General features: G+C 58.2%; 103 protein-coding genes and 1 pseudogene (1 of these 104 only partly in view). 47 read left to right on the forward strand and 57 right to left on the reverse strand.

Going from position 1 to position 114,268, the window contains the following annotated elements:
- Nucleotides 1-814, reverse strand: the 5' portion of a protein-coding gene (locus ACQZ5M_RS03490; protein WP_296014540.1) for an ABC transporter ATP-binding protein. Its footprint begins 1,043 nt before the window's first position; only the first 814 of its 1,857 coding nucleotides appear in the window; the start codon lies at nt 812-814; its stop codon lies beyond the left edge, outside the window.
- Between the two features lie 414 nt (nt 815-1,228).
- On the opposite strand from ACQZ5M_RS03490, the gene ACQZ5M_RS03495 reads away from it, so the two are divergent.
- Together ACQZ5M_RS03495 and ACQZ5M_RS03500 are read left to right on the forward strand one after the other, a co-directional pair.
- Nucleotides 1,229-1,690, forward strand: a complete 462-nt coding sequence (locus ACQZ5M_RS03495; RefSeq protein ID WP_296014536.1) for a tRNA (cytidine(34)-2'-O)-methyltransferase — start codon at nt 1,229-1,231, stop codon at nt 1,688-1,690.
- Between the two features lie 190 nt (nt 1,691-1,880).
- Nucleotides 1,881-3,533, forward strand: a complete 1,653-nt coding sequence (locus ACQZ5M_RS03500; RefSeq protein WP_449079076.1) for a Na/Pi cotransporter family protein — start codon at nt 1,881-1,883, stop codon at nt 3,531-3,533.
- Nucleotides 3,534-3,680: 147 nt separating this feature from the next.
- On the opposite strand, the gene ACQZ5M_RS03505 is transcribed toward ACQZ5M_RS03500, so the two are convergent.
- Complete coding sequence (locus ACQZ5M_RS03505; RefSeq protein ID WP_296014533.1) at nt 3,681-3,956, reverse strand: hypothetical protein; 276 nt, start codon at nt 3,954-3,956, stop codon at nt 3,681-3,683.
- A gap of 186 nt (nt 3,957-4,142) precedes the next feature.
- On the opposite strand from ACQZ5M_RS03505, the gene hemF reads away from it, so the two are divergent.
- The 3 genes from hemF (at nt 4,143) to ACQZ5M_RS03520 (ending at nt 5,778) form a co-directional block, all read left to right on the forward strand.
- The gene (hemF, locus tag ACQZ5M_RS03510; protein WP_296102389.1) at nt 4,143-5,054 is read left to right on the forward strand and encodes an oxygen-dependent coproporphyrinogen oxidase; all 912 of its coding nucleotides are present in this window, start codon (nt 4,143-4,145) and stop codon (nt 5,052-5,054) included.
- A gap of 130 nt (nt 5,055-5,184) precedes the next feature.
- Complete coding sequence (locus ACQZ5M_RS03515) at nt 5,185-5,451, forward strand: hypothetical protein (protein WP_296014531.1); 267 nt, start codon at nt 5,185-5,187, stop codon at nt 5,449-5,451.
- A gap of 138 nt (nt 5,452-5,589) precedes the next feature.
- Complete coding sequence (locus ACQZ5M_RS03520) at nt 5,590-5,778, forward strand: DUF1059 domain-containing protein (protein ID WP_296014530.1); 189 nt, start codon at nt 5,590-5,592, stop codon at nt 5,776-5,778.
- Nucleotides 5,779-5,829: 51 nt separating this feature from the next.
- Here ACQZ5M_RS03520 and ACQZ5M_RS03525 read toward each other — a convergent pair whose 3' ends face one another.
- Genes ACQZ5M_RS03525 through ACQZ5M_RS03535 form a run of 3 tightly spaced genes read right to left on the reverse strand, consistent with a single transcriptional unit; the run spans nt 5,830 to nt 8,347 of the window.
- Entirely contained in the window at nt 5,830-7,092 is a 1,263-nt protein-coding gene (locus ACQZ5M_RS03525) for a CCA tRNA nucleotidyltransferase (protein WP_449079077.1), read from the reverse strand.
- A complete protein-coding gene (locus tag ACQZ5M_RS03530) occupies nt 7,089-7,727 on the reverse strand; it encodes a CoA pyrophosphatase (RefSeq protein ID WP_296078668.1) in 639 nt (212 codons plus the stop codon). Before ACQZ5M_RS03530 ends, ACQZ5M_RS03525 begins: the two co-directional genes overlap by 4 nt.
- Nucleotides 7,724-8,347: a DUF1285 domain-containing protein gene (locus ACQZ5M_RS03535; protein ID WP_296078669.1), complete on the reverse strand. Its 624-nt coding sequence runs from the start codon at nt 8,345-8,347 to the stop codon at nt 7,724-7,726. Before ACQZ5M_RS03535 ends, ACQZ5M_RS03530 begins: the two co-directional genes overlap by 4 nt.
- Nucleotides 8,348-8,528: 181 nt before the next feature.
- Between ACQZ5M_RS03535 and ACQZ5M_RS03540 the strand changes: the two genes are divergently transcribed.
- Genes ACQZ5M_RS03540 through ACQZ5M_RS03560 form a run of 5 tightly spaced genes read left to right on the forward strand, consistent with a single transcriptional unit; the run spans nt 8,529 to nt 15,818 of the window.
- Nucleotides 8,529-9,539: an AAA family ATPase gene (locus tag ACQZ5M_RS03540; protein ID WP_296014523.1), complete on the forward strand. Its 1,011-nt coding sequence runs from the start codon at nt 8,529-8,531 to the stop codon at nt 9,537-9,539.
- Between the two features lie 45 nt (nt 9,540-9,584).
- Entirely contained in the window at nt 9,585-10,505 is a 921-nt protein-coding gene (locus ACQZ5M_RS03545; RefSeq protein WP_296078671.1) for a DUF58 domain-containing protein, read from the forward strand.
- Nucleotides 10,502-13,309 carry a DUF4159 domain-containing protein gene (locus ACQZ5M_RS03550; RefSeq protein ID WP_296078672.1) on the forward strand — a complete coding sequence of 936 codons (2,808 nt, stop codon included), beginning with the start codon at nt 10,502-10,504 and terminating at the stop codon, nt 13,307-13,309. The genes ACQZ5M_RS03545 and ACQZ5M_RS03550 overlap by 4 nt, the downstream gene beginning before the upstream one ends.
- Nucleotides 13,310-13,312: 3 nt before the next feature.
- Nucleotides 13,313-15,394, forward strand: coding sequence for a hypothetical protein (locus tag ACQZ5M_RS03555; RefSeq protein ID WP_449079078.1), 2,082 nt, complete (start codon nt 13,313-13,315; stop codon nt 15,392-15,394).
- 1 nt (nt 15,395) lies between these two features.
- Nucleotides 15,396-15,818, forward strand: a complete 423-nt coding sequence (locus tag ACQZ5M_RS03560; protein WP_449079079.1) for a GNAT family N-acetyltransferase — start codon at nt 15,396-15,398, stop codon at nt 15,816-15,818.
- A 55-nt stretch (nt 15,819-15,873) separates the two neighbouring features.
- On the opposite strand, the gene ACQZ5M_RS03565 is transcribed toward ACQZ5M_RS03560, so the two are convergent.
- Together ACQZ5M_RS03565 and ACQZ5M_RS03570 are read right to left on the reverse strand one after the other, a co-directional pair.
- Nucleotides 15,874-17,187, reverse strand: coding sequence for an MFS transporter (locus tag ACQZ5M_RS03565; protein ID WP_449079080.1), 1,314 nt, complete (start codon nt 17,185-17,187; stop codon nt 15,874-15,876).
- 88 nt (nt 17,188-17,275) lie between these two features.
- Complete coding sequence (locus ACQZ5M_RS03570) at nt 17,276-17,842, reverse strand: GNAT family N-acetyltransferase (RefSeq protein ID WP_296097489.1); 567 nt, start codon at nt 17,840-17,842, stop codon at nt 17,276-17,278.
- Between the two features lie 288 nt (nt 17,843-18,130).
- Here ACQZ5M_RS03570 and ACQZ5M_RS03575 point away from each other — a divergent pair, with 288 nt between their 5' ends.
- Nucleotides 18,131-19,135, forward strand: coding sequence for a glutathione S-transferase family protein (locus tag ACQZ5M_RS03575; protein WP_449079081.1), 1,005 nt, complete (start codon nt 18,131-18,133; stop codon nt 19,133-19,135).
- On the opposite strand, the gene ACQZ5M_RS03580 is transcribed toward ACQZ5M_RS03575, so the two are convergent.
- Nucleotides 19,126-19,524: an NUDIX domain-containing protein gene (locus tag ACQZ5M_RS03580; RefSeq protein ID WP_449079082.1), complete on the reverse strand. Its 399-nt coding sequence runs from the start codon at nt 19,522-19,524 to the stop codon at nt 19,126-19,128. The two genes, ACQZ5M_RS03575 and ACQZ5M_RS03580, sit on opposite strands and share 10 nt — an antisense overlap.
- 198 nt (nt 19,525-19,722) lie before the next feature.
- Between ACQZ5M_RS03580 and ACQZ5M_RS03585 the strand changes: the two genes are divergently transcribed.
- A complete protein-coding gene (locus ACQZ5M_RS03585) occupies nt 19,723-20,688 on the forward strand; it encodes a metallophosphoesterase family protein (RefSeq protein WP_296078682.1) in 966 nt (321 codons plus the stop codon).
- A gap of 47 nt (nt 20,689-20,735) precedes the next feature.
- On the opposite strand, the gene leuA is transcribed toward ACQZ5M_RS03585, so the two are convergent.
- The 3 genes from leuA to ACQZ5M_RS03600 all read right to left on the reverse strand — a co-directional run bounded on the left by leuA (nt 20,736) and on the right by ACQZ5M_RS03600 (nt 24,715).
- The gene (gene leuA / locus ACQZ5M_RS03590) at nt 20,736-22,445 is read right to left on the reverse strand and encodes a 2-isopropylmalate synthase (protein WP_296040436.1); all 1,710 of its coding nucleotides are present in this window, start codon (nt 22,443-22,445) and stop codon (nt 20,736-20,738) included.
- Between the two features lie 317 nt (nt 22,446-22,762).
- Nucleotides 22,763-23,959, reverse strand: a complete 1,197-nt coding sequence (locus ACQZ5M_RS03595) for a benzoate/H(+) symporter BenE family transporter (RefSeq protein ID WP_449079083.1) — start codon at nt 23,957-23,959, stop codon at nt 22,763-22,765.
- A gap of 174 nt (nt 23,960-24,133) precedes the next feature.
- Nucleotides 24,134-24,715, reverse strand: coding sequence for an ATP-dependent Clp protease proteolytic subunit (locus tag ACQZ5M_RS03600; protein ID WP_144621303.1), 582 nt, complete (start codon nt 24,713-24,715; stop codon nt 24,134-24,136).
- 235 nt (nt 24,716-24,950) lie between these two features.
- On the opposite strand from ACQZ5M_RS03600, the gene ACQZ5M_RS03605 reads away from it, so the two are divergent.
- Both ACQZ5M_RS03605 and ACQZ5M_RS03610 read left to right on the forward strand, forming a co-directional pair.
- Complete coding sequence (locus ACQZ5M_RS03605; RefSeq protein WP_296018007.1) at nt 24,951-25,541, forward strand: HupE/UreJ family protein; 591 nt, start codon at nt 24,951-24,953, stop codon at nt 25,539-25,541.
- Between the two features lie 101 nt (nt 25,542-25,642).
- Nucleotides 25,643-26,440, forward strand: coding sequence for a DUF2076 domain-containing protein (locus tag ACQZ5M_RS03610; RefSeq protein WP_449079084.1), 798 nt, complete (start codon nt 25,643-25,645; stop codon nt 26,438-26,440).
- A gap of 98 nt (nt 26,441-26,538) precedes the next feature.
- Here ACQZ5M_RS03610 and queF read toward each other — a convergent pair whose 3' ends face one another.
- From queF to ACQZ5M_RS03645, 7 genes are all read right to left on the reverse strand, one after another.
- Complete coding sequence (gene queF / locus ACQZ5M_RS03615; protein WP_274101999.1) at nt 26,539-27,003, reverse strand: preQ(1) synthase; 465 nt, start codon at nt 27,001-27,003, stop codon at nt 26,539-26,541.
- 3 nt (nt 27,004-27,006) lie between these two features.
- The gene (locus ACQZ5M_RS03620) at nt 27,007-27,924 is read right to left on the reverse strand and encodes a cation diffusion facilitator family transporter (RefSeq protein WP_449079085.1); all 918 of its coding nucleotides are present in this window, start codon (nt 27,922-27,924) and stop codon (nt 27,007-27,009) included.
- Between the two features lie 126 nt (nt 27,925-28,050).
- A complete protein-coding gene (locus ACQZ5M_RS03625) occupies nt 28,051-28,440 on the reverse strand; it encodes a glyoxalase superfamily protein (RefSeq protein WP_449079086.1) in 390 nt (129 codons plus the stop codon).
- A 73-nt stretch (nt 28,441-28,513) separates the two neighbouring features.
- Nucleotides 28,514-28,996: a pyridoxamine 5'-phosphate oxidase family protein gene (locus ACQZ5M_RS03630; RefSeq protein ID WP_449079087.1), complete on the reverse strand. Its 483-nt coding sequence runs from the start codon at nt 28,994-28,996 to the stop codon at nt 28,514-28,516.
- Between the two features lie 78 nt (nt 28,997-29,074).
- Nucleotides 29,075-29,707: a LysE family translocator gene (locus ACQZ5M_RS03635; RefSeq protein ID WP_449079088.1), complete on the reverse strand. Its 633-nt coding sequence runs from the start codon at nt 29,705-29,707 to the stop codon at nt 29,075-29,077.
- A 157-nt stretch (nt 29,708-29,864) separates the two neighbouring features.
- Nucleotides 29,865-30,572 (reverse strand): TIGR02117 family protein, encoded by a 708-nt coding sequence (locus ACQZ5M_RS03640; protein WP_449079089.1) that lies wholly within the window; start codon nt 30,570-30,572, stop codon nt 29,865-29,867.
- 61 nt (nt 30,573-30,633) lie between these two features.
- A complete protein-coding gene (locus ACQZ5M_RS03645; RefSeq protein WP_449079090.1) occupies nt 30,634-32,823 on the reverse strand; it encodes an anthranilate synthase in 2,190 nt (729 codons plus the stop codon).
- Nucleotides 32,824-33,118: 295 nt separating this feature from the next.
- Between ACQZ5M_RS03645 and ACQZ5M_RS03650 the strand changes: the two genes are divergently transcribed.
- Complete coding sequence (locus ACQZ5M_RS03650) at nt 33,119-34,081, forward strand: extensin family protein (protein ID WP_449079091.1); 963 nt, start codon at nt 33,119-33,121, stop codon at nt 34,079-34,081.
- 50 nt (nt 34,082-34,131) lie between these two features.
- Here the strand turns inward: ACQZ5M_RS03650 and ACQZ5M_RS03655 are convergent, their stop codons facing one another.
- Nucleotides 34,132-36,366, reverse strand: coding sequence for a TonB-dependent hemoglobin/transferrin/lactoferrin family receptor (locus ACQZ5M_RS03655; protein ID WP_449079092.1), 2,235 nt, complete (start codon nt 36,364-36,366; stop codon nt 34,132-34,134).
- A 361-nt stretch (nt 36,367-36,727) separates the two neighbouring features.
- Between ACQZ5M_RS03655 and ACQZ5M_RS03660 the strand changes: the two genes are divergently transcribed.
- Both ACQZ5M_RS03660 and ACQZ5M_RS03665 read left to right on the forward strand, forming a co-directional pair.
- On the forward strand, nt 36,728-37,249 hold the full coding sequence (locus ACQZ5M_RS03660; RefSeq protein WP_296014488.1) for a TIGR00645 family protein: 522 nt from the start codon (nt 36,728-36,730) through the stop codon (nt 37,247-37,249).
- A 209-nt stretch (nt 37,250-37,458) separates the two neighbouring features.
- A complete protein-coding gene (locus ACQZ5M_RS03665; protein ID WP_296082067.1) occupies nt 37,459-38,175 on the forward strand; it encodes a helix-turn-helix transcriptional regulator in 717 nt (238 codons plus the stop codon).
- Nucleotides 38,176-38,283: 108 nt separating this feature from the next.
- Here the strand turns inward: ACQZ5M_RS03665 and ACQZ5M_RS03670 are convergent, their stop codons facing one another.
- The 4 genes from ACQZ5M_RS03670 to ACQZ5M_RS03685 form a co-directional block, all read right to left on the reverse strand.
- Nucleotides 38,284-39,483: a DUF2333 family protein gene (locus ACQZ5M_RS03670; protein ID WP_449079093.1), complete on the reverse strand. Its 1,200-nt coding sequence runs from the start codon at nt 39,481-39,483 to the stop codon at nt 38,284-38,286.
- A 104-nt stretch (nt 39,484-39,587) separates the two neighbouring features.
- Nucleotides 39,588-40,625, reverse strand: a complete 1,038-nt coding sequence (locus tag ACQZ5M_RS03675) for a hypothetical protein (protein WP_449079095.1) — start codon at nt 40,623-40,625, stop codon at nt 39,588-39,590.
- A 265-nt stretch (nt 40,626-40,890) separates the two neighbouring features.
- Nucleotides 40,891-41,340: a pseudoazurin gene (locus ACQZ5M_RS03680; RefSeq protein ID WP_449079096.1), complete on the reverse strand. Its 450-nt coding sequence runs from the start codon at nt 41,338-41,340 to the stop codon at nt 40,891-40,893.
- A 131-nt stretch (nt 41,341-41,471) separates the two neighbouring features.
- A complete protein-coding gene (locus ACQZ5M_RS03685) occupies nt 41,472-42,053 on the reverse strand; it encodes a thymidine kinase (RefSeq protein WP_296014495.1) in 582 nt (193 codons plus the stop codon).
- A 209-nt stretch (nt 42,054-42,262) separates the two neighbouring features.
- Between ACQZ5M_RS03685 and ACQZ5M_RS03690 the strand changes: the two genes are divergently transcribed.
- The 4 genes from ACQZ5M_RS03690 to ACQZ5M_RS03705 all read left to right on the forward strand — a co-directional run bounded on the left by ACQZ5M_RS03690 (nt 42,263) and on the right by ACQZ5M_RS03705 (nt 46,095).
- The gene (locus ACQZ5M_RS03690; RefSeq protein ID WP_449079097.1) at nt 42,263-43,222 is read left to right on the forward strand and encodes a choline ABC transporter substrate-binding protein; all 960 of its coding nucleotides are present in this window, start codon (nt 42,263-42,265) and stop codon (nt 43,220-43,222) included.
- Nucleotides 43,223-43,315: 93 nt separating this feature from the next.
- Nucleotides 43,316-44,167 carry a choline ABC transporter permease subunit gene (gene choW / locus ACQZ5M_RS03695; protein WP_296014496.1) on the forward strand — a complete coding sequence of 284 codons (852 nt, stop codon included), beginning with the start codon at nt 43,316-43,318 and terminating at the stop codon, nt 44,165-44,167.
- The gene (choV, locus tag ACQZ5M_RS03700; protein ID WP_449079098.1) at nt 44,164-45,210 is read left to right on the forward strand and encodes a choline ABC transporter ATP-binding protein; all 1,047 of its coding nucleotides are present in this window, start codon (nt 44,164-44,166) and stop codon (nt 45,208-45,210) included. Before choW ends, choV begins: the two co-directional genes overlap by 4 nt.
- 567 nt (nt 45,211-45,777) lie before the next feature.
- Nucleotides 45,778-46,095 (forward strand): ArsR/SmtB family transcription factor, encoded by a 318-nt coding sequence (locus ACQZ5M_RS03705; RefSeq protein ID WP_296014500.1) that lies wholly within the window; start codon nt 45,778-45,780, stop codon nt 46,093-46,095.
- Nucleotides 46,096-46,409: 314 nt separating this feature from the next.
- Here the strand turns inward: ACQZ5M_RS03705 and ACQZ5M_RS03710 are convergent, their stop codons facing one another.
- A complete protein-coding gene (locus tag ACQZ5M_RS03710) occupies nt 46,410-47,579 on the reverse strand; it encodes a DUF3095 domain-containing protein (RefSeq protein ID WP_449079099.1) in 1,170 nt (389 codons plus the stop codon).
- 309 nt (nt 47,580-47,888) lie between these two features.
- On the opposite strand from ACQZ5M_RS03710, the gene ACQZ5M_RS03715 reads away from it, so the two are divergent.
- From ACQZ5M_RS03715 to ACQZ5M_RS03725, 3 genes are all read left to right on the forward strand, one after another.
- Nucleotides 47,889-48,995, forward strand: coding sequence for a branched-chain amino acid ABC transporter substrate-binding protein (locus tag ACQZ5M_RS03715; protein WP_449079100.1), 1,107 nt, complete (start codon nt 47,889-47,891; stop codon nt 48,993-48,995).
- Nucleotides 48,996-49,179: 184 nt separating this feature from the next.
- Nucleotides 49,180-50,886, forward strand: a complete 1,707-nt coding sequence (gene ade / locus ACQZ5M_RS03720; RefSeq protein WP_296014504.1) for an adenine deaminase — start codon at nt 49,180-49,182, stop codon at nt 50,884-50,886.
- A 150-nt stretch (nt 50,887-51,036) separates the two neighbouring features.
- Entirely contained in the window at nt 51,037-51,990 is a 954-nt protein-coding gene (locus ACQZ5M_RS03725; RefSeq protein ID WP_296077495.1) for an HD-GYP domain-containing protein, read from the forward strand.
- 48 nt (nt 51,991-52,038) lie between these two features.
- Here ACQZ5M_RS03725 and bglA read toward each other — a convergent pair whose 3' ends face one another.
- Nucleotides 52,039-53,712: a beta-galactosidase BglA gene (gene bglA, locus ACQZ5M_RS03730; protein ID WP_449079101.1), complete on the reverse strand. Its 1,674-nt coding sequence runs from the start codon at nt 53,710-53,712 to the stop codon at nt 52,039-52,041.
- A 166-nt stretch (nt 53,713-53,878) separates the two neighbouring features.
- On the opposite strand from bglA, the gene ACQZ5M_RS03735 reads away from it, so the two are divergent.
- Nucleotides 53,879-54,796 (forward strand): sugar kinase, encoded by a 918-nt coding sequence (locus ACQZ5M_RS03735; protein WP_449079102.1) that lies wholly within the window; start codon nt 53,879-53,881, stop codon nt 54,794-54,796.
- Nucleotides 54,797-55,031: 235 nt separating this feature from the next.
- Nucleotides 55,032-56,081, forward strand: coding sequence for a bifunctional monoglucosyl/glucuronosyl diacylglycerol synthase (locus tag ACQZ5M_RS03740; RefSeq protein ID WP_296077489.1), 1,050 nt, complete (start codon nt 55,032-55,034; stop codon nt 56,079-56,081).
- Nucleotides 56,082-56,347: 266 nt separating this feature from the next.
- On the opposite strand, the gene ACQZ5M_RS03745 is transcribed toward ACQZ5M_RS03740, so the two are convergent.
- From ACQZ5M_RS03745 to ACQZ5M_RS03760, 4 genes are all read right to left on the reverse strand, one after another.
- Complete coding sequence (locus ACQZ5M_RS03745) at nt 56,348-56,956, reverse strand: DUF2026 family protein (RefSeq protein WP_296014511.1); 609 nt, start codon at nt 56,954-56,956, stop codon at nt 56,348-56,350.
- 238 nt (nt 56,957-57,194) lie between these two features.
- The gene (gene der, locus ACQZ5M_RS03750) at nt 57,195-58,619 is read right to left on the reverse strand and encodes a ribosome biogenesis GTPase Der (protein WP_449079103.1); all 1,425 of its coding nucleotides are present in this window, start codon (nt 58,617-58,619) and stop codon (nt 57,195-57,197) included.
- A 132-nt stretch (nt 58,620-58,751) separates the two neighbouring features.
- Nucleotides 58,752-59,423 (reverse strand): tetratricopeptide repeat protein, encoded by a 672-nt coding sequence (locus ACQZ5M_RS03755; RefSeq protein WP_449079104.1) that lies wholly within the window; start codon nt 59,421-59,423, stop codon nt 58,752-58,754.
- Nucleotides 59,424-59,580: 157 nt separating this feature from the next.
- The gene (locus ACQZ5M_RS03760) at nt 59,581-60,165 is read right to left on the reverse strand and encodes an NnrU family protein (protein ID WP_449079105.1); all 585 of its coding nucleotides are present in this window, start codon (nt 60,163-60,165) and stop codon (nt 59,581-59,583) included.
- 138 nt (nt 60,166-60,303) lie between these two features.
- Between ACQZ5M_RS03760 and ACQZ5M_RS03765 the strand changes: the two genes are divergently transcribed.
- Nucleotides 60,304-61,296, forward strand: coding sequence for a polysaccharide deacetylase family protein (locus ACQZ5M_RS03765; protein ID WP_449079106.1), 993 nt, complete (start codon nt 60,304-60,306; stop codon nt 61,294-61,296).
- A gap of 171 nt (nt 61,297-61,467) precedes the next feature.
- Here ACQZ5M_RS03765 and sbmA read toward each other — a convergent pair whose 3' ends face one another.
- The 4 genes from sbmA to glpK all read right to left on the reverse strand — a co-directional run bounded on the left by sbmA (nt 61,468) and on the right by glpK (nt 66,428).
- The gene (gene sbmA / locus ACQZ5M_RS03770; RefSeq protein ID WP_113261591.1) at nt 61,468-62,739 is read right to left on the reverse strand and encodes a peptide antibiotic transporter SbmA; all 1,272 of its coding nucleotides are present in this window, start codon (nt 62,737-62,739) and stop codon (nt 61,468-61,470) included.
- A 184-nt stretch (nt 62,740-62,923) separates the two neighbouring features.
- Nucleotides 62,924-63,676, reverse strand: coding sequence for a type I methionyl aminopeptidase (map, locus tag ACQZ5M_RS03775; protein WP_296040510.1), 753 nt, complete (start codon nt 63,674-63,676; stop codon nt 62,924-62,926).
- A 55-nt stretch (nt 63,677-63,731) separates the two neighbouring features.
- Nucleotides 63,732-64,793: an LLM class flavin-dependent oxidoreductase gene (locus tag ACQZ5M_RS03780; protein WP_449079107.1), complete on the reverse strand. Its 1,062-nt coding sequence runs from the start codon at nt 64,791-64,793 to the stop codon at nt 63,732-63,734.
- 141 nt (nt 64,794-64,934) lie between these two features.
- Nucleotides 64,935-66,428: a glycerol kinase GlpK gene (gene glpK / locus ACQZ5M_RS03785; RefSeq protein ID WP_449079108.1), complete on the reverse strand. Its 1,494-nt coding sequence runs from the start codon at nt 66,426-66,428 to the stop codon at nt 64,935-64,937.
- Nucleotides 66,429-66,583: 155 nt separating this feature from the next.
- On the opposite strand from glpK, the gene ACQZ5M_RS03790 reads away from it, so the two are divergent.
- The 9 genes from ACQZ5M_RS03790 (at nt 66,584) to ACQZ5M_RS03830 (ending at nt 78,719) form a co-directional block, all read left to right on the forward strand.
- The gene (locus ACQZ5M_RS03790) at nt 66,584-67,360 is read left to right on the forward strand and encodes a 3-hydroxybutyrate dehydrogenase (protein WP_296019867.1); all 777 of its coding nucleotides are present in this window, start codon (nt 66,584-66,586) and stop codon (nt 67,358-67,360) included.
- Nucleotides 67,361-67,415: 55 nt separating this feature from the next.
- Nucleotides 67,416-68,885 carry a xanthine dehydrogenase small subunit gene (gene xdhA / locus ACQZ5M_RS03795; RefSeq protein WP_296080697.1) on the forward strand — a complete coding sequence of 490 codons (1,470 nt, stop codon included), beginning with the start codon at nt 67,416-67,418 and terminating at the stop codon, nt 68,883-68,885.
- A gap of 3 nt (nt 68,886-68,888) precedes the next feature.
- Nucleotides 68,889-71,228, forward strand: a complete 2,340-nt coding sequence (gene xdhB / locus ACQZ5M_RS03800; RefSeq protein WP_449079109.1) for a xanthine dehydrogenase molybdopterin binding subunit — start codon at nt 68,889-68,891, stop codon at nt 71,226-71,228.
- A gap of 9 nt (nt 71,229-71,237) precedes the next feature.
- Complete coding sequence (gene xdhC, locus ACQZ5M_RS03805) at nt 71,238-72,068, forward strand: xanthine dehydrogenase accessory protein XdhC (RefSeq protein ID WP_449079110.1); 831 nt, start codon at nt 71,238-71,240, stop codon at nt 72,066-72,068.
- 243 nt (nt 72,069-72,311) lie between these two features.
- Nucleotides 72,312-73,205 (forward strand): LysR substrate-binding domain-containing protein, encoded by an 894-nt coding sequence (locus tag ACQZ5M_RS03810; protein ID WP_296077848.1) that lies wholly within the window; start codon nt 72,312-72,314, stop codon nt 73,203-73,205.
- 113 nt (nt 73,206-73,318) lie between these two features.
- Nucleotides 73,319-74,566 (forward strand): urate hydroxylase PuuD, encoded by a 1,248-nt coding sequence (puuD, locus tag ACQZ5M_RS03815; RefSeq protein ID WP_449079111.1) that lies wholly within the window; start codon nt 73,319-73,321, stop codon nt 74,564-74,566.
- Nucleotides 74,563-75,876: a guanine deaminase gene (gene guaD / locus ACQZ5M_RS03820; RefSeq protein ID WP_449079112.1), complete on the forward strand. Its 1,314-nt coding sequence runs from the start codon at nt 74,563-74,565 to the stop codon at nt 75,874-75,876. Before puuD ends, guaD begins: the two co-directional genes overlap by 4 nt.
- Before the next feature lie 215 nt (nt 75,877-76,091).
- Entirely contained in the window at nt 76,092-78,062 is a 1,971-nt protein-coding gene (locus ACQZ5M_RS03825; protein WP_449079113.1) for a methyl-accepting chemotaxis protein, read from the forward strand.
- A 234-nt stretch (nt 78,063-78,296) separates the two neighbouring features.
- Nucleotides 78,297-78,719: an ester cyclase gene (locus ACQZ5M_RS03830; protein WP_296019896.1), complete on the forward strand. Its 423-nt coding sequence runs from the start codon at nt 78,297-78,299 to the stop codon at nt 78,717-78,719.
- A 72-nt stretch (nt 78,720-78,791) separates the two neighbouring features.
- Here ACQZ5M_RS03830 and ACQZ5M_RS03835 read toward each other — a convergent pair whose 3' ends face one another.
- A complete protein-coding gene (locus ACQZ5M_RS03835; RefSeq protein WP_296019898.1) occupies nt 78,792-79,187 on the reverse strand; it encodes a RidA family protein in 396 nt (131 codons plus the stop codon).
- A 118-nt stretch (nt 79,188-79,305) separates the two neighbouring features.
- Here ACQZ5M_RS03835 and ACQZ5M_RS03840 point away from each other — a divergent pair, with 118 nt between their 5' ends.
- The gene (locus tag ACQZ5M_RS03840) at nt 79,306-80,202 is read left to right on the forward strand and encodes a LysR family transcriptional regulator (RefSeq protein ID WP_296020229.1); all 897 of its coding nucleotides are present in this window, start codon (nt 79,306-79,308) and stop codon (nt 80,200-80,202) included.
- 103 nt (nt 80,203-80,305) lie between these two features.
- On the opposite strand, the gene ACQZ5M_RS03845 is transcribed toward ACQZ5M_RS03840, so the two are convergent.
- A complete protein-coding gene (locus tag ACQZ5M_RS03845) occupies nt 80,306-80,839 on the reverse strand; it encodes a hypothetical protein (RefSeq protein WP_296073610.1) in 534 nt (177 codons plus the stop codon).
- A 269-nt stretch (nt 80,840-81,108) separates the two neighbouring features.
- On the opposite strand from ACQZ5M_RS03845, the gene ACQZ5M_RS03850 reads away from it, so the two are divergent.
- Both ACQZ5M_RS03850 and ACQZ5M_RS03855 read left to right on the forward strand, forming a co-directional pair.
- Nucleotides 81,109-82,251, forward strand: a complete 1,143-nt coding sequence (locus ACQZ5M_RS03850; RefSeq protein ID WP_296040554.1) for an alpha-hydroxy acid oxidase — start codon at nt 81,109-81,111, stop codon at nt 82,249-82,251.
- A gap of 421 nt (nt 82,252-82,672) precedes the next feature.
- Entirely contained in the window at nt 82,673-83,944 is a 1,272-nt protein-coding gene (locus ACQZ5M_RS03855; protein ID WP_296073614.1) for a D-alanyl-D-alanine carboxypeptidase, read from the forward strand.
- A 31-nt stretch (nt 83,945-83,975) separates the two neighbouring features.
- Here ACQZ5M_RS03855 and ACQZ5M_RS03860 read toward each other — a convergent pair whose 3' ends face one another.
- The 9 genes from ACQZ5M_RS03860 to ACQZ5M_RS03900 form a co-directional block, all read right to left on the reverse strand.
- A complete protein-coding gene (locus tag ACQZ5M_RS03860) occupies nt 83,976-84,716 on the reverse strand; it encodes a metallophosphoesterase family protein (RefSeq protein WP_449079114.1) in 741 nt (246 codons plus the stop codon).
- 5 nt (nt 84,717-84,721) lie between these two features.
- On the reverse strand, nt 84,722-85,078 hold the full coding sequence (uraH, locus tag ACQZ5M_RS03865; RefSeq protein WP_296040565.1) for a hydroxyisourate hydrolase: 357 nt from the start codon (nt 85,076-85,078) through the stop codon (nt 84,722-84,724).
- Nucleotides 85,075-85,575, reverse strand: coding sequence for an ureidoglycolate lyase (locus ACQZ5M_RS03870; RefSeq protein WP_449079115.1), 501 nt, complete (start codon nt 85,573-85,575; stop codon nt 85,075-85,077). Before ACQZ5M_RS03870 ends, uraH begins: the two co-directional genes overlap by 4 nt.
- A 3-nt stretch (nt 85,576-85,578) precedes the next feature.
- Nucleotides 85,579-85,941: a HepT-like ribonuclease domain-containing protein gene (locus tag ACQZ5M_RS03875; RefSeq protein ID WP_449079116.1), complete on the reverse strand. Its 363-nt coding sequence runs from the start codon at nt 85,939-85,941 to the stop codon at nt 85,579-85,581.
- Nucleotides 85,938-86,228 (reverse strand): nucleotidyltransferase family protein, encoded by a 291-nt coding sequence (locus ACQZ5M_RS03880; RefSeq protein ID WP_296019915.1) that lies wholly within the window; start codon nt 86,226-86,228, stop codon nt 85,938-85,940. The genes ACQZ5M_RS03875 and ACQZ5M_RS03880 overlap by 4 nt, the downstream gene beginning before the upstream one ends.
- 62 nt (nt 86,229-86,290) lie before the next feature.
- Nucleotides 86,291-86,794 carry a 2-oxo-4-hydroxy-4-carboxy-5-ureidoimidazoline decarboxylase gene (gene uraD, locus ACQZ5M_RS03885; protein WP_296085099.1) on the reverse strand — a complete coding sequence of 168 codons (504 nt, stop codon included), beginning with the start codon at nt 86,792-86,794 and terminating at the stop codon, nt 86,291-86,293.
- Entirely contained in the window at nt 86,794-87,717 is a 924-nt protein-coding gene (gene puuE / locus ACQZ5M_RS03890; protein WP_449079117.1) for an allantoinase PuuE, read from the reverse strand. The genes uraD and puuE overlap by 1 nt, the downstream gene beginning before the upstream one ends.
- 129 nt (nt 87,718-87,846) lie before the next feature.
- Nucleotides 87,847-88,554 carry a DUF1045 domain-containing protein gene (locus tag ACQZ5M_RS03895; protein ID WP_449079118.1) on the reverse strand — a complete coding sequence of 236 codons (708 nt, stop codon included), beginning with the start codon at nt 88,552-88,554 and terminating at the stop codon, nt 87,847-87,849.
- A 105-nt stretch (nt 88,555-88,659) separates the two neighbouring features.
- Entirely contained in the window at nt 88,660-89,853 is a 1,194-nt protein-coding gene (locus ACQZ5M_RS03900) for an NAD(P)/FAD-dependent oxidoreductase (protein ID WP_449079119.1), read from the reverse strand.
- On the opposite strand from ACQZ5M_RS03900, the gene mnmD reads away from it, so the two are divergent.
- On the forward strand, nt 89,852-90,598 hold the full coding sequence (gene mnmD / locus ACQZ5M_RS03905; RefSeq protein WP_449079120.1) for a tRNA (5-methylaminomethyl-2-thiouridine)(34)-methyltransferase MnmD: 747 nt from the start codon (nt 89,852-89,854) through the stop codon (nt 90,596-90,598). The genes ACQZ5M_RS03900 and mnmD overlap by 2 nt on opposite strands.
- 81 nt (nt 90,599-90,679) lie before the next feature.
- On the opposite strand, the gene ACQZ5M_RS03910 is transcribed toward mnmD, so the two are convergent.
- Nucleotides 90,680-92,230: a DEAD/DEAH box helicase gene (locus ACQZ5M_RS03910; protein WP_296085109.1), complete on the reverse strand. Its 1,551-nt coding sequence runs from the start codon at nt 92,228-92,230 to the stop codon at nt 90,680-90,682.
- A 420-nt stretch (nt 92,231-92,650) separates the two neighbouring features.
- Between ACQZ5M_RS03910 and ACQZ5M_RS03915 the strand changes: the two genes are divergently transcribed.
- The gene (locus ACQZ5M_RS03915; protein WP_449079121.1) at nt 92,651-94,609 is read left to right on the forward strand and encodes a response regulator; all 1,959 of its coding nucleotides are present in this window, start codon (nt 92,651-92,653) and stop codon (nt 94,607-94,609) included.
- A 113-nt stretch (nt 94,610-94,722) separates the two neighbouring features.
- Here the strand turns inward: ACQZ5M_RS03915 and ACQZ5M_RS03920 are convergent, their stop codons facing one another.
- The 3 genes from ACQZ5M_RS03920 to ACQZ5M_RS03930 form a co-directional block, all read right to left on the reverse strand.
- The gene (locus ACQZ5M_RS03920; RefSeq protein ID WP_296019934.1) at nt 94,723-95,106 is read right to left on the reverse strand and encodes a DoxX family protein; all 384 of its coding nucleotides are present in this window, start codon (nt 95,104-95,106) and stop codon (nt 94,723-94,725) included.
- Between the two features lie 331 nt (nt 95,107-95,437).
- The gene (locus ACQZ5M_RS03925; RefSeq protein WP_449079122.1) at nt 95,438-96,235 is read right to left on the reverse strand and encodes a class II glutamine amidotransferase; all 798 of its coding nucleotides are present in this window, start codon (nt 96,233-96,235) and stop codon (nt 95,438-95,440) included.
- A gap of 112 nt (nt 96,236-96,347) precedes the next feature.
- Nucleotides 96,348-96,968, reverse strand: coding sequence for a L,D-transpeptidase (locus ACQZ5M_RS03930; RefSeq protein WP_296019938.1), 621 nt, complete (start codon nt 96,966-96,968; stop codon nt 96,348-96,350).
- 437 nt (nt 96,969-97,405) lie between these two features.
- On the opposite strand from ACQZ5M_RS03930, the gene ACQZ5M_RS03935 reads away from it, so the two are divergent.
- From ACQZ5M_RS03935 to ACQZ5M_RS03945, 3 genes are read left to right on the forward strand one after another with little or no spacing between them, the layout of a single operon-like run.
- Nucleotides 97,406-98,815 carry a circularly permuted type 2 ATP-grasp protein gene (locus ACQZ5M_RS03935; protein ID WP_296085115.1) on the forward strand — a complete coding sequence of 470 codons (1,410 nt, stop codon included), beginning with the start codon at nt 97,406-97,408 and terminating at the stop codon, nt 98,813-98,815.
- A gap of 3 nt (nt 98,816-98,818) precedes the next feature.
- Nucleotides 98,819-99,760, forward strand: a complete 942-nt coding sequence (locus ACQZ5M_RS03940; protein ID WP_449079123.1) for an alpha-E domain-containing protein — start codon at nt 98,819-98,821, stop codon at nt 99,758-99,760.
- 27 nt (nt 99,761-99,787) lie between these two features.
- Complete coding sequence (locus ACQZ5M_RS03945) at nt 99,788-100,609, forward strand: transglutaminase family protein (protein WP_449079124.1); 822 nt, start codon at nt 99,788-99,790, stop codon at nt 100,607-100,609.
- Between the two features lie 36 nt (nt 100,610-100,645).
- Here ACQZ5M_RS03945 and ACQZ5M_RS03950 read toward each other — a convergent pair whose 3' ends face one another.
- Nucleotides 100,646-101,062 (reverse strand): hypothetical protein, encoded by a 417-nt coding sequence (locus tag ACQZ5M_RS03950; protein WP_449079125.1) that lies wholly within the window; start codon nt 101,060-101,062, stop codon nt 100,646-100,648.
- Nucleotides 101,063-101,131: 69 nt separating this feature from the next.
- On the reverse strand, nt 101,132-102,013 hold the full coding sequence (locus tag ACQZ5M_RS03955) for an MBL fold metallo-hydrolase (RefSeq protein WP_449079126.1): 882 nt from the start codon (nt 102,011-102,013) through the stop codon (nt 101,132-101,134).
- Nucleotides 102,014-102,242: 229 nt separating this feature from the next.
- Here ACQZ5M_RS03955 and ACQZ5M_RS03960 point away from each other — a divergent pair, with 229 nt between their 5' ends.
- Complete coding sequence (locus ACQZ5M_RS03960) at nt 102,243-102,836, forward strand: class I SAM-dependent methyltransferase (RefSeq protein WP_449079127.1); 594 nt, start codon at nt 102,243-102,245, stop codon at nt 102,834-102,836.
- A 404-nt stretch (nt 102,837-103,240) separates the two neighbouring features.
- On the opposite strand, the gene ACQZ5M_RS03965 is transcribed toward ACQZ5M_RS03960, so the two are convergent.
- From ACQZ5M_RS03965 to catB, 3 genes and pseudogenes are all read right to left on the reverse strand, one after another.
- Nucleotides 103,241-104,320: a DUF7256 domain-containing protein gene (locus ACQZ5M_RS03965; RefSeq protein WP_449079128.1), complete on the reverse strand. Its 1,080-nt coding sequence runs from the start codon at nt 104,318-104,320 to the stop codon at nt 103,241-103,243.
- 215 nt (nt 104,321-104,535) lie between these two features.
- Nucleotides 104,536-105,972, reverse strand: coding sequence for a PAS domain-containing protein (locus ACQZ5M_RS03970; RefSeq protein WP_296073639.1), 1,437 nt, complete (start codon nt 105,970-105,972; stop codon nt 104,536-104,538).
- A gap of 483 nt (nt 105,973-106,455) precedes the next feature.
- A pseudogene (gene catB / locus ACQZ5M_RS03975) lies at nt 106,456-107,099 on the reverse strand (type B chloramphenicol O-acetyltransferase).
- Between the two features lie 280 nt (nt 107,100-107,379).
- Here catB and ACQZ5M_RS03980 point away from each other — a divergent pair.
- The gene (locus ACQZ5M_RS03980; RefSeq protein ID WP_296102299.1) at nt 107,380-107,787 is read left to right on the forward strand and encodes a VOC family protein; all 408 of its coding nucleotides are present in this window, start codon (nt 107,380-107,382) and stop codon (nt 107,785-107,787) included.
- Between the two features lie 102 nt (nt 107,788-107,889).
- Here ACQZ5M_RS03980 and araD1 read toward each other — a convergent pair whose 3' ends face one another.
- The 4 genes from araD1 to chvE form a co-directional block, all read right to left on the reverse strand.
- Nucleotides 107,890-108,885: an AraD1 family protein gene (gene araD1, locus ACQZ5M_RS03985; protein ID WP_449079129.1), complete on the reverse strand. Its 996-nt coding sequence runs from the start codon at nt 108,883-108,885 to the stop codon at nt 107,890-107,892.
- 100 nt (nt 108,886-108,985) lie between these two features.
- Entirely contained in the window at nt 108,986-110,182 is a 1,197-nt protein-coding gene (gene mmsB / locus ACQZ5M_RS03990) for a multiple monosaccharide ABC transporter permease (RefSeq protein ID WP_296019967.1), read from the reverse strand.
- Entirely contained in the window at nt 110,182-111,717 is a 1,536-nt protein-coding gene (gguA, locus tag ACQZ5M_RS03995) for a sugar ABC transporter ATP-binding protein GguA (RefSeq protein WP_296019970.1), read from the reverse strand. The genes mmsB and gguA overlap by 1 nt, the downstream gene beginning before the upstream one ends.
- 90 nt (nt 111,718-111,807) lie before the next feature.
- Nucleotides 111,808-112,872, reverse strand: coding sequence for a multiple monosaccharide ABC transporter substrate-binding protein (gene chvE / locus ACQZ5M_RS04000; protein WP_296019973.1), 1,065 nt, complete (start codon nt 112,870-112,872; stop codon nt 111,808-111,810).
- 266 nt (nt 112,873-113,138) lie between these two features.
- On the opposite strand from chvE, the gene ACQZ5M_RS04005 reads away from it, so the two are divergent.
- Nucleotides 113,139-114,125, forward strand: a complete 987-nt coding sequence (locus ACQZ5M_RS04005; protein WP_296019975.1) for a LysR family transcriptional regulator — start codon at nt 113,139-113,141, stop codon at nt 114,123-114,125.
- Nucleotides 114,126-114,268: the final 143 nt, after the last annotated feature.

Raw genomic sequence — 114,268 nt, forward strand, 5'->3', positions numbered from 1 at the left:
TCAGCATGTTGAAGCCGGAAATCTTGCGCATCTGGCGGTGAACGGTTCCGAGGAAGACGTCCATGCCCTCACGCGCATAGACCTCCTCGCGCCCCGCATGCGAGAACAGCTTGATGGTGGAGATGTTTGTGTAGCTGTCAACGATGCGACCCGTCATCATTGAACGCGCATCGGCCTGCTCCTGCGCCAATCGGCCGAGTTTCGGCACGAAATATGTCAGGATGCACAGATAAAGCCCGAGCCAGATCAATAGCGGGATCACCAACCGCCAGTCGGCAGCCGCTACCATGAACAGCATCGAGATGACGAAGCTGATCGCATAGACGAAAACGTCGATGATCTTCAGCGCCACTTCACGGATGGCAAGCGCCGTCTGCATAACCTTGGTCGACACGCGTCCCGCGAACTCATTGGCGAAGAAGGTCATGGAATGGCGCAGGAGATACCGATGCATCCGCCAACGCGCGATCATGCCGAAATTACCGGCCAGCGTCTGGTGCATGGTCATGGTGTGGATCGAACCCATCAATGGAAGCGCGATCAAAACCAGCGCTCCCATACCGACGAGATGCCAGCCCTCATCCGCGAAGAAGGTCTCGCGGTTGGCGGTGGACAGCCAATCGACGATGCTTCCAAGAAACTTGTACAGCATAGCCTCGGCAATCGCGATGCCCATAGACATCAGGCCAAGCAAAAGCAGCCAAGGCCATGCCGGCTTCACGTAATGCCACATGAAGGCGATCAGCGTCTTCGGCGGGGTCGACGGTGTGGACGAAGGGAATGGATCAAGTCGTTTTTCAAACCAGCCAAACATGAGGCTAAGCTCCGAATAGAATACCCCGAAAGAACATGCGCAATGGACGTAAAGCGCCAAAGCCAGAACGGGAAAACACATGGAACGTGGCCGTAACAGCCACATGACGAAATTTTAAATCGGAAAAGTGCGGGCAACCCGCAGAGAGACACCTAGGCCTGAAGCGGCACTACAAAGGCCGGGAGGCGATATCGATTGTACTGATCCATCTGAACCTCCTATGGCTGGTGTTGAAGATGAGGCCTTGTAGCTTAAAAACTGAACATTGACCAGATGGAAATGACCACAACCGCAAGATTGTGTCGCTCAAGAGCTGGGTTGTGGCGCTTGGGTGACAGGCACAATGGCCCATGGCTGTTCATAACGATTGGTCCATGCTAACGCCGACCCCTCATCCATCATAGGAACACCATCATGCCGGACATCAGGATCGCTCTTTACCAGCCCGATATTCCAGGTAACACCGGCACGATCCTGCGGCTGGCGGCCTGTCTCGGCCTTGGCGTCGATATCATCGAACCGGCAGGCTTCGATATTTCCGACCGCAACCTGAAGCGGGCGGGAATGGATTATATCGCTGCAGCGGCCCTCACCCGCCACGTCAACTGGGAACGGTTCGAGGAGTGGCGCGCCGCAACCGGCAGGCGTCTTGTGCTGGCCTCAACGAAGGCCGCGCTACCCTACACGAAGATCGACTACCGACCGGACGACATCCTGCTCTTCGGTCGCGAAAGTGCCGGCGTGCCCGACCATGTTCATGACAAGGCGGACGAGCGCGTTCTGATCCCTATGGTGGAAGGTCAGCGCTCCATCAATGTCGCCGTCTCGGTCTCGATGATCGCCGGGGAAGTTCTTCGTCAAACATTCTGGTCATAACTTTTTAGCATTTCTGAAAAGATTGTTTCAGAAAGCTCTGTACCGCTGAACTTTTCGCTCCTATGTTGGTTAGCCAACGAAAGATTTCCCTCTCGACGTCTTCTCGCCCCGCATGAACCTCATGCCGAGGAGATCCTCGCGCAAGGCTATTCTTCGATCATGACCGAAAGACGTAAAGGAGTGGCCGTTCATGGAATCCACCATCGTTATCGTCAATCTGCTTGGAGCGGTGGCGCTGCTCCTCTTCGGTCTGACGCAGGTCAAGGATGGCGTCACACGCGCCTTTGGCGTCAAGCTCAGAACCATTCTGGCAACAAGCACCAGAAATGGCCCCCGCTCATTCGTTTCCGGCTTTTTCGCCACCATCGCGCTGCAGAGTTCGACCGCCACGGCACTCACCGTTGCCTCTTTTGCCGAGCGTGATCTGATCCGCCCGCGCATGGCGCAGATCGTTCTTCTCGGCGCCAATGTCGGCACCGCCGTTACCGCCTGGATTTTCGCGACCGGCGTGGCCTGGCTATCTCCGCTTCTCATCGTTTCCGGCATTGTGCTGCGCAAGGGTAGCTCCAATGCGCGCCAGGGCGGTGGCACGGCGCTGGTCGGTGTCGGACTGATGCTGTTGTCGCTGCATCTCTTGAGTAATGCCACCGAGCCGATGCGCGCATCACCCGCACTCGGCGCCTTTATCGGTCTGCTGGACGATGCATGGCCAGTGGCGCTGATCCTTTCGGCAGCCATGGCCTTCTTTTCCTCATCCAGCCTCGCCATGGTCGTGCTGATCCTGTCGCTTGCCTCGGCTGGAATTCTTTCGACCGGCCTCATCATCGTTCTCGTCCTTGGCGCAAATCTCGGCGGCGCGATCCCGCCGGTGATCGCGACAATGAGCGGCCCTGCTGCGGCACGGCGGATCACACTCGGCAATCTGGTCATCCGCGCCATCGGCTGCGCCATCGCCATGCCGCTTGCCTCCTATGGCGCAATGGCGCTGCAACAATTGCCGCTGTCGGAAAGCATGCTGCCGGTCGATGCACATCTGATCTTCAATATTTTGCTGACCATCGTCGCCTGGCCGCTCTCCGGCTTCGTCTCCGACCTGATGGCAAAGGTCGTGCCGAGCGATGTGCAAAGCGATGATGGCCCACGCTTTCTCGACAAGGATGCGCTCGACACACCGGTCGTCGCGCTCGCCAATGCCACGCGCGAAGTTCTGGTTATCGGCGATACGATCGAGCGCATGCTGATCCGCGCCGAAAACGCGTTCAAGCACAATGATCTGGCGCCGCTTACCGAAATCGCAGCCCTTGAAAAGAAGGTGGACCAGCTGCAGCAGGAGGTGAAGATCTATCTCTCGCAGCTTGGCCGCAAAGGACTGGATGAGAACGATGCCCGCCGCTCGATCACCGTCATCGACTACGCCATCAATCTTGAGCACATGGGCGACATCATCGAGAAAGGCCTGTGCGAGCAGATCCGCAAGAAAATCCTCAACGGCTTCAAATTCTCAGATGAAGGCTACGACGAGTTGAAGACACTCTTCGACATGACCATCGAAAACCTGCGCGCTGCGCAGAGCATCTTCGTTACCGGCGATTTCGCGCTTGCAAGGCGCCTGATGGAAATCAAGATCGACATTCGTCGCCTTGAAAAGCGCTCGTCAGGCCGTCACCTCGAACGCCTGCGCGACGGCTTGATGGAAAGCCTCCAGACCAGCTCGCTGCATCTCGACATGCTGCGAGACCTGAAGCGCATCAATGCTCACATCGTCTCCGTGGCACATCCCATTCTGGACGAGAGCGGCATTCTGGGAGAGAGCCGCCTTCGCACTGCGGAGACGCGGGCGTGAGAGCCTAGCAGCGAGGTTGTTGGCGCGCTCTGCCATCTGCTCAACGCATTGCCGTCATCGTCGGGCTTGACCCGAGGATCGATGTTTTGGGAGCCCGAAGATGATGGAAGTGGGTCTGGACCGTCCCGGCAAAACAGCGCCCGCCCCTTAATCCGCCGAGGGCAAACGCCGCATGGTGAACTCGATCTGGTCGCCTTCCAGCTGCCGCCAGCTTTCCACTTCGGTCCAATAAGCGGCCTTTGGAAATTCCTCGAACCATTCTTTCGCCTTGGCGCGGGCCTCCGCCCGCGTCATGCAAAAGGTCTGGCGCACGAACATGCCGCTTTTCTGATTTTTGAGCACGCCTCCATCGCGGTCGCGGCGGTGAGCGGCGATCCTGCGTTTCAGGCCTTCGAGCGGTGGCGGTCCGGTAAATTTCGTCATGCCAATACCTCTTATGCTCGAAAGATAATGTGCGTCTGCCCGCTTGGCGAGTCGAAATCGCATCGGCAACACATGGCGATCACCTTTTGTTGGAAGGCATTTGTGCGCGCAAAACCGCTACACACTTCTGATGGAAATGATCTAAACCGTCAGAACAAAAATCGAATCGCATGAAGGAGACCGGATATGGAACGCCCCGTTTTGCCAAAGGGCCTGCCGGACGACATCGAGGACAAGAAGGCGATCGCCAAAGCCTGGTTCGAGAGCCTGCGAGACACGATAGTTGCCTCCTTCGAGACGATCGAGGATGAGCTTCAGGGTCCACTCTCCGACCAGCCTCCGGGACGCTTCGTTCAGAAAAAATGGCTGCGCGATGAGGGTGAAGGCGGCGGCGGCATCATGTCGATGATGGAAGGTCGGGTTTTCGAAAAGGTCGGCGTCCACACCTCAACCGTCCATGGCGAATTTTCCGAGGAATTTCGCAAGCAGATACCGGGCGCCGACGAGGACCCGCGCTTCTGGGCATCCGGCATTTCGCTGATTGCCCACCCGGTCAATCCGAATGTGCCTGCGGTGCATATGAACACGCGCATGGTGGTCACGACCAGCCACTGGTTCGGCGGCGGCGCCGATCTGACACCGGTGCTGAACCGCCGCCGCACCCAGGACGATCAGGATACCCAACTCTTTCACCGCGTCTTCGAGATCACCTGCAACCGCCACGCGGTCGCGGACTATCCGCGCTACAAGCAATGGTGCGACGAATACTTCTTCCTCAAGCATCGCAACGAGCCGCGCGGTATCGGCGGCATCTTTTTCGACTGGCTGCACCCGGAGGAAGACAAGGGCGGCTGGAACGCCAATTTCGCTTTCGTCCAGGATGTCGGACGCGCCTTCAACCTCGCCTACCCCAAGATCGTGCGCGGCAACTTCAACCAGCCGTGGACGGAAGAGGATCGCGACGAGCAACTCATCCGTCGCGGCCGCTACGTGGAGTTCAATCTGCTCTACGACCGCGGCACGATTTTTGGCCTGAAGACCGGCGGCAATGTAGAGTCGATTTTGTCGTCTCTTCCACCCGTGGTGCGCTGGCCTTGAAACGTTCGAACGATCACGAAGTTTTTGATGCTCTTTCGCGTAAAAGGCCGATTTTTGAAAAATTGGCCCTACCGCAAATTCAGCGCAGTGCTACTCTGTGAGTCCTAGATGGACTGGAGGAGATATCGTGATGATGACTTCGAACAGCATGCCCATTTCTACGGTAAACGGCACACAGCCGCGCATTATTCCTACATCACAACTGATCGAGCGACTGGCGGCGGAAATGCGCGAGACGGGAGATCGCGAACTGCCGTTGTCTTTCTATGTCGAGCAGGTAAAGCGCAAGCTGGCCAATGAAAACGCCGCCAACGACGACAAGGTAGCCGAACCGGCTGGCCCTGCCGTTGCCACGTCCTCAGTCTTCGCCTGCTGGGCGCTTCCCGAACAGGGCTGAGCAACACGGCGTTCTTCACGCCTCGCAAACGGGCGGGGCGTGTCTTCAATCCAGGAACATAACCCCTCCGCAACCGTTTGAATGGTGTGGCCGGCTGCAACTGCAGCCCTGGCCAGAAATCCATATAGGGAGGCTGTTATGAGACTTTTCGAATGTGGAACATTGGTACCCGGCTGCGAGTGGCACACCCGTGCCGATGAAGACGCCGAGGTTATCCGCCGCAGTGTCGAGCACATGCGCCAGGCCCATGGTGAAACGATCATTCGCGAAACCATGGTCGAAAATATCAAGGCCCGCATCCGCGACGAGAACAACGTCGAGGCCTGATTCCAGTGCAATTTTACCGCTCACCCCGGACGCGATCCGGGGTGACACGGATTACGGACGATCCTGCAGTTTGCGGGTCAGACGAGACAGCAAGGCCTCGCGATCCAGCGCAAAATTTCCATCAATCCACGTTGCTTCAAGCTCACCTAAAATCTCGCCCACTTGCGGACCGGCGGGAAGGCCTGCGGCCAAGACATCAGCGCCACTTAACGGAAACGCGGGCTTGCTGAATTTCTCGGCGCGCGTCAGCAGCGTGGAAAGGCGGGCGATCTTCTGCATCGATGCGTCTGCGCCAGACACATCCGCCCTTGCGGAGGCGAGGGCAAGCTTCAGCCTTGCCTTGACGCCCTCGATACCCTGCCGATATAGCAGACGATCGAGCGCAGTCTCGGCGAGCGACGGATCGACGGTTGGCGCTTTCGCCCATTGATCGAGACGCGCCGCCTCGTTCTTTGACATGCGCAAGCGGCTGGCAAGAGCGGCAACACGTTCCGCATCGGGCGGGATGATGGATGCGAGCCGCAGCATAGGGTCGGGCTTCCAGCCAAGCGCCTGCTCGGACGCGACCAGACCATGGATCGCGTCGATGCCCCATTTCTCCGTTTCCGGCAGAATTTGCGCAAGCACACCGGCTTGCCGCATCCAGAGCAGGGCTCTCGACGGATCGTCAGCGGAAAGCAACTTCTTCATTTCGCTCCACACCCGCTCGGCAGAGAGTGTCGAGAGCTTGTCCTTGGCGCGTGCGCTTGCCCTCAAGCCATCCGCATCCGGACGGCCAGAGCCGTAATAGGCAAAGAAGCGGAAGAAGCGCAGGATGCGCAGGTGATCTTCGGCGATGCGCGTTGCCGCATCGCCAATAAAACGAACGGTCTTGGTTTCGATATCGGCAAGTCCACCGATCATGTCGATCACCTCGCCGGAAGCATCCGCATAAAGCGCATTGATCGTCAGGTCACGGCGTTCGGCGTCTTCCTTCCAGTCTGTTCCGAAAGCCACTTCCGCATGGCGTCCATCGGTCGTCACATCTCGGCGAAGCGTGGTCACCTCATAGCCCTCGCCATCCACCACCAGCGTCACCGTGCCATGGTCGATACCCGTCGGCACCGCCTTGATGCCGGCCTCTTTCGCCCGCTCCACCACATCCTGCGGAGGTAGCGTCGTTGCCATATCGATATCGCCGACCGGCAGACCCATCAGCGCATTGCGAACGGCACCACCCACCACGCGCACTTCGCCGCCATCGGCGTTCAGAAGCGAAAAAATCCGCTGAAGGCCGGGTTTGGAAAACCAGCTCTGCCCGGCAATGCCGCTCATGAATAAAACCTCTCGTAAATGCTGCGCACGATCCCCGCCGTAATGCCCCAAATGTAGCGCTCGCCATAGGGCATTTCGTAGAAAAAGCGCTCTCTCCCCTGAAACATCCGGCTGCCCCGGTTGTGGTTGGCAGGGTTCATCAGGAAAGACAGCGGCACCTCGAACACCTCATCCACCTCGTCCGGGTTGGGCGTCAGGGTAAAACCGCGTTTGACGACCGCCAGCACAGGCTTGATGCGAAACCCGGTGCCGGAAATATAGTCCGGCATGCGTCCGACGGTCTCGATGAATTGGCGCGAGACGCCGATCTCCTCTTCCGTCTCCCGCAACGCCGCCTCTTCCGGCGAGCGATCTTGCGCATCGATCCCGCCACCGGGGAAGGAAATCTGGCCGGAATGATTGCGCAACGTCTTGGTCCGCTGGGTAAAGATCACCCGGGCCTCGTCGCGGTCATCGATGACTGGAACCAGCACAGCCGCGTCCTTCAGCCGGATGCCATCTACGGAAAGTCGGATGCCGGGGTTCAAATGATGGTCACCAAGGTCACAGCTCTCGCGCTCGGCAACGCCTTCGCCATCTTCAAGAACACGCCGCCGGAAATCGGCGGCGGAATAGGTCATCAGGTCGGCATTCATCGGGCAAGCGCTTCCAGCTCATCGGCAGGCATGATCGGAAACACCTCTCCGCCCGAGCGCACGGAGAACATCTCTCTGCCATCGACCTCGATCACCTCGCCGAGCTCCACCAGATCATACATCACTGCGCGAGACACCAAGGCCTCCAGCCGCCCGCGCACGAGAAGGTAGGGTTTGAGTTCGTCATTATCGCCGCCCGTGGTGAAGCGCAGCGGATGATTGCGCCCCGCCTCTACCACATCACCAACATTTGTACGGAAGGTCAAAAGCGGGTCACCGTCCCTTCCGCTCACGCTCATCTCGACGGCAATGAAGGGCGCATCGGCAACACGAATGCCGACCTTCTCCACAGGCGTGACGAGATAGGTCTTGCCATCCTCATCCTTGCGCAAAACCGTGGAAAACAGCCGCACCAGCGGCGCTCTGCCGATCGGCGTGCCCATATAGAACCATGTTCCGTCAGCGCGGATTTCCATATCGAGATCGCCGCAGAAAGGCGGGTTCCATTTCTCCACCGGAGCCGGTCCGCGGGGCTTGTCGCCCGCCTGCTCGCTGGCGCGGGAAATCAATGCCGCAAGCCCTGCCGCATCCGGTGCCGCATTAATCCTGTCATCTGCCATATTCGAGCCCTGCTTTGCCAATTATGCAATAAAGGAACATGGGTAACGAGATAGTCATTTAAAGGATGCTTGTCAGCGGTAAGCGTGGCAATAAGCTATAGGCAGCGCCAAATCCCTCCTGTATTCCAATAGGAAGGTTGACGTTTAAGAACCGCTGCGGCGGGGTTTTGAGGAGAGCCATATGGGCGTGATGAACACCACCGAAACCCTCGACGAGAAGACGATCGTCGCCGCTGCCGAAAAGGCATTGGCCGATATCGCTGCCATTCGCGGCGAAGTCTCCAAGGTCATCTTCGGTCAGGAGAAGGTGGTGCAGAACACGCTCCTTGCCATCCTGTCCGGCGGCCATGCGCTGCTTGTCGGCGTGCCGGGTCTGGCCAAAACCAAGCTCGTCACCACGCTCGGCACCGTCCTTGGGCTCGATGCCAACCGCATCCAGTTTACCCCGGATTTGATGCCGTCCGATATTCTCGGCTCCGAAGTCATGGATCAGGATGAGAGCGGTCGCCGCTCCTTCCGCTTCATCAAGGGTCCGATCTTCGGCCAGCTTCTGATGGCGGATGAAATCAACCGCGCAAGCCCCCGCACCCAATCGGCGCTTCTGCAGTCCATGCAGGAATATCACATCACCGTGGCCGGCCAGCGTTACGACCTGCCCAAACCTTTCCATGTGCTCGCAACCCAGAACCCGCTAGAACAGGAAGGCACCTATCCCCTGCCCGAAGCGCAGCTCGACCGCTTCCTGCTGCAGGTGGATGTCGATTATCCGGAGCTTGCCGCCGAACGCCAGATCCTGCTCGACACCACCGGAACGGCATCTGCCGAAGCGCGCCGGATGATCGAGTCCGAGCGGCTGATCGAAATCCAGACGCTGATCCGTCAAATGCCGGTCAGCGACAAGGTGGTGGATGCGATCCTCAGCCTCGTCCGCTCCGCACGCCCCGGTCAGGGAAACAAGCTGACCGACAAGAATGTCGCATGGGGTCCAGGACCGCGTGCCGGTCAGTCGCTGATGCTGACGGCGCGTGCACGTGCGCTTTACGAAGGTCGTCTGGCGCCCTCGCTCGATGATATCTATGCGCTGGCAGAACCCGTGCTGGAACACCGCATGGCGCTGACCTTTGCAGCGCGTGCCGAAGGTATGTCGGTGCGGGACGTCATTGCGGGACTTGTCGAGCAGGCGAAGAACTAAACCGTCACCAAAGACGACGGTCTTTAGAAACAGACAGGAGCGCATGTGGCATCCATCGGCCAGATCGTAGAGCAGACATCGGGCAGCGACGTGCTGGCCCGCGCGCGCCAGCGCGCCGCTCTGGTGCCGGATTGCATGGTGGAAGCAAGGCGTATCGCCAACACCGTGACCGCCGGCTGGCACGGTCGCCGCAAGCGCGGCATCGGAGAGAACTTCTGGCAGTTCCGCCCCTATGCCGATGGCGAAAGCCTGTCGCGCATCGATTGGCGGCGCTCCGCCCGCGACGATCATACCTATGTGCGCGACCGAGAATGGGAAGCCGCCCATACGATCTGGCTCTGGGCGGACCTCTCGCCCTCGATGATGTACAAGTCGACGCTCGGCACCGTCTCGAAGGAAAGCCGCGCGCTGGTTCTGCTGCTGGCGCTGGCGGAGATTCTGGCCCGTTCCGGTGAGCGCATTGGTTGTCCTGGCATCATGGAACCGGTCTCTGCCCGCAACGCCGCCGAACGATTGGCCAATGCGATCATGCACGCACCGGCCACCACTGGTCTTCCCGACACGAGCATGATCCGTGGCGCGAGCGACATCGTGCTGATCGGCGATTTTCTCGATGACGCGACGACCATCATGGAGAGGCTCTCGCCGCTCGCACGCCGCGGGCTTGGCGGTCATGTGGTGGAAATTGCCGATCCAGCGGAAGAGGTCTTCCCCTATAGCGGACGCACGGAGTTTTCCGATCCGGAGACCGGCGAGAAACTGACCTCGGGGCGCGCCGAAACCATTCGTGAGGATTACACCCGGGCATATCTTGCCCGCCGCGAAGCGCTGTCCTCGTCGCTGCGCAGGCTCGGCTGGAACTTCGTCTTCCACCGCACCGACCATCTGGCCTCCGAAGCATTGGTCGCCATGCATATGTATCTCTCTGGCTCTCCCGCAGGCGGGCGCAACGGTGGCCGCACATGAGCGCGCTGCCCTTCGTCTTTACCAGCCCCTACATACTCTTCGGCCTGCTGGCGCTGCCCGCCATCTGGTGGCTCCTCCGGCTGACGCCCCCCCGCCCCAAGGCGGAAGTCTTTCCGCCGCTTCGTATCCTTGCAACGGTGCTGAAGCGCGAGGAAACACCGTCGAAAAGCCCGTGGTGGCTGACGCTGCTGCGCATGCTGCTGGCCGCCGCCGTTATTCTTGCGCTTGCCGATCCCGTCATCAATCCGCGCAACAACACGCTCGCCGGAAGCGGCCCGCTGGTGCTGGTCGTCGATAATGGCTGGGCCTCAGCGCCGGATTGGGACCGCCGGGTCAGAACCGCCGAAGCGCTGATCGGCGATGCCGAGCGGGCCGAGCGCCCGGTCTCGCTGACGTTCACCGCAGACCGCGAACATGATGCCGAGCCTGGCACGACGGCAGCCGCACTGGAAAAACTTGCCGCCGCCAAGCCGCAGCCGCTGGTGCCGGATCGCGTCCGCGCGGCTGAAGCCGTGATCGAGGCGATGAACGGCACGACGCCCGGAACGCTCGCCTTCATCACCGATGGCGTCGCAACGCCGGAAGACCGTGCGGCACTCAGCAGCCTTGCCAGCCTGCAAGCCTCCGAATTTCGTGTGATCGAAGGCGATGGCCAGCAGGTGGCTGCCATTACCGGTGCGGAAAATGGCGCCGAAACCATGAGTGTTTCGCTGTCCCGCCTCAATACTAACGGCCCGGCCAATTACACGATCAATGCCCAGGATGCCCAAGGCCGCATTCTGGCAAGCGACGGCGCAAGCTTTGCCCCCGGCGCCGCCGAAACCACCGCCAAGCTCAACGCACCCTTCGAACTGCGCAACGATTTTGCCCGCCTCTCCATCGACCGGCTCTCCACCGCAGGTTCGGTCCACCTGCTGGATGACGGTTTCCGCCGCCGCCGCGTGGCGCTTCTCGCCGGCGAAACCGGCAATGATTTCCAGCCGTTGCTCCAGCCGCTCTATTACATCAGCCGCGCCCTGCAGCCCTATGTCGATCTTGTGCCGCAACAGCAGCCGGATCTCGCCGTCGCTATTCCCGAGCTGCTGCAAAGCAATCCATCCGTCATCGTCATGGCCGATATCGGTCGTCTGCCGCAGGAAACCTATGCGCCGCTGGAACGCTGGCTTTCGCGGGGCGGCACGCTGATCCGATTTGCCGGTCCACGCCTTGCCGCAGCACCCGCTGAAGATCCGCTGGTGCCGGTGACCTTGCGCCAGGGCGAACGCGCTCTCGGCGGCGCACTGTCCTGGGCTGAACCGCAGCCGCTCGCAGATTTCCCCAATTTCGGTCCCTTTGCCGGGATGCCGCGCGCAGACGGCGTCCACATCAAGCGCCAGGTTCTGGCCGAACCGACGCCTGATCTTGCCGAGCGTACTTGGGCGAGCCTTGCCGATGGCACGCCGCTGGTCACCACACGCACGGTCGATGCCGGTCGCATCGTGCTCTTCCATGTCAGTGCCGAAGCGAGCTGGTCGGACCTGCCGATCTCCGGCCACTTCGTCGAAATGCTGCGCCGGATCGTTCAGCAGTCGCAGGTCGGCGGCTCGTCGGCGTCTGCGAATGCGCCGACCGCAGCACTTCCGCCCTATCGCGTTTTGACCGCGACCGGCTCGCTCTCGCCCGATATCGGCTCCGCTCGCCCGCTGGAAGCGCGCCCCGGCCAGACGCCACGCGCCAGCTTCGACAACCCGCCCGGCCTTTACGGCACGGAGACCGGCTTCGTCGCCCTCAACCTTTTGCCCCCCGGCGCCACGCTTCGCCCGATCGACACATCGCTTGCCGGAACGGCTGTTGCGACCGAAGGCCTTGTCGGGGAAGCGGCGACATCCCTTCGCCCTGCCCTCTTCATCGCGGCTCTCCTCATGCTCTTTGCCGATAGCCTCATCATCCTCTTCATGAACGGCGCTTTCTCCCGTGTTTCGCGCTCCCGCTCAGCCACTGCCGCCATTCTGATTGCCGCAGTCGGCGTGTTCGCCATGCTTCATCCGAACCCCGTACATGCAAACGATGCGAAGCCAGGCGACGAAGAAATCCTCAACCATCTCGACACGACGCATCTTGCCTATGTGAAAACCGGCGAGGACGAGGTGGACCGCATCTCGCAACAGGGCTTGCAGGGGCTCAGCGAGTTCCTGACATGGCGCACCACGCTCGAACCGGGCACGCCGGTCGGCCTCGATATCTCCAAGGACGAGCTGTCCTTCTACCCGATCATCTACTGGCCGATTTCCGCCAATGCGCCAATGCCGTCCACAGCGGCGATCTCGCGCATCGACGCCTACATGCGCGCCGGTGGCACCGTGCTTTTCGACACCCGCGACCAATTTTCATCTTTGAATAGCGGCACCAGCGCCAACGGGCAGCGGCTTCAGGAAATCCTTGCCAATGTCGATATCCCGCCACTGGAGCCCGTGCCGCAGGATCACGTCCTCACCCGTTCCTTCTATCTGCTGAAAAATTTCCCCGGTCGCTACACCGGCAGTCCGCTCTGGGTTGAATCGCGCCAGGATGCGGCAAAGACCACATCGGGCATTTCCTCTTCAGGCGATGGAGTTTCCCCGATCATCATCACCAGCAACGATTTTGCCGGCGCATGGGCGGTAGATGACAATGGCGCGCCGGTCCTGCCCACCGTTCCGCCGGATGAAATGCAGCGCGAACATGCCTTCCGGTCCGGCGTCAATATCATGATGTATATGCTGACCGGAAACTATAAGGCCGATCAGGTGCATGTCCCCGATATTCTCCAAAGACTGGGGCAGTAACGCATGACGCTCACCTTCGCCCCCTTCCTGCCCTGGACCGTTATCGCCATTCTGGCCGGCGCCGCACTCGTTCTCGCGATCGCCGGCCTGTTGCGCGGCGTGCGCGGCGCGTGGCTGCGTGGGCTGGCGCTTGCAGCACTGCTACTCGCCATCGCCAATCCGCTGCTCACCAACGAGGAGCGCGAACCGCTCTCCACCATCGTGCCTGTGATCGTCGACCGCTCGCAAAGTCAGGATGTGCAGCAGCGCACCGCGCAAACCGAACAGGCGCTCGCCAATCTCAAGGAGCGTCTTGCCCGCTTTCCCCGCATCGAGCCGCGCATTGTCGAGGTTCGCAATGACGAGAACAGCGATTCGCCCGCCACAAATCTTTTTTCTTCCCTCTCGGCCTCCGTATCGGATGTCTCGCCCTCGCGCGTCGGCGGCGCGATTTTCCTCAGTGACGGCCAGATCCACGACATCCCCAACGCAACCCCGGATATCGAGCAGACGCTCGGCTTCAAGGCGCCTATCCATGGCTTGATCACCGGTCGCGCCGATGAGTTCGACCGCCGCATCGAGGTCGTTCGCGCTCCCCGCTTCGGCATCGTCAATGAGGAGCAGCTGCTGACGCTCCGCGTCTTCGACGAAGGCCGCACGCAAAGTGGGACGGCAAACGTCACCATCAAGATGAATGGCGAGGAGATCGGCAACCTTCAGGCAGTACCCGGTCGTCCGATCCCCTTCAGCTTCAAGGTGCCACGCGGCGGCAACAATGTGATGGAGTTCTCGGTCGCCGAACTGCCGGGCGAAGTCACCACCACCAATAACCGCGCCGTCCACGTTATCGAAGGCATCCGCCAGAACCTGCGCGTGCTTCTCGTTTCCGGCGAACCGCATGCCGGTGAACGTGCCTGGCGCAACCTGTTGAAGTCCGACACCTCCGTCGATCTGGTCCACTTCACCATTCTGCGCCCACCGGAAAAGCAGGATGGCACGCCGATAAACGAGCTGTCGCTGATTGCCTTTCCGACGCGTGAGCTCTTCGTCGAGAAGATCAACGATTTCGACCTGATCATCTTCGACCGCTACCAGCATCGCGGCGTGCTGCCGATCCTCTATTATGATTACATCGCCCAATATGTTGAAAAGGGCGGTGCGTTGCTGATTGCTGCCGGTCCCGAACATGCCGGTCAGGATTCGATTGCGCTGACGCCGCTTGAATCGGTTCTGCCTGCCCAGCCAACCGGTCGGGTGAATCAAGGGGCCTTCTATCCGCGCCTTTCGGACGCCGGAAAGAAGCACCCAGTGACGCGCGGTCTGGAAGGCTCAGGCGATGAGCCGCCCCATTGGGGCCGCTGGTTCCGCACTGTCGGCGTGGAACAGCCCCAGGGCCAGACAGTCATGCTCGGCGCCGGCCAGGACCCATTGCTGGTACTGAACCGCCAGGGCGAAGGCCGCGTTGCCATGCTGCTGTCCGACCAGGGCTGGCTCTGGGCGCGCGGCTTCGAAGGCGGCGGTCCGCATGTGGCGCTCTATCGCCGCATCGCCCACTGGCTGATGAAGGAGCCGGAGCTTGAGGAAGAGGCGCTGACCGCGCGCGCCAATGGCCGCATGCTCGAGATCACCCGCCAGACCATCGGCGACAATCCTGGCGAAGCGACAGTGAAGTTCCCATCCGGCAAGACCGAGACGATGAACTTCACCCAGACGGATCCGGGTCTCTACAAGATCGAGCGCCGGATGAATGAGACAGGTCTCTACGAAGTCTCCAATGGCGACTTTACCACGCTTGTCCATGTCGGCGCTGTGGACGCACCGGAATTCAAGGCAATGATCTCCACAACGGACACGCTGAAACCGTTGGCCGATGCGACCCGTGGCAGTGTCCACCGCGTGGTCGATGATGCCAATCGCGTCGTCCTGCCGGATATTCTCCCCGTGCGCGGTGAGGTTCGCGTTGCCGATAATGATCGCATGCTGATCCGCATGACGGACGAGACGGTGCTCAAAGGCGTCAACAGCTTGCCGCTGTTTGCCGGCTTTGCTGGTCTCGGCGCCCTGCTGCTCGCCTTCTCCGCTCTCTGGTGGCGCGAAGGCAGATAAGATGCACTACGACATCGAACTGGCCGATGGCGCAGACGACAGCGCCAAGGCGGCCATCCTCGCCGCCCTGAAAGGCTACAACCTCCAGCGCTTCGGCCCCGCCGAATGGAAAGAACTGGTCATCGCGCTGAAAGACAAGGATGGCGCCGTCATCGGTGGTCTCTCCGGCCACACCGCACGCGGTTGGCTCTACACCGCCCTCCTCTTCATTCCGCAAGAGTTGCGCGGCCAGGGCCTCGGCCCCAAGCTTCTTGGCATGGCCGAGGATGAAGCCCGCAAACGCGGCTGCACCGGCGCTTACATCGACACGATGAGCCCGGACGCGTTGACGCTTTATCAGAAATGCGGGTACGAGATTTTTGGCGCGATTGGAGATTTCGGGCCGGATTATGCCATGACCTATCTAAAGAAATCACTGGTCTGAGGAATTACGCCTGAGCGAGAACACCCGCTCAGGCTGGTCGATGTGCTCACGAGTTTTACGACAGGCTAACCTCACGCGTCTCCGCATTGATCATGGTCGCAGCGATGGCCGCCAGCACCAGAAGCCCGGCAAAGATGCCGACGGCAAATCCGAAGCCTTGCGCAATGGCATAGCCAAGCAACGAAGGTGCCAGCAATCCGCCGAGCCGCGCCATGGCGCCTGCAGCACCCATGCCGGTGGCGCGGGATTCCGTCGGGTAGAGCTCCGGCGTATAGGCGTAGAGCGCGCCCCAGGTACCTAGAAGCGCAAAGCTCATCAGCAGCAGTGACGTGGCGATCATCGCGCCGGTGGTGGCCAGCGTGAAGAGCAGGCAGCCGAGAGCAGACAGCAGGCAGAAGCCGATCAATGTGGGTTTGCGGCCCCATTTTTCCACGCCATAGGCCGCCAGCGCATAGCCGGGGATCTGGGCGAGTGCGACCAGAACCAGAAATCCATAGCCACGCACGAAGCCGAAACCTTCGCCCGCAAGGCGCGCCGGCATCCAGGTGAAGACGCCGTAATAGGAGACCGAGACCAGAAACCAGATGGCCAGGATCATGATGGAGCGCTGGCGAAGTGCTGGCGAAAACAGGCTCTGCCCTTTCGACGCTTCAGACTGCGCAATGCCGGTCCGCTCATCCAGTGTCGCGCGACCATTGGTCTTCAGCATGGAGTTGACGACGACTTTCGCTTCTTCCGAACGACCGGTCCTCAAAAGGTAAAGCGGCGATTCCGGCACGAGGAAACGCAGGCCGATGCCGATCAGCGCGGGAAAGGCGGTGACAGCGAAGATGTAGCGCCACGCATCCTCGACGCCCGAAAGGCTCGCAAGCCATGCGGCAAGGGCCACGACCAGCGTGCCGACCGCCCAGAAGCCCTCCAGCAGAACCAGCCAGCGGCCGCGGTTTTTGGCCGGAAGAAACTCCGCCATCATCGCATAATCCACCGGCAGCGTGCCGCCGACGGCCGCACCCGTCAGGAAGCGCAGCACGAGAAGAATGGTGAAATCCGGCGCGAAGATCGAGAGAATACCGAAGACCGCATCGCAGGCGACGGTGACGATCAACACGCGGCGGCGACCGTAGCGGTCGGCCATGCGCCCGAAGCCGATAGCGCCAAGCAACATGCCGAGGAAGAAGGCGGTGCCGGTCTGCAAGGCCTGCGGGACAGTCAGCCCGAAGGTCGCGGCAATCGAGGCGGCGGTGAAACCCACCGCCAGCACCTGCATGGCATCCGCCGCCCAGACCAGACCGAAGATACCCATCAGCCTGCGCTGATAAGCACCGGCGCCTGCGCGATCCAGCGCATCGTTCATCGTAATCGACGTCATCATCGCCCCCTTGCGACCCGAACTCAATGTGCGGCGCACGTTGCTTAGGTCAGGCGGGCAGTGTCAAGGCGTCAAAGAGCGTTTTGCGTCAACCGACAGCGCGGAGCGGCAGCTCGAAAACAAGCTCTTCCTCCTTTTCTCCGGTCTTGCCGTCGAATGGCTGCCAGCCAATTTCGCCTCTGAGCCGCTGATGAACGTTATGCGCCAGCGGCACCACGAGCACACGGTTCATGTCGACCGGACCTGGAAAATCGAGCGCGCCATAAGCGACCTTCTCGAAACCGAGCGGCATGTAATAGGGCGGATCGCCAATCAGGATGACTGCCTCCGAACCCTTACGCTTGGCGGCGGCAATCGCAATCCGCACCAGTTCACGCCCGATCCCCATATTCTTGTGCGATGGCCGCACCGCCAGCGGCCCCAGCATATGGCCGTTGACCTCACCGGCCCGAACCGGCGTCATCCGCACCGATGCGATGGTCTCGCCATCATCGGCGCAGATGAAGGACAGCGAACGGTCGTGCGGCCCCTGCTCGCGGATGCGCGCGGCAGCCCGCGTATGCCGGCCAGGACCAAAAGCTTCTGCATTGATAAGTTCGATAACGGCGTCGTGAGACGCGTCCTCGGTGAGGTAGACCAGTTCGTGCTTGGACATGAAGAGACCGGAACGTTGAATACGGACATGACGATATGTGACGGTGCGCCTGACATTGCCTGACAGGGCAAGAAGAGCGTCAGCGTCGTCGGAGCGTCCGTGGTTCGGTCATAGATCAGAATTTCCTCAGGAATATGAACATCGCGGATATCAGGAAATTATCGCAGGGTCCAGAACAAAAGGCCTCACCGCCGCATTCACGAAGCGAGAACGCATTGTTCATCGATGCGAGGTTTCGCTTTAGCGCCTTCCCATCCTAGAGTGAGTGACGAAACAAGGAGATAGCAGATGGGCATGCTGGTAGACGGCGTTTGGAAGGATGTGTGGTACGACACAAAGGAAACCAAGGGGCACTTCAAACGCAGCGCCTCGCAGTTCCGTAACTGGATCACTGCCGATGGCGAGCCCGGCCCCTCCGGCCAGGGCGGCTTCAAGGCAGAGAAGGACCGTTACCACCTCTACGTCTCGCTTGCCTGTCCTTGGGCGCACCGCACACTGATCTTCCGCAAGCTGAAGAAACTCGAAGAATACATTTCGGTCTCCGTGGTCGATCCGCTGATGCTGGAAAATGGCTGGGAATTCAAGCCTGAGGATGAGCGCGTGCCGGGCGCGACTGAGGATCATCTCTTCGGATCGTCGGCTCTCTGGCAGGTTTATACCAAGGCCGATCCGCACTATTCCGGCCGCGTCACCGTACCGGTGCTCTGGGACAAGCAGCAGAACACCATCGTCTCCAATGAGTCGGCGGAGATTATCCGCATGTTCAACAGCGCCTTCGATGCATTGACCGGATCGGAACTCGATTTCTACCCAGAAGCAAAGCGAGGCGAAATCGATGCGCTCAACGACCTCATCTACGACACCGTCAATAACGGCGTCTACAAGGCGGGCTTCGCCACCGCGCAGGACGCCTATCAAGAAAGTGCCATCAAGGTATTCGAGACACTGGATATGCTTGAGGAGCAGCTTTCAAACCAACGCTTCCTTCTAGGCCCGGAACAGACGGAAGCCGATTGGCGGCTGTTCACCACACTGGTGCGTTTCGATCCTGTTTATGTCGGTCACTTCAAGTGCAATATCCGCCGCATTCACGATTACCCGAACCTGACGGGCTATCTGCGAGACCTGTTCCAGACGCCCGGCGTGCCGGAGACGGTGGATATTCGCCACATCAAGGAGCATTATTACCGCAGCCACAAGACGATCAACCCGACCGGCATCGTTCCGGTTGGACCGGAATTGGAGCTCGAAAAGGCCCATGATCGCGCAAGGTTGGCGGGAGGCTACCAGTAATCGTCCGGCAGAGCGTGACCGGATAGATCCGCAAGACGACGACGCGTGGCGGATGTCGTCTCGCCGGGCAGCGCGTCGAGCGGGAAGAACCCGCTCTCGGCAATCTCACGGTCCGCCGCCTTCAAAGCGGTCTGCCTGACAGTCAGGCGATAGAACAGCACATGGTCGCGGTCGCTGGTGCGATTGTTGAAATAGACATGGACAAGTTGGGGCACAGACGTGGCAACCAGATTGCCCTCTTCCCGGATTTCCTTGTGCAGCGCCTGCAATCCGGTTTCCCCTCGCTCGACACCGCCGCCCGGCATATGCCAGCCGGAAACATAGGTATGCCGCACGAGGAAAATGCGACCCTGATCATCGAAACAGGCGGCGCGCACCCCAAGGGTCATGCCGCGGCGCATAAAAAAGAACCCGTGCACGATCCTTTTGGCGATATTCCGAAACAGCTGCCGGAACCCTTCACTGAGCTTGCGGTTCTCACTCAAAGTTCAACTCTCCGTCAACTTGCCCGATTGAAGCGCTTATCCCCTTGAAATACCGAGGTTTCGCATTGCACGCCTCAACACGGATACGATATGTCTGACCCCATGTTCAAGCTCGCCCATATTTCTGACGTTCATCTCGGGCCATTGCCCAAGCTCACTTTCCGCGAACTGGCCTCCAAGCGCATCACCGGCTTTGTGAACTGGCGGCTCAACCGCCGCAAGCATCTTTTCACCGATACGCTGGAGCGTTTGGTGGACGATATGGAAACCAAGGCGCCCGATCACGTCGCAATTACTGGCGACCTCGTCAATCTCGCCACCGGCATCGAAATCCGCGCTGCCGCCGATTGGCTGGAGGAAGTGGGCGATCCGCTGAAAGTCTCGGTCGTACCCGGCAACCACGACGCCTATGTTCCCGGCGCGCACGACAAGGCCATGGCCGCCTGGTATCCTTATGTGCGCGGCGATGGCGATGCGGATAGCTGGAACGAGGACCTGAAGATTTTCCCCTATATGCGGGTTCGCGGCCCCGTGGCGCTCATCGGCTGCTCCACCTCCATCGCCACACCACCCTTTTCCGCGACGGGCTATTTCGGCCGTCGCCAAGCACGCGCCACGGCGGATCTGCTGAAAAAGGCCGGTGAACAAGGCCTGTTCCGCGTGGTGATGATCCATCACCCGCCGGTGCGCGGCGCTGCCGCGACCCATAAACGCATGATTGGCATCCGCCGCTTTGCCGCAGCACTCGGCACCGGCGGCGCAGAACTCGTACTGCACGGCCACACCCACCTCAACACCGTTTACTGGCTAAGCACCCATAGGGGTCAGGACCACATCCCCGTCGTCGGCATCGCCTCCGCAAGCCAGGGACCAGGAGCAGAAAAGCCGCGCGCAGGCTACAATCTCTTCAATATCTCTGGTGGCCCCGGAACCTGGGACGTGACCTGCGAACGCTTCAGCCTCAACGAAAAGGCAACCGGGATAGAGCTCGAAGACATCCGCGTCTTCTACCACAACGGCCGCCCCCTGGGCTTCGGCAACCCGGTGGAGCAGGCACCGGAGGAGTAGGCTTCCTCCGGCTTTTCCTCGTTACAGAGTGAGGCGAAGTACCAGCCTTACTTCGCCCGTTCTTCCAGCACGCGGTTGGCGGCAGACACGATTGCCTCCAGCGAGGCACCCACGATGTTGGTGTTGATACCCGCGCCGAAGAGCTTGCCGCCCGGGTGCTCCATTTCCACATAGGCGATGGCCGATGCGTTGGAGCCGTGCTGCAGCGAGTGTTCGGAATAATCGTTCACCGACAGATCGATGCCGAGATAGGTGGACAGCGCGTTGATGAAGCCATCGATCGGACCCGTTCCCTTGCCCTCGATCCGCTTCACCTCGCCCTTGTCCATGATTTCGGCGGCCACGACGCGCACGCCCTTGAAATCGCCTGCCGGATAGGTGTGGTGATCGACGAATTTCAGGCGTGCATTGGACTGCGTCACATAGCGCTCCATGAAGCGTTCATAGATGCGCTTGGCTGGCAGTTCCACGCCTTCCTCATCGGTGATGCGCTGAATGTCCTCGCGGAATTCCACCTGCAGATTGCGCGGCAGGTTGAGGCCGTAATCCTCCTGCAGGATATAGGCGATGCCGCCCTTGCCGGACTGCGAGTTGATACGGATGATCGCCTCGTAGGAACGTCCGACATCCTTCGGGTCGATCGGCAGATAGGGCACTTCCCAGACCGGGTGATTGGCAACCTTGATCGCCTTCATGCCCTTGTTGATCGCATCCTGATGCGAGCCGGAGAAGGCGGTGTAGACCAGCTCGCCGACATAAGGGTGCCGCTCAGGGATCGTCATTTCGTTGGAATATTCGTAGACGGCCTTGATGCGCTCGATATCGGTGCAATCCAGTTCCGGGTCCACACCTTGGGTATACATGTTCAGTGCCAGCGTCACCACGTCCACATTGCCTGTGCGCTCGCCATTGCCGAACAGCGTGCCTTCCACGCGGTCGGCGCCGGCCATCAGGCCGAGTTCGGTGGCCGCGATACCCGTGCCGCGGTCGTTATGCGGATGCAGCGAAATGATGACGTTTTCGCGGTTGTCGATGTTGCGGCACATCCACTCGATCTGGTCGGCATAAATGTTCGGCGTTGCCATTTCCACGGTGGAGGGCAGGTTCAGGATCAGCTTGTTGTCGGCCGTCGGCTTCACCACGTCGATCACCGCGTTGCAGATCTCCAGCGCAACTTCCAGCTCCGTGCCGGTAAAGCTTTCCGGCGAATATTCGAAGCGATAACCGCCGCCAGCCTTTGCCGCCATGTCGGTGATCATCTTCGCCGCATCGACGGCAATCTGCTTGATGCCGTGGACGTCCTTGCCAAATACCACGCGGCGCTGCAATTCGCTGGTGGAGTTGTAGAAATGGATGATCGGGTTCTTGGCGCCTTCCAGCGCCTCGAAGGTGCGGGTGATCAGTTCCGGGCGGCACTGCACCAGGACCTGCAGCGACACGTCATCGGGTACATTGCCCTCTTCCACGCACCAGCGGGCGAAGTCGAAATCCGTCTGCGAGGCGGACGGGAAGCCGATCTCGATTTCCTTGAAGCCCATGTCCAACAGCAGCTTGAACATGCGTGCCTTACGGTCATGACCCATCGGATTGACCAGCGACTGGTTGCCGTCACGCAAATCCACCGAACACCAGATCGGCGCTTTCTCGATGGTTTTGCTTGGCCATGTGCGATCGGGAATGTTGATGGTGGGATAGGGGCGATATTTGACGCCGGCTTCAGGCATGCCCTTGGAAATGGTGTTTGTCTTCGCGTCCATCGTTTTGCTCCTTCAAGCATCCGCGGGCTGATAAGCCACTGGCAGACGCCGTGCCCTTGGTCGGGCCTTAAATCCAGAATGAAATGAGATTTCGAGTTGAGGAGCATTGGCACCAGCGGGCTTTCGGCCGCCGGGCGCTCCTCACTGGACCCGGCAACCGCGTGTAAGGTCGAGGCTAAGAAGCGAGAGTGCACCGCACGGCGAAGCCTTCGCAGAAATCTGCGCGCTCATGCCGGAAAAGGTCTCGGTGCGATTGGTCATGCATTTTCTATAAACAGCGGTTTTTGATCTGACAAGTAATCTTCTGCCGTCACACGTCATTTTAGAGAACGCGCTCGTATAGCGACCACCGCCCGCTGAAGCGCCATCATCAACCCTCCCCCAAGCAGTCCCCAGAAAGCGCCGGAGATTCCCGCGAAGGACAGCCCGGACGCTGTCACGAGAAATGTGATCGCTGCCGCTTCGCGTGTTTCCGGCTCCTTGAAGGCCGCAACAGCCGAGCCGGAAAAGGCACCGACGAGTGCGAGCCCCGCCACCGCCTGGATAAGAACGGGCGGCGCCAGCGCAACGAAAGCGGTGACGACACCGGCCAGCAGGCCAAGGATGATGTAGCCGACACCGCCAATGATTGCCGCCCAATAGCGACGCCTCGGGTCTGAATGGGCATCCTCGCCCGCACACATGGCAGCGGTGATCGCCGCGAGGTTCACCGCATGGCCACCAAAGGGTGCCGAAAGAATTGAGAAGAAGCCTGTCGTGGCAAAGAGTGGTCCGGGCTGCGGATCGTAATGGTTGACCTTTAACACCGCGATGCCGGGAATATTCTGAGACGCCATGGTGACGATGAAAAGCGGCAGGGCGATGGAAACCACGGCATGCAGGCTTAAACTCGGCGTCACCCATTCCATCGGCGGTGTAAGCGATTGCGCCAGCGCATCGAAAGCCCCGGCGGGAATGTCCACACCAAAGATCATCACCAGCACGAACGCGACAAGCGCTGCTGGCACGGCAAAAAGGCGCTTGAACGCGCCGACGACGATCCAAGCCAGAATGATCGGCAGACCAAGTGCGGGATTGAAGCCGATGGCCTTGATCGGCGCAAAGCACAGCCCGATGATCACGCCGGAGAGCATGGCATTGGCCAGCGGTGCCGGAATGGAGGCGACCGCCCGACCGAGCGGCTTGAACAACCCTGCAATGATGATGAACCCGGCGCAGATGATAAAGGCACCCACCGCTGCCGGAAAGCCGCCTTCAATCACGCCCGTCGTCGCCAGAAGTGCAGCACCCGGCGTGGACCATGCAATGCTGACCGGCAGTCTCGTCGCAACCGACAACACGATGGCGCAAAGCCCCATGGAGACGGACAGCGCCATCAGCCCCGATGCCGCCTCGAAATCCGTTGCGCCGACAGCCTTCAAGCCCTGCAGCACCACGGCGAAGGAGCTGGCAAAGCCGACGAAAGCCGTGAGGCAGCCCATGAACAGGGCTTGAAGGGAAAAATCTTTGAACATGGCCTACCCGGATAATATTTCACGTAGAGGCTGACCAAAAAACGCAGAGTCGTGCAAGGCCGTTGCAGCCAATCCGAGTACCTTCCGGCACTCTCGTTTGAACACAAAGCAAAAGCCCGCGCCAGCTTTCACCGGCACGGGCTTTCAATTCAAATCAATACGTCGCGAAGTCCGTCAGACTTCCGACTGGTGCTCGACGATCTTGCCGACGAGACCGTAGGAGACGGCATCATCTGCGCCGAGCCAGTAGTCGCGATCGATGTCCTTGGCGATCTTTTCTTCCGTCTGGCCAGTGGCCTTGGAGAAGATCTTGATCAGACGCTGGTTCATCTTGATGATTTCGCGAGCCTGGATTTCGATATCGGAAGCCATGCCGCGCGTGCCACCGGAGGGTTGGTGCAGAAGGAAGCGGGTGTTGGGCAGGCAGAGGCGACGTTCCTTCGGCACCGATACGTAGATCAGCGCACCAGCAGATGCGACCCAGCCCGTGCCGATGATATAGACCTTCGGCTTGATGAACTTGATCATGTCGTGGATGCTGTCGCCGGACTCGACGTGACCGCCTGGCGAATTGACGTAGACGCGGATGTCGTCATCGCTTGCAGCAGCAAGGGCGACAAGCTGCGTGCAGACCTTCTGCGCCAGTTCCTGGGTAATCCCGCCATAAATGAAGATCGAACGCGACTTGAAAAGATTCGCTTCCGTTTCTTTACCGATCGGCAGTTCCTTGCTCTTGTCGTCTTCTTCTTCGTTCATACGGACGGTCTCCAACATAATTCATTGCCTATCGGACATAGTGTGATTTGTGTCGTAAAACAATGAGCGAAAAAGACAAGGCGCGGAACTGCTTAATAAAAGCGCTCAATCGGCTGACCCCCGGCAAATGCCGCATGGACAGGCTCTCACCGATTGACATATCGTTGGCATCGAAGGTGATGTCGTGTTCCCAAGAACGGCAGGCACCGGACCAGCCAAATTCGAAGAGGGAACGATGCTGAAAAGACTAATTCTTGCCGGAGCCAGCCTCGGCGCCACCGCCCTGCCCGCTTTTGCCCACCTGAACCCGGAAGAGCACGGCTCCTTCATGGCCGGCGTGTCGCATCCGCTTTTCGGCGCAGACCATATCCTTGCCATGGTCGCCGTTGGCCTGTGGGCATCGCAGATCGCCATGAGTGAGGACCGCAAACAGGCTCTCTGGGCCGTTCCGGCAGCCTTCGTCAGCACCATGGCAGTGGGCTTCTTCCTCGCCGTCTATGGCGTTGGCCTGCCCTTCGTTGAGCCTGCCATCCTCGCCTCCGTTATCGGCCTTGGCCTTCTGGTGGCCATGGCAGCCAAAGTGCCGACCATTGCGGCAGCGGCCATCGTCGGTGTCTTCGCGCTCTTCCATGGCCATGCCCATGGCGGTGAACTCGGAACGGCGGGCGCGCTGCAGTTCGGCATCGGCTTCATGATCGCAACCGCGCTTCTGCACCTTGCCGGTGTGGCGCTTGGCCTCGGCGTCTCGCGCTTCGGCTCTGTCGCCGCCCGTATCGCCGGTGGCCTGACGGCGCTTGCCGGTCTCTCTCTCGCTTTCGGCGGATGAGGTATCGGATTACAGAAATGTAAGAAATCGGGGCTTTGAAAAATCCGATTTGAACTCTACCTCCTTGGTATGCGTTTCTCGACATGCCAAGGAGGCAAGAGATGTCACCAGAAGAAACCCAACTGCTCAAGGGCCTGTTCGACAGAATCAGGACCGCATCGTCCACCCCGCGCGACCCTCAAGCGGAAGCGCTGATAGACCAGTCGGTTCGCGATCAGCCCTACGCGCCTTATTACCTTGCACAGGCCGTGATCGTGCAGGAAAAGGGTCTGGAAGCCGCAGCCGCCCACATCAAGCAGCTTGAAGAGCGTATCCACCAGCTCGAATCCGGCGCCGGCGACCAGCAGCGCGGGACCCAGGGCGGTTTTCTGAGCTCCATATTCGGCACCAACCAGCCGAAGGCGCCCGCTCCTGCACCAACCCCACAGCCGCCACAACCGCAGTCGACCTACCGCAACGACATGTCCGGGCAGACCGCTGGACCCTGGGGTAGAAGTCAGGATGCGCAGCAGCCGAGCGGTCCGTGGAGCCAGCAGGCCTCCGGCTTCGGACGCGCCAGTGGCGGAGGCGGAGGATTCCTCCAGGGTGCGCTTGGCACTGCAGCGGGCGTGGCCGGCGGCATGCTGCTCGCCAATTCGTTGAGCGGCATTTTCTCCAACCACATGGCCTCATCCGGCTGGGGCTCGCCATTATCCGGCGGCAACCCGGTTGGCAATGCGCCGGTCGAAGAAACCGTGATCAACAACTATTACGGCGATGATCCACAGCAGGCCAACGCCGATTACAACGACAATGACGTCCAGCAGGCGGACTATACGCCGGACGACAACGACACGAGTTATGACGATAGCAGCAACGACATGGACTTCGACTCAGGCGATGATAGCTCTTTCGTCTGAGCCTTTATGATGCCTGTGCCAGAACTCCCGTAGCCTAACAATCCAAAGCGTAGAAGCCACGATTTCTAGGTAACCAGCGGAGATTGCTGGACAGGCTGTCAGCCGCGACCGCGATAGGTCGCTACACCTTGATCCGGCAGCCAGACGCCTTCGGGCGCTGGCCCGGTCTGCCAGAAAACATCGATCGGGATACCGCCGCGCGGATACCAGTAAGCGCCGATGCGTAGCCACTTGGGCGATAGCAGATCGACGAGGCGCTTGGCGATATAGATCGAGCAATCCTCGTGAAATGCGCCGTGATTGCGGAAGGAATGCAGGAAGAGCTTCAGCGACTTCGATTCCACCAGGAAATCACCCGGAATGTAATCGATGACGATATGGGCAAAATCCGGCTGTCCCGTCATCGGGCAGAGCGAGGTGAACTCCGGCGCAGTGAAGCGCACGACGTAATCCGTTCCCGCGTTGCCGTTCGGCACGCGCTCCAGAACGGCACTTTCTGGATTTTCAGGGGCCGCGACCTGCGCGCCCAGCTGGGACAGGCCGGAAACATCCGTCACTGACATGGTTCACACTCCTGGTTCTAAAACATTGACGCGGACGCCATGGGCCTGTTCGCTTTCAGGCTCGACGTGAATGGCAAGCGTGGCGCCGGGTATCACGCCCCTTATGGCATCTTCAAGGCGATCGCAAATCTCATGTGCCGCGCCCACCGACATGCTGGCAGGCACGACGACGTGAAAATCGATGAAAGCCGCCGCCCCTGCCCTGCGGGTCTTCAAGTCATGCACATTGAGCACGCCAGCGGAATTTTCCGCGATCGCCTTCTTGATCGCCTCGTCCTCCTCCGGCTCCACCGCCTTGTCCATCAGCCCGCCGAGCGAATGGAGAATGACCTTGGAGCCCTGGATGAGAATATTGATGGCAACCAAAATGGCGAGCAGCGGGTCGAGGATCGCATAGCCCGTGACGATCGCCAGCACGAGGCCAATCAGGACACCGATCGAAGTCACGACATCCGACATGATGTGATGACCATCGGCCGTTAGCGCAGGCGAAGCGTGTTTGCGACCAACGCGGATAAGAATGGTTGCCCAGACGGCATTCAGCCCGCCCGCAAACGCGTTGATCGCCAGACCCAGCATCGGTGCGTCTGGCAGGCGCGGCTCGAACAATCCGCCCCAGGCTTCCTTGACGATCAGGAGAGCGGCCACGACGATCAACACACCTTCGACCACGGCAGATATATATTCTGCCTTGTGATGGCCGAACTGGTGATCGTCATCTGCGGGCTTTTGCGCATAACGGATGACGAAATAGGCAATGAAGGCCGCAACCACGTTGACGGTCGACTCCAGACCGTCGGACAAAAGCGCGACCGAGCCGGTCACCCACCATGCCGAGAGTTTCAGTCCAAGGACGAGAAACGAAAACGGAATGCCCCAGAAAGCCAGCTTTCGGACGAGAGCGTTACCTTCAGCATTCATGACGAAACCCCGTGCAGATGCAAACGAATTGCAGAAATGACCCTTAAAACGCACGAACCGCCCGCACGAGGGTTCGTGCAGGCGGTTCGCTGTTGGCGCGTTCTATGATTTAATCTGACCGCAGGGTCAAGCGCTTTTCGCCTTTTGCCGCTCGCAGAAGCGGATGCGGTTGGCGAAAGGATCGATCACCTCCATCTGCAGTCCCCAGGGCAGCGGCTCGATGCCGGGCTTCATGTAGGTGTAATCTTTCACCGCAAGCTCGCGCTGATAGGCTTCCACACCGACAGTCTCGACAAACACGGTCGAACCAGGCGTCGCATCGCCATGATGCCCGCTTAGATGAAGGACGAGGCCTGCACGCGAGACCTGCATGTAGAGCGGAAAATTATCGCCAAAGCGATGCTCCCAATCCACCGAAAAGCCGAGGAAGTCGACGTAGAACTCCCGCGCCTTGGCCTCGTCGAAGATGCGCAGGATGGGGCAGACGCGGGTGAAGGATGGTTTGTCGCTCGACATGAAAACTCACTTTCCGAACATCAAAACGCTTGCTGGATCGAGACGCGCGGACACATCTGCCAGCCGGGCCGGATCAGATGGGCTCGACACCATAGGCTTGATAGGCGCTAGCCATCCTCTCGCCTTCGGTTCGATCCGGGAAAAGCCGATAGCTTGGCGCCAGGATACGGGAAACCTTCTCCATCTGGATGGAGATAATATGGCGGATGGGAAAATCATCGCCCCCCATTTGCAACAACCGCGCGCCAACAGTGGAAAAATCAGTGTCGTCTGGCCCGATAATCACAGCCTGGCCCGTCACTTTGAAGCCACGCTGGCGAAAGACGTCGATGAAGCTGACGCATACCGCAGGGTGCGCGCGGATATTTCGAACAGTATGGCTGGAGGCAATGTCAGCCACGACAAGACGATCCTCACCATAGGAGGAAAAGATTTCCTTCGGCGTGACATTGGGCGTCCCATCGGCATCGACCGTTGCCAGCCAGCATAGAACCGAGTTGGCGATATCGGTTCTCATCGCGCCATTGATCTGCAAATTTTGCCTTGCTCCATTCACGATAGGGCTCCGATGTCAGGCTGGCTGAAATGGATTGCCGCCTGCCGGCTTCGATCCGACCGCCATCTGCCGCGCTCGCTAAACCCTGCTGATCAGCAGTTTGATGCCCGCAAAACCAAAGAACAGCGCCAGCGTCACCTCAATGGAACGCTTGGCTTTCTGATAAATCCGGATCGCGGGTGCCGTTGAAAATAGCAGGGCATAACCGCAGAAGATCACGAGGCCGAGCAACGCGCACCCGCCGATAATGGCTGCAAGCGTTGCAGGCCCGGCACCCGGTTTGATGCCAAGCGACATGATGGCGAGCCACCCCAGAACCGCCTTCGGATTGGTGAGGTGCAGCAGCACGCCACGGCGATAAAGCTTGCCATAATCAGCCCTGCTGCTGGTCGCAATGCCGGGCTCAGCCTGCGGAGCCTTGGCAAAGGCAGACCGTGCGGATTTGTAGGCGAGATAAAGCAGATAGAAGCCACCGGCGATCTTGATGACGAAGAGCGCATTGGCATAGGTGGCGAGCACAGCCGATAGCCCCGTCGCGGCAATAGCCGCCCAGGTGAGAGAGCCCGTCATGACCCCAAGCGCGAGCACGATGGCCGGCGCCCTGCCCTGGCTCATAGCGATCCCCATGATCGTCATATTGCTCGGACCTGGGCTCGCAACTGCGATGATATAGGCGACATAGACGATCAGCAGTTGGTGCAAGTCGAGCATTTGTTGGACTTTCTCTGCGCAGGGCTTTTGTGGCGCTATGTCATCCGAGCGATGGGGCCATGTCAATTCGCGGGGAGACGAAGTGTTGCGGCGGAGATGTCGTTCAGGACCGAGGGATATAAGCCACAGAATTCACCGGCTCGACTGTCACTCATCGCTATCTGCCAACCGGAAGAAACCCTGCGGAAAAGACGCCCGCATCATTATGCAACCGCAAAGACGCCGTCAGAAGGCGCGGCAAGGGCGTCCACAAACCGGTGCTCACGCCCGCCTGTCGAAGCGCGGCAGCCGTCCAGATATTGCAGCCCACCAGCACATTGAACCAACCTTCGGCTTCAAAAAACGCATCGTCCTTGCCGTAGGACTGGCCGGGAAGCGGGACCTGCTCGCCATCCGCCTTTGAGAAGCTCGCGGCAATGAAATCGATCAGTCTTTCATATCCCGCAGCAGACAGATCAACAGGCAAGACGCTGGGGTCGGCAAGAGCGATATCGCCAGCCAGCGCCACATGCATGACCGAACGGTCAAGGGTAAGGCTCTTCAACACAGGCATCGGTCGCAGATCGGCCCATGTGGGTGTCTGGGTATAGAATGCCCGCCCGCCCCAACCGAAGACGATGTAGCGAAGACCAGGATGATCGATCTCGAGATCGGCATCGCGCAGAAAGGCAAAGCGCGACAACAACTCCGCATCCGCCGGCACCGCGATATCGGTGTGGATGGGGTTGCTGAGAACCAGGATACGGCGGGACGTCTCGCCGGTGGTGGCCTCACTGTGCGTAAGTGGTCTCGGCACAGCTACGCCAAGCGCAATGCCGATGAAGCCCAGCAAGAAAACCAGAAATATATATTTTAGGACTTTCACCAGCGCTCACGCAAAGCAGGAGACATGGCGGCGTCCAAAGACGCCGCCAATGGATTTGTAATCAGGCAGCCTTGGTCTTTGCCTTGCGCACCAGATGCGTCACCACGTTCTCAATCATCCGCATGCCGGCATCGCCGCCGAGCGTCATGATCGATTCCGGGTGGAACTGCACCGCCGCGACCGGCTCCTTCGTGTGCTCGATCCCCATGATCGTCCCGTCTTCGCTTTCCGCCGTGATCATGAAATCGCGGTGTAGCGTAGCAGGGTCGGCAAAGATGGAGTGGTAGCGACCGACCGTTACTTCGTGGCCAAGGCCGGAGAAGACGAGACCGGGTTCCAGCACGCGGATGCGCGAGGGCTTGCCATGCATGGGAATTGCCAGTTGGCGCAACTCGCCCCCATAGGCTTCCGCCAGCGCCTGAAGCCCGAGGCACACGCCGAAGATCGGCAGATCGCGAGAACGCGCAGCCTTGATCGTCGCCTTGCAATCGAAATCGCTGGGATTGCCGGGTCCAGGTGACAGAACCACGAGATCAGGCTGGAAGCGATCGAAGATTTCTGCCGGAACGGGCGTGCGTACGGTGGATACCGTTGCACCCGTCTGGCGGAAATAGTTGGCGAGCGTATGCACGAAGCTGTCTTCGTGATCCACCAGCAGGATTTTCACACCGGTTCCGACCTTTGCGGCATCACGCTTGCCGGCGGTGGAGTTCTGGGTTTTCGCATCGCGAATGGCTGCAATCATGGCCGATGCCTTCAGTTCGGTTTCCGCTTCTTCTTCCTGTGGAATGGAATCGTTCAAAAGCGTCGCCCCTGCTCTGACTTCTGCAATCCCATCCTTGATGCGGATGGTGCGCAGCGTCAGTCCGGTGTTCATGTCGCCATTGAAGCCGACCATGCCGATCGCGCCACCATACCATGCGCGCGGGCTCTTTTCATGCTTCTCGATGAAACGCATGGCCCAGAGTTTTGGCGCACCGGTAACGGTTACAGCCCAGGCATGGGACAGGAAGCCATCGAAGGCATCCATATCGTCGCGCAGACGGCCTTCGATATGGTCCACCGTGTGGATGAGCCGTGAATACATCTCGATCTGGCGGCGGCCAATGACCTTGACCGAGCCCGGCTCGCAGACGCGGCTCTTGTCGTTGCGGTCGACGTCCGAGCACATGGTCAGTTCGGACTCATCCTTCTTCGAGTTCAGTAGCTTGAGGATCTGTTCGCTATCGGCAATCGGGTCGTCGCCGCGCTTGATGGTGCCGGAAATCGGGCAGGTCTCGATACGGCGGCCGGAGACGCGCACGAACATTTCCGGCGAGGCGCCGACCAGATATTCCTGATGGCCGAGATTGATGAAGAAGGAATAAGGCGACGGGTTGATCGCCTTCAGGCGACGGGAAATGGCCGATGGATTGCTATCGCAGCGCTCCATGAACTTCTGGCCCGGCACCACTTCGAAAAGGTCGCCACGGCGGAAGCTTTCCTTCGCCTTCACCACCAGTTCGGAATATTCGCCAGGATGATGGTCGCCACGCGGCGGGATCGTGTCGGTTGTCTTGAACGGCTCCTGCGCGGTCTCTTCCGACTTGCCGAGTGTGGTCACACCGGCCTTTTCGAAATCGTAGCGATCAATCCAGGCCTTGGCGGAATAGTGATCCACCACCAGAATTTCATCCGGCAGGAAGAGAACCATATCGCGTTGATCTTCCGGGCGTTGCAGCGACAGCTTGATGGCGTCAAACTGGAAGGCAAGATCGTAACCGAAGGCGCCGAAAAGGCCGATGGCGGAATCCGCGCTGGAATAGAACAGATCGACAATGGCGCGCAGCGGCGAAAAGACCGTCGGGATCTTGGAACGCTCTTCCTCGGTAAAGACACGGTCCGGCTCATTGACCATGAGATCGAGACGGCGAGCCGTCAATGCACCCAGCGTCAGATCCGGTGTTGCTTTCAGCTTCTCTGCAATAAAGGACAGCAACACTTCGCCGCGACCATTATAAGCCTCGATCCACATCTTGCGGCCGAAGGAGGAAATGCCAAGCGGCGGATCGATGATCGCGGTATCCCAACGGGTATAGCGGCCAGGATATTCGTAATTGGATGAGAAGACCGCGCCGCGACGGGAATCAAGACCGTCGACATAGCTGTCGATCGCGCTGGCATAATCGGCGGCGCGACGCGTGCGCGAGACCTTGATGCCGCCCTTGGTATGGTAGGTTTCCGAACCGTCATCCTGAGTGATTGTAACCATTTTACTTGCAGTTCCCGTTTTTTAGACCCGTTGATGACCGGCGGCAAAATAACAAAAAAGCCGCCTGAAATTTCGGGCGGCTTGGACGTGTCGTGTGAACATGACTGGTCAAGGCCGCCTTAGCTGCCCCACCACCAGATCGCAATGTTCTTCGACGTTGTGTTCATGGGCCAAATTGTTAGCGGCAACAGACGCCCTTGGCAAGCGGATTTGCGGGCACGCCTGAACCGGATGGCTCATTGGCGCGTTGTCGCTTTCGCGCAACCAATTGCGCAACAGGGGGCGACAGACCAACATGCTTCAACGTTTCTTCATTCTGGCCGCGGCATCCTTGCTGATCGCCGCATCCGAACCACCCAAACAGGTTCCAGTTCCAGAAGCCAAACCTCAGCAGGAAACGCCTGAACAGCCAACCTCACCGAAGAAAGGCGAGGCGTCGCAGGAGCAGGTCCAGCCCCCGCCGGAAAACACGGTGCCAAAGCCGCAGGACAAACCCGAGACACCAAGCTCTCAGGAGGCTGTACCGGCAGGGAGCGATAAAGCCAGCGAGACGGCTAGCGAGAAGAAATTGGAGGATGGAAAGCAGGAGACGGACAAAGCCACGGATGGAAAGCCCGCCGATGGCAAAACAGCCGAGGAAAAGCCTGCCGAGGAAAAGAAAGCCGAAGAACCCGCGCCCGAACCACTGATGCAAGAGAACCCGGAAGACCTGAAAGCCTGCCTGTCGCAACTGAAGGAACTTGGCGCCGAGTTTCGAGAGGTCGAGCCAATTAAGGGCGAGGAAGATGGTTGCGGCATTGCCGCGCCGCTGGAAGTCACCGCTGTGCTGCCCGGCATCAAGCTCGAGCCGAAGGGAACGATGCGTTGCGAGGCAGCTCTTGCGCTTTCCCGCTGGACGAAGGACGTCGTCCTCCCCACCGCCAAAATCGCCATGCCCGACCGCCAGGTCACAGCCTTTGGAAACGCCTCCACCTATATCTGCCGCAACCGCAATAGTGCGGCCACGGGCAAGATGTCCGAACACGCCAAGGGCAACGCCGTCGACATTGCCACGATGACATTCGACAAGGGCGAACCTCTGGTGATGAAACCGAGGGCCGAAGACGGCACCATGGAAGGCGCCTTCCAACGCTCCATTACCACCGCCGCCTGTTTGTTTTTCCGTACAGTCCTCTCCCCCGGCAGCGACGCCACCCACCAGGACCATCTGCATCTGGACGTGCTGGAGCGGAAGGGCGGGTATCTGTACTGCCGTTGAAATGACATGGGCGACCGAGGCCGCCCATTCCATGATTAAAGACGAGCGGCTTAGAATTTCTGTGTCAGAGAAATTTTGAAGCTGCGGCCCGGCTCGGAATAGAAATCAACAGGCTGGTTACTGCTTGAGACGGTATTCGGATTGACGTCACGAACACCCACTGCGTTCCAGTATTTACGGTCGAACATATTATAGACCCCGGCCTGAATGCGAAGCCCTTTGGTCTGCGTCGGCTCCCACCAGGCAGTCACGTTGGCGATGCCGTAACCGCCAGCATCGAAAGTCGCGTCATCATGGTCATCACGCATCCCACCCGCAAATATTCCTGTTAGTTCCGTTCCCCAAGACTCATCAGAGTAACCGATACCAACAATCGATTTGACCGGCGCTACCGTGCGGATCAACTCGTTCGTGTCAGTGTCCTTTCCATAGGCGTAGGCAAGAGAAGCATGCGCGAAGAAGCCGTTGGAAAACTCCTGTCTCACCTTTGCCTCTACGCCTGATATCTCCACATGCGCGCGATTGATATAGGTGAACAAGGAGCCCGTTGGGCTACCACCCGGGCCGGGAAAGAGTGATGTTGTCGTCTGATCCTGCTCTATGAAGTTCCGATATTTGTTATGGAAAGCAGTGATGCCCCCGGTTGTATCACCGTTCTGATATTTCGCTCCGACTTCGAAGCCATTGCTGGTTTCCGGTTCGAGATAGGGATTTCCCACCACTGCATAGCCGCGGGCGATATTGGGGAAGCTGAGATAGAGTTCGTTGACTGTGGGAGCACGGTAAGCGGTGGACCATTGGGCGAAAACCTGAACCTCCGGCGTCAGATCGTAACTCGCCATCAGTTTCGGAGAAAACCGTGAGCCATTGCGATCCTGGGGCAGTCCGAGAGTGGCGTAGGACGGATGAGTAGAGATATCGCCCGAGGGATCGTAATCGAAGTAATCGAAACGGATGCCGGGTGTCAGGCGAAAGCCGCTCGTGCCAAAGGCGATTTCGTCCTCTGCGTAAAGGCCGAGGCGATTGCCGTTGACATGCGGAATATCCGCCGAAGACGCCGCGGCGGAAGAGCCGGTGACAGAGGTGAACCATTCCTTGAAATCAAAGGTCGAGGCATCTCCTCCGATGCGAACGGTGTGGTCGAGACTGCCCGTATCGAACGTGGATGTCAGACCGCCGACGAGCCCGAAGGTACTGTCGCGCATGAAGTCTTCGCGCGCGATGGGCTGGCCGTTGAGTTGCAAACCTCCAGAACCGGACTCTTTCGATAAAGCCTGCCAGTAAGCGGTCAATCGCGCTGTGTCGATCACAGCGTCCGCGGATGGCGCCTCGAACTCGTAATCGAGAGACAGCCGTTCACGCAGCGTATCGTCGTAACCGGAATACGCACCAGGCAGATAAGTGCCGTGCAACGTCTTGAGGTCGGTATCACTGTTCATCTGGTAGCGTTCCGCCGTAATGCCGATGCGGTGGCCTCCCTCCAGATCCTGGCGAAGCTTGAACATCAGATTGTTCTGGTCGTAATCGCCGGGGTTTGGCTTGGTCCTGCGGATACCCAAAATGTCAGCGGTGCCCTTATTGTCTGTTTCATGCCCCCGCTTGTAGGATCCCTGAAACAATACGGACGTGTTCTCGATCTTGCGCGCGACTGCAAGTGTACCGCCTGCGCTTCTGTCCTCGCTATCATAGGTCGTTTTAGCCACTCCGCCCCACTCGCGTCCTTCACCGATGAGGTCTTCCGGCTCCAGCGTTCTCAGCACCAGTGCTCCGGCCAATGCGCCTGAGCCTACGCGGCTGGAATCGGACCCGCGCAGAATATCGACGGCAGATAACGCAGAGAAATCGAAACTGGAGGCCCCGCTGCTCATTGTCGAGGTTGCCTGCCCTGCGCGGGCGAAATTCTCAAAGAATGGAACGGGGATGTTGTCAACGAGCGTCGTGACGCGCGCGCCTCCCAGACCACGAACAAACAAGCCGCCAATTTTGCCAGGCTTCGGCGCAATAAAATCGACGCCCGGCTCAGTCGTATTGCCAAGGTCGCTGAGGCTGCCAATGTCTTTCTTGCGGATCTCTTCCGCAGTCGTTTCGCTGGCGAATGGAGTGTCGGACGACACGGCGTTCCCAGGCTTCGTCCGCGCACCCTTGATAATGATTCGTTTCAGCACGGTGGGTTGTTGATCGTCCTGTGTGGGTGCGGTCTGCGCCTCTGCGGCAACGGTAGTGGACAGCACAAGCGCAAGCGCCGTGCAGACGAACAAGGCGGACTGAGAACCGCGGATAAGCATGATTGACCCCCTGATGACGAGCGGCAAGAAGCACGCGCGGCGGTGCGCGCTACAGCCTCGGGCTAGCTCGACGGATATGTGCTGAAATGTGACGGCTATGCCGTGAACGGAGGAGTAGAAAACATGATAGTTCGAGTCAACATAATAAACATGATAATAATTATCATCATTTAGCCGAATGCAATCTGTTGCGATAATGTGACACTAAGCCGGAGACCAGTTGCATACGGCTCAAGCGCCAAAAAACGCTGATAACCAAGATTTGCGAACACCACTGACTTGAAGATCAATTTCTTCCGCCTAGATCACCGCTCTACGATCGTCAACGTATCGCAACGCAGGCCGGAGGCGCCCCGCCAATATGAAATCGCTTGAACTCATTATCGAACGGATCATTCTTTCAAGCCGCTGGCTTCTGGTCGTGTTTTACTTCGGCCTTGTCGCAGCTCTCGGCGTTTATGCCTTTTCCTTCATCCTGAAGTTTCTCAAGATCGCGAAAAACGTTTTCGTCTACACCGACGCCGAGATGATCCTCGCCATGCTGGCCTTGATCGACGCCGCATTGGTAGCGAGCCTGATCGTCATGGTGATGATCTCAGGCTACGAAAACTTCGTCAGCCGTTTCGATGAAGCTGACGATCAGGTCTCGTTCCTCGGTAAGCTGGATGCAGGCAGCCTGAAGATCAAGGTCGCCTCGTCCATCGTCGCTATCTCCTCCATCCATTTGTTGCAGATTTTCCTGAACGCCAACCAATATTCCGACAGCAAGCTGATGTGGTTCACCATTATCCATCTTGCCTTCGTTGTTTCGGCGGTGATGCTCGGCTTCCTGGAAAAGCTGATGAACAAGCAGAAAGCGTCCAAGGTCGACCCCGACTTGTGAAGCCCTGCTCCGGCAACGCTTGTGAAGGTCCCACACCATAACGCTCGCTGCTTCCTTTTCGGCAATCAGCGAACGGTTATTCAAGTTTAAACGATTAAAAGAATCCGCGGCACATTCAAATGTGTGACTATTGGAAGTAAGGGGTGGAATTTTGTGGTGATTGATATATGCCTCAAGCATAACATATGAGCGCATTGAATGTGGTTAAGATGACGACATTGGAACGGCAGTCACTATTCAGTCAGGAAATCTTGGCTTCGCAGAACCGTTCCGACTGGTTGAAAACTGTCTCCGCCATGGCGCAGACTCTTGGCTTCTCGCACGTGACGTTGATGAAAGTACCGTGCACGGAGGAAAAGCTTCTAGCCCCTATTATCCTCGAGACGACACTACCTGCCAGCTTCATCAGGGCAATGGACGAGCATTCCACGCTGCTGGAATGTCCCATCCTGGGAAAGATCGCCCACTCATCGATACCGCAGTACTGGTCTATGCGCGAAGAGGTCTTTTCGTCCTCGGTTTGCCAAGTCATCAAAGATGGATTGGCACGACAAGGCATTGACACCGGCGTGATCGCACCGATCAATTTTCTGAACGGCCGTCGTTACGTTTTGCGTTTCGAAGGTCGGGCGCCAAAGCCAAGCCAAGCCGTCCTCAACGAAATCGGCATCATCTCCATCCACGCGTTCGACGTATACGACCGCGTTCGCAAGGCTGAAATGGCGGTGCCGAGATCCTTGACGAAGCGGGAGATCGAAGTCATTCGCTGGACATCCCACGGCAAAACGTCGTCCGAGATTGGTCAGATCCTGTCTCTCTCGGACCACACCATCAATGCCTATCTCAACAATGCCATCAAAAAGCTTGACTGCGTCAACAGAACGCAGCTCGTCGCCAAGGCGATCCGGCTGAAGGTCATTAGTTGAGCGTCTGCGAACCTTTTTAAAAAGCAAAATATCGCAACTCGACAAGGACTTAGACCTTAAACACTGACCGCCCTCCCGATGAAAACTCACCGGAAGCGCGATCTCAGTTCAGCGGTCAAGGACGGAGCGCAGTTCCACTAGGTTAGAGCGCACTCTCAGCACGTAAAAACCCATCGTCGCAAGATGCGAAGGCATGATCCATCCGCTTTCGTCACCATTTGAGATAACGAATGGTTGTATCCGCAGGGCTGCCCGCGTCTGCGCCAGCGTATCGTTCCATAGGCTTGTGACATTGCGCTCGCGAATGACCTGCTGGAAATCCACGCCCGCCGCCGAGAGGATGCCGTAGTAACCGTAAAGCTGGCCATAGGCGAACCAGAAGCGATCATCTGCGCGCGTGTCGAACCAGCCGCCATTGTAGTTCTCGGAGCGTTCACGAAGGATTGCGGACGTGCCGCCGATATCGTTGGCGATACGATCGATGAACTGGATCAAATTGTCCGCGCGCGTATCGAAAACCGAGGTACACTGGCTGAGGCTGACATTGAACTTGCGCAGGCTCTCCGCCGCTGAACGATAATAGCTTGGCGTTGGCGTCTTCGGACCGAAGGGGCTCAGACCGAAATACCAGGAATATTCGTCATATTGCAGATTGCCGCGAGCATTCTGAAGGTCGTTATTGATGCCGGAGGTACCGCGAACGCGACCGAGCGTATCGACCAGCTCTACTGCCGTGCGGCGAACCGCCTGGTTTACACCGCGCTGGAAAGACGCCTTGTTATCGAGAAAAGGCGTGCTGTCCCAATCCATGCCGAACAATCCGAGCTTGTACAGCAGCATCGAGGATATCCAGGCATTTTGATCGACATTGAAGTCGATGAGACCTGCCGCGACGTCTACCGTAGCGGAAGGCTGGCAGCTGCGCGCAGACGACGCTGGCGCTACCGGAGCCGCAGCAGCTGTCGTTGCCTCGGCCGCAGGCTGCGCGCCGGTTTGCGCTTGGGGCACAGTTGCCGGAGCGGCTGGCAGTTCCTGCCCGGCGCTGACGGTACGGGTCGAAAGCTTGTAATCGTCGACATAATCCGGATTGAAGTTCGTCCAGACCTGGGTTTGCCAGATGAAATAGCCATAAAGACCAAAAAGCAGCACGAGACAGACGGCGAGCGGCGCCTGTATCATCCATGTCCGTTCGCCCGCGTGGCCCCGCCGGGCGCGAAACGGCCAGATCAGCGCTGCACCGATGACCGAAAGGCCCCTTCCAACCGCGCTGAAAATGCGCCGAAAAAACGCCAAAACGGAATCAAGCATGCTCACCTCTCTCGATTGTCATCGGACGGCCAACCCCTATCTGAGTAAGACGCCATCCTCAAATAGGTGCGCGCTGGAGCGTTGCAAAGCGCGCAGCCATCTTTTTAGGTCTGACCCGTGCTTTCAATGGCGACCACGCGAGCGCGCGCGACCCTGTAACGACGCGTAAAGGCATCCTTCACCGGCATCCGGCGCTTATCGATATCATCGAGCGTGATGGTATTATGGGCGTGTATTCTCAAAAGATCGAGAAGATGCGGTCGCGGGACATTGTCTACCTGGGATATATCCTGCATCAGCGCGTCGAGCGTCATCGTTACTGCGCCGTAGAGTTGAATGGCGCGCTCCATATCCAGCACCAGAATGTTATAAAGCGTTGCATGCGCTGAAAGGCGCTGGGTGGCTTGCTGCGAAAGAGCTTCCTGTAACAGAATATGCTCCTCGAGCCGTTCATGGCGCGCCCTCGTCAGGCGATAGTCCCGCTCTTGCTCCTCAAGCGTGAGAGAAAGCGCCTCGCGCTCGGCCTCCAGCACCACCCGCCGCTTGTCATCCGTAACGCTTCCCAGTTTCCATTGCACGGTTGCCAGGGTTGCGTTGATCTCTTTGAGCCGCTGTCGCCCGGCTTCAATCGTCGTTGCCGCTTCCCGACGCTTTTCCATAAGGTCGACCAGCGGCGTTTCACACTTTTCATGAAGGTCGGACGCAGCGCGTTTCTCCTCCGACAGAAGTGCGGCCACATCATCGCACAGAAAAAGCAATCGCTTCAGCTCCTGTGCGATGGCAAGTTTTTTCACCCGCTCGGCCCTCAGTTTCATGGCCTTGCTGCGGGAAAAGAATGTCATGAGCTTTTCATAGCGCGTACGCTCACTGGCCGCGTGAAAGCTTTCAAAGGCTTTCTCGATTTCGCCGGACAGGGAGAGTGTGAGATTGGCAAAATTTTTCTCGGCCTCGTCATAACGCGCCAAGACCGCATCGAGAGCCTGCCGCTCGGCACTATCATCGCCCTCCGCTTTGACGGCGATATTCCCTGTTACGTAAAAGCCCTTGAGCCGCTCAAGCAGATCAGCCTCGGCCAGGCGCATCGCGCTCACTGCCGCCTTGACCTTTTCAATTTCACCTTCCAGTGGCGGCGTCTTCGCCATGGCGTTCCTCTCCCCGAATCGAGTTGGCACTAAAGCATGATCCAGAAAAAAACGCGCAAAGGTTTTGCGATAACGCCATGCATTCAACAGAGAATCAAAGCTGGGAGCGAATCTGAGAAAATGGCGACGCGCCCTGTCGTCCTTGAACCAAGCACCGTGCTTTCCTGTAGACCGCCCGCTTTCATTTATCCACGAACAACCCGATTCTCAACGCGATGGATTAAAGGACAAGCGCATCACCACACCGTCGAGCGGGGGCGCAGCCTCACAGATTGAGCTTCGCCAGCTCCGCGTCCAGGCGGTCGCGCGCCTTCTTCGGCATTTTTCCCGCCTTGACCGCATCCAGATTGCTCGGCGCATCGCCAACGACCACCAGCGCCACCATGCCCATGCCGAAATGCGGCGTGCATTTGAAGACGTAGGCGCCCTCTTTCTCCACCGTCACCTTCAGCGCCTCGTTCATCTTACCTTTGGCCTCGGTAACGCCATCCGGCAACAACTCCTTGATCGAGGCGGCGTCATGGCCTTTGTCGACTGGAACGAAGGAGATCACATCGCCGACATTCACCTTGACCGCTGCGGGTTCGAAGACCATGGCCTGACCATCCGCTCCCTTGTTCAGCATCTTGATCTCGATCTCGGCAGCCGCAGCCGGAAAGCTGAAGATGCCGGCAACGACTGCCGCGGTGAGAAGGTGAAGAACCCTGTTCTGCATTGCGCTTACTCCTGAAAGGGAACCGCTTGATGCGGTCCGTCGGCAAAAGGTCCTACGCCTGAACGAGCGCTGCCTCTTTGACCAGAGTCAAATTGCGCGTGATATCCTGGCGCCGTGCCAGGAGCGTGCCCTCATTCGCCCTTCACCGCTTCGACCCAGTGGCGACGGCAGAAGGAAATATATTTTTCATTGCCGCCGACGTCGATCTGGGCACCTTCCTTGACGACCGCGCCGCCTTCGTCGAAGCGCGCCACCATGGTGGCCTTGCGACCGCAATGGCAGATGGTACGGATTTCCCGAAGCTCATCCGCGATGGCGAGAAGTTCTTTCGATGCGGGAAAGAGTTTGCCCTGAAAATCCGTGCGCAGACCGTAGGTCATGACCGGAATATTCAGCCTGTCGGCAATATTCGCCAACTGCCAGACATGGTGCTCCGAAAGGAAGTTCGCCTCATCGATGAAGACGCAAGCCACCGGCTCCTCCGAGTGCAGTCGCGCAACTTCGGCAAAAATATCCGTGCTGTCTTCGAAGATCATCGCATCCGATGACAAGCCGATGCGCGATGCGACCTTGCCCACACCCGCCCTGTTGTCGAAGGCTGCGGTAAAAATGAGCGTACGCATTCCACGCTCCTGGTAGTTGTAGGAGGCCTGCAGAAGCATGGTGGATTTTCCGGCATTCATTGCCGAATAGTTGAAATAGAGCTTCGCCATCATGGCCTCCGATGCAGGTTTGTGCTCTTTTGCCCCGCACGGAGAGCGGAAGGAAGGGTGCAAGCGCAAAAGTCACAGCTTTCGCTTCGCTCGTCGCAGCCGGTAGCCGACAATGTCGCAAACAGCGCCATTGCCCACGCAAATACGCATGAGTTGATTGTGATTGGCGGATATTGATAATGATACGGGAACAAAAAAGGGAGTAAGCAATGCTTGCACAACATCGTCGCTGTCTGGTTCTTGCCGCGGCAGTCTCCGCAATCGCAGTCCTTTCCACGAGCGCCATGGCGGCTGAAGCCAAAAGCTGCGGAACGGTTCGCTTCTCGGATGTCGGCTGGACCGACATTACCGCAACCACAGCCACTGCATCTGCGATCCTGAAAAGCATCGGCTACGAAACCGACGTCAAGCTTCTCTCCGTTCCGGTTACCTACAATTCTCTGAAAAACAAGGACATCGACGTCTTCCTCGGCAACTGGATGCCGACGATGGAAGGTGACATCAAGCCTTATCGCGAAGACAAGTCGGTTGAGACGGTGCGCGAGAACCTGACGGGCGCGAAATACACACTCGCCACAAATGCCAAGGGTGCCGAACTCGGCATCAAGGACTTCAAGGATATATCAACCCATAGCAGCGAGCTCGGCGGCAAGATTTACGGCATCGAGCCCGGCAATGACGGCAACCGCCTCATTCTCGGCATGGTCGAGAAGGACACCTTTGGTCTGAAGGATTTCCAGGTGGTGGAATCCTCCGAGCAAGGCATGCTGGCGCAGGTAGCACGCGCCGATAAGGCCGGTGAGCCGATCGTGTTCCTCGGCTGGGAACCCCACCCGATGAACTCCAATTTCAAGCTGACCTATCTGACGGGCGGCGATGACGTCTTCGGCCCGAATCTCGGCGGCGCGACGATCTACACGAACGTTCGCAAGGGTTATCTGGATGAATGTCCGAATGTCGGCACCTTCCTGAAGAACCTGCAATTCTCGCTTCCGATGGAAAACGAGATCATGGGCAAAATCCTGAATGACGGCATGGAAGGCGAAGCCGCAGCCACCGCATGGCTGAAGGCCAACCCGAGCGTTATCGAGCCATGGCTTGCAGGCGTGAAGACCAAGGACGGCAGCGGCGATGCGCTGGCGGCAGCCAAGAAGAATATCGGCCTGTAAGGGCCGGTAAATTTCCTATCACGCCCGGCTTCCGAACGCTTGAGCGTCGGAAGCCGAATAAATGAACCCGTTCACGAAAGGCAAAATCTTACCGTGGAATGGCTCAGTGCACCCCAAAATCGTTTACCGGTCGGTCGTTATGCCAAAGAGGCAATTGACTGGCTGACCACAAATCTTTCTTTCTTTTTCGATTGGTTAGCCTTTATTTTCGGAAGCGTCATCGACGCCATCCTCTATGTCCTCCAGGCGCCCCACCCCCTTGTCATAGTAGCGATACTGACCGCGCTCTCCGCCTGGATGAGACGCTCGATTGGCATGCCGCTCTTCACAGCCCTCGGCCTGCTTCTCATCATCAATCTCGGATACTGGAAAGCAACGACCGAAACGTTGGCGCTCGTGATCGCCGCAAGCTCGGTCTGTATGCTGATCGGCATTCCGCTTGGCATCCTCGCGGCTCGGCGAAAATGGGTCTATAGCGTCATGCGCCCCGCGCTGGACCTGATGCAGACGATCCCGACCTTCGTTTATCTCATCCCTGCACTCGTGCTTTTCGGACTGGGCATGGTGCCGGGCCTCATCGCAACCGTGATCTTCGCGGTCCCTGCTCCCATCCGTCTCACACGTCTGGGCATCATTTCCACGCCGCCGGCGCTGGTAGAGGCCGCAGTGGCTTTCGGCGCAACGCCGTCACAGGTCCTGCGCAAGGTCGAACTGCCCTTCGCCATGCCGCAGATCATGGCGGGCCTGACCCAGACCATCATGCTATCGCTGTCCATGGTGGTCATCTCGGCGCTCGTCGGCGCAAACGGTCTTGGCGTGCCTGTCGTGCGCGCCCTGAACACCGTCAACATAGCGATGGGCTTCGAGGCGGGTCTTTGCATCGTCATCGTCGCGATCATTTTGGACCGGCTGTTTCGCCTGCCAGGCTCGGAGGATGAGGCATGAGTGACGCAATCATCTTCGGCAACGTCGATATCGTCTTCGGCGACAATCCCAGCGCCGCCCTCCCTATGATCGATGCAGGGCGAACCCGCAGCGACATCAACAAGGAAACCGGCCTGGTCCTTGGCGTCGCCAATGCCTCGTTGTCGGTCAAGGAGGGCGAAATCCTCGTCCTCATGGGTTTGTCGGGCTCTGGCAAATCGACCTTGCTACGCGCCGTCAACCGGCTTGCCCCTGTGGTGCGCGGCAATGTCAGCGTCAAGACCGACACCGGCTTTGTCGATCCCTACATGGCGTCGACGAAGGTACTGCGAGACCTTCGTGCGCGCACCGTATCGATGGTCTTCCAGCAGTTCGGCCTTTTGCCCTGGCGAAATGTGGCTGACAATGTCGGCTTCGGGCTGGAGCTTTCAGGCATGCCGGAAGCCGCACGCAAGAAGCGGGTGGCCGAACAGCTCGAACTCGTCAATCTGTCCGACTGGGCCAACCGCAAGGTGGGTGAACTTTCGGGCGGTATGCAGCAACGCGTTGGCCTTGCACGGGCCTTTGCGACCGGTGCGCCGATTCTTCTGATGGACGAGCCGTTTTCAGCTCTCGATCCCTTGATCCGCAGCCGTCTCCAAGATGAGCTTCTCGAGTTCCAGAGCAGGCTGAAGAAGACGATCCTCTTTGTCAGCCACGATCTCGACGAGGCATTTCGCATCGGCAACCGCATCGCCATGATGGAAGGCGGTCGCATTATCCAATGTGGCACGCCGCAGGACATCGTTCGCAACCCTGCCAATCAATATGTCGCGGATTTCGTTCAGAACATGAACCCGATTTCCATGCTGACGGCAGCAGATGTCATGCGGCCTGGCGTAATGGCAGAAACCGGCAACATGCCGGTCGTTGCGACCGCCCGTCCCTCTTTGCCGCTGGTCGATATACTGGACGCGATGGCAAAACAGCCAGGCACCATCGGCATTGTCGAACACGGCGCGGTTATCGGCACGATCGGCCCGGAGGATATCGTTCGCGGTTTGACGCGTCATCGCAATCGATGATGTCCTCGCGGCAAAACGATCAGCGGCCTTAACCGAAGAGCTGCCTTGACACGAAGAAGCAGAGCACCACAGATCAAGCGGTGCTCTGCAGGCAAACAACAGATCGCAACGCCTGAAGATGACTGAGCGCGCTGTCTAAAGACAGATCAAACAAAAATGACAATCGCCCAAGCACGCAAGAGTAGAACCCACCCGCGCGTCACACCGACGACCCGGTTCTACCCGAGATGGGTTAGCACTTGATTTTAGGCGGTCATGACACCAAGCCTAAAACACCGATGGTGGAGCCCAAAAACTGCCCAAAAACAAAAAAGATTATTTGACCGTCTGTTTGGCGATAAACATTTCTTATTTTTCATCTGAAATGCCGAAATTCAGAAAATGATGCTAAAAAATACACCGACCAAACGGAAATATATTATTCAACAAAACACTAATAAAGAATAGCCTTTACCTTAGATTTAGGTATATACAGTCCTGGTTCCGCATTGATACACTATCACCTATTGGGGGCATTCGTGCCTCAGGGGAGTGGCCAAGGGGCGGCTTCGTTTCAGGAGAGCGTGAATGACGACGCAGACATTATCAGAACAAGCCAATTCGGCGGCAGGCCTTCTGTCGGCAATGGCAAACCCGAAAAGGCTGATGATACTGTGCAGCCTCGTCGAAGGCGAAGTCCCGGTGGGCGTTCTTGCAACGCAGGTTGGATTGAGCCAGTCGGCACTATCGCAGCACCTTTCGAAGCTCCGCGCACAGCGGCTGGTAAAGACGCGCCGCGATGCGCAGACGATCTACTATTCCAGCACATCAGACTCCGTGAAAAAAGTCCTGGCGACGCTGGAAGAGATTTATTGCGCGCAAAGCGATAACAAGTCTGCAGCCTGAACGCATGAGCAGCTGATAGAGTCCGCTGCTCCTGGTTTTTGCTTAATGTCGGCCAGCCAGCAACGCCGGATATTTTTCGGCAATTGCCCATCGGCTTTATGGTCTTGAATACCAATTGCTTCACGTATGTCTGCGCGCACACTGCACTCAGGTCAGAGTTGCTCGTCAGAGGAAACGGCGATCTCTCGGCAATAAAGCGTCCTATGCGCGTCTCGTTGGACGCACATAGGACGCTTTATGTTTTTTATCGAAGCATCGTGCTTTTCCGAAAAGCGGCCCCGATTTTCGAACGGGTACAGTCGATCCCTTAGGTTTCAGGCTGATAAAGCCGCTTGCTCCTTGAGTATTTGCGCGGCACGCGCATAGCCACCGGCGGCGCCGTCCACGAAATGCATGTGGTCTCGCGAGAGCGGGCTCGGGACGATGCACGTCATCAACGCAGCGCCCTGCTCATGCAGACCGTAGAAGCACACGCCGTCCCGTTCGGCGCTTCCTAGCCGCGCCTTGATCAGGGATAGGCGGTGGCTATCCACATCGACTGTCATCTTCAAACCGTCGTCGAACTTGCGGAAATCCGTATTGCTGGCCACGGCGCTCTTGTACTGAACCGGATCGAAGCGCCCGATTGGCTTTCGCAGCCGGTAGAGAACACTAATCAACACTGTCTGAAACGCCACCCAGCACCCTTTGCGCAGTTGCGACAGCCGATCGCCGAAGCCGGACAGCGCCTTGGCTTCCATGACGAGTCCATCGCGAATGAAGCCAAGCGGAGGCCCTTCGACCGGAACCGGATGTCCACCGCGACCATCCTCGTTGGCAAGGCTTACGATGTCAGCCACCAGTCGCCGAAAGCCTGTCATGTCGCCACCTGGACGCGGCATCGCGATGATCGACACGACGGTTCCGTACCGCGCCTCGATGGGGTTCCAGCGACACGAAAGACCTGAGAGGTCGGGCCGCTCTCCGGGTGTAGCGCTCTCAACCGTATAGCGTCCGCCCTTCATCTGCATTTCTGCCCAATTGTTTCCCCCACCCGAAAACATCGCATAGGAAACATCGTCGCTCGCCTGAAACCGCGCCACGCGTACGTCCAGTCCTTGCGCCCGGATTTCCGCCACCGGAACGATGGCCGCTCGCAATGCCAGCCCAAGATCGTCGCTGACCCACGCCCGCACCTTCGAGAGAGCGTCGCGGGAAGCATCGATCGCGTTGGGCGGGACGGCAATCGCCGCGCCGTCTCCTCCGAAAACAAACGGCAGGTCGTGACGTTGAAGCGCGTTGAGAACGGCAGAAATGACACCGGCGCCGGCCATGTTGACAGCCTTGTATCGACCGCTGGCGATTGCTTCAGTGGAATCGACGATATCGGCAAGCGCCAGCACCCAGCCGTCCGGCAGAGGTCGATAAAGTGCTGGCTCCGCGACGTCCTCGAAATGCCGGAAGACAGGAAGGGTGCTTAGAAATTCTTCATCGGACGACAGCATGCCCCGCATTATCCTCCCCGCTCGTCGCAAAAGCCAGTGGTGATCTCAGGATATTCAGGGCAAGCAGCGAAGATCGTAGCATGCTCGCGATAACATAGCTTTTACCTGAGCTTTTACGCCGGCGGGACCGTTTCGGATCAAACACGGCTTGCTAAATTGCCATCGCCTTGCCACAACGAGCGCCGGGGTACGGAATTCAAATGTGAAACGGAACTCCTTTGCCCGGCAGACGAAGGCTTGCCTCGAGCAAGCTCACGTAGCCACAGCCGGGTCGCATCGGGCAAGACGCCCAACCCAAGGAGAAATTGAATGAAAACCAAGATTTTGACGGGCCTGGCCCTTGCCGCGTCCGTGGCCTTCGCACCGGCAGCGCGTGCCGATATCGTCATCGGTCTGGTAGCACCGCTCACGGGTCCAGTTGCCGCTTATGGCGATCAGGTGAAGAACGGCGCCCAGACGGCCGTGGATGTCATCAACAAGAATGGCGGCATTCTCGGTGAGAAGGTTGTCCTCAAGCTGGCGGACGACGCAGGCGAACCGAAGCAGGGCGTATCTGCCGCAAACCAGCTGGTTGCAGATGGTGTCAAGTTCGTCGTTGGCCCGGTCACCTCAGGCGTTGCCATTCCGGCCTCCGACGTTTTCGCTGAAAACGGCGTTGTGATGGTGACGCCGACTGCGACTGCACCGGATCTCACCAACCGTGATCTTTGGAACATTTTCCGTACTTGCGGTCGTGACGATCAGCAGGCCGAAGTCGCCGCCAAATTTGTTCTGGCGCAGTTGAAGGACCGGCAGATCGCCATCATTCACGACAAGGGCGCCTATGGTAAAGGCCTCGCGGATGCGTTCAAGAAGACCTTGAACGAAGGCGGCGTAAAGGAAGTCATGTATGACGCCCTGACACCGGGCGAAAAGGATCTGAGCGCGCTGACGGCGCGTCTGAAGTCGGAAGGCGTGGATGTCGTTTATTTCGGCGGCTACCATCCTGAAGCCGGCCTCCTGGTCCGTCAGCTGCACGACATCGGCGCCAAGGCGACCGTGATTGCCGGTGACGGTCTGTCCAATTCCGAATTCGCCAACATCGGCGGCACGGCTGCCGACGGTACCATCTTCACCAATGCCGCCGATGCGACGAAGAGCGCCGATTCCAAGGCTGCGTCCGAGGCCCTCAAGGCCGCCAACATCCCGGCAGAAGCCTTCACGCTCAACGCTTACGCAGCCGTTGAAGTGCTCAAAGCCGGCATCGAAAAGGCCGGCTCTGCTGAAGATTCCGAAGCTGTTGCCAAGGCGCTGAAAAGCGGCGAACCGATTGCGACTGCCATCGGCAAGCTGACCTATGGCGAAACGGGCGACCTGACCTCGCAGGCCTTCTCGCTCTACAAGTGGCAGGGCGGCAAGATCGTTTCGGCACAGTGATGCGTGGCGTCTCGCTTGCCTCAGCCTCGTAGTCGCGGCTTGAAGCACGCGGTACGACACCAGACAATCCGACCGAAACATCGACTTGATAGACCGGGCGCGTTCTTCGCGCCCGGTTTTCTTTTGCATGGGGATGCCTTTCCGGGCTTAATTGGCCAAGGCAAGAATCGAAATGAGGTACAGCGTGGGATCTGAACTTGAACGCAGGATCGACCAGGGTGCGGGGCGCGAAAAGGCAGACATCGTCCTGAAAGGCGGCCGCTTTTTCGATCTTGTCACTGGCGAGCTTGTCGCCTCCGACATTGCGATCTGCGGCGATACGATTGTCGGAACCTGTGAGACCTATCAAGGTGTCGAGGAAATCGACATCAGCGGCAAGATCGTCGTTCCCGGCTTCATCGATACCCATCTGCACATCGAATCATCCTTGGTCACGCCGCATGAGTTCGACCGCTGCGTTCTGCCTTATGGCGTGACGACCGCGATCTGCGATCCGCATGAAATCGCCAATGTGCTGGGCGCGCAGGGTATTCAGTTTTTCCTGGAGTCCTCACTGCAGACCATCATGGATATCCGTGTCCAGCTTTCCTCATGCGTACCGGCCACGCATCTGGAAACGGCGGGCGCTGACCTTCCCATTGAAAAGCTTCTGCCCTTGCGCGATCACCCCAAGGTCATCGGCCTGGCAGAGTTCATGAATTTTCCGGGCGTGATCCACAAAGACCCGATCTGCATGGCGAAACTCGAGGCGTTTCAAGGGCAGCATATCGACGGGCACGCGCCTCTTCTCTCCGGGACAGGGCTTAACGGCTATCTCTCGGCAGGCATCCGCACAGAGCATGAATGCACAAGCGCAAAAGAGGCACTGGAAAAAATTCGCAAGGGCGTTCATGTTCTTGTGCGCGAAGGGTCCGTGTCCAAGGATCTGCACGCGCTGATGTCGATCATCACAGAACGCCTGTCGCCCTATCTGGCTCTCTGCACCGATGACCGCAATCCCCTCGATATCGCCGAGCAAGGCCATCTGGATTATATGATCCGAACCGCAATCGCCAACGGCGTAGAGCCCCTTGCCATCTATCGCGCAGCCTCGATCTCGGCGGCAAGAGCCTTCGGCCTACGAGACCGAGGTCTTGTCGCGCCGGGCTGGCGCGCGGATCTCGTGGTGATCGACACATTGCAGAACTGCAAAGCGGACATGGTCTTTTCTGCGGGCAGACACGTTACGCCAGAGCTTTTTGCCACGCGCAAACCCGTCGCACCAGTCGGCCTCGACAGCGTTAAGGCGCGGCCCGTTCTTGCGGCACATTTCGGTGTGCCGGCAAGGCAAGGAAAAACGTCCGTTCTCGGCGTGCTGCCAGGCAAGATCATCACCGAACATCGCCGTTTCAAACTGCCGAGCGATGGCAATCAGACGACCGTCGATCTCGACAACGACATCATCAAAGTGGCCGTCATCGAACGGCACGGAAAGAACGGCAACCATGCCAACGCCTTCGTGCAGGGCTTCGGCCTGAAGAGAGGCGCCATTGCATCCACCGTCGGGCATGACAGCCACAATATCTGCGTCGTCGGCGTCAGCGAGGACGATATGGCGCTTGCGGCCAATCGCCTGGGAGAAATCCAGGGTGGCTTTGTTGTGGTAGAGAATGGCGAGATCACTGGCGAGATTGCCCTTCCGGTGGCTGGTCTCATGAGCCTGGAGCCCTATGAGACGGTGCGCGATACGCTGCACACGCTGCGTAAGGCCGCCTATGCGCTTGGCACCACGCTGGAGGAACCCTTCTTGCAGGTCGCGTTTCTACCGCTTCCGGTCATTCCACATCTCAAACTTTCGGACAAAGGGCTGGTAGACGTGGATCTCTTCCAACTCATTGATGAAGCGCCTTGACTAAAAATGGGCAAAGTCGCGGAATGACAATAAAAACCATGCATTGAGCTGGAGTTTTACTTCACGATCAATCAGATGATAACATCAATTTAATACAGCGTAACTATCGTATATACATCTATCCTTGACCGATAAGATGGGAGAGAAATATTGGTCATAAAGCGCATCGACAAAAATCAACTTGAAATTGGGATGTTCGTCGAAGCGATAGAAGGTCCGTGGCAAAACGATTCATCCGTTGGAAGACGTTTTGTTGTCAAAGACGCTACTCAACTGGCATCAATCTTGAACGGCAAAGTCAGCGGCGTTTTCATCAACACCGCACTTGGCAACAATACCGTTCGGGACAGCAGCGCCTCACCGGCCTCAAAAAGCATGAAGTCTGCGACCAAAGAGGAAAAACTTCTCGTCGCGCAGCGGATTCATTCTCAGGCGGACGAGACAAGAACGCTTCTTCAGGGCGTCTTCGAGGGTAAAGACATCAGCATAGATGCCTTCACTCCGCTTGCCGACGACGTTGGTCGGACGATGGACGAAAATCCCTCGCTTTTCATGGGCATGTCTCGCCTGCGGTCGCGCGATACGGCCACCTTCGTGCATTCGCTCTCCGTCGCAGCGCTTCTTGTCCACTTTGCCCGGTCGCTCGAGATGGATGAAAAGACCGTCCAGCTCTTGTGTATTGCAGGCCTGCTGCATGATGTCGGCAAGCTCGCAATCCCGATCCATATCCTGCACAAACAGGGACCGCTCGACGCTGAAGAAAGAATCATCGTTCAAAATCACACTGAACAAGGCCATCGGATTCTGAAGAAGCAGGAGGGCATGCCTCAGATCGTTCTGGACATCTGCCTTTCTCATCATGAACGTCTGGACGGCAAGGGCTATCCGAACGGAATAAAAAGTAACAAGATCAGCAACGAGGTCCGGATGAGCACGATCTGCGACGTGTTCGACGCGCTGACATCGGCCCGCTCCTACAAGAAAGGCTGGTCGTCGCAACAGGCCCTGACCTGGATGATGGCGCATGAAGAGCAGTTCGACAGGACACTCCTGCGCCGCTTCATCATCAGCCTCGATCCGGAGATGACCAAGGGCGTGATCTGAGAAAGCATGTCGTGTGAAGGCGTAACGGCCAAGTAAGAGCTCGACCGATCACACCTTCTCCACGCGACCGCAAAAGGCATCCAGCGGCTCCAGCTTCACGCTGTCATTGTGGAATGTCGGCTCAAACCCCGGCAGTCCCAGATGCTCGATCAGGCGAAGCTCCGGCGGCAGACGGAAGTCGACGGGCTGGCGTGTCAGATTGAAGACGAAGAGCAGTCTCTCGCCGTTCTTGTGACGGGTAAAGACCAGCACATCCTGATTGGTTTCCAGGAACTCCATAGCACCGTCACGAAGACAAGAATGGCTGCGCCGGAAGGCCAGCATCGCCTTGTAGTGATTGAGAACCGAATCCGGCTTGCGCTCCTGCCCGTCGGCGGCCAGCATCGCGTGGACGTAGGGAACCGGCAGCCAAGGCTTTTCGGCGGTGGTGAAGCCGGCATGCGGTTTGCCGGTTTCCCACACCATCGGCGTGCGGCACCCGTCGCGACCCTTGAAGGCAGGCCAGAAGCGGATACCATAGGGATCGCGCAGATCCTCGAAGGCAAGGTCGGCCTCCGTCAGCGCCAGTTCCTCTCCCTGATACAGGCAGATGGAGCCGCGCAGCGATGCCAACACGCAAATCGCAAGTTTCGCGACACGGGTCTGCTCCTCCACATTTTCCGCAAAGCGCGTCAGATGGCGTATCACGTCATGATTGGAGAAGGCCCAGCACACCCAGCCGTCGGTCACGGCTTTCTGGAAACCATCGACTGCGCCGCGAATATGGCTGGCTGTGAAGTCCGGCCCAAGCAGATCGAAGGTGTAGCACATGTTGAGCTTGTCATTGTCCGCCGTGTAAGCAGCAACCGTTTTCAGCGAACGTGCGCCATCGCCCACCTCGCCCACGGTCATTCGCCCCTCATATTCATCCAGAAGAGTACGAAAGCGTTTGAGAAAGGCGAGATTCTCGATCTGTGTCTTGTCGTAGAGATGGCTCTGCATACCATAGGGATTGACGTCCGGCGCATCGAGACCGGCATCGTCACTATCGGGTTCGTGCGGCGGGTTGTTACGCAGCAGCTTGTCGTGGAAGTAGTAGTTGACCGTGTCGAGGCGGAAACCGTCCACACCCCTCTCCAGCCAGAACCGGACGGTTTCCAGCAGTGCATCCTGCACCTCCGGATTATGAAAATTAAGGTCCGGCTGCGAGCCGAGGAAGTTGTGCATGTAATATTGCTTGCGCACTCCATCCCATTCCCAGGCGGGCCCGCCGAAAACGGAGAGCCAGTTGGTGGGCGCCGTGCCATCCGGCTTCGGGTCCGCCCAGACATACCAGTCCGCCTTGGCATTGGTACGGCTCGTCCGGCTTTCCTTGAACCACGGATGTTGATCGGACGTATGCGAAATCACCTGATCGATGATGACCTTCAGTCCCAGCCGATGCGCCTCGGCGATCAGCGTGTCGAAGTCCGCAAGTGTGCCGAACATCGGGTCCACGTCGCAATAATCCGAAACGTCATAACCCATATCCGCCATGGGCGAGGTAAAGAACGGCGAGAGCCAGATACCATCCACGCCGAGCGCGTGGATGTAGGGCAGATGTTTGGTGATGCCGGCAAGATCGCCGAAACCGTCTCCCGTCGTGTCCTGAAACGAGCGTGGATAGACCTGGTATATGACCGCTCCCCTCCACCAGTCTGCATCGTGAACTTTGTGTCCGGTGGTAGACGTGGCTTGCGGCATGAACGATCTCCGAAGTGAAGGTGCCCAACCATATAAAGCCCGGACTGATCCGTAAACGGCGAATGCCGATTGAATGTGAGTTCGCGCCCTCAAACGGCATCCACCGCCCTTGCAAGCGCGGCTGTGGCGTCGTAATGGCGAAGCGTCACGACACGGGGAGAGTGCAGTGGGTGGACGGTTTCTTTCGATCGGCGAATGCATGGTGGAGCTCTCGCAGGCTGGCGACGGTCTTCTGCGCAAGGGCTTTGCCGGGGACACGCTGAACACCGCCTGGTATGCACGCGCCTGCCTGCCGCAGGACTGGTCGGTGGATTATTTCACCGCGCTCGGTGACGATCCGCTCTCTCAGGAAATGCTGTCCTTCATCGAAGGTGCTGGCATCGGCACGAAACACATCTCCCGAATCCAGGGCGGCACGCCCGGCCTCTACCTCATCAATCTGAAAGACGGCGAGCGCACCTTCAGCTATTGGCGCAGCACCTCTGCCGCCCGCCAGCTTGCCACCGATGCCGACCATCTGCGCAGCACCATCGAGGCTGCCGATATCGTCTATTTCTCCGGCATCACGCTCGCCATTCTTGCCACCCCGCTAGCGGTCGACAGCTTCCTGTCTGAACTGCGTCGTGCGAAAGCCGCTGGAAAACAGGTGGTCTTCGACCCCAATATTCGCCCCCGCCTTTGGGCCAATCGCGAGATCATGCTGGAAACCATCACAAACGGCGCGCGCGCGGCTACGCTCGTCATGCCAAGCTTCGATGACGAGGCGAGCAACTTCGGCGATGTCGATGTGGAAGCCACCATTGCCCGCTACCGCGCACTCGGCGTCGCCAATGTCGTGGTGAAAGATGGCGCAAAGGGCGCGACACTCGATTTCGGCGGTGAGCCCAGCCATGCGCCAGCCGTTCAGGCGGTCAAGGTCGTGGATACAACGAGCGCCGGGGACAGCTTCAACGGCGCCTTCCTTTCACGCTTCGTCACCGGCAGCACACCGGAAGAAGCCGCAACCTTTGCCGCCAAGGCAGCGGCAACCGTCATCGGTCACCACGGCGCTCTGATCAGCCCCGAGCTCCTGCCCAAGGCATAAAAGACGAGGACAGTCTGTTCGAGACCTGTCGTTGTGCTGCCAAAATGTCGATTTCGGGCACCGGAGCGCCGCCTGCCGAGCGTCGATCAGCACCGCAAGCATGGGAAATTGCCATTTGCAGGCAGCCAACGGGATTGTTGGATAGGCTGTGACATGATGCTGTAACACGCCCGTCGCATACACGCGAAGGCCGGTAAATCACCGGGAGTCGCAAGTGCGCGAGGGTCGGCACAGCATGACCAGAATTACCATCGTCACGGATGCCTGGCATCCACAGGTCAACGGCGTCGTCCGCTCCATCGAGAATACCAATGCCGAGCTGGAGCGCATGGGCGTGGACGTCTGCATGGTCACGCCACAAAGCTTTCACTCGATACCCTGCCCCACTTATCCGGAAATTCGTCTCTCAGTCGCAAGCTATCGTCGCGTTTCGGCAGAGATTGAGAAGGGGCAGCCGTCCTACGTCCATATTGCCACGGAAGGTCCACTCGGCTTCATGGCGCGCCGCTGGTGCATCAAGCACGGTATGCGCTTTTCAACGAGCTACCACACCCGTTTTCCAGAATATGTGGCGGCCCGCTTCCCCGTGCCGGAAAGCTGGCTCTACGCTTTCGTACGCTGGTTCCACAATGGCGGCAGCGCCTGCATGGTGGCAACGCCAAGCCTTGAGACGGAACTCCAGTCCAAGGGCGTGAAGAACCTCAAACGATGGAGCCGTGGCATCGACGCCAAGCTCTTCCGTCCCAGGCCGAAGGACGAACGCCCCTTCGGCCTGCCCCGCCCGATTTTCATGACGATCGGCCGCGTTTCGGTGGAAAAGAACCTCCCCGAATTTCTCGATCTTGATCTGCCGGGCTCCAAGGTCGTGGTGGGCGACGGACCCGCGCGCACCGAGCTCCAACAGAAACACCCAGACGTCCTGTTTACCGGCGTGAAGACCGGTGAAGACTTGGCAAGGGCCTATGCTCAGGCCGATGTATTTGTCTTCCCCTCCAAAACCGATACCTTCGGCAACACCATTCTGGAAGCGCTATCGAGCGGCGTTCCCGTTGCAGCCTTTCCGGTAACCGGTCCGGTTGATATTCTCGGCGGTCATCCGAAAGCCGGTGCGCTGTCTGAGGATTTGCGCAAAGCCTGCCTTGCGGCGCTGGATTGCTCACCGGAAGCAGCTCTTGCGGTTTCCCGCAACTACTCCTGGGAAAAGGCGTCGCGCCAGTTCCTTGACAATGTGACCTCTGCGGCAACCAGCGGCCTCCCGGGCTTCTGCGCCGCCCATGCGCTGTGAGCGGATTACGAGTGAGCGGCCTGCATTTTCAGTAGACGCACGCGCCCATTACTGTCAGAAGGCGTCAGGACGCGACTGCCGTTATCTTTAGAACGGGGTCGGGCTGCTGATTGACGTCAGGCGGCTGCCGCGAGGTTACGCAGGCCGTCCTATTTCTCTCCAAAGCGTGTCACGATCTCTCAGATTCGCTCATACGCTTTAGATCTTTGTTTTGTCGCATGTCGTTATCGCAAAACCGCTGCGCACTTTTGCGCGCATGCTTTAGATCACCAAGAGCCGGTCAGTGAGTTGCCGACAAGCGGAATCGTGCGGCTCTTGCCATTGCTATCGCTGACCGAGATGTCACTCTGCATCTGCTTCGGCGATTTGCGAAACCAGCCGGCGGCGATCGAGGCGAGATCACCTATCATCCCGTGCTTGCGCCAGTCGACAAAGCGCTTGGCCATCGCATCTGCTTCATGCTTGAAGAAGAAATCGCCCGACTGCGACAAGTCGTTGATGGAGGAAGCCATGGATGACAAGGGCTTCTGAAACATCTTCGACGGAACCGAAAGGCTCTGCGCGGCTTGCGGAAACGCCGGCGCCATGAAATCGACGACCCAGTCCTCCGCCTCCACCCAGCAATGGAAGTTTTCGCCAGCACCCGTCACATGCCCGTCATCGCGATGATCGGCAAAGAGCAGCATCGTGCCGTCGAGGTTATAGGCCGCCAGCCCACCCTTCGGCTTCGCCTTCACCTTGTAATGATGCTCCAGAATGAAGGCGCCGAACGTGCTGAAATACATAGACGCCGTCGCCGGATCGGCGTTCTCGTTGAGAAGCAGGCTGTTGATGACGCGATAGATGCGATGATAGTCGCTCTGCTTGATCAGCATGATGTTTGACCTGTCATTTCAAGTTTGTAAGACGCATGCGGGCGATAGGTCGCGATGTTGGCATGGACAAAGGACGCTCTCTCCCGCGCCGCCAATTCCTCTGCCGTCATCCTCGGCCTTGAGCCGAGGATCCACAACGTCACCGTCAAGCGCTTCCAAACATGGATCCTCGCCTCAAGGGCGAGGATGACGCAGAGCGTGGAGTGACGGACTTACGCGTGCCTCAACTTCACAACGACTACCGCTTCTTCGCCTTGTGCTCGAACGGATTGTCGGAGCCGCGATAATGCACCCGGATCGGTACGCCCGGCATATCGAAATCCTTGCGCAGACCATTGACGAGGTAGCGCGTGTAGGATTCCTGAATAGCCTCAGGCCGGGTGCAGGAAATCATGAAGGCCGGTGGGCGAGCCTTGACCTGCGTCATGTATTTCAGGCGCAGACGACGGCCCGATACAGCCGGTGGCGGATGCTGGGTGACCTGCATATCCAGCCAACGGTTGAGCTTGGCGGTGGAGATGCGGCGGTTCCAGACCTTGTCGGTGTCGATGATGTTCTGCATCAGCCGGTCGAGGCCGTAGCCCGTCTGGCCGGAAATCGGCACCGCGCGAATGCCGCGCGCCTGTGGCAGAAGACGCTCAGTCTTTTCGCGCAGATCGGCAAGAAATGCCTGTGCGTCTTCCACCAGATCCCACTTGTTAAAGGCCAGAACCGCAGCGCGGCCTTCGCGAATGACCAGATCGACGAGCTGCAGATCCTGCTTTTCGAAAGGAATGGTCGAATCGAAGACGATGACGACGGTTTCGGCAAAGCGGATGGAGCGCAGCGAATCCGCCACCGAAAGCTTCTCGAGCTTCTCCGTCACCTTCGCCTTGCGACGCATACCGGCCGTGTCGAACATCTTGATGGTGCGGCCGCGCCAGTCCCATTCGACCGAAATACTGTCACGCGTGATACCGGCTTCCGGGCCGGTCAGAAGACGGTCTTCACCGAGGAAGCGGTTGATCAGCGTCGACTTGCCAGCATTCGGACGGCCAATAATCGCCACACGCAGTGGCTTGGTATCGTCATAGGCGGGCTCGTAATCTTCGTCTTCTTCCTCGTCGCCGGAAAGCACAACGTCGGTTTCGGCCTCTTCGAAAGCGTCGTCCGGCGGAAAAGCAACATCCTCCCCAATGGCGGCAACGATGGCATCGCGCAGATCGATCATACCCTGACCATGCTCGGCGGAAATCGGGCATGGCTCGCCAAGACCGAGCGTATAAGCGTCATAGAAACCGCCGTCCGAGCCACGCGCTTCGGACTTGTTGGCAACGAGCACGACGGGCTTTCCGCGACGGCGCAACATTTCACCCAGCGTTTCGTCGGCGGGAGTAAGGCCATATTTGGCGTCCACGACGAAGAGCGTCAGATCGGCTTCCTCGATCGCCTCTTCCGTTTGCGCCCACATGCGGCCCTGCAGCGTCTCCGGTGCGGACTGCTCGAGACCTGCGGTATCGATGATGGTGAAACGCAGGTCTATGAGCTTTGCGTCGCCCGGACGACGGTCGCGGGTAACACCCGGCGTGTCGTCCACGAGCGCCAGCTTCTTTCCGACCAGACGGTTGAAAAGCGTGGATTTGCCGACATTCGGACGTCCGACGATGGCGACGGTGAAAGTCATGATAGTGCCCTAACTTCTATAGCGTCGGACCGGAAACCCAACGGGCTCCGGTCCGACGCCTTCAACAGAAAACCTTTGCAGCACGTCATGCCCCACCCATGGGCCAAGCAACGTGCCGCAGGAAATGAGAATTTACGCTGCCTTGCCGGATGCGGCAATATTATCGAGCATGATCTGCGCGCGTTGCGCGACATTGCGTGGTGCCTGAGCATCGCCGGTAATGAGTTCGAACCACTGCTTTGCCTGGGCAAAGTTACCGGCCTTGTAAGCAGCAAGACCGAGCGCTTCGCGTGCCGAATTGCGCAGCGGCTGAGCATCATCCGAGAGGGCTTCTGCTTGCGCTGAAACCTGCTCGTAGGTGCCATTATCAACGAGGAGCCACGCCGCGCGCACCTTGGCGATGTCACGGAAAATCTGGGGCGCGCTGGTATCGTTGCCAATTGCGGTAAACGCAGCGACAGCTCCGGCGGTGTCGCCCTTCTGCGCAAAAAGCGTGGCCGCACGGAACTTGGCCAGAACCGGATACGAACCGTGGCCCGCCGTCTCCAGATCGGACAGGGCCTTTAGCGCTTCGTCGTTCTTTCCTTCGGAGGCAAGCTTCAAGGCGTTGGCGAACTGGTCACCGGAAGCCGAGGCACGGCTGTTGCTCCAATATTCGTAGATGCCGGCGCCAGCGGAAGCCAGAACGATCAAAATGGCGGCGCCAATCACGACCGCACCATAACGTCCCCAGAAATTGCTCAACCGCTCGGAGCGGATCTGCTCGTTCACTTCGCGGATGAAGCTGTCATTCTCGTGCGCCATCGAATTCTCCGTTACCCGCACCGAGAGGCGAACGCCGATCGGTCTGCGGACATGCCAAGGCAATCTGGTCGCGGCAAGCCGACAAAAGGCCAACCACATTTATTGGTGGGCCTTCTAGCCTATTTTCCTTGAGATGTAAGGGGGAAACGTCAGTTTCCTACATCGCAATCGGCTGGACGCCAATCAACCATTCGTGCAGCTTCCAGATGAAAGCGGCCCACAGTACGATGCCGAGAAGCACCGCGATCAGATCGTAACGCGCCGAAACGAACGGACGAACGAGATTTTCGCCCGCACGCGCACGTCGCTTCAGGAATATCCGCATCACCACGCCCCAAGCGAGGAACGAGGCAAACAGGATGACGGACGATGTCTCGCCATTGGCGAGAAGATGCGCAAAAGCCCAGATCTTCACCGACAGCACCAGTGGATGCTTCGTCTTCGCCACGATGTGCCCGGCTGGCAAGGCACTTGCCACAAGACAGATCATCGCAATGAGCATCAGCGTCACGGCAATATGCGCCATCCAGATTGGCGGGTAATAAAGCATCCCCGTCATCTGTCGCGCCTCATTGAAGGCATAAGCGACGAAGGCAATGGTAAAAATGCTGACGAGCGAATAGACGCCCTTGAAGGGCTTTTCGCCCAGCCCGTCGATCAGACGCGCACGGAACGCTGGAGCAACCAGCCTGAGAGAATGGGTGGCGAAGAACAGGATGAGGGAAACGACAAGCAGAAACATGTTGGCGTCCTTGCGCGGAAGGGAAGATAATCTTTTGACAATGAGTTATGGCTAAATCCCCCGAAAAGCCAGTCAAATCAAAGCTTCGCCTTATTCCAAGCTCAAAAGGCCGCTTTTGAAAATTCTGCGTGGTTCCTGATGTTGCGTTCGCTTGCCCTCCTGCCCCTCCTCCTTGCCTCTGCGTCGATAGCGCAGGCGGAAGATGTGCAAGCGTCACCCAAGCCAAAGCAGTTGGTGCTGGTTTCCTTCGATGGCGCAGGCGACAACGCGCTTTGGCAAAGAAGCCGAACTACCGCAAAGGAAGTCGGCGCGCATTTCACCTATTTTCTTGCCTGCACGCTGGTGATGGACCGCAAGACCAGTGCAAAAAGCTATCAAGGTCCAGGCCAGAAACTCGGCCGCTCCAATGTCGGCTTTGGCCAGTCGGTGGACGAAGTGGCAACGCGCCTGCGCCACATCTGGGACGCTCACCAGGAAGGCCACGAAATCGCCAACCACACCTGCGGCCATTTCGATGGCGGCAACTGGACGGCGGATCAATGGGACGCAGAGTTTACCACCTTCACCAGCACGCTTGGAAACGCCTGGGCGGCAATCGGCAAGAAGGATGAGGAGCCGCAGGGCTGGCACGATTTCGTGCGGGGCATCAATGGCTTTCGCGCACCCTATCTATCGCAGAGCGATGCCCTCACCGCAGCCCAGAAGAAGCACGGCTTCGTCTTCGACGCCACCAGCATCACCAAAGGACCGGCATGGCCCATCCGCAAGGACGGCATCGAACATTTCGGTCTGCCATTGATCCCCGAAGGCCCCGGCGACCGCCCGATCATCGCCATGGATTACAATCTCTTCGTCCGCCACTCCATGGCAATCGAGACACCTGCCAAATCGGCCGAATTCGAAGAGCGCGCCTACACGGCTTTCCGCGCCGCCTTCGACAAGCAATACGAGGGCGAACGCATTCCGCTCCAGCTCGGCTTCCATTTCGTCAAGATGAACGGCGGTGCCTATTGGAACGCCTATGAGCGCCTGCTGCGGGAAGTCTGCAAAAAGGATGATGTCGCCTGCGTCAGCTATGAAGAGGCGATGCCGATGATCGACGCGCGGCGTAAGGAAAAGTCGCAAGGGTGAGAGAGCATTAGCGGTAGGTTTCGCGCCTGTCCGCTGCATGGCGCAGAAGAACAAACGACCATTTCCGCGCGATGGTAGATCGTTACCCGACCATTCGTAACCGTTGAAACAAAAATCCTCGGGCCGAGCCCGAGGATCAAAAAAAGAAAGCATTAAGAGCTTCACCCCACCTTATGTGGGCTTATTTGCAGCCAACTCGCCCTCTTCAGCTTCACGCTTCAAATAGCGCTGGTCGATTTCCGGCAAAGGCTTGTCATCGATGGCCGCTTCAAATGCCTTCAAGCGTTTGTGGATCGAGAGCAGTTCGATGATCGTGGTCCAGGAGTTCACCAGATACTGGAACGAGTTGCTGACCTGGCCAAAAGCGGTCGCGATCTGTTGATAGATACCGTAGGTGATCTTGCCGGCAACGATGGTCGGGACGAGCATCAGCAGCAGAAACACGGCATCTGCCTGAATGTAGAAATACCGCGCTACGTTAAAGTACAGATAATGCCAATACATACGGAAATAGTTCTTCCGCACATTTGAGAAGAGCTGCTTGACCGTAATTGGGTCGGCCCTGTCCGCATGATCTTCACCGTAGACAAGCTCTTTACGATAAGCGGCTTCGACGCGTTGGTTGCGGAAGTTAAGCCCCGGCAGTTTGATACCGACCGTTGCCAGCAACACGGTGCCGAAGGCAGACCAGAGGATGGCAAGCCAGAACAGCGCGTGCGGCACCTCGCCGATGATCGGTAACTCGCTCACATAGCTCGAAAGCCCGAAAAGGATCGGCAGGAACACAACGAGTGTCATGACGGAATTGATCAGCGTGATGCCAAGGCCTTCCAGGGTAGCCGAGAAGCGCATTGTGTCTTCTTGCACACGCTGGGATGCACCTTCGATATGACGCAGCTTCTCCCACTTCGACATGTAAAAATCATTCATCGCCGTGCGCCAGCGGAAGATATAATGGCTTGTGAAGAAGTCGGTCAGGATCGACACCGCCATGCTGAAAAAGACAAGCTTCGCGAAGACGATCTGCAGGCTGTAGAAATCCCAGGTGGTGATACCGGGTTGCTTGCTGAGCGCATTCTGCAAAAGGTCGCCAAAGGGGCGGCGGAAGTTGTTGATGACGACTGTGACCTGGACACCGAAATAGGTGACGGCAATGATCAGAAGCGAGCCCCAGACAGACCAATATTTCCACGGATGCTCCCGTGCAACGATGGTCCAGAACAGACCGAAAGCTGCAAGGCAAAGCGCCAGATATGAATAGAAAAAGAGATTTGCTGGAACGAGGAAATAGGTGAGATCGTAGGGTTCCTGCTCAGGCATCACGTAGCCAAGAGAACGCCCCCACGGATCGACAACAAAATACCAGCCTAAGATCGCAACCAGCGCCCAAACAATGGCAGAGGTAAAAAACAGCTTGGGTTTGGGAAAGAAGGAATGAAACACGTTCGAACTCTCGCGAGCTTGAGATCAGCCATTATTGGCGAAGCAGATTTGGGGAGAAATTAGGCCAGAGATTTGCACGACGCAATGCAGCAAACGCTAAGTTACGAAGATGTAAGGCGAAACGGGCAAGTCCGGCTTGATCATTACGAAGGCACTACAGCGCAGCCGTGCAACACAGTTCCTTTTACTCGGCAAGCGTCAGGATCAGCGGTCCGTTTTTGGTGGCCACCACCGTATGTTCGAACTGCACGGTCGGTGCGCTCGGGTCGCTGAATAGCGTCCACGGATCGTCATCGCCATCCTCGGCCCAATAGGCGCCCATGGAGAGGAACGGCTCGACGGTAAACACCAGGCCTTCCGTCATGATCCGGGTTTCATCCTTGTCCGGCCAGGTGGCAAGTTCCTTCGGCTCCTCATGGAGCGAGCGACCAATGCCGTGGCTGGCGAGATTGGTGATCAGCGTATAGCGGTTCTTCTTGGCGAAAGCCCCGATGGAGTTGCCGATGTCAGCAAGCGGGCGGCCAGCCTTGACCTGTTGCAAGCCGGTCCACATGGCGCGCTTGCCATCGCGGCACAGACGCTCGATCTCCTTCTTGACCGGCGGCACGGCATAGGATGAGCCGGTATCGCCAAAGAAGCCATCTTTGACGGCGGAGACGTCGATATTGACGAGATCGCCCGCCTTGATGATACGCGGACCGGGAATACCGTGAGCCACTTCCTCATTGACGCTGATGCAGGTGGCGCCCGGAAACTCATAGCAGAACTCGGGCGCCGACTGCGCGCCATTGCTTTCAAGAATGTTGCGACCAATGGCGTCGAGTTCGGCAGTGGTAATCCCCGGCTCAAGCGCGTCGGCCATGGTCTGCATCGCAAGCGCGCAAATCCGGCCAACATCCTTCAGCTTGTCGAGCTCTTCTTCCGTCGAGATAACCATTCTGCGTCCATATCCTGCGCAATGTCTTCGGCAAAGGGCGCCAAAAGGCGCCCGATCATGCCGTGGCTTTCGCCCTATCGGCACTGCCAGTCAATTCTTTTCTGACGATTGGGGCGACTTTCGTGCCGTAAAGCTCGATCCCGCGCATGATCTGATCATGCGGCATCAGACCGATTGCCATCTGCAACAGGAAGCGATCATTCTTGAAGACGCCATGCGCCTTGATGATTTTTTCCGCCACCAGTTCCGGCTCGCCGAGGAAGAGATTGCCCTCCGCACTTCGTGCCATATCGTAATGCGCCCGGTTCGTCGGGCCCCAGCCGCGCTCGCGGCCAATCCGGTTCATCACCTCCGCCTGCGGGCCATAAAACTGGTCTGCTGCCTTGTCGGTGGTATCGGCAATGAAGCCGTGGACATTGATGCTGGTCTTCTGCTTCTCAACCGGCTGGCCTGCCCGGCGCGCCGCTTCCCGGTAAAGATCGAATAGAGGCGCAAAGCGACGGTACTCGCCGCCGATGATGGCAAGCGCTACCGGCAGACCCATGGCCCCGGCACGCGCCACCGATTGCGGTGTGCCGCCAACCGCGATCCACACGGGTAGAGCCTCTTGCAACGGACGGGGATAGACACCGCGCCCGTTGATCGGCGCACGCTTTTCGCCCGACCAGGTGACGATTTCGCGATCTCTCACTGCCAGAAGCAGGTCGAGCTTTTCGGCAAAGAGATCGTCATAGTCCTCGAGATTGTAGCCGAAGAGCGGATAGGACTCGATGAAGGAGCCGCGCCCCGCCATGATCTCGGCACGCCCATTCGACAACAGATCGACGGTGGCGAACTGCTGGAAGACGCGGATCGGATCATCGGAGCTCAGAACCGAAACGGCACTGGAAAGGCGGATGGTCTTCGTCTTGACCGCCGCAGCCGCGAGCACGGTCGAAGGCGAAGAGACGACATAGTCGGGACGATGATGTTCCCCCAGCCCGAAAACATCGAGCCCCACCTGATCGGCAAGCTCGATCTCTTCCAAAAGGTTCTTCAGGCGACGCACACCTTCCGGGCCACGACCATCAGCCGGGTTCGGATTGACATCGGCAAATGTGTAAAGGCCAAGTTCCATGGGTGCGCTCCTCGCTTTGTCCGGAGCGCTCGCTTGCAAAAACTGGCTACGCTCATGCCCTCAGATAGACATCGAAGGTTCCCGGCGCAAATTCAAAATCTGAACCGGAAACTTCGATTTTCTCGATGGATGGAGCAGCGCTCAAACGTTGCTGAGCGTGCGGCGCACCGCGTTCTTCCAGCCTTTCAGCTTGCGTGCACGAACCTCGTTATCCATCTTCGGTTCGAAGCGGCGGTCGCGCGCCCAGGTTTCGGCAAAGGCCTTCATGTCCGGCCACACCCCTGCCCGGCTGCCCGCAAGCCAGGCAGCACCGAGTGCCGTCGTCTCAAGGATCACGGGACGGTCCACCGGCGCATCGATCAAGTCGGACAGGCGCTGCATGGTCCAATCGGAAGCCACCATGCCGCCATCGACGCGAAGGACGATATCGCAATCGTCGTTCTTCCAGTCTTTGTGCATGGCATCCAGAAGATCACCCGTCTGATAGCAGACGGCTTCCAGTGCCGCGCGCGCGAACTCCGCAGGACCGGTACCGCGTGTCAGGCCAAACATCGCGCCACGCGCTTCCGCATCCCACCAGGGCGCGCCAAGACCGACGAAGGCCGGCACGAGATACACCTCCTGCGCATCATCCGCCTTGTCTGCCAGCGTTCCGGTTTCCGAAGCAGAGCCGATGACTTTGAGCCCGTCGCGCAGCCATTGGACCGCAGCACCGGCAACGAAGATCGAACCTTCCAGCGCGTAATAGGACTTGCCGTCCAGACGATAGGCGATCGTCGTCAAGAGGCGGTTCTTGGACCGGACGATGTCCTCGCCGGTGTTCAACAGCGCAAAGCAGCCTGTGCCGTAGGTGGATTTCAGCATGCCCGGCGAAAAGCAGGCCTGCCCGATAACAGCGGCGTGCTGATCTCCGGCGACACCGAGGATCGGGATTTCCGCGCCGAACAGCTCGCCATCCGCCACGCCGAAGTCTGCGGCGCAATCCAGAACCTCCGGCAGCACGGATTTGGGCACATCAAGAATGTCGAGGAGTTCCTTGTCCCAGACATTCTTCTCGATGTTGAACATCAGCGTGCGCGAAGCATTGGTGGCATCGGTCACGAAGGAGTTGCCGCCAGTCAGTCGCCAGATGAGGAATGTATCGACCGTTCCGAAGCAAAGCTCGCCCTTCTCCGCCCGCTTGCGCGCACCCTTCACATTGGAGAGCAGCCAGGAAAGTTTGGTGCCGGAAAAATATGGGTCGAGCAGCAGACCGGTGCGCTTGGCAAAGATCTTCTCGTGGCCGGCCTTTTTCAGCTTGTCGCAAAGCTTTGCCGTGCGCCGGTCCTGCCAGACGATGGCATTGTGCAACGGTTTGCCGGTTTCGCGGTCCCAGATCAGCGTCGTCTCACGCTGATTGGTGATGCCGATGGCTGCAATGTCGGATCCCTGCAGATTGGCTTTCTTGAGAGCTTCCTTGATCGACCACACGACCGTTTCCCAGATTTCCTCGGGATCGTGCTCCACCCACCCGGAATTCGGGAAGATCTGGCGAAACTCCTTCTGGCCTGATCCGACAACCTTCATGGACGCATCGAAGATGATCGCGCGCGTCGACGTGGTGCCCTGGTCAATGGCGATAACGTATCCGCCCATTCATTCCTCCCTGAAATCAATCGCGCGCACCACAATATGCTCAACAGACAAAGTCAAGCCACAAGCGGCGTCCGTTTCGAATCCAATTGCCAGTTCCCCCGGTTTGAGCATAACGTTGTCTAAAGTCTTGCATCGACGTCAAAAAAGGGGAACGCATGCTAAGGACAGTGATCGTTACCGGCTCGACCAGCGGAATTGGCTTAGGCATCGCGCAAGCCTTCGCCAATAATGGCTGCAACGTCATGCTGAACGGCTTCGGCGATTCCGACGATATCGAAAGCAACAGGCTTTTGATGGAGGCAGAAAGCGGCACCCGCGTGCTCTATCACCCCGCTGATATGACGAAACCGGAAGAGATTTTCGACCTCGTCAAGACCACGCATGAGAAGCTTGGTTCGGTGGATGTGCTGGTCAACAATGCCGGTGTCCAGCATGTAGCCCCGGTGGAGGAATTCCCGCCGGAACAATGGGACCGTATCATCGCCATCAACCTGACGAGCGCCTTCCACACCATGCGCGCCGTCATCCCGCTGATGAAGACAGCAGGCAGAGGCCGCATCATCAACATCGCCTCCGCCCATGGGCTTGTGGCCTCGCCATACAAATCTGCCTATGTTGCGGCAAAACATGGTATCATGGGGCTTACGAAATCCGCTGCACTGGAGTTGGCGGAAACCGGCATCACCGTCAACGCCATTTGCCCCGGCTATGTGCTGACCTCGCTGGTGGAAAAACAGATACCGGATACTGCAAAGGCGCGTGGCATCAGCGAGGAAGCCGTGAAGAACGATGTTCTCTTACGCCTGCAGGCAACGAAGGAATTCGTCAATGTCGAGGATGTGGCCGCCACCGCGCTCTTCCTGGCAAGTGACGCGGCCAAGCAGATAACCGGCACGCATATTTCCATCGACGGCGGCTGGACGGCGCAATAGACCCGAATAAATCACTTCATTCGGGTGGACTCCGAAACAGATACGAAGGCAGTGCATGAAAGACGCAATCAGCTTCATCCTCAATAACGAGACGATCACTCTGTCGGACTTTGCGCCGACGGAAACCCTGCTCGATTATCTGAGGCTGCGCAAACGCCTGACGGGCACCAAGGAAGGCTGTGCGGAGGGCGATTGCGGCGCCTGCACGGTGTTGATCGGCAGGTTGCTGGAAGGCTCGCTGCGCTACGAAAGCGTCAATGCCTGCATCCGTTTCCTAGGCTCGCTGCATGGCACCCATATCGTCACGGTCGAGCATCTGGCGCGAAAGGACGGTACGCTTCACCCGGTCCAGCAGGCCATGGTGGATTATCACGGCTCGCAATGCGGCTTTTGCACGCCGGGCTTCGTTATGTCGCTCTACGGTCTTTGGCTTTCCAGCGACAAGCCCTCGCGGGCTGAGATCGAGAAAGCGCTGCAAGGCAACCTCTGTCGGTGTACCGGCTATGAGCCCATCGTCAAAGCCGCCGAGAGTGTCACCGCCGCACGGCCCAGCACGCTTTTCGACCCCATCGAAAGCGAGCGCTCCACCATCATGTCGCGCCTTTGGGGCATCCAGCAGAACGATACGATCACCGTAACCAAGGATGGTCATCGCACCATCATTCCGGGCAACCTCACCGATCTTGCCAACGCCTATGCTGCGGAACCGAAGGCCACTATCGTTGCCGGTTCCACCGACGTGGGCCTTTGGGTCACCAAGCAGATGCGGGAGCTTAAGACCGTCATCTTCATCAATCACCTGAGCGAGCTGCAATCGATCTCCGTGTCGGAAGGCATGATTTCGATTGGCGCCGGAGTGACTTACGCGCAGGCCTTCAACACGCTTGCCGACCATATCCCGGCCTTCGGTCGCCTGATCGACCGCCTCGGGGGGCAACAGGTGCGCAACATGGGAACGATCGGCGGCAACATCGCCAATGGTTCGCCCATCGGCGATACGCCCCCGCCGCTGATTGCACTCGGTGCGACGCTGACGCTGCGCTCCACTTCCGGCAGCCGCACGATCCCGCTCGAAACTTTCTTCATTGAATATGGCAAGCAGGACCGTCTGCCCGGGGAATTCGTCGAGAAGATCGAGGTGCCGCTGCCTGCAACCGACACTCATTTTGCCATCTACAAGATTTCCAAGCGCCGCGATGAGGATATCTCGGCACTCTGCGCCGCCTATCATCTCGCGCTTGGCGAAGACGGCACGGTCAGCGATATCCGCATCGCCTTCGGCGGCATGGCCGGTACGCCAAAGCGCGCCACGGCTTTGGAAGAGGCGCTGAAGGGCAAGGCCTGGACGCAAAGTACCATGGATGCCGCGCGCGATACCATCGACGCGGATTTCCAGCCGCTGACCGACTGGCGCGCCACCGCGCAGTACCGCCAGCTAACGGCAAAGAACCTGCTGACCCGTTTCTTCCTGGAGACATCGGGGACGCCGCAGGAAATCAGGCGCTTTGCGCTTGAGGAGGTCTGACACATGGACACCACCACATTCGAACGCGCCAAGAATGAAGTCGATGGCAAGATGCACGGGTCGCTTCGCCATGATTCAGCGCATAAGCATGTCACCGGAAGTGCCGAATATATCGATGATATTCCAGAACCCGCAGGCCTGATACATGGCGCGCTCGGCCTGTCGGACCGGGCGCATGCCGAAATCCTGTCCATCGATCTTTCCGAAGTCGAGGCAACGCCCGGCGTTGTCTGGGTCATGACAGGCAAGGACGTGCCGGGCGAAAACGATGTCTCCTCCGGCGGGCGCCATGACGAGCCACTGCTGGCCGAAACGCTGGTGCAATTCCACGGCCAGCCGATCTTTGCCGTTTTTGCCGAGACCCGCGAGATTGCCCGCCATGCGGCCCGCAAGGCAAAGATCACTTACAAGGATTTGCCGCACTTTACCGATATCGACTCGTCCCTTGAAAATGGTGAACCGCTGGTGACGCCCGGCATGGTGCTGCAACGCGGTGAGGCTGAAGTGGAGATGGATGTCGCGCCGCGTCGCCTGACCGGCACGATGCGCATCGGTGGTCAGGAACATTTCTACCTCGAGGGCCATATCGCCATGGCCGTGCCCGGCGAGGATGACGAGGTGACGGTGTGGAGTTCCACCCAGCATCCAAGCGAAATCCAGCACATCGTCAGCCATATTCTGCAGGTGCCCTCCAATGCCGTCACCGTGCAGGTTCGGCGCATGGGCGGCGGCTTCGGCGGCAAGGAGACGCAGGGCAACCAGTTTGCCGCAGTCTGCGCGATTGCCGCCAAGAAGCTGAAGCGTGCTGTCAAAATCCGTCCGGACCGCGACGAGGATATGGTCGCCACCGGCAAGCGCCACGATTTCCGCGTCGATTACGAACTCGGCTTCGATGACGAAGGCCGCATTCATGCCGTTGATGCAACATACGCCGCCCGCTGCGGCTTCTCATCGGATCTCTCAGGCCCCGTCACGGATCGAGCGCTCTTTCATGCGGATTCGAGCTACTTCTATCCGCATGTAAAGCTTGCCTCCAAGCCACTGAAAACCCACACGGTTTCCAATACCGCCTTTCGCGGTTTCGGCGGCCCGCAAGGAATGCTCGGGGCCGAACGCTTCATCGAGGAAATCGCCTATGCGGTGGGCAAGGACCCGCTCGATATCCGCAAGTTGAATTTTTACGGCGAGACCGGCTCGGGCCGCACCACTACGCCCTATCATCAGGAAGTAGAAGACAACATCATTGCCCGCGTGGTGGAGGAGTTGGAGACCTCCAGCGACTACCGCGCACGCCGTGAGGCGATCGTCGCGTTCAACCGCGAAAGCCCGATCCTGCGCAAGGGCATTGCGCTGACACCAGTCAAATTCGGCATCTCCTTCACCATGACCGCCTTCAACCAGGCGGGTGCGCTGGTGCATGTCTATAATGACGGCTCCATCCACCTGAACCATGGCGGGACGGAAATGGGCCAGGGCCTTTATACCAAGGTCGCGCAGGTCATCGCCGACACGTTCCAGGTCGATATCAGCCGGGTGAAGATCACCGCCACCACCACCGGCAAGGTTCCGAACACTTCGGCGACTGCCGCTTCTTCCGGCACGGATCTCAACGGCATGGCAGCGCTCGATGCCGCCCGTCAGATCAAGGAACGGCTGATCAAGTTTGCCGCGGAAAAATGGAACGTCACGGAACAGGATATCGCCTTCCTGCCGAACCGCGTCCGCATTGGCGATGAAGAATTCGCCTTCAATGATCTTGTGCGTCAGGCCTATTTCGCCCGCGTGCAACTCTCTGCCGCAGGCTTCTACAAAACCCCCAAAATCCACTGGGACCGCGCCGCCGGACGCGGCACGCCCTTCTATTACTATGCCTATGGCGCCTCCTGCTCGGAAGTCACCATCGATACGCTGACCGGCGAATATATGATGGAGCGCACCGATATTCTCCACGATGTCGGCAAGTCGCTGAACCCGGCCATCGATATCGGCCAGATCGAAGGCGGCTTCGTTCAGGGCATGGGCTGGCTCACGACGGAGGAACTGTGGTGGGATGGCAAGGGCCGACTGCGCACCCACGCGCCCTCCACTTACAAGATCCCGCTTGCCTCCGACCGGCCAAAAATCTTCAACGTCAAGCTGGCGGAATGGTCCGAAAACGCCGAACCCACCATCGGTCGCTCCAAGGCCGTCGGCGAGCCGCCCTTCATGCTGGCCAATTCGGTGCTGGAAGCGCTGTCCATGGCGGTTGCCTCGGTTGCCGATTACAAGGTCTGCCCACGCCTCGATGCCCCGGCAACGCCTGAGCGGGTGCTGATGGCGGTGGAGCGGTTGAAGAAGGTGTGAGGCAAACCCGTGCCGGAACCACTGACCACCTTCCTCGCTCAAGCCCCAGCCATCCTCGTAGAGATCGAAGCCGTCAAGGGCTCTTCTCCGCGTGAGGCTGGGACCTTCATGTTGGTCTCGGCAACCCGCATCTGGGAAACAATCGGCGGCGGTCAGTTCGAATATATGGCGATCGATCATGCGCGCGCCATGCTGGAGGGCAGAACAAATGTCGATGCGCTCGACATTCCGCTAGGCCCGGAAATCGGCCAATGCTGCGGCGGTCGCACCCTGCTGCGCTTCACCCGGGTGACGGAGGCTGTCTCGGCTGCGCTGACCGAACGGATGAGAGAGGTCGAGGATCGGCAACCCGCCGTCTTCATTTTCGGTGCTGGCCATGTAGGGAAAGCGCTTGCAAACAGCCTGTCGCTTCTGCCCCTTTCCGTCTCCGTCATCGAGACGCGCCGCGAGGAGTTGATCGGGCTACCGGACAATGTATCGACGCATCTGGCAGCCATGCCCGAAGCGATGGTCAGCGACATCCCCACAGGCGCTGGGGCAATCATCGTCACCCATGACCATGCGCTGGATTTTCTGATCGCGAAGGAAGCCCTCGGCCGAAACGATCTTGCCTATGTCGGCATGATTGGATCGAGAACCAAGCGCGCCACCTTCGCGAATTGGCTCTCCCGCGAAGGGCACGGCGGCACACTCGACAATCTCGTGCTACCCATCGGCGGCACCGTCGTCAAAGACAAACGCCCCGCCGTCATAGCGGCCTTGGTAACTGCCGAAGTGCTTCACGCAGTTCATCGCTTTGCCGTTCAATGCCCTGCCCGATCCGGCTCCGCCCCTCTATGAAGCCAAGATCGCGCTTGAGGTGTTCGCTCAACGCATCGTCATCGAGCCTGTTTGCAAGCCTGTAGCCTTCGCCAAACCAGTCGGTCTTCCATAGCCACGCAAAAAAGCGCAGCCAGACGTTCAACGTCGTGGCACCCATCGTATTTTCTCCTGAGCTGTTTTTATGCTGTGAGAAAAATATGCTTGATTTTGACGCTGATAACCAATGAAACGTCAGCCTGAATAGATGAAGAGAGCTTATCCATGAAGATGTCGCGAAACTTTCCGCTGAATGCGCTGCGCGTCTTCGAAAGCGCTGCCCGGCATTTGAGCTTCACCAAGGCAGGCGACGAGCTTGGCATGACGCAGACGGCGGTGAGCTATCAGATCAAGCTTCTGGAGGACTATGTGGGCGCCACGCTCTTTGTTCGTCGTCCAAGGCAGGTCACACTCACATCGGCGGCAGAAAAGCTGGCGCGACAGACATCCGAAGCCCTGACCATGCTGGAAGCGGCCGTTGCGGATACAAGGAAGAGCGTCTCCGATGTGCTGACGATCTCCGGCACGCCGACCTTTGCTCAGCAATGGCTTGCCCGGCGGCTTGGGAGCTTCCAGGCGGCCAACCCCAAGACAGCCGTTCACCTCGCGCTTAGCAACGAGATTGTCGATCTCTTGCGTGAGAACATCGATCTGGGCATTCGCTGGGGCAAGGGAGACTGGCCGGGCCTCATCTGCCACCGCATCATGCGGCTGGATTTCGCACCCGTCGTCAGCCCGCTTCTGGTCGAAAAGTTGGGTGGCCTGAAAGAGCCTGCCGACCTGCTGAAGCTTACCATCATCAGCCCGCAGGACCGGTGGTGGAAGCACTGGTTTCGAGAGGCCGGCGTTCACGAGACCGATCTCGACACTCGCACCGGCAGCAACTTTGGCTTTCAATATCTGGAGGCGGCGGCGGCCATGGCTGGCCACGGTGTCGCCATCGTCAATCCCACTCATTTTGCCGAGGATATGGCCGCTGGGCGCCTGATCCAGCCTTTCGATCTCGTCTGCAACGATGGGCATGATTACTGGCTGGTCTATCCGGAAAGCCGTCGCAACGTGCCGAAGATCAAAATCTTCAGGGACTGGATGCTGTCGGAATTTCCTGACGATCTATAAGATCGATAACGGGTCGGGCAAGGGCTGAGGACATTCCTGCGCAAAACGCGATGTTGCCTCTTCCCTAGGCAAGCGATTTTTCGCATTGTGCGACGCAAAGACAGGGGAACAGAATGTACGAATACGCCATTGCGTGGGAATGGATGGCCTTTGCCGTTCGCTGGCTGCACGTGATCACCGCCATCGCCTGGATCGGCTCTTCCTTCTACTTCATCGCGCTCGATCTCGGGCTGGTCAAACGCCCGAACATGCCACCCGGCGCCTATGGCGAGGAGTGGCAGGTGCATGGTGGCGGCTTCTATCACATCCAGAAATATCTGGTCGCGCCTGCGCAGATGCCGGAACATCTCACCTGGTTCAAATGGGAAAGCTACGCCACCTGGCTCTCCGGCTTTGCCATGCTCTGTATCGTCTATTACGGCGGGGCAGACCTTTTCCTCATCGATCATTCCGTGCTGGAACTGACGCAGCTACAGGCGATCGGCCTGTCGCTCGCCTCGCTTGCCGTCGGCTGGCTGTTTTACGATTTCCTCTGCAAATCGCTGCTCGGCAACAATACCTGGGGCCTGATGATCGTGCTCTATGTGGCGCTCGTCGCCATGGCCTGGGGCTATACGCAGGTTTTCACCGGCCGCGCCGCCTTCCTGCATCTTGGCGCTTTCACCGCCACCATCATGTCAGCCAACGTCTTCTTCATCATCATCCCCAACCAGAAGATTGTTGTCGCAGACCTGATCGCGGGTCGCACGCCGGACCCGAAATATGGCCGCATCGCCAAGCAGCGCTCGCTCCACAACAACTATCTGACGCTGCCGGTCATCTTCTTCATGCTGTCGAACCATTACCCGTTGGCATTCGGTACGCAGTTCAACTGGGTGATTGCCGCCCTCGTCTTCCTGATGGGCGTTACCATCCGTCACTGGTTCAACACCACCCATGCCCGCAAGGGTAAGCCCACCTGGACGTGGCTTGTTACCGCACTGATCTTCATTCTCATCATGTGGCTGTCCACCGTGCCGAAGGTGCTGACCGGAGAGCAGGAGGCTGCCGCAGCCAAGCTCTCGCCCGCCCAGCAGATCTTCCTTGCGGACGCGCATTTCGCCAGCGCGCGCGATATCGTCCAGGGGCGCTGTTCCATGTGTCATGCCGCGGAACCCGTGTGGGAGGGCGTCAACTTTACCCCTAAAGCGGTGAAGCTCGAAACCGACACCCAAATTGCCGCGCATGCACGGGAAATCTATTTACAGGCGGGCCGCTCCCATGCCATGCCCCCCGGGAACATCACGGCGATCACGCCACAGGAACGCAAGGTGCTGACCGCCTGGTATGAAAGCGCCGTTTCTCAAGGAAAGACTGAATGACCATGCTGCTGCTGCGCGGACGCCTTTTGAGCTTCAAGCGCGCACCCCTCTCCATCGATGATACGGCAAGCTACCTCTATATCGAAGATGGCGGTCTGCTGGTATCGGAAGGAAAGATCGCAGCCATCGGCGAGTATGCCGATATTCGCGCTAAGGCGCCGGAAGGCGTTGAAGAGAAGGATCACCGCCCTCACCTGATCGTGCCGGGCCTTATCGACATGCACCTGCATTTCCCGCAAATGCAGGTCATCGGCTCCTATGCCGCCAATCTCTTGGAGTGGCTGAACACCTATACCTTCCCGGAAGAATGCCGCTTCGTCGAAAGCGCACATGCGCAGCGTATCGCCACCTATTTCTACGACGAGCTGATCCGCCACGGCACCACCACTGCTGTTGCCTATTGCTCGGTCCACAAGACATCTGCCGATGCCTTTTTCGCCGAAGCCTTGAAGCGCAACATGCTGATGGTCGGCGGCAAGGTGATGATGGATCGCAACGCGCCGCAAGGGCTGCTCGATACGCCCGAACTCGGCTATGACGAGACGCGCCAGGTGATTGCCGACTGGCATGGCAAGGGTCGCAACCACGTGGCCATCACGCCGCGCTTCGCCATCACCTCGACGCCGAAGCAGATGGAAGCGGCCCAGGCGCTTGCGCAAGAGTTTCCGGACCTCTTCATTCAGACGCATCTTTCGGAAAATCTGGACGAAATCAAATACACCTGCGAGCTTTACCCGGAAGCCATCGACTATACCGACATTTATGTGCGCTACGGCCTGATGGGCAAAAAGACGCTGCTCGGTCACGCCATCCATCTTTCTGATCGCGAAGCGGACGTGCTTTCGGAAACGGGGGCTGTCGCCGTGCATTGCCCCACCTCTAATCTGTTTATCGGCTCCGGCCTGTTTCCGATGAAAAAGCTGCAACGGCGCGAAAAGCCGGTCCGCATCGCGGTTGCGACAGACATCGGCGGCGGCTCCAGCTATTCCATGCTGCGCACGATGGACGAGGCCTACAAGATCCAGCAATTGCTCGGAGAGCGTCTCAATCCGCTGGAAAGCTGGTATCTGATGACACGTGGCAATGCAGAGGCGCTGTCCATGGTGGATCGCATCGGCACGCTGGATGCCGGAACGGACGCGGATATCACCGTCCTCAACGCTTCGTCCACGCCCGCTATGGCGTTGAAGATGGAGGTCGTCACCTCGTTGACGGAGGAACTGTTCTTGATGCTGACGATGGGTGACGACAGAACAGTTGTTGAAACTTACGTTTCCGGCACAGCACAAAAAGCAGTCCTGACTAAATAACCCATTGATTATATGAATAGCTACCGATAGGGCCTTAATTATATTTAAACTATAACTATTTTACCATGTGATGGACGATCATAGGGCGCCATGATGGCTGATTTCGATCGCCATGTGGACACTCCATCTGCCCGACCCCTACGGTGGCGCCGATCTTCGGCTCCCAAAATATTGCCTCCGTGTCGTACTGGCCTTTCTTGAACGGAATAAAAGAGATGTCATTTTTGAGAAACGCCGGCATCCGGACGAAAGTCCTTGCGGTCGTATTACCGTTATGCGTCGTGGGATTAGCTGCTACCGCTTATACGGCTTATAATTACAGTCAGGCAGACGAAGACTACACGAACTTTATCGTGCAGGACAATGCTGGCGCGCTTTCCTTGGCACGTGGAACCCGAAACCTGACAGCAATTGCCTACGCTGCCTACGAAACCCTGTTCTACGACAGCGGAACGCCCGCCATGGTTTCCGCTATGTCACTCTATAATGACGGTAAGGAAAAATTGCTGCTGCGCTTTCGAGATGCGGCTCAGCGCTTGCCAGACCAAAAAGCCTCAATCGACGCACTGACCAGCCGGGCGCAAGAGGTTATTGCGGTCACAGATGAGGCTGTAAAACTCGGCCAAGCGGATCGCAATGACGAAGCCAAGGTCTTGCTAGCGAAGGCAGACGCTTTGATTCTCCCATTGGCTCAAGACGCCTCCAAGATTCTGGACGACAAAACAAAACAAGTCGTTGCAAAGAGCGAAGAGCTCAGCAACCAGACCGCTACCACTATTTTCTGGTCGATCACTCTAGCTTGCATTTCCTTCGCGCTCGGCATCATCGCATCGCTCGTCGTTGCGACCAAAGGCATCATTACGCCGATTGCGGCCCTTCGCCAGCGGATGACATCGCTTGCCGCGGGCGAAACGCAGGCACCGGTGGACGGCCAGGATCGTCGCGACGAAGTCGGCCAGATGGCGAAGGCTGTCTCCGTCTTCCGCGAAAACGCGCTGGAAAAGCAACGGATGGAAAAGGAAGCTGCTGCCAATCTCAGCCTTACGGAGAAGGAACGTGCAGAGCGCGAAGCGCAGAAGGCAAGAGACGCCGCTGACATTCAGTTCGCCGTCGATCAACTGGCAAATGCGCTGAACAAGCTGGCAGCGGGCGATGTCGCCTACCGGATCGAGACGCCATTCGTGTCCCATCTCGATACGCTGCGCACCAATTTCAACAGTTCTATCGGCAATCTGAATGACGCGCTGCGGGCTGTGGGACAAAACGCCCGCGGCATCGATGCCAGCGCCAATGAAATCCGCGCTGCGGCCGACGATCTCTCCAAGCGTACCGAACAACAGGCGGCATCCGTCGAGGAAACCGCCGCCGCTCTGGAAGAAATCACCACGACAGTCAAAGATTCCAGCCGACGTGCCGAAGAAGTCGGCAAGCTGGTCGACAAGGCGCGTGACGGCGCTGAAAGATCCGGCGATGTGGTTCGCAAAGCGGTCACCGCCATGCAGGAAATCGAAAGGTCGTCAGGAGAGATCACCAACATCATCAGCGTTATCGATGAGATCGCCTTCCAGACCAACCTCTTGGCACTGAATGCAGGCGTAGAGGCCGCGCGCGCTGGAGAGGCGGGCAAGGGCTTTGCAGTCGTCGCGCAGGAAGTGCGTGAACTGGCGCAGCGTTCAGCAAAGGCCGCCAAGGAGATCAAGGAGCTCATCAACAATTCCGGCACGCATGTCCGCGCAGGCGTCGATCTCGTCGGCGACACGGGCCGCGCGCTCGAGGTCATCGTGGGCGAGGTTCAGGAGATCAACCGCCACGTCAATGCGATTGTCGAATCATCTCGCGAACAGGCCGTCGGTCTCCAGGAGATCAACACCGCGGTCAACTCGATGGATCAGGGTACGCAACAGAATGCGGCTATGGTGGAGCAGTCCACCGCCGCCAGCCATAGCCTTGCTAAGGAGGCAGCATCGCTGAACCAATTGCTGTTGCGCTTTAATCTCGGCGAAACCGACGGAAGAAGCCGCACCACATCAGCACCTGTTACAGGCACACCGAGGGCCGCCACAAGCGCCTCCAAGCCTGCCGCCTCACCTGCACATGCCCTTGGCCGCAAGATCGCCAGCGCGTTTGGTGGCGGCGCTGCGGCGGCAGCTGCAACAGTTGCTTCCGCCAGCTGGGAAGAATTTTAAGACAAAGCGCTTCCAGCAAACACCTGCGAACAGGCGGCCTTGAGCCGCCTGTTCTGCTTCTTGTGACCGTGTTTTTCTTGCCGGTAACGTGTCGTAATGGGGAATCGTTGGCGTCAAAGACGGACGCTATCCCCTGTGACAGAATTGCTCATTTCGCGCAAATGTGGAGCTCCGGTAGCGACTCCGTCTTCAAATGAAGTAATCTTGCCGTTTCAACAGCAGGGTCAGATTTGAATGACACACCTCGCAGATCACTATCGCGCCTACATTGCCTGCCTGAACGACCAACGCTGGGACGATCTCGGATCATTCGTTGCCTCCGACGTTACACATAATGGCCGAAGATTCGGCCTCGATGGTTACAGGCGGATGCTGATCAGCGACTTCGAGACGATTCCGGATCTCTCCTTTAAGATCGCCCTCCTTGTCTGCGAGCCGCCCTACGTCTCAGCCAGGCTCGAATTCGACTGCTCGCCGAAATCCACGTTCCTGGGACTTGCCATCGCCGGACGGCGTATTTCCTTCGCCGAAAACGTCTTCTACGAGTTCCGCGACATGCAGATCGTCTCCGTCTGGTCCATCCTCGACAAAGCGGCGATCGAGGCCCAATTAGAACGCCATGCGCCCTTTGAGGACACACAGAGTTCTAACTCCTGAATTTCAGCATTTTGATTTTCTAAAAATCGATTTCGATTTTCGGGCGGATGCTGAGGTCTTGAATCGCAAGCGTCACGCGCCAGGGACACGCGCGATCACCTTGATCTCGAAATCAAAACCGGCAAGCCAGTTCACGCCGACGGCCGTCCAGTTCGGATAGGGCGCTTGCGGAAACATTTTATCCTTTCCAGCCATCACCGCCGCGAATTGCTGTTCTGGATCGGTGTGAAATGTCGTCACGTCGATGATGTCGTCGATCGTACCTCCGGCCGCCTCCAGCACTGCTTTGAGATTTGTGAAGGCCAGTTCAACCTGCTTGTCAAATTCCGGCTCTGGCGATCCATCCTCCCGCGCGCCAACCTGTCCAGAGATGAACAGAAGATCGCCGGATCGGATGGCGGCGGAATAGCGATGCATATCGTAAAGCGCCTGACGGCGTGCTGGAAAAATTGCTTCGGACTTTGTCATTTGCTCTCTCCTGTTGGGGGCGATTGGCGTGTTCGCCTCGGCTGATGGACAGATAGCAATGACGCATAGATGCGATTAGACGTTGAAATTGGGATGTGCTCATGCAAAATTCCCATCAATCATGCGCCCATCCCTGACCGAACTTACTGCCTTCATGGCCGTCGCCACGCACCGCAGCTTCCGTCGTGCGGCGGACGAGCTTGGAACTGCCCCCTCCACCTTGAGCCACACCGTGCGTGCGCTTGAGGAGCGCCTTGGCGTACGGCTCCTGAACCGGACGACCCGTAGCGTCTCGCCCACGGAAGCGGGCCTGTCGCTGCTCAACCGGTTGCACAATGTGATGAATTTGCTGGACGAGGCGCTCGATGCTACGGCGACTTTTCGTGGCAATGTCGCAGGCCGGGTCAGGATAAACGCGCCGCGCGTCACGATCGCCTATCTCGTGCGTGAAATCCTTCCGCTGATGACAGAGCGCTTTCCCGACGTCGAGGTCGATCTCGTGGCGGACGGCCGTTTGATCGATATCGTTTCCGCTGGCTTCGATGCCGGTGTTCGTCTGATGGAAGCAATCCCGAAGGACATGGTCGCCGTCCCTTTCGGCAAGCCCGTACATTTCCTTTGCGTGGCCTCGCCCGCCTATCTGAAGCGCGCAGGAGAACCGCTCACGCCCCACGAACTGCCACATCATCATTGCATCGGCCACCGCCTGCCAAGCGGCAAGCTTTACAAATGGGAGTTTGATCGCGCCGGACAGGAACTCACCGTCGATACGGGTGGGACAGTTGTTTTGGATGATGAGGATCTTATGGTCGAGGCTGCCGCCAGTGGTTTAGGGATCGCATATGTCGTCAACTGGATTGCCCAACCCGCCATCGACGCTGGCAAGCTGACACCGGTGCTGACATCCTGGATGCACGCGGCTGAGAGGATGGCACTTTATTATCCCGGCCATCGGTCCGTTCCCCCGCCCCTGCGCGCGTTTATCGACGTCGTCAAAGCTGCGCCAAATGTGTGAGCATCCCCGAGCGGGACGAATTTTGGCAGCACTCCACCAAAGCGAAAGGATAACGGGCAGCGATACCACCCGCTTGTCCTGTTGCTTTGGAGCCAATACCGCCTCAGCCGAGGCGCAGGGAATAGGGATCGACAGAGCCGCTGCCCGAACCTGAGGCGACCTTGGCCCTGCCGTCGTAGCGACGTTTCAATAGCCTGGAATATTCAAAAACAGCGCGAGGGGTCCATACCCCACCGGCTATACGCACGTTACCGAAGTCGGTCATCATCGCAGCCAGATCGTAGCCAGTACCCACGTCCAGCAGGCTCTTGACCGCCCAGGCGCAATTTTTTCTCAGAAGAAAATAGCCGGGCTTCTTGGCGAGCATATTGGCCCAGGCACGTTTCATCGCCGCTTCGTTGAGACCGGAAATACTGACACTGGCGGTCGGCGGTTTTCCCTCTCCGTTAGGTCCGATGTCTTGCTCATAGGTATAAGGACTGACAGGATCCTTGAGAAAAGCGCCTTCAGCGCGCGTGTTCGGCCACCAACTGACATAGGTTTCTAGGCCCTTGGATTGTCCGACGCCTATCTTCATGCTGATGTGTCCAACATTCGCCCTAGAGGCTTCCGGTGCCCAGAAGAATACGGTGATCATGCTATCCTCCAAAATACGCCACGCAAAATGCGTCAAAATTCTCGGGGAAATAGTGGGTTCATTGCCAATGCGAGAAAATGGCACGTAGAAGGCGATTTTAAGGCGTGATGTTACAACTCACCGGCGATCAGCTGTACACGACCCCGGCGACGGAGCGCACGCGTGAGCTTCATTTTGTCGCACGGGACAGATGATCGTCGCCACATTTCGATGTTGCACCTTGGTATTTCATGGTATGCAGTCAGCATTCAGATTTGAAGGTTTTATCCATGAGCAAAATCCTCACCATCGCCGACCTGAAGAGACAGGCGCAACGGCGCGTGCCCAAAATGTTCTTCGATTACGCCGACAGCGGCGCATGGACCGAAGGCACTTACCGCGCCAATGAGGATGATTTTCAAAAGATAAAGCTGCGCCAGCGCGTTCTGGTCGACATGACCAACCGTTCGCTGGAAACGGAAATGATCGGCGAAAAGGTGTCCATGCCAGTTGCGCTGTCTCCGACAGGTCTTACCGGCATGCAGCATGCCGACGGGGAAATGCTGGCCGCCAAGGCTGCTGAGGAATTCGGCGTTCCCTTCACGCTGTCCACCATGAGCATCTGCTCCATTGAGGATGTCGCCTCTGTCACCTCGCGTCCCTTCTGGTTCCAGCTGTATGTGATGAAGGATCGCGACTTCATCAACAATCTGATCGACCGGGCGAAGGCCGCCAAATGCTCGGCACTGGTCCTGACACTCGATCTGCAAATCCTCGGCCAGCGCCACAAGGATCTGCGCAACGGCCTTTCGGCCCCGCCAAAGTTTACACCGAAGCATATCTGGCAGATGGCGACACGGCCCAAATGGTGCCTCGACATGCTGCAGACCAAGCGCCGCAGCTTCGGCAACATCGTCGGCCATGCCAAGAACGTTTCCGATCTCTCCTCCCTCTCCTCTTGGACGGCGGAGCAGTTCGACCCGCGTCTCTCCTGGAAGGATGTCGAGTGGATCAAGGAACGCTGGGGTGGCAAACTGATCCTGAAGGGTATTCTTGACGAGGAGGACGCACGCGCCGCCGCGGAGTCTGGTGCGGATGCCATCATCGTCTCCAACCATGGCGGCCGGCAATTGGACGGTGCCCTCTCCTCCATCGCCATGCTGCCGAAGATCGTCGATGCCGTCGGCGACCGGATTGAAGTCCATATGGATGGCGGCATTCGCTCCGGCCAGGACGTGCTGAAAGCCATCGCGCTTGGCGCCAAGGGCACCTATATCGGTCGCCCCTTCCTCTACGGTCTTGGCGCCAACGGAAAGCTCGGTGTCACGACAGCGCTTGAGATTATCCGCAAGGAAATGGACATCACCATGGCGCTTTGCGGCAAGCGCCTGATCACTGATGTCGATCGCAGCATCCTCGTTCAGAACCCCTGATCGAGAGCTATCCAGACCACGCAACGCTGCTGCCGCCCTCACAATCACGTGAGGGCGGCACCGTTTCCTCCCCCCTTTTCAAAGCCATAAGCACGAGAGTTTCAAAGGTGTTCGCGCCACCTCGACAAAGACGCGTTTGCGAACTCCCGATCAAACCCTAAAACCCCGCTGAAGGCGCCTTTGTAGAGGCATCTAGCCCGAACGCTCCGCTTCCCCATCGTCCCTTATGATCGCTCCGAAGCAGTGCCGAAGCACTGGAGAATCTCCGCCAAGCCCCAAATCTGACCCGCCACCAGTGGGGGTCGATTTTCATCCTTAATTAAGCATGAAGGCAGTCTCTAAACTTTGAACGGTTTTGTTGCCTGAAAGCTTCGCTACTTTGAGGGCAACGGGCAGCACAGGGACGCATAAGGGGAATTTCATGTCGGGTAAGATCAGACGGGGAACGGCTGAAGCATGGCTTTTCGCTTTGGCGTTCTTCTGCGCGATCCTCACATTCGGGGCAGCACCGGCGCAGGCACGCTATGCGCATATCGTCATCGACGCGAATTCGGGAAAAGTGCTGGATTCGCAAAATGCCGATCAGCTGAAATACCCAGCATCGCTGACCAAGATGATGACACTCTATCTGACATTCGAGGCTCTGCATAAGGGCCGTATCAGCTGGGACCAGCGCATCACCATGTCGAAGAACGGTGCTGCGACCATTCCCTCCAAGCTTTACGTGCGCGCCGGCACCACCTTCACCGTGCGCGAAGCCGTCTATGGCATGATCGTCAAATCCGCCAATGACCTTGCCGAAGGCATGGGCGATCATCTCGGCGGCTCGGAAGCCCGCTTTGCCGACATGATGACACGCAAGGCCCGCCAGCTTGGCATGACGAAAACCGTGTTCCGCAATGCCTCCGGCCTGCCGAATAAGTCGCAGGTGACGACAGCGCGCGATATGGCGAAACTCGGCCTTGCCCTCCAGCGGGATTTCCCACGTGAATACAAGATGTTCAGCGCCACCTCCTTCAGCTTTCGCGGTAAGACCATTCGCGGTCATAACCGTCTGCTGACGCGCTACAAGGGCGTGGACGGCATCAAGACCGGCTACACCAACGCTTCCGGCTTCAACATCGTCAGCGCCGTCAACCACAATGGACGCAGCGTCGTTGCCGTCGTGCTCGGCGGGCAGAGCGCGCAACGCCGTGATAACCAGGTCGTTGCCCTTCTCGACAGGACGCTACCGAAAGCATCGCGTACACGCGGTACGGAACAGTTGATCGCCAGTGCCAGCACCAGCCGCACCTTCGATACCCCCCCGTCGGTCGTGCCGCTTCCCATGTTTGCCGAACGCCAAGACCCGATCGCTCAGAAGATTGCATCGGCAGACAACGTCATGGCGGATATGATGCAGACATCCGCCGTCGCACCATCCGCCGTTCCCCCAGGTAGAAGCCGCTGGGAAGTGCAGATCGCTGCAACCGACTCCGAAGCCGCTGCTCTGTCTATGTTGAAATCCGCCAAGGCCTCGCTCTCATCCAGCCATGCCGGTGTGGCCCCCTATACCGAAGTCGTGAGCACCGGTGGCGCGACACTCTATCGCGCCCGCTTCACCGGTTTCGACACCCAGGCAGAGGCACTTTCAGCCTGCAAGGACTTGAAAGCTCGCTCCTACTCCTGCGTGGTGATGACCAGCAACGGCTAAGCCCCACAGCGGCGAGCGCGTTCTACCGAGATCAGTCCAGCCAGCCGCCTTCAATGGCGTTGCCGATGCGATTCATCCCATTCTTGCGGGCCAGCGCAGCCATGGGCGCTGCGTCGTAGCGGATATTGCGATGGGTCACCTGCCAGCCGAGCGCGGTCTCTTCGAGAACCGCATAGGAAGCGAGCCCATGTCCAACGTCGACCTGATGATAGACGGGCTCTTCATCCTTCCAGCCGGGGCAGCCGACACTGCCCGGATTGACGATCAGCCTTCCGTCGGAAAGCTGCACGGTGCGGGCGATATGCGTGTGGCCGCACAGCATGATCGGCTGATGGATGCCGCTGGCGAGCGCCTCAATCTCGGCACGCGGGCGAAGATGCAGCACGCCTTCCGGCAATATACGGTCCAGCCAGTAATCGAGATCGCCAGCCGGTGAGCCGTGGCAGCAATAGGCCACGCCCTTGAACACCATGTCGAAGGGCAAGGTCTTCAGCCAGTCGATATCTGCAGGTGAAAGCTGCGGGAAGATCGTCCTTTCCCACGGTCCCATCTCATCGGGCTGCTGCTCGATCACGGCACGGTCATGATTGCCGCGCACCGTCGGAATGCCTCGGTCGATCAGCAGTCTCGCCGTGCGCCCCGCATCCAGCGGTCCGCTGAAACAGTCGCCAAGATTGACGATATCGGTGATCCCAAGCTTTTCAATATCTGCCAGCACCGCTTCGAGTGCCGCATGGTTTCCGTGAACATCGGCAATCGCGGCAAAGATCATGGCGATCAGCTGCCGCGATAGGTGGAGTAGCTGAACGGCGAGAGCAGTAATGGCACGTGATAATGCCCGGCCTCATCGGCAATGCCGAAGCGGATGGGAATGATGTCTAGGAAGGCAGGTTCGGGAAGTACAAGGCCTTTTTGGCGCAAGTAATCGCCCGCATGGAAAACCAGCTCATACTGTCCGGCGCGAAACGCCTCCCCCACAAGAAGCGGCCCGCCATCCACCCGACCGTCGCTATTGGTTTCCACACTCTTCAGCTTTTCGCGTCGCTCGCCATCCAGCCGGTAGAGATCGATCTTCAGGCCTGAGGCCGGCGTGCCGTGGGCGGCATCGAGAACATGGGTCGTCAGGCCGGTCATGGGCTGGGCTCCGCTATGTGAAAGGGTTGCTCGTAAAAATACTCTTCCAGATTGACGCCCGGCCCATCCCGATCCACCACCAGAAAATCGCTTGTCTCACCGATCGTCATCAGCGGATGGTGCCAGACATTGCGGTGATAGTTCACCCCTTGGCCGGGACCCGTCAGAAACGCATGAGGCCGACCGGGCTTGCCACCCTCATCCTGCGCCACCACCACAAGGAAGGGTCGCGCCGAAAGCGGCGAAAAGCTCTGACTGCCAAAGGGATGCCGCTCCATCATATCCACGGCATGGGGAAAACGCCTTGGCTTGCCCCGAAAGATGTTGATCACCACCCGCGCGCCCTCACCCGTGACATCGGCTTGAGAGAGCGCATGATAACGCTCGGTATTGCCGCCATTGATGAGGCGCATCGTCGACGGATCGGCTTCGATGACATCGCCAAAGGCACGAAAGGCTTCGCGCTCGAGAGGGCGGATTTCCAGAAACTCACTCAATGCTCATTCACCTTGCGCTCGCCAGTTTCGGATGGTGGCAAGATGCTCTTGCAACTCGGGAATACTCTCCGTCACCGTCTTCCAGACAACAGACATTTCAGCTCGGAAATAGTCATGCACGATGAGGTTTCGCATACCCTTCATCCGCACCCAAGGGATATCGGGGTATTGCCGCAAGAACTCCGGCGCTCCTCGGTCGATCTTGACCACAGCTTCTCCGATGATCGCAAGCCCCATCATCACCGCCATCTGTGTCCGTTCGTCGGAAAGAAATGCGGCCTCGTCCATGTCCGTGACGAATTTCAGAATACTTGCCGTAGCGGTCTCGATCTCTTCGAGCTGGAGAAGCAGCCGGTCCGAATTCATATCGGCTTTGCTTCCTGCAACACACGATCCCTGATCCTGGCATGAAGCCCACCAGATGTGACGACATCGACAGGCACGCCCAGAGTCTCGGACAGTTCTTCGAGTAATCCTCCGAGGTCGAAAAGCGTCGTCTCCGGCAAGGCATCGACCAGAATATCGAGATCGCTATCCGAGCGATCTTCGCCGCGCGCCACCGAACCGAAGACACGCGGGTTTGCCGCGTTGAAGCGCTTCGTCGCTTCGCGGATCGCCTCCCGATTCTGTTCCAGCACCTCCGACGGTCTCATCGCTCAAATCCTTTGCTGGCAGAGAATATAGAGCGAGAAACCCCGCATGGAAAGCCGCCGCATCAGGCAGCAGCCTCAGGCAACAGCGCGGAAAGGCGCAAGTAAGCGATCTTCTCCACCTGCGCGGTTGCCGTGGCAAACTCCTGTTCGGCATCGTTGTGAATGCGCTCTTCGAAGGCACGCAGAATATCGTCCTTGTTAAGCCCCTTCACTGCGATGATGAAAGGAAAGCCGTTCTTCTCGACATAAGCCGTATTGAGCGCGGTAAAGCGCGCATGCTCTTCCGGCGTCAGTCGATCGAGCCCGGCACCGGCCTGTTCCTTTTTGCTGTCTTCTGTCAGCCCACCGGCAATGGCGAGCTTGCCAGCAAGATCCGGATGCGCCCGCAAGACGCCAAGACGCTCCTCATAAGATGCCGCACGAAACGGCACGCACAACGCCTCGTGAACACCTCTCGCCGTCAGCGGCTCCACCACGACACCTGAATCATAGGCGCGTTCGGCGATAAAGGGGGAATGCTCGAAGACGCCGCCGAAGCGGCTGATGAAATCGTCACGCTCTAGCATCAAAGCGCCTCCGGCTTGTGATGCTCATGCCAGTGGCGCGCGATGTCGATACGCTGCGGTATCCAGACCTTCTCGTGGCCGATCACATATTCGATGAAGCGGCGAAGCGCTGCCGCACGTCCCGGACGACCGACCAGACGGCAATGAAGCCCGACACTCATCATCTTGGCCGAGCCTTCCACGCCCTCTTGATAGAGCACGTCGAAGGCATCCTTCAGATAGGTGTAGAACTGATCGCCGGAATTGAAGCCCTGCGGCGTGGCAAAGCGCATGTCATTGGTTTCAAGCGTATAGGGGATGATCAGGAACGGATCGTTCTTTGATCCCTTCACCCAATAGGGCAGATCGTCGGCGTAGGAATCGGAGGAATAGAGGAAGCCACCCTCCTCCATGACGAGCTTTAGCGTATGGTCCGACGGCTTGCCCTGATACATGCCGTAGGGGCGCTCGCCCGTCAGTTCGGTATGGAGCCGCACCGCTTCGAGGATGTGCTTGCGCTCTTCCTCTTCGGAATAATCCTTATATTCCAGCCAGCGGTAGCCATGGCTGGCGATCTCCCATCCGGCTTCTTTCATGGCGGCAACCGCCTCCGGGTTGCGCGCCATAGCCGAGGTGACGCCATAGACTGTGGTTGTCACGCCAAGCGAGGTGAACATGCGCCACAGACGCCAGAAACCGGCGCGCGAGCCGTATTCGTAGATCGATTCCATGTTCAGATTGCGCTGCCCCGGCCATGGTTGCGCGCCGACGATTTCCGACAGCAGCGATTCCGACGCCTTGTCATTGTCGAGAATGCAACTCTCTCCGCCCTCTTCGTAATTGATGACGAATTGCACGGCGATGCGCGCACCGCCCGGCCATTTCGGATCGGGAGCGTTGCGGCCATAACCAATGAGATTGCGGGGATAGTCTGCGGAAATCATCAAATCACCTTCACGAAATTTCGTGAACGGTAGCATTGCAGACCGGAAAGTCGAGAGCGTTTCAGCGCAATTTCACCAAAAGCGCCCGCTGCCTTTTCGCTGGGCTGAGGCGTCCAGCGCACCTCGCAATCAGGCGATCTTGCGCGCCGAGACACGACCCATGGGATGCAGCGAATGCACCCTGAACGGTGCCCCCGGCTCCTCTTCGACAAAGAGCGCAAGATTGGCAAACTCCAGCGGGCGTTCGAGGAGAGCAGCGAACACGCTGCGCAATGCACGCTCCAGGCGCGCACAATCGGCCGGTACGATGGCCCCTGTGAGAGTCATTTGAAAACGAAACTCATCCATGACGTAAGGGTGCCCCCAGCGGTGCAGATTGGTCAGCTGCGTAGCAGACAGCCGGTGCGGATCGGCCCGGTCGATATCTGCATCCGACAGCGGTGTACGATACCGGTCGAAATCCTGCACGACGCTGGCTGCGAGAAAATTCAAAGTCTCTGACGGCCACGACGGTACGAGCCCATAGCTGTTACCGAGCTTGGCGATTTCGAGCGGCGGCAACGTGAAAGGCTGGTGTGTACCGGCAAACCGCATCAGGTCACGAAGCAGCGCGGCTTCGGTCATGCCCTCGGCAAGCTGGAACGGCGCCTTGATCGCACCATGGAAACCGTAGCGGCGCGGAAGTGCGGTGAAGTAGGAGAGTTCCTGCATCCCAAGGCCGGTCTGCGCAGGCGGCTCCACGCTGTAGCCGGAATAGACGTCACGACCGAGCCACGATGCAGCAGCAAAAGTCATCGGGTCGTTCGGGGAAGGCGTGTAATGAATGGCGTACCGCATGCGTCGTCACCTCGCCCCGCTCAACTGGGATTTATGTCTGTCTGTTCATGGCGACAGCAGATAGGTGATTTGCGTGACAGATTAACGACGTGGTCCGAACGTCGCTCACAGATTTGCGTGAACAAGCGCAAGATGCGCATCGGTGCGGAAGCTGGAAGGCACATCCATATCCTTGCCCTGAACAGCGCAAAGTGCGGCATCCGCAAGACGATGAGCCAAACCGAAACTCACCTTGAAGCCGCCGGTTAGCGCTACGATGTGGGAGTGTTCAGGATGCGCCCCCACCATCGGATCACGACCGATGGCCTTTGGCCGAAGCCCGGCCCAGCGTTCGATGATCTTGGCCTTCGAAAGCTCCGGCACGATCTCTCTCGCTGCGCTCAAAAGAGCATCCAGTTTGTCATCGGTCGCGAAGGGCTCAGCAAAAGAATCCTCGCTGGTGCTGCCGATTGCGACTGTCCCGTCCTCATGCGGCACGATGTAAAGTCCATTGAGGAACACCACCGGCATGGTGGAATCGATCGATCCCCGCAACAGGGCAGCCTGCCCTTTGACCGCCTGACCGAGTGCAGCCTCGGACGGAAGAGCAAATGTCTGCCCCAAAAGGGGAAAAGAGGCGTACCCTGCCGAAACAATAGCGCGCGAGAACGACAGGCGCGATCCGTCGTCGAAATGCGCAACGCCGTTCTTGCCGAGCGATACGATCTTTTGTCTCTCTACGACACGCACATGCCGCGACGCATTGAGAAACGCAGTCAGTGACGCAACCAAGCCGCGCGGAGAGACCTTCGCGGCGAAGGTGTCATGCACGAACCCCGCCTGCCCTGCCGATGCATCGACCCAGTTTTCCGCCGGTGGCGCATCCAGCACGTGCCAGTGGAACCGCTGGCCCTGCTGATCCCAATTGGTCTTCGCCTCCTGACTATGGCGTTCAGCAATCACACGCAGATGCGGTTTCGGCAGCGGAATGATGCGCCCGCACCGCCTGTATCCAGCCGAGAGGCCTGTCTCGGCTTCAAGCCGCGCAATCTCGTCTTCCAATGTCAGAAGCGCATCGAACTGGAACTGCTTCTTGTCGTTCCAGCGATCTGGCATATGCGGCATCAGCGCGCCAAGCAGCCCCCCACTCGCGCCGCAACCTGCGTGCCCGGCATCGACAAGGACCGTATCGATCCCCAGACGGTCAGCTTTCCGCGCCGCCCACAGCCCCATGATACCGCCGCCGATGATCAGCAGCGACGCACTGGGCGGCAAAGATGATTGACCTCTGTGATCGGGAAGACTATCGGCTTGGACCATGACACATCCCGAAGACTTGGACCCGGACAGCACCGGCGAAAACATGCTGGATTGGCGAGAGGGCGATATGCCCTATTCGCTGGCCTTTGGCGATCATTTTTATTGCCAGACGGATGGGCGGCTGGAATGCGGCCATGTCTTCCTGAACGGCAATGGCCTTCCAGGTCGCTGGGCCGATCAGCAGGAAGAAACGTTCCTCATCGGCGAACTCGGCTTCGGTACCGCGCTCAATCTCACCGAAACATGGCGACAGTGGAAACTTGCACGCCGCCCCGGCAAGACATTGCACTTCGTTTCCTTCGAACTCTACCCCATGCGGGCGCAAGAGATCGACCGGGCGCTGTCGCGCTGGCCGGAAGTCGACACGGAACGTCAGGCCCTCGTCGCGCTGTGGCCGCAAGAGCCGCAAGGCATCATTGCGCTGCAACTGGATGATCAGACCAGGCTCACCGTCGTCTGCGGCGAGGCACTCCAAGGTATCAGGACGAGTGCGCTTACCTTCGACGCCTGGTTCCTGGATGGATTTGCGCCATCGCGCAATCCAGACATGTGGTCGGTAGAGATCATGAACTCAATCTATGAAAAGACGCGTGAGAGCGGAACCTTTGCGACCTATGCCGCCGCAGGCTTCGTGCGTCGCAATCTGCAGGCCGTCGGCTTCAAGGTCGAACGCCGCAAGGGTTTTGCCGGTAAACGGGAAATGCTGTGCGGCATCAAGCATATCGATACGAACTCGCCCACCTAGCCTCGTCATCGTCCTGAAAACACGCTCAAAACAAAAACGCCCGGATGATCGTCCGGGCGTTTGTGCATTCATAAAGCTGTATCAGCCGCGCTTGCGACCGCGACCGGCGTTACCGGCAGGACGCGCCTGACCGGCAGCGGCAAAGGAGCCGGACTTGCGAGCCGGACGGCCCTGACCACCGCGGTGCTTGCGCGGACCGGCAGACTTCGCGCCCTCGCCACCGTCAACCTTGGTGCGCTTGAAGTCGGACGTGACTTCCAGATCGTTATCGCGCTCGACCGGAGCGAACTCGCCCGCACGCTGACCGCGGAAATCGCCGTTGCGGCGCCCGCCTTCACGATGACCACCTTCACGGTGACCGCCTTCACGATGACCGCGCGCCGGACGGTCGCCATGCGAACGCTCGCCGCGCTCGCCACCCTGACGACGTCCACCGTTACCTGCGCCGTTTCCACGACCGCCACGGTTGCCGCTACCGCGGGTCGGGCTGGCAAGACCTTCCGGACGCTCACCGGAGAGGACCGGAATTTCGATCTTCATCAGCTTTTCGATGTCGTGCAGCAGACGGGTTTCGTCCGGTGCGCAAAACGCAATCGCGATACCATCACGACCCGCACGGGCCGTACGACCGATGCGGTGAACATAGGCATCCGCCACTTCAGGCAAGTCGTAGTTGAAGACGTGCGTTACGGCTGGAATGTCGATGCCGCGTGCAGCAACGTCGGTCGCCACCAGCACCTTGACTTCGCCATCCTTGAAGCCCTTCAACGCGCGCTCGCGCTGACCCTGGCTCTTGTTGCCGTGGATCGAAGCAACCTTATAGCCGACATGTTCGAGATGCTTGTAAAGCTTCTCGGCGCCATGCTTGGTGCGAAGGAAGACGATGGCGCGGCCATCCGGATTTTCGGCAAGCGACTTCTTCAGGAGGTCGGTCTTGTCGTTCTTGCCGGCGACGAAGTGAACATACTGCTCCACCTTGTCGGCAGCCTTGCCCGGAGGCGTGACTTCCACCTTGACCGGGTCGGTCAGGTAGCTACCGGCAAGATCGGCAATCGCCTTCGGCATGGTGGCCGAGAACAGAAGCGTCTGGCGCTTTGCCGGCACCATCTTGGAAATCTTACGCAGGTCGTGGATGAAGCCGAGATCGAGCATCTGGTCGGCTTCGTCGAGCACGAGATGCGTGACCTTGGACAGCGAAATTGCGTTACGCGCAATCAGGTCGAGCAGGCGGCCAGGGGTCGCGACCAGAATGTCGGTGCCCTTTTCCAGCTGCAACTGCTGCTTGTTGATCGACGCGCCGCCGACAACCTGGTTGATGCGAAGCGGCGTCTTCTTGACGAAGGAGCGCAGGTTCTCGCCGATCTGGTTGACCAGCTCGCGCGTCGGCGCAAGGATCAGAGAACGGGTGGTGCGGTTGGCAGGACGTTCGGCATGCTTCATCAGCATTTCGATCATCGGCAGACCGAATGCGGCAGTCTTGCCGGTGCCGGTCTGTGCAAGACCGATAACATCGCGGCCTTCCATCAGAAGTGGGATGGCTTTCGCCTGAATAGGTGTTGGTGTCGTATAACCGAGTGCGGTGACAGCGGCCACGATCTTTTCGGAGAGGCCGAGTTCGTTAAAACTGGTCAATAGAATACCTTTCGGGGCGCCAAAACGCTTCAGCCGGTACAGCCCATGCTGTCCGGTTGTCTTGGCGTCAAGAACCCCGCGTGAATTGGGAACTTGGTGGGTTGAAATAACTCTCTGCGCTCAGCACCGGCGAATGATCGCCGTATTCTGCATCAAATGCGCTTTTCCTTCATGCGTGCGTATGATTTTGAAAGGACGCTACAGCTCACGCGGCTGTGGAAGGTGAAAGCTTGAGACGGCATGTGGTCTTTTTGTCGAAAAAAGTCAAGCAATTCTTTCGCCCACGCTGCGGCAGCGACTTGATGCTTATGGTTAAAAAAGCTTGAAAAGCCTTCAGGGCCCATGGTTTTTCGAGCGTGGCTCTCTTAGCCTGTGACAAGATTAAAGATATTTGATTCTATTGATGGTTCGGAGCGCGGCTTGAGTATCGAGGGCAGCTTGTTGGAAAGGGCCTGCCAGGGAATTTTGTCCCTGCGCCTGCCGGCTTGCGTCAAGGATAGTGAGCTGCGCTATGTCTGCGTCAACAATGGATATGCCCGTTTTGCCGGAAAACGCCCGGAGGATTTCGTCGGGCAGTCGAGCCATATGATGTTCGATACGGCTGACGATGTGGAGCGAGAAGACAAGGAACGCCGCTGCCTCGTCTTCGCGACCGACGAGATCGCCACCTGCCGGGGCATAGTGCCGGACGCTCATACGCTGCACTGCGAACGCTTCATCGACGAGACTGGGCAAATCTTTCTTTATGAAGTTTTCGAAAAGATGCCTGCTTTCGGCGGCGTGCGGCAGTTAAACACTGCCAGCGGTCTGGAAATTGCCGATCCGCCTTACGGCAAAGCGATCGAGGCGATTGCGCTGCTTCGCACGCCGCTCGCCGGCATTCTAGGCATGGCGCAAGCGCTTGCCCGAACCGATCTCGACGCCCGGCAGAAAGCCTATGCAGACAGAATAGTTCTCTCCGGCAACGCCTTGTTGCAAAGCCTCGACGCTGTACTGCACGCCTCACCCGACATCCCAGTATCCTTGCAAACCAGCCACTTCGACCCCGCCGATTTGGTGGAGGAGATAGCTTCGCTGCTCGCCTTCTACGCGCGGAAGAAGGGAGTGACCCTTTTTGCCGACATCGATATATCGGCAGAGATGATCGTCGAAGCGGATGCGGCGCGCTTGCGCCAGATCGTCACCGAGCTTGTCAGCAACGCCATCCGCTTCACCCATTCCGGCCACGTCATCGTCAGGCTCCAAGCCGAGCACGCCGCGTCAGGCGGCATCTCGCTTCTGCTCACCGTGGAAGATACCGGTGTTGGCATGTCGCAGGAGCAACTCGCTTCACTTCTGGGCCAGCACGATGGTTCGGCACGTACCGTAACAGGTTTTGCAGAAACCATCAGCAACGTCTCTCTGCTCGACGGCCAGATCGAAGCGGAAAGCGAAGAGAACAAAGGGTCGGTCTTCACGGTCAAACTACCGGTCGCCGTGATCTCGGCGCAACCCGTCACGCCTCTGTGCCCCCCCGATTCGAGCATATTGGTGATCGATGGCGATGCAATCAGCCGCGATATCCTGACAAGGCGCCTGCGCGACTGGCGGCTCGATGCCTATGCCGCTGAGAACGGTGCCACCGGACTTGCAATTCTGGAGGAAGCGGTGGCCTTGGGCTTGCGCCCTGCCGCCATTCTTATCGATGAAACCATGACGGATATGCCCGCCGATGACGTGGTGCGCTTCATACGCCACCATCCGGGCGTGCAAGACATCCCCGTGATCCTGCTGACCTCGCTGGTCAAAGACGAGCTCGACGAGGCCGCGCACGCCTACATAGCCAAACCCTTGCGCATCCGACACCTGAGAGACGCGCTGGAAGCCTTGCTGCCCGCCCCTGCTCTGCACAATAATCTGTCTCCACAAGTCACAGCGACGATGACGAATGATCAGTCGCAGTCGATTTCTACGCCTCTACCGTCCCGAAAAAGCGGTGCGGGGATCGATGTGCTGGTGGCAGAAGACAATGAGGTGAACCAGATCGTCTTCAGCCAGATCCTGCAGCAGACGGGACTCGGTTTCCGCGTCGTCGGCGATGGCAAGACAGCGGTGGAGGTCTGGCGCGATGAGAACCCATCGCTGATCTTGATGGACGTATCGATGCCGGTCATAAGCGGCTATCAGGCAGTCCAGTCGATCCGCCAGATGGAAGACGAAGAGGACGGCCGCCTCGGTCGCGTCCCGATCATCGGCGTCACGGCGCACGCTCTCGATCGTGACAGCGAACTATGCCTCGCCTGCGGCATGGACGATTATATTTCCAAACCCATCAGCCCGGAACTGCTGCGCGCCAAGATCAACCAGTGGCTACCTAGAGGCGCGCTGGAAGCGCTTTAGGCGGAGGAAGACGCAGCCGTACGTTACTCGGACTGCGGAGCGAGCAGCAGAGCCTCCGCCACTCGTTGCCGCTATCCCCGGCCTTGCGCCAAGGATAGCGACGAAGAAGTTTCTTAGCGCTTATCGACAGCAAAGGCTCCCGGACCTGCGGTCACGAGGAACAGGAAGATGAAGCAAAAAAGGATTGCAGCATCGCCCCCGTTGATGGCAGGGAAGACGCTTTTGGGCGCATGTGCCATGAAATAGGCAACAGCCATTTGGCCGGAGAGAATGAAGGCGACCGGGCGGGTGAAGAGACCGATGAGGATGAGAATGCCGCCGACGAGTTCAAGCAACGCGGCCGCAAGAAGAAGTGGGGGAAGTGATCCTTCCATTGTCGCAGCGGGAAAGCCAAAAAGCTTCTGCGTGCCATGTTCGATAAAGAGAAGCGCGGCGATGATGCGCAGTGCTGCTAGTGCGTAAGGCTGATAGCGGGAAAGTTTTTCAAATACGGACATTCAAGCGTTCCTGATTGCGCATTCCCAGCGCCTTTGATCGGCGTCGTGTCTAGAAATGCTATCAAACAATGAGTTGGAGCTAGGGCGGCGGAAATATGTTCACCGCATTTGCTCAGGGTTGCACATCGTCAATAGGCTCGAAATTTGGCGTCCAACAATCACATTTGCGCTATCAAAAAAGAAACAAGCCGCCAAAGTTCGGCTCAACTCCCCGTTGAGTTGTAAAAGACGGCCTACTCTGTGCGCTCGCTCGCAGGATTCAACCGCTAGCACGCGTTAAAGCCAGAAATTTATCCACATGTTCTGAGATAAATGCATGCTTGGACCGCGCTCATGCGGTCATCAAAACCGCGTCCCGATAATAGGGGGTGAAGGGGCTGAATTCGATCTTACCTTTCACGACGGTTGCCACTGTATTGGCCGGAATGAATTCCCACATCTCTCCGCCAGTGCCGAAAGGCTCGGAGGCGATCGCGATACCTTCTCCGATGTTGCGCCAATAGAGGGTCGGCGGGCGCGCATCGCTCGACCAGCGGAATGCATGCAATTTTTCGCCATCGGCATGAATGGCGCTAAAACGGATCGGCTGGTCCACGCCGGCATCCAGCACCACATCCATGCAGATCTCGATGGTGCGCGAAAGCGCGTCGACCGGGTCGCGATCGAGACCAAGGCCTGCCGCGATCAGGAACATTGCCTCGCTATCGCCATTACCGGCGCGCGAACAATAGACGTCGTCGGAAATATGCGTCTCGATAGCGCGTTTCACCTTTTCATAGCCGCCGATCTGGCCGTTATGCATGAAGAGGTGCCGGCCAAAGCCGAAGGGATGACAGTTCGCCATCGATACGCCGCCGGTGGTCGCAGAGCGTACATGCGCTAGAAACATGCCAGCGCGGATCTGATGACAGAGCGAGGTCAGGTTCCTGTCCGACCATGCGGGCAGGATGCCGCGATAGATGCCGGGCTCTGGTCGTTCGCCATACCAGCCAATCCCGCACCCGTCGCCATTCACCACCGTCTTTGCTTCCCTTGCGGCAAGCGACTGGCTGATCAGCGAGCTTTCCGGCTCGATCAGAAGCGTGTCGAGCCAGACAGGTGAACCGGAATAGGCCAAGAAACGGCACATGCGAATACCTTCGTATCAGGTTCGGGGCGCCCCCACCGATTACATCATCGGGGACGCCTTCTTTGTTGAACGAAGCCGCTCTAGCGCCGGATCAGGGCGTTAATGAGATGCTTCAGGCCTGAATTACAACCACGCGGGCACCGACCGGAACGCGCTCGTACAGGTCGATGATATCGTGGTTGAGCATGCGGATACACCCGCTCGACATCGCGTGCCCGATCGACTGCGGCTGGTTGGTGCCGTGCAGACGGAACATCGTGTCATTACCGTTGCGATAAAGATAAAGAGCGCGCGCACCCAGCGGATTGTTAAGACCACCTGGCATGCCACCGGCATATCTCAGGTTCCGCTCCGGCTCGCGGCGGATCATGTTAGGCGTCGGCGTCCAGCTTGGCCATTCGGCCTTGCGTCCGACATAGGCATTGCCCTTCAGCGCCAGACCCTGGCGACCGACACCAACGCCATAGCGCACCGCGCGACCACCGCCGAGCACAAAGTACAGGCGGCGTGCCGGTGTATCGACGACAACGGTACCGGCCGGATAGGTGGTCTCGTAGGCCACTTCCTGGCGGCGCAGTTCCGGCTTGATCTTCTCAAGCGGCATGGCTGGCATAGGATATTGTTCATTTGGCAAAGCTGCATAATTCTGCCGCTGGCCCGCGGGATTGATACTTGCACAACCTGCCAGGAAAAGTGGCAATCCAAACAGAACACCACGACGCGAAATCGACATATTACCCCCTGCCGCAACGAATCTTTCGATTTAACGAGAGGTATAATTTTATGGTTAACAAACGCCTAATATCTGCAATCGATAGTTAAGGGTCACATGACACGACCTCAATTTACGGTCACAGCGAGTTTGCAAAAGCGAACAGAACTGTTCTGCGACGCTATTCCCAACTTTTAATGGAAAGATCCGCCGACAAGTCGAGCCTATTTTATAGGCAAAGATAGTTTGGCACCTCCTCCCAAATTTGGAACTCACTCGGTGGTATCACTTGAACTTTTCAGGCTCTGCCGCATTTTAATGCTACACGTGAAAGATTGCTTTATTTTCAGCCACTTTGCGTCACGGCGGCACACCAAAAAATCTAAATCGCCGCCCTCTCATCCGGCTTGCATTGCTTCGGGCATTGTATTCAAATGTACAAAAAGGGGACCTGAAAGTTGGCATTTGATGAAATGATAAATGCGGACTCAACGCCGCGAAGCCCATACGCAAACTACAACGACTGGTACAGCCGCCAGGACAGGGCGCACCTGATCCAGAAATCGAAAGACGCTGAAAACATCTTTCGCAGAACCGGCATCACCTTTGCCGTTTACGGCCACGCCGACAGCGCCGAAAAGCTTATCCCCTTCGACATCATCCCGCGCATCATTTCCGGCAAGGAATGGCGCAAGCTCGCCCAGGGCATCGAGCAGCGCGTCATTGCGCTCAACGCCTTTCTCGATGACATCTACCACAAGCAGGAAATCATCAAGGCCGGTCGCATTCCCCGCGAACTGATCGAGAAGAACGAGGCCTTCCTGCCGCAGATGATCGGCTTCAGGCCGCCCGGCGGTGTGTACACCCATATCGTCGGTACAGATATCGTGCGCACCGGCGAAGACCAGTTCTATGTGCTGGAAGACAACGCCAGAACGCCTTCCGGTGTCAGCTACATGCTGGAAAACCGCGAAACCATGATGCAGATGTTCCCCGAACTCTTCCACGAGAACAGGGTCCGGCGCGTCGAGGATTACCCCTATCTTCTGCGCCAGTCGCTGGCTTCACTTGCGCCGCCTGGCTGCAAGGGCAAGCCACGCGTGGCAGTCCTGACACCCGGCATCTACAACTCCGCCTATTACGAGCATTCCTTCCTGGCCGACATGATGGGCGTGGAGCTGGTGGAAGGCTCGGACCTGCGCGTCATGGACGGCAAAGTGAAGATGCGCACGACGCAAGGCTATGAAGCGATCGACGTTCTCTATCGCCGCGTCGATGACGACTTCCTCGACCCCCTCACCTTCCGCCCGGATTCCGCGCTCGGCATTCCCGGCATCATGGATGTCTACCGCGCCGGAAACATTACCATTGCCAATGCGCCAGGTACGGGCATTTCCGATGACAAGGCGATCTACTCCTACATGCCGGAAATCGTCGAGTTCTATACCGGCCGCAAGCCGCTTCTGGAAAATGTGCCGACCTGGCGCTGTTCAGAGCCGGACAGCCTGAAATATGTTCTCGACAACCTGGCCGATCTCGTCGTCAAGGAAGTTCATGGCTCGGGCGGATACGGCATGCTGGTGGGCCCGACCGCCAGCAAGAAAGAACGCGCGCTATTTGCCGACAAGCTGCGGGCGCGCCCGAACAATTACATCGCCCAGCCGACACTGTCTCTCTCCACCGTCCCGATAATGGTGAAGAACGGCATCGCACCGCGCCATGTCGATCTTCGTCCCTATGTGCTCGTGTCCGACAAGGTCAAAATCATTCCAGGCGGCTTGACCCGCGTGGCCCTCAAGCAGGGTTCGCTCGTGGTCAACTCCAGCCAGGGTGGCGGCACCAAAGACACCTGGGTACTGGAGGACTGAGCCATGTTGGGAAGAACTGCAAACGGGCTCTACTGGATGTTCCGCTATATCGAGCGGGCCGAAAACATTGCGCGCCTCGTCGATGCGGGCCTGCGTGTCTCGCTGACGCGAAGCGGCAGTGCGGATGAGGATTGGGACGGCGTGCTGCAAAGCGCGGGCGTGCGCGAAGCTTTCCTCCAAAGCAATGAGAAGGTGACGTCCGCCGATGCGATCGACTATCTCCTGCGCGACAAGAGCAACCCGTCGAGCGTGATGTCCTGCATCGACTCCGGCCGTAACAATGCCCGCATGGTGCGCACCGCACTGACGCGCGAAACCTGGGAAGCGACCAACGAATTCTGGATCGAGTTGAAGAGCCTGCTTGGACGCCGCCTCAAACCGGCAGAAATGCCGCATGTCATCGACGTCATCAAGCATCGGGCAGGCTTGGTGCGCGGCGCCTTCCATGGCTCGATGCTGCGCAACGATCTCTACAACTTCTCGCGCATCGGCACGTTCATCGAACGAGCGGATAACACGGCGCGCATTCTCGACGTGAAATATTACGTGCTGCTACCGGCGGCCGCGCAAGTCGGCTCGTCCCTCGACAATGCGCAGTGGGAATCGATCCTGCGCTCCGTTTCCGCCCATCGCTCCTATGGCTGGGTCTACGACGCGGAATACAAGCCCGCCAATATTGCCGACTTCCTCATTCTCAACGCCCGCATGCCGCGTTCTCTTGCCTACTGCTATGAGAAGATCGTCAGCAACCTCGGCTATCTCGCCAAAGACTACGGAGAGCGGCACAAGGCGCACGAAACATCCGACGCCATTTTGTCGACTTTGAAGGAAACCACCATCGACCGCGTGATGGACCGGGGCCTGCACGAGTTTCTGGAAGCTTTCGTCAATAGAAACGGCCAGCTTGGGCAGGAAATTACGGACGGCTATCGCTTCTATCAGTAAGCGGAACAAGACGGGGACACAGGGCGAATGCGTCTGAAAATCAACCACACAACCGAATATCTTTACGAAGAGCCGGTGCCATATTCCCTCCAGCGCCTTCGCCTGACGCCGGTCAGTGGACCGATGCAGACGGTGCTGAACTGGGACGTCGCCGTCGATGGCGCGACCGTCGAAGTGGCCTATGACGATCATTTCGGCAATCGCGTCGAGCTTGTGGAGAGCGAAGGTCCGAGCCGCGCCGTCAAGGTTACGGCAAGCGGCGAGGTCGAAACGAAGGACAAGGCAGGCGTCTTCGGCCCGCATATCGGCAACGCCCCGCTCTGGCTCTTCATGCGCGACACGCCGCTGACCAAGCCCGGCAAGCTCATACGGGATATCGCCCGCCAAAGTTCAGGCAGCACCGAGCTCGAACGTCTTCACGAACTGATGGCGCTGATCCACCTTGAAGTAGCATACCAAACCGGAAGCACCGGCACCGAGACCTCGGCCGAACAGGCGCTGGAGGCCGGCAAGGGGGTCTGTCAGGACCACGCCCACATCTTCATTTCCGCAGCGCGGGTGCTTGGCCACCCTGCCCGTTATGTTTCCGGTTATCTGATGATGGAAGGCGTGGACGAACAGGTCGCGACCCACGCCTGGGGTGAAGCTCACCTTCCCGGCCTCGGCTGGGTGGGCTTCGATGCCGCCAACAAGATCTGCCCGGACGAGCGTTACGTCCGCATCGCCACCGGCCTTTGCTACCGCGATTGCGCCCCCGTCTCCGGCATGCGCGTCGGCGTCTCCGGCGAAAGCCTGAGCGTGTCCGTCACCGTGCATGAGTCCCAGAGCCAAAGTCAGTCGCAGAGTTAGGGGTATTAGCAAGGATTACGCAGTCTGTGGATGAAGTCAGAATGCTAGGCCGTCGTTTCTAACCACGCCGGCTAAAGCTAGGTGCGGAGACCTGTATACGTTGTCATGGCTGACCAATGTAACAGCCTCGAAAATAACTTCGATCATCAGATCATTGAAAGATATCAGCCAAAGCCTCGCGTGCAAAACACTCCACTTTGCTACCTCTTCCACACCGATAATTTCGTTAAATGCCCACGGATTGATCCGGTACCTACAAGCGTTCAGACCTTCCACGTTCATTGGCGTGATCTTAATGTCAATAACGTCGATAAATCTAAGGACCACGTTGCCGCCGCCCGCTCGTACGGAGGCTTCATAAGAGACGAAAGCGTCACTTCCATCAAAGAACACTGCAGGATTTGCAACAGTTCCTACTCCTGGAAAATCTTCCAGGGGACTGACCACTTGCATGACGGTTCACCGCTCGTACTGATGTTATATCATAGACTATCCAAGTAACTTAGGACCTGTCAGTAAATGCTAGATGAAGGCTACCATTGCTTGTCTCGACGCTATGGCGGCCGCAAGATTGGAGCTGTGGCAACGTCTATAAAATTCTATTGCTTCCAAAGACATACCCGCTGGAATATCGACGAAGTCTTCCAGCCTCATTCCTTCACGCTCATGCAGAGCCTCGTGTTCCAGAGCAGAAGCAGGAAGTAGAGCCACGGCCTCTTGAATGTTTTCAAAATAGGCAATGTTGCGATCCAAGACGGCGGGGTCACTCGTCTGACCATGCGCAAGAACAAGCTGCTTCGGCTTCAGGCTGCGAATGCGGTTCAACGAGGAGCAGAGACTGCGCAGATCGTCAGGCGCGCTGCTCCAAACTTCCGGAATGGGATGCTCGACCGCATCCACCGCCAGGCACGTCTCGATCTCGGGGATCCAAACGGCAAGATGATCTGGCGTGTGTCCAGGCGTGTGCAAAAGATGCAGGCTGAGATCGCCGCCATGCAGCGTCATGTTCTCGCCGCTGAAGGTCAATGTCGGTGACACAAGCTCGACCTCGTGAAAGCGGGGCTCGGTCGTTCTCTTCTGTTCAAGCATGTGGAGCGCAGACGGATCGCGCAATCGCTCGATTGCAGATTGATGCGCAATGATCGGCGCACCACTGACTGCACGATTGCCCCAGAAATGGTCCCAATCCATGTGCGAGTTGACAACGATCAGAGGCCGACCCTGCATCCGATCGGCAAGCAGATCCAGCGCGTGACGACACTGGCTGGGTGTCCCCAGCGTATCGATCAGCACGTTGAAACGCTCGGTCCCGACGAACACAGCGTCGACCTCATCGCCAGCCCGGATAATGGCGATACGGTCATCCAGGCCCGCGTAGGACGTCAGCGTCACATCATTCGTCATTGTTCCCACCGCTTGATTGCCAAAACGCAACAGACCGTTTTACGACTTGGCCAGATCATGGTTGGAAGGCTTTGATGTCGTCAAGCGCTTAGACGGTCTTCGTGTGCCAGCCTCGCAAAAGCCCCCAAGCCCTGAACAGCTTTCAGACGGATGGCGGACTTGGAGATTGTTGGACAGACGTGCTAAACCGCTTCTCCTTTAAGAAGGTACCACTAGGAAGACACGGTCCATGACAGCCCGCGACGACAATACGATCGATTTTTACGCCCGAGAAGTTGCTGCCTATACGACCCGAGGCGAAGAGGCCTCCCCTCGCCTGAAGGCCTTTCTCGCCATCCTGCCAGCGGGCGGTCGTATTCTTGAACTGGGCTGCGGCGCAGGTCAGGATAGTGAGGCCATGCTTGGTCTCGGCTTCGACGTTCACCCCACAGACGGTACGCCTGAAATGGCCCGCGCTGCCCAAGACCGTCTCGGCGTTGCGACCAGCACGCTGCTCTTTGAGGATATTAAAGAGCAAAACGCCTATGATGGAATCTGGGCCAATGCCTGCCTGCTACACGTGCCCCGTGCCACGCTTCCGTCCATCATCGCCCGCATCCATGCTGCTTTGAAAGATAAGGGCGTGTTCTATGCCAGCTACAAGGCAGGCACTGCTGAAGGCCGCGACGATCTCGACCGCTTCTACAATTATCCTTCTCCCGAGTGGCTTTTGGAGGTCTACCAGCAATGTTCCTGGACCTCAGTCACTATCGACGAAGCCGAAGGCGGCGGCTACGACAACAAGCCAACCGACTGGCTGCATGTAACCGCCGTGAAACCATAACGGCGCCCTTTTTTTGGGCGCGATCCTGCTTTTCACGTTGCACACCGCATATCCGCGGAACCTAGTCCACTCAGAACTGTTCTCAGCGTGGGGAACACAGGGACAGAATTCGTGACCGGACAAGAATATCGATTGGCAAGATTTTTGAGCCATGACGCCATAAAGCAAACCTCTCGCCCTGCATCGCGAAGATCTGTGCAGACCGACGAACTTTTCTCGCACCTGCTACAGCGCCTGGACGAAGCAGAGATGCCGGATGATCAGTCTTGCGCAGATGCCGAGAAGACAGGCGTTCAGAGTTGCAAGATGCTTCCTTGTTAACGAAGAGCTCCAAGACCTCTAACTGAGGGTGGGCCCGCGCCTGCATCACGAGTGCGAGCCTTCACCTGAGCGTCGCTGAGCGATCAGTATATTTGCACCCCGTTGCTCTTCAGTTTTTCAAGAACGTCCCTGTTGTCAGCATCACGGGAAAGACCTTCGACCTTCTTGAGCGACCGGATATCGAGCAGAGCTTTTATATTTTCGGCTGGAACGTTGATGTCGATCCATTCAAGTTTGTGCAAAGGCACAAGTGTTTGAAGATCGAAACTGTTAATCATCGACGTGACAAAAATCGCTTTCAGATTGACGCAGAGGCCAATATCCGATGTGTCTCTAACGTCGAAAACAGTCTCTTCACCTCCCCAGAAATACCATGCATAGGGATAAATCTCTTCCCCGCCATCGAATTGTACCCTGTCGACGGCATCGAGGAGCTCAGGCGTCAGGGGGTAGCGAACAAGATAATCAAGCGCCTGCGGTATAAGGTCATACCCGTCCTGCTCAAGATCGACCTGTCGGCCAAGAACATGGCTGGCAAGTTGCTCTGGAGTGCCAAGGTCAAGCAGCTTGGATCGCAACAGCGATGACATGACAACGAGCTTCAAATTGGGATCGGAAAACGGAGCGCCGGGGGCGCCCTTGGCAACCGGGTATGGTGGGGCAGTCGGTTCTGTATATTCGGCCTTGGGGTTGGAAATCTCAATCTCGTACAGATTTCCATTGCTGATCCGCGCAGACAAAATGCCCTCCGGAAGACGCATTGTGCCGTAGCGCGTCCCGCGCAGGACCTTACTTTCCTCACCGACCTTCATGTCGGGGACAGCAGATGGCAATTCTTTGAGGCTGATGCCCATGGGTACACCCGCTATTGTCTGATCGAAGCGAGAGTTGAACGTGATCGTTCCAATCCGACCGGTACGATCCAGTCGCACGATCACCCCATAGGTGTTTTCCAGAATGTCGATCACCCCACCCTTATGCGGCGCAGGGGCGCGCCAGGCGGTACCCATGGCCTTCTCAACTGCCGCGCCCGGCATGCCCGGTCGCAATGCTGCAAGTGCTGACACATCCACGCTATCGTCTTGCGCTATCAAAGGCTCGCCTCCCATTCCCGCAACGATACCCAATGTGACTGCTCCGGTGAGGAACTCTCTTTTTCGCATACGTTGCTCCGTGCGCAGATCATGAACCTGAATGAGGAAGGATGATGATATCCGAGAAACGACCAGAGATTAAATGCGGGCTTGTTTCATCGCTTCTGCGGGGACGTCTTCGACCCGCTACGGCGAAATACTATTCCCGATACCGGCAGCGCAAAGGCACTGAAAGAAGGATTTTCCGTGCCGAGAGACAGACGGCCCCGGCGCAAATTTACCTCTCAGATCTCGGAGAGCGAAGCCAGGTTTGTTGATGCCGTGAAGACGACGCCCGTTACGTTATAATCGATAGAGGCTTTGCCAGTCAGCCCCAGCCCAAGCATTCTGATCAAGCGGGTGCCGAAACCTGATTTTTTCGGCGGGCTCACGGCAGGGCCTCCGCTTTCAACCCACGCGAAGTGAAACTCATCGCCATCGATCCTCCAATCGATGATGACTCTTCCCTCACTCGTCGACAACGCACCGTATTTGGCCGCATTTGTTGCAAGTTCATGCAGCGAAAGCGCAAGCGTGTTGCTCCCCTGGTGGGACAGAAGGAAATCTGGACCTGAGATAACAAAACGCTTTCCCGCATCGAAGGGTTCAATCGCGCGTTCGATGACAGCCCTGATATTGGCTGAGAGAAAGTCCCTACCCCGCAGCACATCATGAGACCGTCCAAGCGCATCCAGGCGGCTCGTGATGTTGTTGCGCATCGTCGTGACATCAAAATCACCGCGCATCGACTGGTTGACGATAGACTGCACGGTCGCCATCATGTTCTTGATGCGATGGCCCATCTCCTGGGCAATGACCGCCTTCTCCGCCTCGACTGCCTTACGCGCCGTGATGTCCATCGAAATGCCGTTCATCATCAACGGTTGACCGTCAGCCCCGAACTTCGTCTCAGCCCTGACCTCGACCCAGATCACCTCGCCATCCGGGAGGTTGACACGGTATTCGATCTGCAGATTGCCGTCAGACGATAATGCCGAGGCCACCGCTTCCTGCCAACGTTCACGATCGCCGGGATGGACGGCGGCCTTCAGGTCATCGTAATCGAACTTGTCTGTCGGGTTGCGGCCAAAATTCGCCTTGCACAGAGCGGAGCATGAGAGCCGCTGCGATGGGATATCCAACGTCCATGTTCCAAGGCTGCCCGCCTTGAGCGTGAAGCTCAGGCGCTCCTCATTGGCGATAAGCTCGGCGATCCGGCGTTGCAACTCGACCTGATAATCTTCCTGATCCCGGATTGTCTTGATCGCACGCTCCCGCGTGACATCGAACTGCGAGGCAAAAAAATAGGTCAGTTGCTCGCCATCGAAGACAGGCGACACAAGCAGCCGGTTCCAGAAGACGGAACCATCCCGCCTGTAGTTCAGAAGGTCGAGCTCAATAGCCTTTCGCTCAGCAATTGCCCGCTTCAGACGGATAACATCGTCAGCATTGGTGGCTGGCCCCTGAAGAAAGCGGCAGTTCTTGCCGAGAATTTCTTCGCGGCCATACCCCGTCAGCTTACAAAATGCGTCATTTGCAAAGACGATCGGGTTGTCAGCTCGGCGCGGATCAGTGATGACCATCGGCATCCGGGATGCGCGGATTGCTGCCGCAAACGGATCGGCACCAGATACCAATTCGCTGATCTCACGCTCAATACGCCGGTGCTCAGTCGTGTCCATCGCCTATGCATATACTCCCTTTGTTCTTTTGTATTGCGGAAAATAGATGGACGACAAAAAACTGGCGCAACGGGAATGCGTGCCTATACACCGCTCCCATTGCTCTCTGAGTGACCTAGAATTCGGTATCCTGTGATGTGATAATCTCCCAGACGCGAGAATGATACCGGACGTAGCAAGGCTGGTCGCGCCCTCTGTCGAACAAACGGTCAATCAATGGTTCCGATATGGCTTGAAGCACGCCATCATGCCCCACTAAAGCGATCATCGATGCATCACATTGGAGTAGCGCCACCTTCTTCATTAAAGCCCTGCTGCGAAGGAGCAGGCACGACCCAAGCTCCCCATCGTCTGGCAGTATACCCTTCAGTTGTTTTCGCGTTACGCCCCGCTCTCTCTTGTGCAGTTTAAGGGCGCAAGATGCTCTGTCGCCGAGAAAGCACTGCAAAAAGTTTGAGGCCCGCCCACATCTCATAGCGGACCTCAATCGCGCCAACCTCTGAGTTCTAGCGACCGCCAGTAGCGGTACAAAGCCTCCACATCACCACTGGTGATGATCGGCATTGCAAAGGACAATCGATCATCCGACCAATCCCACCATGCCATTTCGTCCAGTAGCGCGATCTCACGATCCCTAAACCGCTTGCGAATGACCTTCGCCGGGTTGCCGCCGATAATGCTGTACGGCTCGACGTCACGCGTCACCACCGCGCGTGTACCGATGACAGCACCGTTGCCGACACGGACGCCCGGCATGATGATTGCCTCCGAACCGATCCATACATCATTGCCAATGACGGTGTCACCGGCGGGAAGATATCCGTTCTTCGCGTCGCGGAAGGCCTGTACCTCAGGCATCCAATAGAATGGAAATGTGCTGATCCATTCATGCCGATGCCCTGGTTTCCCGCCACGATGAAAGCAGCACCCGAACCGATCGAGCAGAAGCTGCCGATGATCAATCGATCGGCGCCCTCATCCGGCACGAGATAGCGCGCACAATCCTCAAAGCCGTGGCCGTGATAATAACCCGAATAGTAGCTGTAACGACCAACGGAAATGTTGGGGTTGGTCACCTGCTTGTCGAGCGTGACGCCCTTGAACGGGCTCTGGAAATAGTTCTCCATGGAATCCTCCTGCATGGTCAATTCTCGTTCGCATGAGCAAACGAAACCAACGCCGGAAGCCGTCAGCTTCTGACGCGCCACGCCCCTCGCGTCAGAGCGGGAGCGAAATGCAGGGGGTACACGGTGCAGATTTCATCGTAGTAAGATAGTCGAAAAAGATGCGTTGCCAACGAGCCGGGCAGTCGTGACATACACGAGCCGCTCCGGTTGAGGTTCGGCCATCCTGTCAAATCGCATTAGCTTGAGCGAAACACACCATTGATCAAAAGAAAACCGCACGATGAAACCACCAAAGGCCATCCTTGAAACCGTGATCTACGCCACAGATCTTGATGCTGCGGAGCGCTTCTATTGCGACATCATAGGCTTGGAAGTCGTCAGGACGATCGAGAACCAGTTTGTCTTCCTGCGCTGCGGCGAGCAGATGCTGCTGATCTTCAACCCGGAGACTTCACGCATTGCGGACGGTGGTAATCCTCTTCCGCGCCATGGCACAAATGGTGCCGGACACTTGTGCTTCAGAGCTGAGAACAGATCGGAAGTCGATGCGTGGCGCGATCACTTCATCGCCAAGGGTGTTGAGATCGACCTCTATCACAGGTGGGACAATGGCACCTATTCCGTCTACGTCAGCGACCCCGCAGGCAATTCTGTCGAAGTGGGAGAAGCAGGCCTATGGGCAATCTAAGAGGACGTGCGCTCTGACAAAGAAAAGGGCCCGAACGCTAAGCGTCGAGCCCTCTTCGTCAAGTCTGACGGACGGCATCCGATAAGAAAACCGCCCTGCCCGCTAAATCTGGCGAACCGTGATCGTCTCTTCCTCGGCAACCTTCAGCGGGTTGCGCAGCGGCAGGCCAAAGCCACCGGCTTCGATCTCGAACACATCGCCAGCTTCGGTCTTGATGCCATCCGCGAAAGACAGCGTGGCCGTGCCGAACATGTGAACATGCACTTCGCCCGGAACGCGGAACAAGCCGTATTTGAAGTGATGATATTCGAGGTTCGCGAAGGTGTGGGACATGTTGTCCTCACCGGAAACGAACGGCTTTTCGAAAATCACCTTGCCGTCGCGCAGGATACGGGACGTGCCGCGGATATCGGATGGCGGTGCGCCAACGCGAATTTCCGGACCGAAGCTTGCGGGGCGCAGCTTGGAGTGAGCGAGGTAGAGATAATTGATCCGCTCGGTCACGTGGTCGGAGAACTCGTTCGACACGGCAAAGCCGATGCGCACAGGCTCGCCCTTGTCGGAGATCACGTAGATACCGGCCATCTCCGGCTCTTCGCCGCCATCAAGCGCAAAAGACGGAGAGACGAGCGCTGCACCCGGGGCTGCCGAGACGTGGCCGTTGCCCTTGTAGAACCATTCGGGCTGTACGCCCTTTTCGCCAGCCTTCGGCTTGCCGTTCTCGAGGCCCATCTTGAACATCTTCATCGAGTCCGTCAGCGTCTCGTCAGACGCTTCCGAAGTCTTCTTGTGCATGCTGTCGCGCGTGGCGGCAGAACCGAGATGCGTCAGGCCTGTGCCGGTCAGATGCAGATGCGCCGGATCCGGATGGGTGATCGGCGGCAGGAAGCGGCCTTCGGAATAGGCCTTTTCGAGATCGACCGCATCGCCAAACCCGTGGGCCGCAATTACCTCAGCGAGCGACTTGCCGCCATTGGCAGCTTCCATCGCCAGCGCATAGACCGAATCTGTATTGTTGACCGCACGAGCCTGCTCGCCGCCCTCGCGTGCCGCGACGATGATCTTGCCGCTGGCATCCTTGATTTGAGAAATCAGCATGATTGTTCCTTCCTGGGCGTCATGAAACGCCGCCGCCTCATGGAAGTGGCCGGAAACCGGCCACTTGCTGTCGTTCTATAGGTGCGGGTGGACCTGACGGTCAGCCCTTGTTCTTGTTGTAGACATCGAAGAACACGGCAGCCAGCAGCACAAGGCCCTTGACCATCTGCTGGAAGTCGATGCCGAGACCGACGATCGACATACCGTTGTTCATCACGCCCATGATAAAGGCGCCGATGACCGCACCGGTGATCTTGCCGACGCCGCCGGAAGCGGACGCGCCGCCGATGAAGCAGGCCGCGATCACGTCCAGTTCGAAGCCTACACCAGCCTTCGGCGTTGCAGAGTTCAGGCGCGTTGCCACGATCATACCGGCGAGACCAGCGAGAACGCCCATATTGACAAAGGTCAGGAAGCTCAGGCGTTCGGTATTGATACCGGAAAGCTTCGTCGCCTTCTCGTTGCCGCCCATCGCATAGATGCGACGACCGATCGTGGTGCGACGGGTCACGAAGCTGTAGATCGCAATCAGCACCAGCATGACGATCAGAACGTTCGGCAGACCGCGATAGGTCGACAGGCTGTAGCCGAGGAACATAATCGCAGCGGCGATCAGCAGGTTCTGCACCAGGAAGAAGCCGAAAGGCTCAACCTGGATGCCGTGCTTCTCATTGACCTGACGACGACGCCAGGCCAGCACGAGAAGAACAGCCGAAATCGCAACCGTCAGGATCAGCGAGGTGGTGTTGATGCCTTCTATGCCGCCAATGTCAGGCAGGAAGCCCGTGCTGATGACCTGGAAATCGGACGGGAACGGACCGATGTTCTTGCCGCCCAGAACGAACAGTGTCAGGCCGCGGAATACCAGCATGCCCGCCAGCGTCACGATGAAGGACGGAATGCGGTGGTAGGCAATCCAGTATCCTTGCGCCGCACCGATGATGCCGCCGATGACAAGGCAGATCAACGCGGCCAGGAACGGGTTCATGCCCCATTGCACGGTCAAGATCGCGGCTATCGCGCCAACAAAGGCGACAATGGAGCCGACCGAAAGGTCGATATGCCCCGCCACGATGACGAGCAGCATGCCGAGCGCCATGATGACAATGAACGAGTTCTGCAACACCAGGTTGGTCAGGTTGACCGGACGGAAGAGAATGCCGCCTGTGTAGAACTGGAAGAAGAGCATAATGGCGACGAGCGCGATCAGCATGCCGTATTCGCGGATATTGGACCGGATATACGAGCCGACCGAGACGACGTTGTTCTCTTCGGTGGATGTGTTGGTCGAACTCATCAGTTCTTCTCCCCTGAGCGCATGATAGCGCGCATGATGCTTTCCTGGCTCGCCTCTCCCTTCGGCAATTCGGCGACAATCCGTCCTTCGTTCATCACGTAGATGCGGTCGCAGTTGCCAAGCAGCTCGGGCATTTCCGATGAGATCATCAAAACGCCCTTACCGTCGGCGGCAAGCTGGTTGATAATGGTATAAATTTCATATTTCGCGCCGACGTCGATACCGCGCGTCGGTTCGTCCAGAATAAGCACGTCCGGATTGGAGAACAGCCACTTGGACAGCACGACCTTTTGCTGGTTGCCGCCCGACAGATTGACCGTTTCCTGGAAGATGCCGGAAGAGCGAATACGCAAGCGCTTGCGGAAATCCGACGCGACCTGCATTTCCTTGATGTCGTCAATGACGGTAGCGGACGAGACACCGGCAAGATTGGCAAGCGTCGTGTTGTGCAAAATATTGTCGTTCAGGACGAGACCCAGATGCTTGCGGTCTTCGGTCACGTAGGCCAGGCCGGCGTCGATCGCCTTGCGAACGGTGCTCACATCCACCGGCTTGCCGTGGATCAAAACATCGCCGGTAATCTTGTGACCATAGGACTTGCCGAACACGCTCATGGCGAATTCGGTGCGACCTGCACCCATGAGACCCGCAATACCGACAACCTCGCCCTTACGGACATTGATGTTGATATCGTGCAGGACCTGACGATCGCGGTGCTGCTGGTGATAGGCGTTCCAGTTCTTGACTTCGAGAATGGTCTCGCCGATCGGCACATCGCGCGGCGGATAGCGGTCTTCCAGATCGCGGCCCACCATGTTGCGGATGATCACGTCTTCGCTGATCTCTTCCTTATGGCAGTCGAGCGTCTTCACCGTCATGCCGTCGCGCAGCACGGTAATCTGGTCGGCCACCTTGCGCACTTCGTTCAGCTTGTGGGTGATGATGATCGAGGTCAGCCCTTGCGTGCGGAACTCCATCAGGAGGTTGAGCAGCGCTTCGGAATCGCTTTCGTTCAGCGATGCGGTCGGCTCGTCGAGGATCAGAAGCTTCACGCTCTTCGACAGCGCCTTGGCGATTTCCACCAGCTGCTGCTTGCCGACACCGATATCGGTGATGAGCGTTTCGGGCGATTCCTTCAGGCCGACCTTCTTCAGCAACTCGCGTGTGCGCGTGAATGTCTGCTGCCAGCTGATGACGCCGTTCTGCGCGACCTCGTTGCCGAGAAAAATGTTTTCTGCAATCGATAGAAGCGGCACGAGCGCCAGCTCCTGGTGAATGATGATGATGCCGATATCTTCACTGTCGTTGATGGCGCGGAAATTGCGCAGCTCACCCTCGTAGTGGATTTCGCCGTCATAGGTGCCAGCGGGATAAACGCCGGAAAGGACCTTCATAAGGGTCGACTTCCCCGCGCCATTCTCGCCGACGAGCGCATGTATCTCACCCTGACGAACCTTGAGGTTCACGTTTTGCAGCGCTTTCACGCCCGGAAACGTTTTGGTGATGTTGCGCATTTCGAGAATGGTGTTGTCCATATCACAATCCTGCGCCGTACAATCCGGCGTTCTTATGTGGGTAAACGGGGAGCGACGATCACGTCGCTCCCCGTCACGATCATGAAGAAATTACTTCAGCTGGTCGGCCTTGTAGTAACCGCTTCCAACCAGAACCTTTTCAGCATTGTCCTTGGTCACGAGAACCGGCTTCAGCAGGTAGGACGGAACAACCTTGACGCCGTTTTCGTAGGTCTTGGTGTCGTTGACTTCAGGCTCTTTGCCTTCCATCAGCGCGTTGACCATGTTGACGGTAACCTTGGCGAGTTCGCGGGTGTCCTTGAAGACGGTCGAGTACTGTTCGCCAGCCATGATGGACTTGACGGACGGAACTTCAGCGTCCTGACCGGAAACGACCGGCAGCGGCTGGTCCTTGGAACCGTAACCTACGCCCTTGAGCGAGGAGATGATACCGATGGAGATGCCGTCGTAAGGCGACAGAACCGCATCAAGCTTGGCGTCGGTGTAGTAAGCGGAGAGCAGGTTGTCCATACGAGCCTGGGCCGTTGCCGGATCCCAACGCAGCGTACCGACCTTGTCCATGCCCATCTGGCCGGACTTCACGACGAGCTTGCCGCTGTCGATGTAAGGCTTCAGGACAGACATCGCGCCATCATAGAAGAAGAACGCGTTGTTGTCGTCCGGCGAACCGCCGAAGAGCTCGATATTGAACGGACCCTTGCCGTCCTTCAGGCCAAGCTTGTCGGCAATAGAGGTTGCCTGCAGAACGCCAACCTGGAAGTTGTCGAAGGTTGCGTAGTAGCTGACGTCGCCGCTGTTACGGATCAGGCGGTCATAGGCGATAACCTTGATGCCCTGTTCGCCAGCCTGCTTGAGAACGTCCGACAGAGTCGTGCCGTCGATCGAAGCGATAACGAGGACCTTGACGCCCTTCGTGACCATGTTTTCGATCTGGGAAAGCTGGTTCGGAATGTCGTCGTCAGCATACTGAAGATCGGTCGTGTAGCCGGCGTCTTTCAGCTGCTTGACGATGTTGTTGCCGTCGTCGATCCAGCGAGCCGAGGACTTGGTTGGCATGGCGATACCGACCGTGCCCTTGTCCTGCGCCCAGACGGGCGACGCAAATGCTGCAGCGCCGATGGCGCAGGCAGCAAACAACGAAATGATGGATTTCATGAACTCTCTCCCTTGGAACCCTTTTAGGCACCTGTATCCTTACAGACTGCCGTCAAATCCATGCGCGGTAGTGAAGAATCGAGCTTACTCGAACGGGCTCCCTGAGCTATTCCGTCTTTCACCGCTCCTCCCCGGCATGAGGTGCAAACTGTTCTGAATCCATATAACTGTCAAATAGAATATCTCTCTTTTCCTATATCTTTTTTGGTATATTAAATCGATATAAATTTTTGTCGGGCGCGTTAACGGCTCAGAAGGCACGAAAAATGGAACGGGATGAAACAAATCTGAGTGAGCTTCCCTCCGTCACAGAAGACAACCCCCTGTTGCGCGCAGGGTTGAAAATGACCCATCTACGTATGCTTGTGATGGTAGAAGAACACGGTCAGGTCAGCGCGGCCGCGACCGCGCTCAACATGACGCAGCCAGCCGCATCGCGAATCCTGTCGGAAATGGAAGCCATTGTGAAAAGCCCGCTTTGCCAGCGGGCATCGCGTGGCGTGGTGTTAACCAAGTTTGGAAAAGCCCTGGCAACACGCGCCAAGAAGATTCTGCTGGAGCTCCGAGAGGCGAGTCGCGAACTGGCGCAGATGAAATCGGGAAGCGGCGGATCGGTCTATATCGGCTCGGTCACGGCTCCAGCCATCAGCATGGTGGTGCCGGCCTTGCGCAAGGCGATGGACATCTATCCCGGCATCGAGATCAGCGTTCAGGTGGAAACCAGCAATATTCTCGCACGCGAGCTCTTGGCCGCACGGCATGACTTCGTCATCGGCCGCATTCCCGACGATCTCGACCCGGCTCTGTTCAACGCCCATGAAATCGGCATCGAGCGCGCCTGTCTTCTGGTCGGCAAGAATCATCCGTTGCTCCAGAACCCTCCGGCGAGGTTAGAGGACCTTTGCGATTACGACTGGGTGTTCCAGCCCCCAGGCACGCTGCTTCGGCGCACGATCGAGGATGTCTTTCTGTCGCATGGCGTTTCGCTGCCGCGCAATATCATCAACACGCCGTCCACCGTGCTGACACTCGCCATCGTTTCCGCCACCAATGCGATCGCGCCACTGGCGCTGGAAATGGCTGAATTCGTGTCCGGCCAACACGCCCCCATAGGCGAGATTCGCATTCTGCCGACCGATTTCGAACTGAGCGTCAAACCCTTCAGCCTGCTGACGGTCAAAGACCGGGTATTGCCTCCAAGTGCGCAGCTTCTCTATGACCTGATACTCGATGAAAGCCGCAAAAGCGCATGATACTTAAGCCTCGGGCAACATTGCGATGGTTGTCTACCGAGGCGCCACCACCGCGCATGCCCGCAATCAGCCCGACAAAGGTTCGGCGCTTACATCATCGTCACGAAACTCGGAATTAAGTTTCGAAAGACGATGATACGACC

It is taken from the genome of Rhizobium sp. 22-785-1, from assembly GCF_053521965.1.

What these genes read in the sequence shown, in the direction of transcription:
- gguA (WP_296019970.1), bottom strand. Translation starts at nt 111,717, where the DNA reads ATGGACAACACCATTCTCGAAATGCGCAACATCACCAAAACGTTTCCG.
- ACQZ5M_RS03955 (WP_449079126.1), bottom strand. Translation starts at nt 102,013, where the DNA reads ATGACGAATGATGTGACGCTGACGTCCTACGCGGGCCTGGATGACCGT.
- ACQZ5M_RS03845 (WP_296073610.1), bottom strand. Translation starts at nt 80,839, where the DNA reads ATGATCACCGTATTCTTCTGGGCACCGGAAGCCTCTAGGGCGAATGTT.
- ACQZ5M_RS03550 (WP_296078672.1), top strand. Translation starts at nt 10,502, where the DNA reads ATGAGCGCGCTGCCCTTCGTCTTTACCAGCCCCTACATACTCTTCGGC.
- xdhB (WP_449079109.1), top strand. Translation starts at nt 68,889, where the DNA reads ATGGACACCACCACATTCGAACGCGCCAAGAATGAAGTCGATGGCAAG.
- ACQZ5M_RS03580 (WP_449079082.1), bottom strand. Translation starts at nt 19,524, where the DNA reads ATGACCCTTGGGGTGCGCGCCGCCTGTTTCGATGATCAGGGTCGCATT.
- ACQZ5M_RS03755 (WP_449079104.1), bottom strand. Translation starts at nt 59,423, where the DNA reads ATGGCGCACGAGAATGACAGCTTCATCCGCGAAGTGAACGAGCAGATC.
- ACQZ5M_RS03965 (WP_449079128.1), bottom strand. Translation starts at nt 104,320, where the DNA reads ATGCGAAAAAGAGAGTTCCTCACCGGAGCAGTCACATTGGGTATCGTT.
- ACQZ5M_RS04005 (WP_296019975.1), top strand. Translation starts at nt 113,139, where the DNA reads ATGGAACGGGATGAAACAAATCTGAGTGAGCTTCCCTCCGTCACAGAA.
- puuD (WP_449079111.1), top strand. Translation starts at nt 73,319, where the DNA reads ATGTACGAATACGCCATTGCGTGGGAATGGATGGCCTTTGCCGTTCGC.
- ACQZ5M_RS03570 (WP_296097489.1), bottom strand. Translation starts at nt 17,842, where the DNA reads ATGTCCAAGCACGAACTGGTCTACCTCACCGAGGACGCGTCTCACGAC.
- ACQZ5M_RS03760 (WP_449079105.1), bottom strand. Translation starts at nt 60,165, where the DNA reads ATGTTTCTGCTTGTCGTTTCCCTCATCCTGTTCTTCGCCACCCATTCT.
- ACQZ5M_RS03940 (WP_449079123.1), top strand. Translation starts at nt 98,819, where the DNA reads ATGTTGGGAAGAACTGCAAACGGGCTCTACTGGATGTTCCGCTATATC.
- ACQZ5M_RS03780 (WP_449079107.1), bottom strand. Translation starts at nt 64,793, where the DNA reads ATGGAACTTGGCCTTTACACATTTGCCGATGTCAATCCGAACCCGGCT.
- ACQZ5M_RS03635 (WP_449079088.1), bottom strand. Translation starts at nt 29,707, where the DNA reads ATGCTCGACTTGCACCAACTGCTGATCGTCTATGTCGCCTATATCATC.
- ACQZ5M_RS03625 (WP_449079086.1), bottom strand. Translation starts at nt 28,440, where the DNA reads ATGTCGAGCGACAAACCATCCTTCACCCGCGTCTGCCCCATCCTGCGC.
- bglA (WP_449079101.1), bottom strand. Translation starts at nt 53,712, where the DNA reads ATGCCGCAAGCCACGTCTACCACCGGACACAAAGTTCACGATGCAGAC.
- ACQZ5M_RS03525 (WP_449079077.1), bottom strand. Translation starts at nt 7,092, where the DNA reads ATGAGCGGCATTGCCGGGCAGAGCTGGTTTTCCAAACCCGGCCTTCAG.
- ACQZ5M_RS03875 (WP_449079116.1), bottom strand. Translation starts at nt 85,941, where the DNA reads ATGAATTCGGACCGGCTGCTTCTCCAGCTCGAAGAGATCGAGACCGCT.
- ACQZ5M_RS03600 (WP_144621303.1), bottom strand. Translation starts at nt 24,715, where the DNA reads ATGAACGAAGAAGAAGACGACAAGAGCAAGGAACTGCCGATCGGTAAA.
- guaD (WP_449079112.1), top strand. Translation starts at nt 74,563, where the DNA reads ATGACCATGCTGCTGCTGCGCGGACGCCTTTTGAGCTTCAAGCGCGCA.
- uraD (WP_296085099.1), bottom strand. Translation starts at nt 86,794, where the DNA reads ATGCTAGAGCGTGACGATTTCATCAGCCGCTTCGGCGGCGTCTTCGAG.
- map (WP_296040510.1), bottom strand. Translation starts at nt 63,676, where the DNA reads ATGGTTATCTCGACGGAAGAAGAGCTCGACAAGCTGAAGGATGTTGGC.
- araD1 (WP_449079129.1), bottom strand. Translation starts at nt 108,885, where the DNA reads ATGCTGATTTCTCAAATCAAGGATGCCAGCGGCAAGATCATCGTCGCG.
- ACQZ5M_RS03740 (WP_296077489.1), top strand. Translation starts at nt 55,032, where the DNA reads ATGACCAGAATTACCATCGTCACGGATGCCTGGCATCCACAGGTCAAC.
- ACQZ5M_RS03690 (WP_449079097.1), top strand. Translation starts at nt 42,263, where the DNA reads ATGCTTGCACAACATCGTCGCTGTCTGGTTCTTGCCGCGGCAGTCTCC.
- ACQZ5M_RS03505 (WP_296014533.1), bottom strand. Translation starts at nt 3,956, where the DNA reads ATGACGAAATTTACCGGACCGCCACCGCTCGAAGGCCTGAAACGCAGG.
- ACQZ5M_RS03850 (WP_296040554.1), top strand. Translation starts at nt 81,109, where the DNA reads ATGAGCAAAATCCTCACCATCGCCGACCTGAAGAGACAGGCGCAACGG.
- queF (WP_274101999.1), bottom strand. Translation starts at nt 27,003, where the DNA reads ATGTCAGTGACGGATGTTTCCGGCCTGTCCCAGCTGGGCGCGCAGGTC.
- ACQZ5M_RS03945 (WP_449079124.1), top strand. Translation starts at nt 99,788, where the DNA reads ATGCGTCTGAAAATCAACCACACAACCGAATATCTTTACGAAGAGCCG.
- choV (WP_449079098.1), top strand. Translation starts at nt 44,164, where the DNA reads ATGAGTGACGCAATCATCTTCGGCAACGTCGATATCGTCTTCGGCGAC.
- mmsB (WP_296019967.1), bottom strand. Translation starts at nt 110,182, where the DNA reads ATGAGTTCGACCAACACATCCACCGAAGAGAACAACGTCGTCTCGGTC.
- ACQZ5M_RS03515 (WP_296014531.1), top strand. Translation starts at nt 5,185, where the DNA reads ATGATGACTTCGAACAGCATGCCCATTTCTACGGTAAACGGCACACAG.
- mnmD (WP_449079120.1), top strand. Translation starts at nt 89,852, where the DNA reads ATGACACATCCCGAAGACTTGGACCCGGACAGCACCGGCGAAAACATG.
- ACQZ5M_RS03855 (WP_296073614.1), top strand. Translation starts at nt 82,673, where the DNA reads ATGTCGGGTAAGATCAGACGGGGAACGGCTGAAGCATGGCTTTTCGCT.
- ACQZ5M_RS03920 (WP_296019934.1), bottom strand. Translation starts at nt 95,106, where the DNA reads ATGTCCGTATTTGAAAAACTTTCCCGCTATCAGCCTTACGCACTAGCA.
- leuA (WP_296040436.1), bottom strand. Translation starts at nt 22,445, where the DNA reads ATGGACGCGAAGACAAACACCATTTCCAAGGGCATGCCTGAAGCCGGC.
- ACQZ5M_RS03650 (WP_449079091.1), top strand. Translation starts at nt 33,119, where the DNA reads ATGCTTCAACGTTTCTTCATTCTGGCCGCGGCATCCTTGCTGATCGCC.
- ACQZ5M_RS03715 (WP_449079100.1), top strand. Translation starts at nt 47,889, where the DNA reads ATGAAAACCAAGATTTTGACGGGCCTGGCCCTTGCCGCGTCCGTGGCC.
- ACQZ5M_RS03645 (WP_449079090.1), bottom strand. Translation starts at nt 32,823, where the DNA reads ATGGTTACAATCACTCAGGATGACGGTTCGGAAACCTACCATACCAAG.
- ACQZ5M_RS03705 (WP_296014500.1), top strand. Translation starts at nt 45,778, where the DNA reads ATGACGACGCAGACATTATCAGAACAAGCCAATTCGGCGGCAGGCCTT.
- ACQZ5M_RS03555 (WP_449079078.1), top strand. Translation starts at nt 13,313, where the DNA reads ATGACGCTCACCTTCGCCCCCTTCCTGCCCTGGACCGTTATCGCCATT.
- ACQZ5M_RS03860 (WP_449079114.1), bottom strand. Translation starts at nt 84,716, where the DNA reads ATGATCTTTGCCGCGATTGCCGATGTTCACGGAAACCATGCGGCACTC.
- ACQZ5M_RS03790 (WP_296019867.1), top strand. Translation starts at nt 66,584, where the DNA reads ATGCTAAGGACAGTGATCGTTACCGGCTCGACCAGCGGAATTGGCTTA.
- ACQZ5M_RS03565 (WP_449079080.1), bottom strand. Translation starts at nt 17,187, where the DNA reads ATGACGTCGATTACGATGAACGATGCGCTGGATCGCGCAGGCGCCGGT.
- ACQZ5M_RS03745 (WP_296014511.1), bottom strand. Translation starts at nt 56,956, where the DNA reads ATGCTGATCAAGCAGAGCGACTATCATCGCATCTATCGCGTCATCAAC.
- ACQZ5M_RS03540 (WP_296014523.1), top strand. Translation starts at nt 8,529, where the DNA reads ATGGGCGTGATGAACACCACCGAAACCCTCGACGAGAAGACGATCGTC.
- der (WP_449079103.1), bottom strand. Translation starts at nt 58,619, where the DNA reads ATGACTTTCACCGTCGCCATCGTCGGACGTCCGAATGTCGGCAAATCC.
- ACQZ5M_RS03520 (WP_296014530.1), top strand. Translation starts at nt 5,590, where the DNA reads ATGAGACTTTTCGAATGTGGAACATTGGTACCCGGCTGCGAGTGGCAC.
- ACQZ5M_RS03655 (WP_449079092.1), bottom strand. Translation starts at nt 36,366, where the DNA reads ATGCTTATCCGCGGTTCTCAGTCCGCCTTGTTCGTCTGCACGGCGCTT.
- ACQZ5M_RS03675 (WP_449079095.1), bottom strand. Translation starts at nt 40,625, where the DNA reads ATGGCGAAGACGCCGCCACTGGAAGGTGAAATTGAAAAGGTCAAGGCG.
- ACQZ5M_RS03900 (WP_449079119.1), bottom strand. Translation starts at nt 89,853, where the DNA reads ATGGTCCAAGCCGATAGTCTTCCCGATCACAGAGGTCAATCATCTTTG.
- ACQZ5M_RS03960 (WP_449079127.1), top strand. Translation starts at nt 102,243, where the DNA reads ATGACAGCCCGCGACGACAATACGATCGATTTTTACGCCCGAGAAGTT.
- ACQZ5M_RS03880 (WP_296019915.1), bottom strand. Translation starts at nt 86,228, where the DNA reads ATGAGACCGTCGGAGGTGCTGGAACAGAATCGGGAGGCGATCCGCGAA.
- ACQZ5M_RS03670 (WP_449079093.1), bottom strand. Translation starts at nt 39,483, where the DNA reads ATGCTTGATTCCGTTTTGGCGTTTTTTCGGCGCATTTTCAGCGCGGTT.
- ACQZ5M_RS03535 (WP_296078669.1), bottom strand. Translation starts at nt 8,347, where the DNA reads ATGGCAGATGACAGGATTAATGCGGCACCGGATGCGGCAGGGCTTGCG.
- ACQZ5M_RS03560 (WP_449079079.1), top strand. Translation starts at nt 15,396, where the DNA reads ATGCACTACGACATCGAACTGGCCGATGGCGCAGACGACAGCGCCAAG.
- ACQZ5M_RS03500 (WP_449079076.1), top strand. Translation starts at nt 1,881, where the DNA reads ATGGAATCCACCATCGTTATCGTCAATCTGCTTGGAGCGGTGGCGCTG.
- xdhA (WP_296080697.1), top strand. Translation starts at nt 67,416, where the DNA reads ATGAAAGACGCAATCAGCTTCATCCTCAATAACGAGACGATCACTCTG.
- ACQZ5M_RS03765 (WP_449079106.1), top strand. Translation starts at nt 60,304, where the DNA reads ATGTTGCGTTCGCTTGCCCTCCTGCCCCTCCTCCTTGCCTCTGCGTCG.
- ACQZ5M_RS03610 (WP_449079084.1), top strand. Translation starts at nt 25,643, where the DNA reads ATGTCACCAGAAGAAACCCAACTGCTCAAGGGCCTGTTCGACAGAATC.
- ACQZ5M_RS03830 (WP_296019896.1), top strand. Translation starts at nt 78,297, where the DNA reads ATGACACACCTCGCAGATCACTATCGCGCCTACATTGCCTGCCTGAAC.
- hemF (WP_296102389.1), top strand. Translation starts at nt 4,143, where the DNA reads ATGGAACGCCCCGTTTTGCCAAAGGGCCTGCCGGACGACATCGAGGAC.
- ACQZ5M_RS03950 (WP_449079125.1), bottom strand. Translation starts at nt 101,062, where the DNA reads ATGCAAGTGGTCAGTCCCCTGGAAGATTTTCCAGGAGTAGGAACTGTT.
- ACQZ5M_RS03660 (WP_296014488.1), top strand. Translation starts at nt 36,728, where the DNA reads ATGAAATCGCTTGAACTCATTATCGAACGGATCATTCTTTCAAGCCGC.
- ACQZ5M_RS03925 (WP_449079122.1), bottom strand. Translation starts at nt 96,235, where the DNA reads ATGTGCCGTTTCTTGGCCTATTCCGGTTCACCTGTCTGGCTCGACACG.
- ACQZ5M_RS03930 (WP_296019938.1), bottom strand. Translation starts at nt 96,968, where the DNA reads ATGTCGATTTCGCGTCGTGGTGTTCTGTTTGGATTGCCACTTTTCCTG.
- ACQZ5M_RS03530 (WP_296078668.1), bottom strand. Translation starts at nt 7,727, where the DNA reads ATGAATGCCGACCTGATGACCTATTCCGCCGCCGATTTCCGGCGGCGT.
- ACQZ5M_RS03495 (WP_296014536.1), top strand. Translation starts at nt 1,229, where the DNA reads ATGCCGGACATCAGGATCGCTCTTTACCAGCCCGATATTCCAGGTAAC.
- ACQZ5M_RS03825 (WP_449079113.1), top strand. Translation starts at nt 76,092, where the DNA reads ATGTCATTTTTGAGAAACGCCGGCATCCGGACGAAAGTCCTTGCGGTC.
- ACQZ5M_RS03685 (WP_296014495.1), bottom strand. Translation starts at nt 42,053, where the DNA reads ATGGCGAAGCTCTATTTCAACTATTCGGCAATGAATGCCGGAAAATCC.
- ACQZ5M_RS03575 (WP_449079081.1), top strand. Translation starts at nt 18,131, where the DNA reads ATGGGCATGCTGGTAGACGGCGTTTGGAAGGATGTGTGGTACGACACA.
- ACQZ5M_RS03835 (WP_296019898.1), bottom strand. Translation starts at nt 79,187, where the DNA reads ATGACAAAGTCCGAAGCAATTTTTCCAGCACGCCGTCAGGCGCTTTAC.
- ACQZ5M_RS03895 (WP_449079118.1), bottom strand. Translation starts at nt 88,554, where the DNA reads ATGCGGTACGCCATTCATTACACGCCTTCCCCGAACGACCCGATGACT.
- ACQZ5M_RS03620 (WP_449079085.1), bottom strand. Translation starts at nt 27,924, where the DNA reads ATGAATGCTGAAGGTAACGCTCTCGTCCGAAAGCTGGCTTTCTGGGGC.
- chvE (WP_296019973.1), bottom strand. Translation starts at nt 112,872, where the DNA reads ATGAAATCCATCATTTCGTTGTTTGCTGCCTGCGCCATCGGCGCTGCA.
- puuE (WP_449079117.1), bottom strand. Translation starts at nt 87,717, where the DNA reads ATGATTTCCGCAGACTATCCCCGCAATCTCATTGGTTATGGCCGCAAC.
- ACQZ5M_RS03605 (WP_296018007.1), top strand. Translation starts at nt 24,951, where the DNA reads ATGCTGAAAAGACTAATTCTTGCCGGAGCCAGCCTCGGCGCCACCGCC.
- ACQZ5M_RS03595 (WP_449079083.1), bottom strand. Translation starts at nt 23,959, where the DNA reads ATGTTCAAAGATTTTTCCCTTCAAGCCCTGTTCATGGGCTGCCTCACG.
- ACQZ5M_RS03585 (WP_296078682.1), top strand. Translation starts at nt 19,723, where the DNA reads ATGTTCAAGCTCGCCCATATTTCTGACGTTCATCTCGGGCCATTGCCC.
- ACQZ5M_RS03970 (WP_296073639.1), bottom strand. Translation starts at nt 105,972, where the DNA reads ATGGACACGACTGAGCACCGGCGTATTGAGCGTGAGATCAGCGAATTG.
- uraH (WP_296040565.1), bottom strand. Translation starts at nt 85,078, where the DNA reads ATGACCGGCCTGACGACCCATGTTCTCGATGCCGCCCACGGCACGCCG.
- ACQZ5M_RS03980 (WP_296102299.1), top strand. Translation starts at nt 107,380, where the DNA reads ATGAAACCACCAAAGGCCATCCTTGAAACCGTGATCTACGCCACAGAT.
- ACQZ5M_RS03665 (WP_296082067.1), top strand. Translation starts at nt 37,459, where the DNA reads ATGACGACATTGGAACGGCAGTCACTATTCAGTCAGGAAATCTTGGCT.
- ACQZ5M_RS03710 (WP_449079099.1), bottom strand. Translation starts at nt 47,579, where the DNA reads ATGCTGTCGTCCGATGAAGAATTTCTAAGCACCCTTCCTGTCTTCCGG.
- ACQZ5M_RS03810 (WP_296077848.1), top strand. Translation starts at nt 72,312, where the DNA reads ATGAAGATGTCGCGAAACTTTCCGCTGAATGCGCTGCGCGTCTTCGAA.
- glpK (WP_449079108.1), bottom strand. Translation starts at nt 66,428, where the DNA reads ATGGGCGGATACGTTATCGCCATTGACCAGGGCACCACGTCGACGCGC.
- ACQZ5M_RS03680 (WP_449079096.1), bottom strand. Translation starts at nt 41,340, where the DNA reads ATGCAGAACAGGGTTCTTCACCTTCTCACCGCGGCAGTCGTTGCCGGC.